This window comes from Vibrio crassostreae (assembly GCF_024347415.1).
GTDB classification, from domain to species: Bacteria; Pseudomonadota; Gammaproteobacteria; order Enterobacterales; family Vibrionaceae; genus Vibrio; species Vibrio crassostreae.
In genome coordinates, this window is sequence record NZ_AP025477.1 from 692,057 (window position 1) to 807,399 (window position 115,343).

Consider the following 115,343-nt stretch of genomic DNA (forward strand, 5'->3'; position numbering starts at 1 on the left):
ACAAATGCGCTTTTGAATCGAGTTAAAGCCAAGTACGAACTGACCTCAGAGTACCAACTGGCGAAGAAACTCAAGGTTAGCGAGAAGAGGCTCTACAACTGGAGAAGAGGACTATCCGGTATGGATTGGGACGTGGCGTTCCACATCGCTGATATCTTGGGTGAAAGTGATCAAAATGTCGTGTTTGGCTTGCTGCCTAACAAACAGAAAAATAGAAGAGTAATCAAGGTTTTAAGAGATAACGCACCCGATTAAAAAGGTGCGTTTTTACTTTAACCCCACGTACATAATACGCAGTGATGGACATTGAAATCTGAGCATATTCAGTACCTATACTTGGTTTTCGTATCTCTGATTCTTACGCTGACGTGTCGCCGTTTCCAGAGACTTTCTACTACAAACACACTATATGAGGAGAAAAAAAACTTTGCGCGCTTATCTTAATTTTTGAAGGAGATCACATGCTCACGCCACACTTTGCGGATCTCGTGCATCATCACTTTGATGATATCCACGACGCCGCGGCCTTTTTTCATGTTCAACCGATCACGGTCCAGCGATGGCTTTCAGGTGAAGTCCCTGTGAACCCAATGGCCGAAAAGCTCATGAACATTCACGCTCGCGGTTACTTGCCCTTAGATCATCGCTGGAATGGATTTAGGGTTCACTTTGACCGTGCCACCTTGATCACGCCTGAACGACGCGAGTTTAATCCGAAAGAATTGCTCAGTTTTGCGTATTGGCGCGACGAACATCGTCAGCTCGTCGAACGCCACGGTCGAATTGATTCCCCAAAGTTTTACCCACCTAAAGAGCATCCTTTGCCATTTCGTGGCGGTCGTCGTATGCCAGCGAAACCTTGGGTGCCAACTAAATTTAAATAGGACCAAGCACGCGACCCCATTAAATAACGTTACTCGCTCTCCAAAACCTAGAGGCATGCTCATGTCTCTCATATATGATGCTATTGCTACCAACAAATTTAGTTCACGGTATAATACCAAGTCTTCAGTTTACTGTTTTTTGCCTTATATCCTTACAAAATCTAGTGTTTAACACTTCCAAATATGAATTCTCATGCTATGATTCGCCTTGCTTAAGAAGGCAAAGGTTTAGCTAACATAGGAAATTATTTATGAAGCTTAAAGACGAAATTAAGCTTTACATTCTATCTTTAGCCGTTTTGTTTTTTATCGTATTGCTCATAACATTCAGAGCTGACGTTTCCCCCGATAACTATGTCGAAATAATGAGTTATTGGGACTGGACGGTTTTATGGCTCACCTCTAACTGGCTCCCTACTCTGATGATCGCTTCGATGCTGTATTGCGAGGTGATTCGTAGAGAATTTGAGCATAAATTAGATGGCGGAGCTGGTGATAGTTTGTATATTACAGATTGCAAAAGCGAAAACTATGAACAACTTACCTTTTTAGCGACTTACATTATTCCGTTTTTTGGTTTCAGCTTTACTGAACCTGGACGGTTGCTAGCCTATGGTGTTTTGTTGTTCGTCATCGGAATGATATTTGTTAAAACAGATAAATATTACGCGAACCCAACCCTTGCACTTTTTGGCTATAAGCTATATCGCGTAACTATGGCAGATGCTCAACAACGTTATGAATCTGTAATAGTTATCACGAAAAGCGACTTGAATAACAACCAGAGCGTTAACTATAAGTTATTGTCTCATAACGTCTTTTTTGTAAGGAAAGTAAGACTTGAATAACGCTGAAATTAAAGCGAACCTTGGATTGTTTGCAACAAACTGTACTGGTATTGAAATCTTTATTGTAGATCAAGAAGATAACCTTACCCGTTCAGACATTCAAAATAGCGCCTTAGATGGGGCTAGAAATGCGTTTACAGATGCTTTGAAGAAAAAGTATATCGAAAATGAAAGCTTTACTATCCCGTATCTTTCTAATCATGACGATCGAAAGCACGCGCTATATCAGTTTGATTTCGATGAAAGTCCCCAAGCATTTGACTTAGTAAACACTGCAATGGTTGCGACTGCTGAAACTGAAATGCCTACTTACGAAGCTCGTGATAACAAACTAGAAAACATTAAAGCTTTAATTATTGTCCTTAAAAACCGAGATGGCCACAAAGCGGGATTTTATCAACACGTCTATGGAGTTACTCTCTTAAAGTCAGGGAAAGGCATTTTAAATCTTATGGCTCACGAGACAAGAGTTGTTAAGTTGCAACAAGATATTCTAAGAGTATCACCTAATTTTATATTTTTAAAAATGGGCGATGTATATTTAGTAGAAAGTGTTAATGGCTTAGAGAATCAGCTTAACTTCAAAGATGTGATTCAACGCAAAGCTGAAGTATTAACAGAAACGCTGGTTGGAATGAACTTTTCTGACGACTTCAATATCTTCATTGAGAAAGTACAAGAAGACATTTCGTTCGCTCGAAAGGTTGTAAAAGTTTGTACTCATTCAGCTGTTCTAGAACAAGAAATTACTACTGCAGAGCTAATTGAATTCGTAAAACAGGAAGAGCATTATGCTAATGTCCTGAAGTTTAATGACGACGAAACACAATTTGATTTGAATAGTATCAATCGTTGTAGAAAGTTTTTAGAACTATTAGATGACGATTTACTTCGCTCGCCACTTACAAATAAATCGTATATAGCTAGATCAAAAGACCGTGTCTAACCTCACAAAGAAGCCGAATTCGGTAGAGTAATCGGCTTCTTGCACTCTAGGTTTGACTTGGGATACATCGTTTGTCGCAATTGAAGTCTAGATATTGGTAGAAGATCAACAAAAGAACGGTAAAGAGGGCCAACCTCAAGACAAAAAAAGCCCACACAGTGTGGGCTTTTGGGTAACGTCCTCGTTACTACTGAGCAACTATCAAAACAACACTCTTTGAGATCTTATCTATCAAAGCTGGCTTACTCAACACCTTAGAACTTTGGACTTGTTTATAGTTAACATCATTACCAATCAGCATTGGTAGAGCATATGGCACCTTAACTGCGTAATTAACGTTTTGTGCTAAAGTACCGGTTGTCTGTAGAGCCACATCCTGATTCAAACTTGCCGATGCGATACCAACCACTACGCCTCGATTATCCACCATTGGGCTACCTGAGTTGCCAGGTTGAATAGGTGAGCTTATCTGGAAGTATCTAGTGTCCCCCTTAACGCCCGAACTTGCATTAATGTAACCAAAGGTCGCTTTCTGATCGTTCCCCTGAATACCAATATTTGGGTAACCAAGTACAGCAATTTCTGTCCCCTTCTTAGTCTTGACCTTAAGCTCAAGAGGCAGCGGTGTAACAGATTTATTCACTTTTAACAGTGCAATATCGTTACTCACATCCTGATCCACCAACGTAGCTGGAATTGTTTTTCCATCCATAACGATAGAAATATTGTGCGCGCCAGACACGACATGGCTGTTTGTGAGGAGATAGCCATCAGAAGAAATAAAGAAACCGGTACCTGTCGACACACTCGAAACAGCCGAAGGCTCACTTTCAGAAGAATCAGGTTCATCTCGAACTTCGGATTCAACGACACGATGCGACGAATCGTACTTCTCTTTCATTGCCAGAGCCATTCCTCCTGCGGCATCAACAGCACTTGCATTTCTAGATGCATTATAAGAAACCTTGCTTACCTGAGAAGTAAAAGAGGTCGGTAGGACAACAGCTTCAATTAAAGCGCCATACTCATAATACTGATGCCAATCCCCCGCAGAGGTTCGATAAATAGAATAAGACTCAGCCTTTTCGTCAGCCATGTTAACGTAACCCAAACCGGACCATATTAGTGATTTGGAAGAGTTGTAAAGCTCACGAGTACCGAAAAAGAGTGAATTACCAAAAATTCCAGAGTACTTACCAGTCGAACCATCGTTGTAACTCTTTAGATGTACCCCACTACTGACACCGCGCTTTTGGTCAACTTCAAGGTAGTTATATATAAACTCCAACTCGCCATCAACGCTGGTTGTAGAGTGAACTTCATATCGCTTAACCATCTTTCCGTTCTCGCGAATATACGATCCATAACGAACCACATTCTGACCTTCCGCTCCAGCGTAGAAATATTGATCCGTAATCCCTTGATTGTGGTAAGCAATTTCATACCAATTGAAAGACCCAGCATCGACTGTCATCTTTCCGATGCCATGTGTCTTACCGTTTTTACAGCCGCCATCCCAAGCTAAGTTTTCAGAAGTAAGATCAGCAACAGAAGTAAGACCAAGAAATCGATAACCTTCAATATGAATCTCACAGGCTTCGTTTTTATTGCCAACCTGAACCCAGTAATCGTGATATTGGCCGACACCAAGTGTGGAAACCATAGTCTCATAATTCGGGAGAGCAGCCTCAGTTACAGTACGCGCATTAGGCGTACTATTACACCCATAAAGAGAAGCAACCGCCAAAGGAACAATAAAAATCTTTTTCATAAATACCAGCAAAAAATCTAAGAAATAATTTAAAAGCAGAAAGGTATTACCATACAGGCAGGAGCCGCCCAGACTGATGTAGCAAATATGCGAACTAATACCGCCAAAAAAAGGCACTCACAATGAGTAATCATACAGTATATTATACTATCGTTCTTTTACTATGCCAAAATTTATCGATGGTTTAATTCTGTATTTAATAATTGCCGACACCATTGATATTACGGCTACAAGTCCAGGAACATAGCTACTTGAGTCAATAATTAAGGTTGAGCTGTGTGCTATCTTTGACGAAGTAGCATTTCTTCTAACATATGACTTCCGTTATAATCCGTTGGGATAAGTTCCTATTGATCACTGTTCAACATGACAATGAACTAGATTAAGAAAACGTGTTAGAACGCATTTGGCAACTAACACACTTCTCTTAAGAACACCTCGATTGGTTTAAATTAGAGTAGCATTCGCCATCATCACTCGCCCATTTCTAAGCGTGTAGCCCTTCATTAGCTAGCCGCTTTGCCTTTGTCCGTTGCACTTATAACCTTTCTTAGGCATTGGGATCCTCCAGTTTTCGTATCCGTTGCTCTTGGTCTTGTTGCGCTCGTTTTATCCAGTTGATGTCTGTTTTCAAAGCCGCAATCGTGCCGAGGCTTGAGACTCCACCTGTAATAAGAGCGATGATTAACGCATCGAGGTACGCCATCACTTCGTTTTCCATCGAGACGCGTAGTATTCAAGTAGGTATCGCACCATAGCGCGCATGCCTAGCGTATCAACCACAACAGCACCTACGACAAACCAGTAAGGGTTGGGGATGTTCTGCAGTGCATCGAACCCTTGCTTGACGTATGGCGCGTAATTAGGGATGAAAGACAAGATGAGAGGTACGAACGCTCTCATAGACAATAAAGTGTTTCGATAAAACCGAGCCCCAAAAAGTGACACTGCAACATAACTGCCCTCCACTTTAATTGATGAACAGTAAAACAGTGGCCTTGTGACTCGTTATCACAGCAAGCCATAAAGCTCGCACACACCGCTCTGATTACACAAACCGAGCCACTTTAAATTTAACTGTATAAATATACAGTTAAATTACTACCACCGTAAAAACCGCACTTATTGAGCAAATAACATTCAGAATCAAGGGTCTGCGTTCAATTTTTAAACTTGAATTTGGTCTAATGGTTCGCTTTCCTGTATGACCGTCAGTTCTAGAACAGTTTTAGATATAGCGATTTCAACAAGGCTAATCTCTAACCTTCGATTACGCCAGCTCTAAGGCATTGGGTATTAGGTTTGAATCACGTGTACGGATTAATATCATGAGCGACAAAGCATTCCGAAAACTCAACATATTCCTCTCGATTTTTTGCCTGGCAATCACCCTATTGTCGCTATTCTCTTTTGATAGACTAATGAACAAGAGCTACATCATTAGCCCAGACAAATACCCTACACTCGCCAATACAGACCGAGATCATGATGGCGGCACGGTTGCATCATTACACAAGTCAAATAACGGCATTGAGTTACAGTGTGACTTTAAGCGTACCTATAGCAAGCCTTTCTGTGAGGTTGAATTCATCATATCGAAAGAAGGCAAAGGGTTAGATCTCTCCACGTTCGATTCGGTAACCATTAATATGGACTATGAAGGCCAAGAGAACCCAAGATTTCGTTTCTACATTCGTAACTATGACGAGGGTTACAACGTTAAAGGCGATGCAATGTCGAACAAGTTCAATCGCTTAGACTTTTCGCTACCAGATAAAAACAACATCGACTTAAACTACTTCAATGTTCCTTTCTGGTGGATTGATCATTATAACCGCCCTGTTTCTGATAGCGCTGTAGACATTACGAACGCGGTATCTGTTGAACTCGGGCTTGGTGCCAGCACGCTTGCTGGGCATCATTCACTTAACATCTCGAGTATTGTGTTCCACGGTAAAATCATCAGCAAGGCTTTGCTAGGTGAGCTATTGGTTGGACTATGGGTGATATACGCGATCTACTATGTCGCTTGTGCTTTACATATTGCACAACGAAACAAAACGCGTTCAGCACAGCAACAACGCCATTTAACCCAAGAAATTGAAGAGCTAAAGGTAAAGGCCACAACCGATCCGTTGACCGGATGTAGAAACCGAACCGAAGCTTTAGATACCTTCTATGATTTCGAATGGTTGGCGCAACAAGGAAAAACGATTCACATCGCGTTGTTTGATTTAGACTATTTTAAGCAGATCAATGATCAACATGGCCATGAAGTGGGTGACAAAGTACTTATTCAGTTTGTCGCAACGGCGAACAAGAGCCTTGGTGAGCAGTACTTGCTTTATCGCTGGGGTGGTGAGGAGTTTCTACTCGTTTGCCTGGAACAAACTGCGCTACAGTGTAACGAATCTATCGATAATTTTTACTTAGCAATGGAGCAAAGCCCTTGGCCTAAAGCGCTTAAAGTCACAGCTTCGACCGGAGTAACGCAGCTTAAAGAGCATGAATCTATACGTACTGCCATCAAACGTGCAGACAAAGCGCTCTACCAAGCTAAAGACAACGGACGAAACCAAGTCGCTACGTTTTATTAAGGCTCGCTAGACTGGACTGCAGCTACACATTCAACTCTCGGCACTACTCAATCAACACGCAGTTAATACCTTGTCGATATCGACTCTCCACTTAAGCACCCGTTAGATTTTTAACTGCTGACTCAACAAATCCATAAGCTTTGTTGCCTCATCAGAATTCTAATCGATTCGTATGCCTATAAGCGCTTTCTCGCCATCTGTAATAACGCCATCAATAGCATTCTCAGGTTTATACGTATCGTTCCTGAATCGCTCTATATAAACAGCTCTTCCTTACGTCTCTAAGCTTCCTTAGCACTTGTTCTGCAGTCACGTATTGGCGAGTAAAGCTTGCTCTAACCAGTGCTCAGTCACTCGCGGTATCGGTTTTGAACATTACCGTCGCTACTTATCTCGCACTGTTTTTAGATGAAATCCTCATTTGTCTGCTTGTGAACATTCATACACTCGTATCCGCTAAAAAAAGAAGTCACAACGTCACTAGCCTTAAAAAACGCCATATATTGAACCACTTAGACACGGTGACACAAATACTGACACCTGATATGGCAGTTGTTTTACTTTCACGTATCGCTGTAATTTAATTACAACCCAAGGCCAAGAAAGGCCTAAAAAGTGGATTGCTCTGATATAACTTATTGAATAAAAGGAATTTAATGGTGTTTAACGGTTCGGAATTTAGGGTAACTGAAGAGTTGGTATGTGCGAGATAATATACTAGAGGGTAATATATTTAGTTATAGTGCACTAAGGCGTTAAAAAAGAAGGGCTGATGCCCTACTCTTCTTTATTACTCATTTCTTCACGAATTTGCTCAGCAACGATTTTGATAGCTTGTGCTGTGCTGATGCCCTGAGTCATCATTTCTTGAATTCGTTCAACAGCTTTCTGTTGTTCTTCGTGAGAAAGGGTTGGTAAGTCGTTTAGCATGCTCTGCTCCTTTATTTAGGAGCAGAACTATATAAGGACTGTTAGTAACTAGCAAGGAAATTGATTGAAGCACCCATTGCATTTTCGTTTGTGTAGTTCGCACTTAGATCTAACTGGAACAAGTTAAGTGGCGAGATACCAATACCGGCTGTGACTGTTCCTTCCGAATCAGAGTAAGCTAGGTTCTTGTAGTACCCTCCCCTTAACTTAAGCTGACGCAGAAGATCAACTTCAGTACCAACACGAATCATCTGTTCGTTATCATCAAACGAAGTAAACTTCTCAGTCTCATTTAGGTCGTAATCAACACTAAACGAAAAGTAATCCGATACGATGCCTGCACCAACCGTATACACAGGCTCTAGTTGGTAAGTGTATTTACCACCGACTTGGTGTGTCGCACTACTTGTGCTGCTGTTAAGCGTTCTCGTCGTATCTTTGGTTTCTATATCTCTAGAGATCAAATTAGTTGCTGCAACACCTACTCGGAACGGGCCGAAGAACCAAAGTGCACCAGCATCCATGTTGAATGCTGTATCACCATCACTATTTTCTCTTACGTCAGATAAATCGTAATCATTAACCGATGCAACATAGTTGTACGTGTAAATACGTTGGATTTTAGGTGTGATGCCAAATGAAATGTGTTGGCCCATAAAGGTTTGGTATTTTGCTAGAGAAAGCCCGACTTCTGCTACACCGATTGAAACCGCTTCAACTGTAGACAGTTCAACTTTGTCTTCATCTGAACCTGTCGTGTAAACGTTAGGAGTCGCAAATGATTCTGTATAGGCTTTAGCGAAAAGGTTGGCTGCAACAAACTGATTAGGAAGCGCAAATGCGACAACACCACCCAGTTCAACATTAGCTTGGTTACCATCAAGATTATTAAGCGCTGCGTCCAGGTCTGCAGTATTTGACGCATCAACGACGCTATCGATATTCGATTTCATATCGTTAGGGTCATTATAGCTACCGCCAAAACTTGGCGTAATCATACCCATATCATCGTTACGACGATAAATAGCAACAAGTGCCGGGTTATAGAATGGAGCGGTTAGGAAGTTTGCTGAAACAACACCAACACCACCCATCGCATCACCACGCGCTTCAATGGCGTAGTTTGCTGCTGAAAGAGGAAGACTGGCGAATGCAATTGATGCTGCGAGTAGTTTAGTTGTATTTTTCATGCCGTTTATCTTTGTTAGATCCCTTACATAGTTAACGGCACAATTTTAAATTACTTTAACTCTTCTTCGCTAGAAATATCATAAGTTTTACTGATAGTTTGTGCTTGTTCTATCGCTATGTCGCCTTGCCAGCGTGAATGAACCATTGATACCGCCAAAACGTAGCGATCATTTGGAAGTTCTTCGCCAGTTAGGTTCATTGGATAATCAGATTCATAGCTTTTGCCCCACACCTGCTCATAGTGTTCATCGACATAATCGTACAAACCAATTTCGAGTTTAGGAAGAGGACAATAAGGGTTCAGAAGTTCTTTTTTATCGATTCGCCAGGTGTCTTTTGAAGACCAGCGAACTTGCTGACGCATTGCAACTTCACCAAGGATAATCCAAGTACTCCAAGAATTTCCACCATCGCCTTTCACACTTAAACGATACAAACCCGATTCAAGTTGAGACGCTAAATTGTAACGCTTTTGGAATAGGCTCACCGCTGCGTTATTTACGACTTCATTTTCTTTGGTGAACTCACTATCAGACGACACAACCTTATCGACCCATTTTTCGAAGGTTATGTCTTTAATATCATTTTCGGACTCAACATTAATTGCGACACGAAATGTATCTCTGCCGGGACTTTGAATAACGTGTCGTTTAACGACGACTGAACTGATCCAATCTGGCAGTGTTTTTCTTGTGAGGGTTTTACCACAATCTTTGTTCAATGCTTGATCGAACAGTTCATTGAGGTGTTCTTCTCGTGATTGAGAAGAGTTGATTTGCCAAACTTCCACTAGTGAATCAAACATCTGAGGTAAATCATTATCCAATAGATGTTTATGTACTTGAGTCAAAGTATCGCTACTCTTGAACCAATCCGCTGCTTGCACGGTATTCGCCACGCAAGACAACATTAATAGTGGAAGTAAGGCTTTTTTCATTACGCTTTCATCTTGTAACCAACGCCACGAAGCGTTTCAATTTCTAGACCTGGTAGCTTCTGTCTTAGTTGCAGAACGTGCGTGTCTACCGTACGTGTTGTTGGGAAATGGTTGTAACCCCATACATGGTCAAGTAGCTCATCACGTGTGAAAACACGGCCAAGGTTACTTGCCAAAAATAGCAACAGGTCAAATTCAGTACGCGTTAAAGTGACTTCCAGTTCATTGAAAAACACTTCACGTGTCGCTTTGTCGATAACAAGATTTTGAGCCATTACTTTTGATGCATCTTGATCCTCAGCATCAGGAAGGCGTAACTGCGCACGGATTCGAGCAAACAGTTCAGCTTCAGCGAAAGGCTTAGTTAGGTAGTCGTTTGCACCTGAATCTAGGCCCGCTACTTTGTCTTTTACTGTTACGAGAGCCGTTAGCAAAATAACAGGGATGTCTTTCTTTTTCTTCCAACCTGGAAGCGAATCTACTGAGTCACCATCAGGAAGTTGACGGTCTAGAATCACTAGATCCGCTTGTTCCCAATAGCCTTCAACTTCAGAGATCAGTTCTGCATGCAAACATTCATATCCAGCTTGCTCAAGGCTAACTAATAAACCGTCAGCTAAATTTTTATCATCTTCAACGAGAAGCAATGTCTGTTTCACAAGGTATCTCCAAAATAAATGTTGTTGGGGGGCCGATAAGCGTCATGTGACCGCCCATTTTTCCGACCATAGATTCCACTATCGTCAGACCTAAACCGAGTCCACTCTTACTTACGAATGGCTTTCTTAGTTGCCCCCAATCTTTGCGAGACAAGTCTCCATTATCTATAACTTTGAATGTCAGCTTCTTGTCAGAAGTATTCAGTTCTAGTATCACTGGAGCGACACCGTATTTCACGGCGTTTCTGATCAGGTTATCGATACACGTTCCTAACCAATATACGTTTACTTTTGCAGCAATATCTTTGTTTACACGGAGTTCAATGCCCGGAGCGAAATCTTCTTCAACTTTGTATTGAAGCCACTCTTCAACACTTGGTACCCACTCTGTTGCGAGCGGTTGGTTGTCTGACTGCAAATAGTCTTTGCTTGCTTCCGCCAACTGCCTTAAACGGCGGGTATCTTCACACAGTCTACGAAACTCATCATATACCGATTCTGGTAAGTGTTCGAACTCACGTCTGAACCCTTCAACCGTCAATGACAAACTCGCAATCGGCGTTCTTAATTCGTGCGTTAGAATTTGAAGAACCAGCATACGGCTCTTCATCTCTTGTTTCTTACTGTTCCATCGGTAAATTGCCCAGCCTAATACCAGTAGGATGTTGGCAATCACCAAAATAAACATGGCAACTTGAAGAAGCTCTGAATGATCTTCTATTTCCCAACATACGTTACCGCGCTGAACAAAACAGCTGTTGCCTTCTGATGACAAACTGAACGACAGCCCTGAAAGCGTTGCGTTTTCACTCCAGACTGATTCTTTGTACAGGTAGTACCTATCGCCGCGCTTTACCCACATTTCATCGAGTTCTACAAACATACTCGCGCCCGCTAGCAGCGCGGTGATAGCTTCACTGTCCATTTGTTGTAAGCGAGACAACAGTTCGTCGTGTTCAGTGTTTGGACGCTCTTGAATATGCATAAAGCGTTTCAGAGAGTCGAACTTTTCTGGGTATTTCTCTACGTATCGTGCGGCATAAGAGCCACCACCAGGGTGAATCAAGCCACTGCGGCTAAACCAACGATCTGAAAGCTTGGTACCTTTACACATCGCACGAGTAAAAACTAAAGGCTCTGTAATCAACGGACTTAGCGGTAATTTCCCGCTACAAGTCTTTGATAACTGGTATAAACGCTGGATATCTTTTAACGGGTACTCTGCTGTTTGTGGCAGCATTGACGACGGCATGATCAAACGTGTTGGATAATCAGCCTGCAGCACTCGAATATCATAAGATTCGATGGCGGTTTCATGATCAAAGAGTTTGGTGAAATTATCGATACGCTCGGGTAAAGAGTCAGCAAATGCATTTGCAGACACAGATAACGTAGCAATAAGAAGAGAAAATGTTCTTTTGATGAGCACAAACCAACGCAAATTCATATAGATCAAACAAATATATACCATTCACTATCAAAGATAAATTTTTAACCGCATGAAAAACAGTGAGAATGACCGCTAACAGTGACTAAACCCGCGATTATGTGCCCATTCCGCACATGCAAACTAGTACACTGGTTGGCTTGCTTACAAATTTATTGGGATAGACGAGGTAACGCTAACACATCGCTCTTGTCACTCAGCTTTCAAGAGCTTGCTCATTCGTTCTGAAGATCAAAAAAGGAGCTCAAATGAGCTCCTTATCTAGTTATTACAGATTACTTAAAATGCTTTCTATAGATGTTCTAAAATACCTAGACAACTCTGTTTAGCATCACCAAACAGCATCTGCGTGTTTTCTTTGAAGAACAGTGGGTTTTGCACACCTGCGTAACCCGTGTTCATCGAACGTTTGAATACGATAACATTCTGAGCATTCCAAACTTCAAGTACTGGCATACCAGCAATTGGACTGTTTGGATCTTCAAGTGCTGCAGGGTTCACGGTGTCATTTGCACCGATAACCAATACAGTATCCGTCTCACTTAAGTCATCGTTGATTTCGTCCATTTCAAGAACAATATCGTAAGGCACTTTAGCTTCAGCAAGTAGCACGTTCATGTGACCCGGCAATCTACCCGCAACTGGGTGGATACCAAATCGAACATTGATGCCTTGCGCTCGTAGTTTCTCAGTGATTTCATGCACTGGGTATTGAGCTTGAGCTACAGCCATGCCGTATCCTGGGGTAATGATGACAGACTTTGAGTTTTTCAGCATGTCCGCTACATCTTCAGCTGATGTTTCGCGGTGCTCACCCTGCTCTTCATCACCATCAGACACGACCACTTCTTGGCCGAATCCACCAGCGATAACACTAATAAACGAACGGTTCATCGCCTTACACATGATGTAAGAAAGAATCGCACCTGACGAACCAACCAATGCACCAGTTACGATGAGTAGATCATTCGCAAGCATGAAACCTGCCGCTGCTGCTGCCCAACCAGAGTACGAGTTAAGCATAGAGACGACCACTGGCATATCAGCGCCACCAATCGATGCCACTAGGTGGTAACCGAATGCGAATGCGATAAGTGTCATCACCATTAACGCGAACATGCTGCCGTCAGCTTTAACGAACATGATCATCAGCAATGTAGAAGCAACGATAGCCGCTAGGTTCCACTTGTGTTTATGCGGGATATTCAATGCAGACGAAGAGATAACGCCGCGAAGCTTACCAAACGCAACAATCGAACCTGTGAACGTCACAGCACCAATAAATACGCCAAGGAACACTTCCACTAAGTGGATAACGTGCTCTGCATGAATATCAGCAGGGTTAAGTGACACAGCAGCAGGTGGATCGATATAGCTGTTGTAACCCACAAGTACCGCAGCCATACCTACGAAGCTGTGCAGGATTGCCACCAGCTCAGGCATTTCAGTCATTTCTACTTTTCTTGCGTAGTGGATACCAATACCACCACCGATCACCATCGCAATGATGATCCATACAACACCAGCAGAATGAGGGCCAAAGATCGTCGCGATCAACGCGATTGCCATACCCGTGATACCGTAATAGTTACCTGCACGTGCAGATTCCTGTTTCGATAACCCAGCCAAGCTCATAATAAAGAATACAGCAGCAACAATATAAGCTGCTTGTACTAATCCTTCAGACATCTGTTACTCCTTAGTCTTTACGGAACATTTCAAGCATACGTTTGGTCACGGTAAAGCCACCAAAGATATTGATACTTGCAATTAATACGGCAATAAATGATAAGAAAGTGACGACGCCACTTCCTTGTCCTATCTGTAACAGTGCACCTACAACGATGATCCCTGAGATCGCGTTAGTCACGGACATCAAAGGCGTATGCAGAGAATGGCTTACATTCCAAACTACGTAATAACCCACCACACAAGCGAGAACAAAAACGGTAAAGTGGGATAAGAACGCAGCAGGAGCAACCGATGCTACCCAAGCGAAAGCACCAACCGCTATTGCAATGCCAGCGACTTTCTTTACAGGAGACACAGGTTGTTGAACCTTCGGTGGAGCTTTAGCTTCTTCGGGTTTGGCCTGTTGTGGCTGAGCAGAAACTTGAATCGGCGGAGCTGGCCAAGTCACCTCGCCCTCTTTAACCACAGTAACACCACGCAGAACGACATCTTCAAAGTCGATATTGATGTTGCCATCTTTTTCTTTGCAAAGCAGTTTCAGCAGGTTAACTAGGTTCGTTGCATATAGCTGAGATGATTGAGTTGGCAGTCGACCAACCATATCAGTGTAACCAACCACCTTCACGCCGTTAGCCGTTGTGATCACTTGATCAGCAACCGTATATTCGCAGTTACCGCCATTCGCAGCGGCAAGGTCCACAATCACGCTACCTGCACTCATACTGTCTACCATCTCTTTGGTAATCAGCTTAGGCGCTGGGCGACCTGGAATCAGTGCCGTTGTAATGATGATGTCGACGTCTTTAGCTTGAGCGGCATAAAGCTCTTCAGCTTTCTTGTTGAATGCTTCAGACATCTCTTTTGCATAGCCATCACCCGCGCTGGTATCTTCCTTGAAATCGACTTCCAAGAATTCAGCGCCCATAGACTCAACTTGTTCTTTTACTTCAGGACGAACATCGAACGAACGAACGATCGCACCCAAACTACCCGCAGCGCCAATTGCCGCTAGACCAGCAACACCCGCACCAGCAACCAGTACTTTTGCTGGTGGAACTTTACCTGCCGCCGTAATTTGACCCGTGAAGAATCGACCAAATTCATGCGCCGCTTCAACCACAGCACGATAACCCGCGATGTTAGCCATAGAACTCAATGCATCTAGTGCTTGAGCTCTTGAAATACGAGGTACAGAGTCCATCGCCATCACGTTGATGTTACGACTGGACAATTGTTCCATTAATTCAGGATTTTGAGCAGGCCAAATAAAGCTGACCAATGTCGCGCCATCTTTAAGTAGATCGATTTCATTTTTAGACTCGTCAACGATCGGAGCGTTAACTTTAAAGATAATATCGGATTTCCAAGCTTCATCTGCGGTTACAATTTTTGCACCAGCTTGTTCATAAGCTGCATCTTCAAAACTTGCTAACGCACCTGCTTGTGATTCAACACAAACTTCAAATCCTAATTTTAGAAGCTGCTCTACCGATTTCGGCGAAGCAGCGACTCGCGTTTCACCCGCGAGTGTTTCTCTTGGTACACCAATTTGCATAGCTATTCCTTGACTATTGGCACGAATGACTTATTCGTTTGTATCTAACGACAACTAATACTTCAAGCGTTTTGTTCAAAGAACAGGAAAAGTTATTACTTATAACGATTTGGATGGAATTTGAGCGCTTCATTTGAAGAAATGACGACCGCCTCGAACAAAGAGGTCAAACCACTTGCAAATAATCCTTTAAATAACAACCTACTAGCTGTTCTTTGTCCCTAAAACTAAAAAGAGCTTTCAGCATATACACTGAAAGCTCTCGAAATTATGACCAACATCAATTCTAACCCTAATTGGCTAGCTAAATATATTGTCGCCCATTTGGTCGATGAACATCTGCGATTTTTTAAGCATCAATTCATCGGCATCTTGTTTGTTTGAAACAACATCTGAACGAATAAAACGGTGAGTTTTAATTTCACCATCGAATTCTTTCTCAATTCGCCCAGCAACACGGTATTGACCAGATTCTGCAATGGCATCTTGATAGATATTGAAACCCTTATATTCGACTGGCTCAATCTCTACTTTTTGTTCGGTTTTTTCTTTGCCACCAAATAATCTAGAAAAAAATCCCACGTTTTATACTCCTTAAATGACCGTATTAACCCTAAACTATCATGAGTGTTTACGGTTCAACAATGGCTTTTCATACCATTGCAATTCTACATCTTCATCAAAATTGTGTTGACTAAATATAACGGGCACATTGTCGTCACGTTCGCGTCTTCTATCGTCAATAATCATGCTTTCCGCATTCTTGACTGCGATCTCACTATTTCGTTTATAGAGCACCAGTTTGTCTTCTGGTAATGCTGACAGAAAATCGATATCAAAACGAATATAGATGGGTTTGAGTTGACCCAAAGCCAAACACGCGAGATCCGCCAACTGTTCATTGGTATAACTAGACACATATTCCTCGGTAGACAATACATGACCCACCAGAGTTTCCATATAGTTATGAACATCAACACTAATTTGCATACCACACCTCCATTTGTAGCGGTTTTCCTAGTCGCTGTCGTTTGTAAATTTAATTCAAACCACGCCACTCCAAAAGCTTCCTACAACTCAGTTATAGGCTTTACTGTCCATAGTACAATCTATGACGTTAGATAATCTTACGCTTACTTCATTACAGATCTTACGTCGATCAGTGATAACTGACCATCAAGCCCTTTAGGTCACAGCAGTAACGTAAGACTAGCGGAGCAGATTTTGTTAAGTATCTATAACCACTAATTAATTTCTCATATATACTGTGTAGTTCGTTCTATGGTTAATAGCAACTCAAATACATATAAAAATGATTGCACCTATAGCGACCTATGACTATGTTTTTGTTCTGATTTACGCAAAAAGCTTGGCAATCGCTTGTTTAACCGTATCCTACGTATAAAATTAAATTATAAGATCATCAGTACACTTAGGCTCACCACATAAATGGCATCTTCTTTTGTAACGTCGAGCATGTTTCGATTTTGCTTTCCCTTACTTCTATTAGCAATGTTACTCGTAGGTATGAACAACGTCATTCTCGTGACCGATTCAAACTTAGGGTTTGCTAGCAACCTTCCGTATATTTTATTGAGCGTTGCCGTTTTGCTGTGTCACACATTCAAGCAAGGTCGTATGGCTATGGTGTCTCTTACCATGCTCGTTGCCTATTTTATCATCCAAGTCCGCTTACAAACCCCATTAAACACTGGAACCACATTATTGGAGCTGTCTCTTCTGGCCGCTTTAGTGCCGGTTACTTGCTTATTGGTATATGCCTTCCCCGATAACGGGGTTAACTCAAAGTCCATGTTCCTTTACGCCTTGGTTGTGGTGCTATTCATGGTTTGGGCGCAACTGATTGTGTCTCACTTCCATGCCGGGGGTTTTGAATCATGGAGTGAAGGGGTTCTATTTACCGTTAGAGACTTTTCTAAACTGCCTTTTATTCTGGTGCTCTATAGCCTTTGTTTACTGGGCCTAACGTCGATTTTGGTTTTAGTCTATAACCGCTCTATCGATGTCGTTGTTTACAGCGCGATTTTGTTGTCTTCGAGTACCTTCATATTCTTTGATATCCAATACATCTCAAGCACCATGTTCTCTTTGTCAGGCATATTGATTATCGTCTATGTAATGTCTGCTAGCCATGATATGGCCTTTAATGACCAACTGACTAACATTCCAGGTCGACACGCCTTAGAAGTCGATATGAAGCACTTAGGGCGTAAATATTCGATGGCAATGGTCGATATCGATCACTTCAAGAAATTCAACGATACCTACGGACATGATATTGGCGACGATGTGTTAAAACTGGTGGCTCGTATTCTGAGAGAAACGACCGGTGGCGCGAAAGCTTATCGTTATGGTGGCGAAGAGTTCACGATCATTTTTAAAGGCAAATACTCGGAACAAGTTAAAGAGCACCTTCAAGCTCTGATTTCCGAGATTCAGAACTACGACATGACGATTCGGAATAGCCACGAACGCCCTGACGATCATGAAGTGGGGATCAAAAAGCGGGGTAAGAATGGCAAACCATCGGAAGTGGTGAACGTGACGGTGAGTATTGGGCTGTCTGACAGTACCACCACCAGACATCCTGAAGAAGTGCTGAAGCTTGCTGATAAGGCTCTCTACAAAGCGAAAGAAACCGGTCGAAACAAGCTGTGTGTTGATAGTTAAAAGTAAGTGTCGATAACTAGATTGGAGGGAGCTTAATCTTGGTTGAAGAAGATAACCAAGCTCCCGCCTTTTAAGCTACTTCCGTAGTTAATCGTAAAACCTATTCCCACGTTATCGACCCATTCATTAAATAGGTTTGGGTTAAGCAACCAGCCAACACTGCCCTCGTAGTAAGATGTGGTACCCATCGATGCTACCGTGTCACCACCAATATCAATTCGTCTTATACTCGAGTACATCGACGTGATGTTCTTATCCCAACGCACGAGATCATAGAAAACCTTGGCTTCATTGGCGATATACCACCCTTCTGGATGCCCGACATTGCCATTATTCGCCTCGCCCCAACCGATGCCATTAAAGTAATGCCAACTGGTGCTCAATTTATACTTTCCCCAGTCATTCTTATCTTCGTACATCAGCTTGATTTTAGGCTCGATGATGTAAGCCCAAGCATCAGTATTGAGATACACACCATCCAACTGGTCTTGAATTGGCTTTAGCAGTGAAGAACGATACTCATAGTCATTACGGTAATATGAGATGTGGTTACCAATTGCTGAGCTAAAACTCCAATACTCGTCTAACTGGGACACATTCGCGAATTCCACGTAGCCTGACACTACCGACTCTTTTTGAAAATCGTTTCTATTTGCAGCAGCGTACTCAACATCGTTCTCGATCCGCAATGCAGACAAGCGCAGTGTTACTTCTTGATGGTTGTCTTCAATGTAACTTGGCAACTCAAATGTGTAAGGCAAACTGAGGGAGGTGATGTTTTGTCGACGACTCACCGAATCATTCGAACCAATATTGTCATTATCCAAACTCAACACTTTGTTTGGATCAAAATTGTTGATACCGAAAGTGAAAACATCGGTGTCGTTGAGCAATACACTAGTGGCAAAGCTCTGCTCTAAATCCTTTCGGAAAAGATCAGATAGTGAATTGGCGTTAACGGTGGTCGGCAAAGCGGTAAAAAATAGAGGAACCGCAAGCGTCCAAGATATGTTAGTCATAGAAAATGACTTCGAATGTGGCATTTCTTTTATCACTTAAAGCACTTCCTAGCTCAGACGCTATTAGAAGTATAAATTCAAATATCTAAAAGAGCTCGCCAACTAACCAGCAAGCTCCAAAATGTTGCGTTGTACAAAGGTATTTCTACCACTTTGCTTCGCTTGATAAAGCGCTTGATCAACCTTTTCGTAAATAGAGGCGATAGATTCACCCCCTTCGGGTGCAAATGATAACACACCTTGTGACGCTGTCACTCTATCGGACACCGTTGAATAGTCGTGGACGTAATTCATCTCATGTAGCGCTTCTTTTATGCGTGTCGCCTGTAACATAGCAGCATCGCTATCCGTATCACTTAAGATAAGAACAAACTCTTCACCGCCATAACGGCCGACAAACTCTCCCGCTCGAACAAAAAGCAGCTTCAAGGTATTAGCAAGCTCTTGTAAGCACTTATCCCCTTGAATATGGCCGTAATTATCGTTGTAAGGCTTAAAGAAGTCTACATCTAGCAATATAACTGTCATGGGTATATTACGCCTTCCATGCCACGCTATGCTCTCTTCAAGCTTAGTGTCCATATATCGACGGTTGTACAATTTGGTCAAGCCATCTTCATTGGCTTGTTGCTGCAAGAGGATATTCAGTTCTTCGAGCTTGGCGGTACTCTGTTTTAACTCTCGTCTCATATGCGCGATACGCTGCATCGCAATCAGCTTAGAATTTAAAACCACCTTGTTTACAGGTTTTATCAGGTAATCATCACCACCAGCGTCAATCGCTTTCGCGATCATTTCAGGTTCTTCGTGGCCACTTAGAAAGATGATCGGAACCCATTCTGGAAATTGCCTACGAACCTCGTTAGCCACCTCAAAACCATCCATGTCTGGCATGCTAATATCAAGTAACACAAGTTCAGGATCAAAATCAGAATAGACGTTCAAGGCTTCTTTTCCGCTACCGACAGCTTCAACAATATGACCCAATTGCTTGAGTCGAATAGCAAGTTGCATCCTGTCTAGTTGAACATCATCAACCAGCAATATGCGCATCGAAGATCCCTTTTCTATCATCACATCACCTTTATCTAGTGTTGAATATTCAAAGTAGCTCAAATTTGGGCTTAAATCATGCCCTAATCTCTATATTATATTGACTTTTTTACAGATCTTTTTAGCATTGTTTCTTTTTAAAGAGAAATACTATGTCAGACGCTACAAACAACGAAGTACAAGAAATCGATTTAACCACTATCTCACCAGAGCTTCGCCAAGTTATCGAATTTGATGAAGTGCCTAAAGAGATGCACAACATGGTTACTTCTATTCATGAGGTGTCTGAAGAAGCAGTGCGTGAAACTTGGAGCAGCCTTCCAGCAAGCGCACAAAATGTTTTGGACAACTTTGAGCAATTCCACGCTCTAATATCTGTTAGCCAAGCTTTTGCTGGCGTAAACATGATGGAAGAGTTCCCTACTCTTAAACTTCCAGAAGGCATGTCTGATGAAGAAAAAGAAGAGTACCGAGCTCAACTACTTGACCAAATTTTACATAACTGTGTAAAAGATATGGCTAAGCAAATCAAGAAAGCGCGTCGCGATGCTATCTTGAAGCGTGATTTTAAAGAAGTCTTCATCCGATAAGCTATTCCTCAGACCTAACTTTAGGTTGAATGCTTAACGAAAACTTAATGATGAAGCCGTATGTTATTACAAACATGCGGCTTTTTTGTGCCTGATACTTTTTCTTATTATTATTGAGGTAATTAATATGCCTCAGCACACATACAGTGTGGCTCAAAACTGGCAGTTATACCGTATAAAAATGACGCATGTCTCCATTCATGGAATCAAGATCGAATTTTCAGAGCCTAGAAACTGCAACATCACGACAATATCGAAAAGGTGACCTTGACAGATTTAATGTGTTACCGCGATATCTCTTTGAGCGACACTTACACCTTTAATTTGCGCGTAAACACGCTGCCCAATTTCTAGATTCAACTCATCCAGAGCCCACAACGTAATCGTTGCCCATAAGTAACATCCAGACTCTAACTCTAGTTCGACAGCGACACTCTGCTTATTTGTGCCTTGTTGGTGCGTCTCTACGCTTTTAATAGTGACAGGAAGGATATTACGAATCGAAGTCCCTTTCGGCTGTTCTAGTGTGATAGAAACATCATTTGCCCTAACTTGCAGCCTTACTGCAGTACCAAGCTCACTCGACACTTTCTGAACCCATAATGACGTCGACTTTCCTAACATTAGGCGAGACAGTGCATAATCATCATTGTGTTCCGCTAATGTAGCTTCAAATAATGAGCTTTGCTCTGAGAAAGATTGCCACGGTTGCATAGCTCTCGATGCCCAAACCTCTTCTGTCACACCCGACGAAATGACTTTGCCTTGTTCGATGATCACAAGATGATTGGCCAAGCGTAGAATCTCGTTAAGGCTGTGCGTCACGTAAATGATCGGAATCTGAACGGTTTCAGATAAGTTCTCCAAAAACGGCATCACTTCACGCTTACGAGGCAAGTCGAGAGACGCTAATGGTTCGTCCATCAGCAAAATGCTCGGCTTAGACAATAAAGCACGTCCAATCGCCACTCGTTGCTTCTCACCACCCGACAAACGAGCTGGGTAACGGTCTAGCAATAAACCGAGAGATAACAAGGAGACAATCTGATCGAAATGCGTTTTATCAAAGTCTTTGATGCCATATTTAAGATTGCCTGACACCTTCATGTGCGGAAACAATCGCGACTCTTGAAACACATAGCCGACATTACGTTTGTGAGTCGGCAAGTTAATGCCCTTATAACTATCAAACAAGGTGGTTCCCGATACGCTGATCAAGCCCTTATCTGGCTGTTTAAGGCCACTGATCGCATTGATAAGTGAGGTTTTACCCGCCCCAGAACGCCCGAAAATAGCCGTGATGCCGCTACTTGGTAATTCCAAGTCGATATCAAAAAACGTTTCGCCAAGTTGTTGCTGATATTGGAGGATCAAAGCACTCATGCATTACCTCCTAGTCGTTGTGCCGACTTCTTATTTAGCCACTCAGAAAGCATCAATGAACCCAGCGCTATCACAATAGAGATGACACACAGACGCGCGGCTTCCATTTCCGCACCAGGGGTTTCGATAAAGGTATACATGGCCAATGGAATGGTTTGAGTCTCACCGGGAATATTTGAAACGAAGCTGATGGTCGCGCCAAATTCCCCTAGGCTTCTTGCGAATGAAAGCATGGTGCCAGTAATGATCCCAGGGATCATCAAGGGTAAAGTGATCGTGAAAAACACACGAAGAGGTGACGCACCTAATGTCGCAGCGGCCTCTTCAAGCTTACTGTCTACGGTTTCTAGGCTCAGCCTGATGGAGCGAACCATTAATGGCAGCGCCACAACCACGCAAGCGAGTGCTGCGCCTTTCCAACTAAAGCTAAATACAATACCAAACACGTCATTAAGCCACGAGCCTATGATGCCTTGCCTACCCATCATCACTAACAGTAAATATCCGATGACCACAGGTGGAAGTACCAGAGGTAAATGGACAATGCTCTCTACAATGCTTTTGCCTAAAAATTGTTTCTTAGCAAGTAGCCACGCCAAACCAATGCCGATAGGAATAAGCCATAAGATGGCAAACCCAGCGACTTTCAAGCTCAGCATTAAGGCTTGGTATTCGTATTCCGATAAGTAACTCATTTAACGCACTTCAAATCCAAAACTGTTCAAGGTGTCTTTCGCTTTTTCGCTCTTTAGGAAAGTATAGAACTCTTCTGCAACGACTTTATCGTTCAATTTAGCTACAGGGTAACGTATTGGTGTGTGCAGATCAGATGGGAACGTCAACACTAGATTTACTTCTTTAGAAAGCAATGCGTCCGTCTTGTAGACAACCCCAAGCTTAGCTTCACTACGCTCTACTAAGGCTAAGGCCATACGAACATTGTTACTTGGTGCCAATCGAGTCTTCACATCGTCCCATACACCTAACGTTTCTAACGCTTCTTTCGCATAGATACCAGCAGGAACCGATATGGTGTTGCCCACTGCAAGCCTCTCATTAGTAAGCAGTTTAGCCCATTGATTACCTTTTGATAGGTCTAATGTTACCGATGTCTCTTTAGGGGAAATCAGCACAAGTTCGTTCTCACACAGATTGGTGACATTGTCACTAGAAACGTATTTTCGGTCGACTAAATGCGTCATCCATTTTTCATTTGCCGAGATAAAAATGTCTGCTGGTGCTCCTCTTTCGATTTGTCGCACCAAAGATGACGTACTCGCATACACAGGAATCACATCGACAGAATGATCTTTCTCAAACTCTTCAACCAACAGGTTAACCGCATTGGTCATTGATGATGCAGCATAAACTCGTAGCTTTTCAGCAGCCAAAAGATGAGTGGAAGTCAGTGCCGAAGTTAAGGCCATGGCTAAAAGGATGACTCGCTTTTTCATTGTTATCACTTATCTATGTTCGTTTCAGTTCTGGCCAAAGCAGGTCAAGATCTAAGTACTCTTCAATGGCATCCGCGATTCGATTAATACCCAGCTCTTTAAGCTGTTCATGGTCAATCGCTGTTACATCGTTGGCTCCTGCCCATTCGCAAATAAGCGACAACGCATCACTGTTATCGAATACGCCATGCAGGTAAGTACCAAAAATCGAGTTGTCTTGATTTACAGCGCCATCAAGGTTGCCTGATTCTAACTGAACAGGTAAAGCCTTTTCATTGACATCAGTCCTACCTACGTGAATTTCGTAACCTTTTACTGGTGCTGTTTTACCATCAAGTATCATGGTGCCGCGTACGTTTGTTAAAGTTTTCTGCTGTGTAAGAGTCGTTTCAGTATCCAAATACCCTAACCCTTCACTGCTGCCGGGCGTACCTTCAACGCCATCAGGATCGTGGATGATGTTACCTAACATTTGATAGCCGCCGCAGATCCCCATCACTTTGCCACCTAAGCGCAAGTGACGTTGAATATCTTTATCCCAGCCTTGTTGTTTTAGGTAATCCAAATCTGCTCTTACAGATTTTGTACCCGGCAAGATAATCAAATCTGCATTGTTTACACGTTCGCCTTTACCGACATAACGTAAATCAATTGAAGGATTCAGTCTTAGCGCATCAAAGTCCGTGTGATTGCTGATTCTGGTTAACACCGGAACCACGACCTTAAGCTTAGCTTCTCCGTCAGACTCTTGAGCAGACGTAATCGCATCTTCAGCTTCTAAGTTAAAACCATGAAGATACGGCAAGACACCAATCACTGGTTTACCAGTTTTTTCCTCTAGCCAATCTAGGCCAGATTGAAGAAGTGCGATATCGCCTCTAAAGCGGTTTATCACAAAACCTTTTACGCGAGCTTGTTCAGTTTCAGATAACAGAGCCAATGTGCCGTAGAGGTGCGCAAAAACGCCACCACGGTCAATATCAGCCACAATGATCACTGGGATATCCGCTTTTTCAGCAAATCCCATGTTAGCGATATCATTTTCACGGAGATTGATTTCAGCTGGGCTACCCGCACCTTCAATCATTACACTTTCGTATTCTTCAGAAAGTCGGTCAAACGAATCGACAACCGTATCCATCGCAACTTTCTTGTAATCATGATAACCCGTCGCTTCCATGTTACTCAGCGCTCGGCCTTGCAGAATCACTTGTGCGCCGGTATCTGAATTAGGTTTTAGTAGTACAGGATTCATGTGAACGGTTGGCTCAATATTACAAGCTTGCGCTTGAACCGCTTGAGCGCGACCAATTTCACCACCATCTTTTGTCACAGCACTGTTTAACGCCATATTCTGTGGCTTGAATGGTGCCACTTTGATTCCTTTCCTTGCCAAGACACGGCATAAACCTGCCACCAATACACTTTTCCCGGCATCTGACGTGGTTCCTTGAACCATAAGGGCGCTTAATGGTGCTCGCATTTGTACTTAAATCCTTAATTTCTCAATTTGTAGCTGAAGGCAATATTTCTCTACCTCCATCTTAACGTCATTGCTAAGCAGATGCTCAATAAAATGAATGGAAAATGAATGTGTTACTCACTCTGGATTCAACCCCAGTGTTGTTTAATAGCTACATCGAAACGAAGCTTGTGAACGATAACAGGCGCTTCAACAAAAAACGTACTAACGAAAAGAAACGTTTCAAATTGAGAAAACGTTTCTACTAAAAACAACATTAAGGAATTCACCATGAAAAAAACTGTATTAGCTATCGCATCTACTATTATCCTTGCCCCAACTTTCGCAATGGCTAGTGACCACAGCAACAATAACAAGCACGAAAGCGCTATTGCTTACACTGGACCAATTGAAACCGTTTCTGTTGCGACACTACTTGCCGATACAAGCATGTTCGCAGAGCAAGAAGCAATTGTGGATGGCAAGATTGTTCGTCAACTAAAGAATGACACGTTTGTATTCTCTGACGGCCAGAGTGAAATTCAAATAGAACTGGATGATGACATCCACCTAGCACAACCGCTAACCGCTGATACAAAAGTTCGTATCTTTGGTGAATACGAAGGCGGAAAAACTCCGGAAATCGAAGTAGATCATATCCAAGTTCTATAAGCGATAATTATAAAACATACTGACTTCAAACAATTGGCCTGCATATTGCAGGCTTTTTTGTATTATACTGCCGAAAATACAATTTATATGGAGTCACCATGCTAGGTTGCACGAATAAGACTGTCCTTTTAGGACTCGCTGCACTGTGTTCATTCTCTGCGTCTGCAAACAACTTTAACTACAACACATTCGAGCTGCGCATGGGTACTAGCCCAAGTACTTTCGGCGGTGAAGTAACAACAATGTTCACTCAGAACTCTCACTTTGTTGCTCGTATCGATTCAGAGTTTGAAAGTGATTGGGATGCAGCGGTAGGTATGGGATTCAACGGCCCAATCAGCCAATTTGCTGACGTTACTGGTCAAATGTTACTGCACAACATCGAACGTAATGACGACAACCACATCAAAACGGAAATCAACCTTGGCTTGAGAGCTTGGTTAATGGCAAACGTTGAAGTTAACGCGCGCCTAGGCCAACTGATCGACAACGACGACACGCATTCAATTGTTGGTGTTGGTGCACGCTTCCACTCTACGGATCAACTTTCTGTTGGCCTTGATATGAGAAACAACGGCACTTACGGCCACCAGCTGTTAATGTCGGCTCGATTCGGTTTCTAATCTAGATTTCGCATCTAAGTTTGATTACTGAGTAATAAATAGCGACATGAGCTAAATAGAAAAAGCCCCGAACACATTAATGTTCGGGGCTTTTTTGTTTGTTAGTTTCGCTGGCTTTAAGTCGTTCACGCTCTAAGCCAGCGACTTACTTATAAATTAACCATCAGCATCTTTTTCTGGTGATCTAGGTATTCTTCATAAGTACCTTGGAAGCTCACTAGCTGTTGGTCTTTCACATCGATGATGTGTGTTGCTAGTGAAGAAACGAACTCGCGGTCATGGCTTACGAAGATAAGTGTGCCAGTGTAAACCTTAAGTGCATCGTTTAGGGCTTGGATTGCTTCCATGTCCATGTGGTTGGTTGGTTCGTCCATCACAAGCACGTTGATGTCTTGCATCATTAGCTTGCCGAATAACAGACGGTTTTTCTCACCACCAGAACAGTTACGTGCTTTCTTGTTTGCATCATCAGCAGTAAACAACAGACGACCCAAAATGCCACGTACCATTAGGTCATCGTGCTTCGCTGTACGCCATTGTGAGATCCAATCGAAGATGCTCAGATCGTTATCAAAGTCCTTAGTGCTATCTTGTGGGCAGTAACCTACAGAAGCATTTTCAGACCATTTAACGATACCTTCGTTCTGCTCTAGCTCTTGAACTAGACAACGTAGTAGCGTTGTTTTACCTACACCGTTCTCACCGATAACCGCAAGGCGTGTACCCGCTTCAAGCAATAAATTACCACCAGCAAACAGTGTTTCACCATCGAAGCCGTGACCAAGTTCTTGAAGTTCAAGCGCTTGACGGTGCAGTTTCTTGCCTTCACCGAAATCAATTGATGGGCTCATACGGCTCGATGACTTCACTTCATCAAGCGTGATTTTGTCCATTTTCTTAGCACGTGAACTTGCTTGCTTCGCTTTAGATGCGTTAGCACCAAAACGGTTTACGAAGTCTTGAAGCTCGCTGATTTCAGCCGCTTTCTTAGCATTGCTTGCCAGAAGTTGTTCGCGAATCAAGCCAGATGCTTCTAGGAAGTACTCGTAGTTACCTGGGTAAATACGCAGTTCACCGTAATCGATGTCCGCCATGTGCGTACACACAGAGTTCAGGAAGTGTCTATCGTGCGAGATGATGATCATTGTACATTTACGTTGGTTTAGCTCTTCAGCAAGCCAGTTGATCGTGTGAATGTCCAAGTTGTTGGTTGGTTCATCAAGTAGCAAGATATCTGGGTTTGCAAATAGCGCTTGTGCCAATAGCACACGCAGTTTCCAACCTGGAGCAACTTGCTGCATCAGACCGAAGTGGAACTCTTCTTCGATACCTGCTTGAATCAGGATGTCACCCGCACGGCTTTCTGCTGTGTAGCCGTCCATTTCAGCGAATTCGCTTTCAAGTTCAGCGACTTTCATACCATCGTCTTCGCTCATTTCTGGCAAAGAGTAAATACGGTCACGTTCTTGTTTTACTTCCCACAGCTTTCTGTCGCCCATGATTACAACGTCGATAACGCTGTATTGTTCGAATGCGAACTGGTCTTGGCTAAGCACACCCAGTTTTTCTCCTGGAGTGATAGAAACGTTGCCCGAACTTGGCGTTAATGCGCCACTTAGGATTTTCATGAACGTTGATTTGCCGCAACCATTGGCGCCGATCAAACCATAACGGTTGCCGTTACCAAATTTAGCAGAGATGTTTTCAAACAGCGGCTCTGCGCCAAATTGCATTGTGATGTTCGCGGTAGATATCAAAGAACTAATTCCTAAGCGTGTACTGACAGATAATTATTAGGCTATTTCAAGAACCTAAATAAGAAGTACGAAAGTATGGATTAAACAAAAATCGAAGCGCGGATTATATAGAGATCTCGATCACGTTGTCGAGGTTAAACAGTAAACGAATAGTAAACATAGACCATTTAGATGCTTTTCATACGTTATTGGGGTGTAAATAGAAAAATCCCCACCAGCAGAACCGGCAGGGATTTCATTTATCAACACTAAAAGTCTTTTAAGCTCGTCACTTTTGAAACTATAGCTCTTCCAAACGAAAAGCTTTGATGACTAGCAGAACTGTTATTTAGTTATTTTCTTTTGAACGTATTTTTGGCTTACATCTACTACCGCAACATCTCTAAAGAAGCTTCTACCCAACAGAAGTGGGAATGAAAGATGCGTTCGGTCCGCTAGAGTAAACTCAGTTTTGTCTTTCAGGTCACCGATTTGAATTGAAGCGACAACCACAGCACGTCGTTGTGTGCCTTCCGCGCTCGACTGCTTGATCTTAACCCAACGCTCTACCGGTAAGCTGATCTCTTCCGTAGTGATGCCATCATGTTCGATTTTGAACTTAACCCAGTCTTTTCCGTCACGTTCAAAATCAACAATATCAACCGCACTGATTGAAGAGGTTGTTGCGCCTGTATCGACACGTGCTTTAAACGCTTCTTTCAAACCTGGTACAAACACCCACTCTTCTTCACCAAGAATCAGTTTGCCATCGCTTGTTTTAGTCGGCTTTGGAGCTGGCTTTTCTTCAGGCTTTGGTTTCACTTCTGGTTCAGTTGGTTTTACTTCTTCAGGCTTCTCTGTAGGTGCCGTTACTTTCTCGCCTTCAGTTGCGTCAGTCTTTGAAGAGTCATCCACAACAGGTTGTTCTACTTGAGGCTTTTGCTCTGGCTCGACAGGAGCTTGAGTCGTCGAACAAGCAAACAGGCCACCACTTAGCATTAAAACTACAATCGCTTTCCAGTTATACATTCAGTCACCTTCTATTTTGAAACGTTGGCTATCGCTTTAGCTACATAAGGAATATGAGATTCGGAAAGGCCTGCAATATTGATGCGTCCATCACCAACACCATAGACTCCATACTCTTCACGTAATTGATTCATTTGAGTTTCTTTAAAGCCTAGTACACTAAACATGCCTTTATGGCTTTCAATGAAATCAAATTGTGACGTGTTATAAGTATTTCGCAATTCATCACATAAACTTTGGCGCAGATTTAACAAACGTTGCTGCATTTCACTCAATTCTTGCTTCCAAATCGATGTTAGCTCTTGATTCTGAAGAATTGTTTTAACCAAAGCGGCACCATGATCTGGCGGCATTGTATAAGTTGAACGAGCAAGCGTAAGAAGCTTACCTTTAGCATTACCAACGTGTTCGCTGTTCTTGCCAATCACGATAGCGGCACCCGTTCTTTCACGGTATAAACCGAAGTTCTTCGAGCAAGATGTCGTAATCAACATCTCTTCGACGTTGTTAGCCATGTGTTGAAGACCTTTAGCATCTTCTTCTAGGCCATCACCAAAACCTTGGTAGGCAATATCAACGAACGGTAAGAAACCATTCTTCTGAGATAATTTGGTGATTTCCTGCCACGCTTCAAAGTCGATATCTGCACCCGTTGGGTTATGGCAGCAACCGTGCAGTAGTACCACGTCTGATGGACCCGCTTTCGAAAGGTCATCCAACATTTTTGCAGTATCAACTTGCTTCGTTTCAGGACTGAAGTAATTGTAGTATCGAACTTTTAAGCCTGCCGCTTCCATCACCGGTTTGTGGTTAACGTAGCTTGGGTTTGAAATCCAAACTGTGGTGTCTGGTTGAGAAACTTTCATTAAGTCACCCAACATGCGAAGTGCACCACTTGCACCAGGTGTTTGAATCGCAGCAACGCGATCCATTGCAGAAGTCCCTTTAAGCAGCAGATCAACCATGCTCTGGTTAAACTCTTCACAGCCTGCTAGGCCAACGTAAGCTTTGGTTTTCTGCGTATCAACAACGATATCTTGAGCCATAGAAACGGCTTTCATGATCGGTGTTTCGCCTTGGTCGTTTTTGTAAACGCCAATGCCTAAGTCGACTTTATCAGTACGAGTATCGCCGCGGTAAGCAACAGAAAGAGATAGAATTGGATCTAAAGTTGGTTTTGGTAGATGTGAAAACATGAAAGTCACAACCCTTTGAAATTCAAGTAATGAGTTTCACGTTAACATTATCGTAGACAAATCAGAAACATTTTTTAATAGAAGCGCTTAGTTAGCATAAGTAATCAGAGATTGGTCATTTCAAACGGATAAATAGTGCAAATTTCAAACACCTAATGACCTATTTAACAATTTAAAGCGCTTTATTTCTATGTGTCTTATGTTCCCATGTGCCCTATTAAGCACTTTGTTTGAATTGCCTTGGTGTCATTCCCGACCACGCCTTAAATCGAGTACTAAAGTTAGCCGCATTCGGGTAACCCACGATCTCGCCAATGTGTTGAATCGACCAATCACTCGATTTTAACAAACGTGCTGCGTATTCCATTCTCATGCGCATGATATGAGTCATTGGGCTGTGTGAGTAATAGCGCTGGCACAAGCGATGGAAATGCGGCTCTGAACACGGGAATAGGTTTGCCAGCTCATGTACATTCCACTCTTTATGCAGCTGCTTTTGTACGTTATCGAACACTCTTCTTAATCGAATCAAATTTCTAGATTGCTGCTGCGGGACTGGCGCATTAATCATGAATTCTATTTGGGCTACGCTGTGAATGGCAATCGCTCCACCGAGATCAATGGGCAACGCGATGCTTCTTAACAAGGTATGAATGCAAGACGAAACAACTTCTGCTGCCGGAGAGAGCGTATAACTCACCTCATCATTGACGACATTTTCCCAGTGCTTATCAGGCGACAGAAAGATCCAAGCTATCTGCCATGTCTCTTCTTCAATCCCAAAGCCGTTCTCAACGCCTGCAGGCACAGTAATACACGACCCCGGCTCTAGAATGTATCGACACCCTTCGCTTTCGAGCCACCCTTTGCCTCTTACGGTATACAGCAACATGTGTTTTTGTTGGTTCTTTCGATAAACAGAAAAGAAATCACGGCACGATGCTGTCCCACATTGAACAATACCCAGTTCTTCGAATGCCAATACATGGCTTTGATCGACAAACTCTTGATGGGTCTTTTCAGAGATCTCGTACCGTTCTTGTTTCTCGCTCATACCATTGCTAGCTCGTTCATGTTGCCGAACTACCAAAGTGGATAGTTTGGCAAAAGTTTGTGATGAACCTGAACAATACAGTTAAAACAAATACCGATAAACTTCTCGCATATTCACTAGAGGGGAAATGCGATGCTCTCGACATATCGTCATTTAGACAAAGAATTTTGGCACAAGCTGTTACACATCGGTTTACCTGTCTCACTGCAAACTATGTTGTTCTCATTGCTCGGCGTGGTCGATATTTTCATGGTCAATCAGCTTGGTGATGCGGCAACCGCAGCAGTTGGCGTTGGCAACCGTATCTTCTTCTTTAACTTAATCATGGTTTCCGGAATTAGCGGTGCAGTCAGCGTGCTAGCTTCGCAATATTTTGGAGCGGGTGATTTCAATGGCATTCGACGTGTCTTGTCGCAATCTTGGGCGTTGTCTATCTTTGCTATCATCCCTTTTGTTTTGATTTATACACTGGTTCCTGAATCAGTCGTGTCTGTGGTGGCCTCAGACCCTGATTACGTCCGCTTGGCAACGGATTACCTTTGGATAACAGGAGCCAGCCTTATTGGTACGGCAATCGTTGTGCCGCTAGAAAGCGCGCTGCGATCGGTCGGTGAAGCCAAATTGCCCACCAAGATAAGTATTTGGGCAATCATCGTTAATGCGATTCTCAATGCCCTGCTGATCTTCGGACTATTTGGTTTTCCAGAACTCGGCGTGGTTGGCGCAGCGATAGGCACCACAGTTTCTCGATTATTTCAGACCATTGCGTTGCTTATTATGGCGAGGAAACATTACGCGCATCTATTCCCTACAATAGAGAGTTGGCGTGATGCAATCTTACCCAAGCACAGGAAGAAGTACTTCAAGATTGCAATTCCTATGTTAGTTCATGATACGGCATGGGCTGGTGGGATACTGATTTACAACGTCATTGTAGGTCAGATTGGCGTTGGTGAACTTGCGATCATCTCACTGTTATCACCAGTGGAAAGCATCTTAATTTCTGCCTTCTTGGGCTTTGCTGTTGCCGCTTCGATCATTCTAGGCAATGAGATTGGTGCGAAGAATTATCAACGTGTTGAAAATACCGCTTGGGGCTATGTACTTGTCAGTTGTGCACTTGCGACACTATTGGCAGTGCTGTGCTTTATCGCCAAGCCAGCCATTGTTCAATTAATCGATTTAACGCATCTGGAACTCAAAGATACAGCGGTCAACGTCGCTTTGGTGATGGCCGCAGGGATGATATTGAGAGTGTTCAACATGGTTGGCATAGGTGGCGTGTTAAAAAGCGGCGGAGACATCAACTACAGCATCTTCATCGACATATTTGGCCAGTGGGCCATTGGTATTCCCCTCGCCTATTTCACCGCTTTAATACTGGGCTGGTCTTTAGAATGGGTGCTGATGATTGTGTTACTGGAGGAACTAGCGAAGATCGCTTTAACTAGCCAGCGAATTCACTCTAAGAAATGGATCAACAACCTAATAGAAGAGCGGGATCACGTCGCAGCTTGAATGGTAGTTTGAGCGAATAAACGAAAAGAACTCACACCCAAGGGCCGATTGGTTGCATTGCGCTAACCATGACGCCCTTTTTCGCTTTACAAGGGTGCTAAGTCACGACAGTTATATGTTAGTAAATCGATGGATAATTTGGTTTGAACTGCCACGCCAATCCAACATCGGATCCGCTTTGTCTTGTTCAAAACGACCATCAATCAAGGTATCAACGTACTCCAATACTTGCTTCTGCTTTTCATCGAGTTCGTCGAGTTCGTAACCCGTCCACATCCAAATATCTTTACCTTCACATTCTGCTTTTACACGCCGAACAAGCTTAAGCACTTCAGACACGTTTGCAGGATGCAGAGGATCACCACCAGAAAGCGACAAACCACGACGCTTGATTCGCGGATCATTGAGATCAGCAATAATGTGGTCTTGAAGTTCTTGAGTGAACAAATGCCCAGAGTCCAACCTTTGCGTCGATTGGTTATAACACCCGCGACACTGGTGTACACAACCCGACACAAACAAAGTGCAGCGTGTTCCTGGGCCATTTACAACGTCGATTGGGTGATATTGGTGATAATTCATAAGGCAGTATTGAAAACTCGTTATTGCTTAATAGTTTGAAGTGAAGTGCTGTCACAGCTGAAACGAAAGAATTGGTATCGACACAACACCGATACCAATCTTATTTCTTGAAACCTAGCTCTTCTAAGTAAGCTAGATAATGATCTTAGCAGTTACTAAAGATGCTTCACGCGACGTTTAACTTCTTCTTGCTTACCGAAGTTAAATGGTCGTGCATCTGGGCTACCAAGGTAACCGCAAACACGGCGTGTTACCGATACTTTCGTAGAATCATGGTTGCCACACTTAGGACACGTAAAGCCCTTACTTGTACAGTCAAACTCACCGTTGTAACCACACTCGTAACACTCATCAATCGGTGTATTCGTACCGTAGTAAGGAACGCGTGTATAGCTGTAGTCCCATACGTTCTCTAGTGCTTCAATGTTCTTCTGCATGTTCGGGAATTCACCGTAGCAAATGAAACCACCGCTAGAGATTTCAGGGTAAGGCATCTCGAAATCGATCTTGTCGTATGGGTTCACTTTCTTCTGCACATCTAAGTGGAAGCTGTTAGTGTAGTAACCGCGGTCTGTTACACCATCGATCACACCAAATTCTTTAGTGTCGATGCTGCAGAAACGGCTACATAGGTTTTCACTTGGTGTGCCGTATAGGCTGAACGCATAACCTGTCTCTTTCGTCCAAGATTCCACTTCACGCTTCATGTACTCCACTAGCTCAAGCGCTTTAGCACGCATTTCGCCATCGTCGTACAGGTGAACGTCAGTACCGTAAAGTGCTGTCATCGCTTCGTGGATACCAATGTAACCAAGAGAAACAGATGCACGGCCGTTCTTGAAGATATCAGCGATTGAGTCGTCTGCTTTCAAACGAACGCCACATGCACCTTCCATGTATAGGATTGGCGCAACACGTGCTTTCACGTTTTCTAGACGAGAGATACGAGTTTCTAGAGCACGACGAGCAAGCTTGAGTTTTTCATCAAGCAGTTCGTAGAACTTAGCCATATCTTGCTTCGCATTAATCGCGATACGTGGCAAGTTTAGGCTAACAACACCTAAGTTGTTACGGCCTTCATGAATCAGCTCACCGTTTTCTTCGTAGGTATTCAAGAAGCTACGGCAGCCCATAGGTGTTTTGAATGACCCTGTCACTTCTACTACTTTGTCGTAGTTAAGAATGTCTGGGTACATACGCTTAGACGCACACTCTAGCGCTAATTGCTTGATGTCGTAGTTTGGATCTTGCTTCTGGTGGTTCAAACCATCTTTGATTGCAAACACCAGTTTAGGGAATACCGCTGTTTTACGGTTTTTACCCAAACCTGCAATGCGGTTTTTCAAGATAGATTGCTGGATAAGTTTTGAACCCCAACTTTCGCCTAAACCAAAACCAAACGTAACGAATGGAGTTTGACCGTTAGCGGTGTGTAGCGTGTTTACTTCGTACTCCAGAGACTGGAACGCGTCGTAACACTCTTTCTCTGTACGAGCGATAGCAAAAGCTTCTGGGCTATGAATGTCCCACTCTTTCGCTAACGATAAATGCTTCTCGTAGCTCGCCATTACATAAGGCTCTAGAACCTCATCGATACGGTTAATCGTGGTACCGCCGTAAATGTGGCTCGCCACTTGCGCGATGATTTGCGCTGTAACCGCAGTCGCCGTAGAGATCGACTTCGGAGTGTCGATTTCCGCGTTACCCATCTTGAAGCCATGCGTTAACATGCCTTTCAGATCGATAAGCATACAGTTAAACATTGGGAAGAACGGTGCGTAGTCTAGATCGTGGTAGTGAATGTCACCACACTCGTGAGCTTGTACGATGTCACGTGGCAAAATGTGAGTTTTCGCATAGTGTTTAGCCACGATACCCGCCAGCAAGTCACGCTGAGTTGGGATAACTTTGCCGTCTTTGTTGGCATTCTCATTGATCAGATCAACATTGCTTTCTTCGATCAAACCTTCGATCTCACGAGTCAAAGCACTTTGCTTTTCACGTGCGATGTCGCGGTCATGACGATATTCAATGTAAGCACGAGCCAGAGACTTATAGGGTCCCTGCATTAACTCGTTCTCGACCATGGTTTGAATTTCAGAGATATGAACTTCATCGTAGTCTTCGAGCTTCAACTCAACTGCTAATGCCACATTCAGTGCATAAATAGCAATTTCCTTATCGGCTTTGTCTGATGCTGCTTCCACTGCAGCTTGGATGCGATCTCTACTGAATGGAGCTCTTGAGCCATCACGCTTGATTACGATTGATTTCACCACTTCTCCTTACTCTTGAGGTATTCACAGACTTATCCACAAACACACTATATAGAGCGATTTATCGTTTAACTAACACTAGATATTGTGGCGTATTTAACGAGAACCACCAACTTTGAGTATTGATTTGGATCAATAAAACTCTCACGCTGACTAAGATCAATTCAATATTATTACGCTAGTTCTCAAGTCGAAAAGAAACAATGTAACAATAAAAAAACTGCTAAAAAGAGTTGAATTTTTGGTAAGTGTTGTAGGATAACGGCTCATCAATATTGGCAGACAAAATTAGGGATATTTGGCATGAAACGACTTCGAAACTGGATAATGTTAGGTTGCGTACTCAGTAGCCACGCATTTGCTGTACCTTTGACCATATCCAGTTGGAATATCGAATGGTTATCAACCAACGAGGCTGTGAATAAGTTTTCCGCCCAACGTGATCAAGCTGATTTCAACAAACTTGAAGAATACTTTCAGTCTTTAGATGCGGATGTGGTCGCCTTTCAGGAAGTCGACGACTTAAATGCCATTCAGCGCGTGGCTGGCGATCAATACAAGATATTGATGTCTTACCGAGCATTACCAGAAAACAGTAACCGCCAGTTCAAAGAAGTGAACCAATACACAGGCTTCGCAGTTCGCAAAGGAATCACACTCACCGACTACGCTGACTTTCCTCTGGAGTTGGATTCTAACAGCAAGCTTAGGTTTGCCAGCTATGTGGTCGTTGAAACGGACTCAAAACCAATTCACATGTTGTCTGTGCATTTAAAGGCAGGCTGCAGCGGAGCGTATAAGTCTAACCGCGATTGTTCGCGCCTAAAAGACCAAGCACAGCAACTGAATAAATGGATACAACAAAGAGAACGTAATGGTGAAGACTACGCGATCTTAGGCGACTTCAACCATAACCTATCCTACTCAAGAGATTGGATGTGGAAGGATTTAACTGAAAACACGGATGCTCGTTTGGCGACAAGGAAGACCCGTGCAGATTGTAAGGTTCGCTCAAATCGTAATAACCACCGCACGCACCAGTTCCGTTCTGTAATAGACCATATTGTGGTGAGCAAGTCCTTAGATGCTACTCCTGCGAAACAAAAGGTATTTGAAACGCAAGATGTGCTGGACTACAAACTCAGTGACCACTGCCCAGTTTTAACGACTATCAACTAATTGTTGTAGATCTAAAAAGAGACCGACTGGCTATAGAGCTAAAGCGAGTCGGCCTCTCTAATGCTTATATCAAGCCAATTAGATACACGATAGGTTTACCCTAACAGGTTTTATTCGTTCGACCTGCCAACCACATCCCCACCAGCATGCATATCATAAACACCCACACGGTTGGGTTACCGCCACTAAGACTCGTAACAGCAGGTCCTGGACAAAAGCCTGCAAGCCCCCAACCTAATCCAAACGCTGTTGAACCTAGAATCAGTTTTCTGTCGATTAGCGGATTGTTACGGCTATCTAACGGCTCACCATTGATCGCTTTAGCGCGCTTTTTAATGACCAGATGATAAAACGGAGCGAAGACCAACAGCGCGCCGCCCATCACAAATGCCAAACTAATGTCCCAGTTACCGGTAATGTCTAAGAAGCCGAGTACCTTCTCAGGATCAACCATGCCTGAAATGATCATTCCTGACCCAAACAAGATTCCAGCAAGTAAACCAACAACGATACTAAATGAAGAATTTTTCATTATGCCCCCAACCCTATCAGGTTCTTGATAAGCACGGTTGCTATTGCCACACCCATGAATACACACGTTGCGATAATGGAGCGTTTAGACAAACGCGCCATGCCGACAATGCCATGCCCACTAGTACAGCCGTTTGCCGTTTTAGTGCCAAAACCGACTAACAGACCAGCAATAACGACTACCAAAAGGTTCATCTCTTCCAATTGAGGGAGTTGGTAACCCGTCGGAATCAATACCCAACCACTTGCGACCATTCCGACAACAAAAGCAAGTCGCCAATGTTTCTCGGTTTTCTCAATGCGGGCGTCCGAGCTGGATTCAGACCCTGATTCTAAGCTTTTATTCTTTCTAGACGGCAATAAGCGACTAACGATTCCACTGATTCCTGCTACTCGCCCGATGCCCAACATCAGAACAATTGCCGACGCTCCTAGCAGCATGCCACCGAAAAATGCATCCCAAGGTATTAAACTAACCACTGACCTCTCCTATCCACAAACTCGAATCTAACTCACCACCATTTAAATTAGAGTTTACTAATAAATATAAATTAGTCAATGCTAATGTAACGCCACTATGTTGCGGTTTGTAAATCAGTAATCAAAAAGCTTCCCCCATGAAAAAAGCCCCTAGGTGTTAACCTAAGGGCTTAAGATTTCTTCTGTCTGTGGTAAAGAACCGTTATTTAATCTTATTCTTCTCCGCAATCCACTGCGACATGTACTTAGTGCTTGCCATGCTGTGGTGCTTTAGCATTGAACCGAAGAAATTATCCAGTCGATGCGAATCAAGCTCAGAATCTAGCGCAATTAATCGCTCGATCAATTTGTCGCCCAGTTGATTCTGTTCATAGTACGCTTCAAGAATTGAATGACACTGGCTTTGAGCTTGAAGCCACTTATCTTCATCTTTATAGAGAGCGACAGCTTGTTCAACAAACTCGTCGATATCATCTGCCACCGCACCCGGCCATTGCAGTTTGCCTTGTGGTAGCATGCCTTCACTGCCGATCTCACTCGTCACGTTTGGAGTTTGCAGCTTCATCGCATCAAGCAGCTTACCTTTAATGCCCGCACCAAAACGTAATGGCGCAACACAAACACGTGCCTGTTCCATCACTTCTTGAGCATCTTTAGCCCAACCTTTGATGTGGAAACCGGTTTTAGGGTTATGCAAAGCGGTTGCCTTTGGCGGCGGGTATGAACCGTAAATATGAAGCTCAGTGTCAGGCAACTGCTTACGAATCTTCGGCCAAATCTTCTGTAACTGAAGCACCGCATCCCAGTTAGGCGCATGTCTAAAGTTACCTATCGTCATGAAATGCTTACGTTCTTCAAAACTTTTTGTGCTTTCAGGTAACGTATTAAGATCAACCATAAACGGCAGATGATGTAACAGCTTTGGATCGATATTGAACTCAGATTGGAGCAGTTCCATCTCGTAGCTTGAGATGATCAACGAAAGATCACAGCGCAGAATCGCGGCAATTTCACGTTTCGCCAAATCACTGTACAGGTATTCTTTCGTTAACTCTGTCTCTTTCTTAACTGCTTCATGTCGAGCATTGCGTAGGAATTGTAAATCTTCAGTATCGAGTAGCTTAAAGGCATTCGGACATACCTTCTCAACGCGCCAGCCGAATTGCTCTTCCATCATAAAGCGGTCAAACATTACAACATCAGGTTGCAGCTCTTCGATGTACTGGTCAAAGCTATCGCAATTTAGCTGAATAGATTGGCTTGTGATGCCCTCTTCTGAGAGGTCGATCATGTGCTCGGTTTCTTGAGCTGGCGTTGCGAATTCAACAGACCAACCTTGTCTCTTAAATAGACGCAAAAGAGACATCATGTGGCTGCCAGCCGCCGATGAATTCGGTTCTGGCCAAACGTAGCCAATTGCTAAAACTTTCTTCAAAACACTTCCTAAGAAATAACAAAAGGGACTGTAGAAGTCCCTAATTAAACGTAAATCAATTTATACCGCTGATTATAATTGGTTCTAAGAACTCAGCGATCAGATTCGCTCACCTACATTGCGAGCTATCATAAGCACTTCATCAGCAGAGTACAGGTTTGAAATCGTGGTTTCGACCTCTGCACCTAACGTCGATTGATAAAGCTTTTGTGCAAAGTTGTCAGCTCTGGTGGTCACTAATACATGTTTTAGCGTCGAGCCTTGCTCTGCTAGCTTCTGCTTCACTTGCGGCAAGGAGTCCAGAATCAGTTTTTTTCCCAACCCTTTCCCCTGCGCACTTGGTAACACGGCAAGTTGCTCTAGTTCTAAAACAGCTTCAGGTCTAAACCCACTCTTTTGAACCCAAATAATGTAGCCAACAATCTCGCCTTCGCTCTCTGCAACGAAGTTAAGAAAGCGTGGTGAAGCGCTTAAGTTACATTGTAACCAGTCTTTTGAGTTTTGCTGTCGAACAAAAGTAGCTTGGTGAACTAAAGCCGCACCATCAAGGTCGGCTTTTGCCATAAAACGAACTTGCGCCATGTTGCTACTCGTTCTCAGAATTAGGACGCGTTTTACAGTGTAAAATGGCTCTTTCCAAAAGCTCTAAAGCCGACTTATCCGCTTCTGGAAGCTTAGCATCTGATTGACCTAGCGGTTCAACACGGCTACCCCATTTAATATGACCAGCCCCCCAAGTTAAACCAGCACCGAATGCCGCTACAAGGATGTTTGAGTTCGGTTTAACAAAGCCTTGCTCTAACGATTCACACAATGCAATTGGCACAGTCGCAGCCGACGTGTTGCCGTAATTTTGAATGTTCACGAACGCTTTCTCACGTTCAATGCCCGCCATATCGCACAGAGTTTGAATGATTCGGATGTTTGCTTGGTGTGGAATCACTACATCGATGTTGTCTGTTGAGATGCCAGTGCGGCTCAATACTGTGTGTGCTGCTGCACCCATGCCTTTAACCGCACGTTTGAAGATCTCTTTACCTACGAAATCAAAGTCCCAGTAACCGTTGTCAGCAGCGAAGCGATCCATAGAAGTACCGAACTTTGGTACTGCTAAAATATCGCGGCCTTCCGCGTCACAACCGATCTGCGCTTCTTGCAGGCCAACTTGCTCTTCAGTACGCGATAGAACCACAGCGCCAGCACCATCACCAAATAGAACAGCAGTATCACGCTTGGTCCAGTCAATGAAGAATGAAAGACGTTCTGCGCCCACAACGATCGCATTGCGGTAGTTGCCGGCTTGAATTAATCGAGTCGCGGTTTCAACACCGTAAATGAAGCCGGTACATGCTGCGTTAAGGTCAAAAGCCGCTGCGCTCTTGATACCTAGGTTCTGTTGAACCTTAGACGCAGTATTTGGAATAAGAGAATCAGGGCTGCACGTTGCGATGATCACGAGATCGATATCTTCGGCAGTAAGGCCAGCGCACGCCATTGCGTGTTGAGCAGCAACAGTCGCTAGCTCAGAGGTATTTACATGACTGATACGACGGTTTTCGATACCAGTTCGAGTACGAATCCACTCGTCAGACGTATCAATGAAAGTGCTTAAATCATCATTGGACAGCACGGCTGGTGGCAGACACTTTCCCCAGCCAGTAATTTCGGCGTAAAATTTTGTCATCATTTACCTGTTTATTGTTTGTTTTTATTTAAGTATCGTATTCTAGTTTTAAACAGTATAAGCGCTCCGTGCGTGATTCGTAAATCACGTTAGCCACGGAGTTACAATAAAAAGAGAAAGTTATGTCTACATTCAACACACGCTGCCCTTCTTGTAATGGCTTAAACCGAGTTCCTTCAGAAAGAATTTCAGAAAGCCCAACTTGTGGTAAATGCAAAACAGCACTGCTCGATGGCGCTCCTATCGAGGGAACGTCACTTAATTTCCAATCTATCTTGAACAGTTCACAGCCTGTAGTTGTCGACTTCTGGGCGACATGGTGTAACCCATGTGTAGGCTTCGCGCCTGTGTTCAGCGACGTTGCAAAAGAACGCTCTGGAGATGTTCGATTCGTTAAGATTGATACTGAAGCTCAGCAACAGCTTGCTGCAATGTATCAAATCAGAAGTATTCCGACGGTCATGGTCTTTAAAGACGGTAAACGTGTCGACACGATCAACGGTGCGTTACCAAAAGGCCAATTTGATCAATGGCTTAATCAAGCTCTAACGAAGTAAGTTTGTTTCGATTCTTTCAGCAATCAACAAACAAAATAGGTTAAGGAACCTTAATGGATAAGGCTCCCTAACCTATTGTAAATCTGCCTGTTTTCTCTAACCTTTCCGGCTAACCAGTCATTTCGTGTTCTGCGCTCTCATTCGCGACCTGCTTATTTACACTGTCTTTCTTATCTAAGTTGTATTGGCTTTTAATCTGATCAGCGACTTTTTCAGCAATCATAATGGTTGGCGCATTAGTGTTTGCCCCAATCAGTGTCGGCATTACCGAAGCATCAATGACTCTCAAGTTATCCAATCCATAAACTTTGAGATCTTTATCTACCACGGCTAATGAATCACTATTAGGCCCCATTTTACAGGTTCCAACAGGGTGATATTGGGTATCAGCTCGGTTACGGATGTCTTGCTCTATAGCCTTGTCATCATTGACATCAACAGGATAAAAAGCATTGCCACGAATATCATCGAACGCTTCGCTTTCTAGCATTTGATACTGCTTTTTCCACCCTTTAATCATGATCTCCATGTCTTCAGGATGGCTGAAAAACGCAGGGTCGATCCTAGGTGGATCATAGGGATCATTACTATTGAGCGTTACAGTGCCATTACTTTTGGGACGCAACAATGTGACATGAGAGGTAAAGCCATGACTGGTATGGATTTTTCGGGCATGGTCATCCACTACAGCGACCACAAATACAAACTCTAAATCAGGCACCGCGATATGATCATCTGAACAAAGAAAGCCGATTCCCTCTGCAAAGTTACTGCTCATCTTACCACGGCGTTCTTTGTGCCATAAGGGCAGTGCTTTGGTCATTTCAGATACCATTTGCAATGAAATACCGAACGTTTCGCGCTTTTCGCTGCACTTATAGGAGTGAACCAAGTCGATATGATCTTGCAGGTTCTTGCCCACACCGGGTAATTCATGAACTTGTTCGATACCATGCGTCTCTAGTTCAGCTTTACAACCGACACCAGACAGTAATAGCAATTGGGGAGAGCCAAAAGCACCTGCAGACAAAATGACTTCCTTGTTGCATCGGATCTGATAACGTTTGCCATTGGAGCCGTATTCAACACCTACCGCTTTCTTACCTTCAAACAAAACCTTATGTGTGGTTGCTTTGGTCACGACGGTAAGATTCGATCGTGACAGGTTTGGAGTTAGGTAAGCCTTGGCAGCACTGCACCGTTCGCCATTCAGCTGAGTGACCTGAGTCGGCATTGCACCAAACTGAGCAGCCCCATTTATATCTTCATTGCGTGGCACACCTATCGACTCACACGCAGTTAAATACCGCTCCAACATCGGGCTTGGCGACCTAAGATTTGCCACATTAAGAGGACCACCTTGGCCGTGATACTCATCTTGGTGAACTTCGTTATTTTCTGCTTTCTTAAAGTAAGGCAGACACGAATCATAGTTCCAGCCAGCATTGCCTAAGCTCTCCCATGTGTCATAGTCATAACGATGTCCACGGGCGTACATCATGGCATTGATAGAACTAGAACCGCCGAGTGTCTTACCCCTCGGTTGATAGCCCTTGCGACCATTTAAACCCGGTTGTTCAACGGTCTCGAACGCCCAGTTATTGAGCTTAGTCGGCATCATCGCTACAACACCCACTGGAGTATGAATAAATGGGCTCGTGTCTTTACCACCAGCCTCCAACAAACAAACGGTCGTATTTGGATCTTCAGACAGCCGAGAAGCCATCACACAGCCAGCGGAGCCACCGCCCACGATAATAAAGTCATAGTTATCCATTGATTGCCTCCGCGGCTTCTAGAGGATGCAACTCTCGTTTCAATATTTTACCTGTTGCCGTCATGGGTAATGCACTACGAATGAACACCTTACGAGGATATTTGTAATCCGCGAGTTGCTCACGACACCAAGCCATCAAGGCTTTGCTATCACATTGAGTATGCTCGTGAAGCACCACATGGGCATGAATCTCTTCACCGAGCTGATCATGATGTTCACCCACCACCGCGACCATTTCCACATCAGGGTGACACATCAATACTTCTTCAATTTCTCGCGGATAAACGTTGTAACCGCCTCGAATAATCATGTCTTTCACACGATCAACAATGAACAAGTTACCGTGCTCATCAACGCGTCCGATATCACCCGTTAAAAACCAACCATCTCGAATCGAGTCTGCCGTTGCTTCAGGTCGTTGATAGTAACCTTTCATGACACTTGGGCTCTTAATGCAGACTTCTCCCAAATCCCCCATAGCGACTGAGTTGCCTTGTATATCAGTAATCTTAATGAGGTGGCCACATAAAGGCTGACCCACACTGCCCGTCAAACGATCGCCATCAATATGGTTAAAGGTCGCAACCGGCGCCGTTTCTGAGAGCCCATACCCTTCTAAGACTGGTAATTCGAAACGAGATTCAAACTGTCGAATAACCTCAAGTGGCATCGAAGCACCACCAGACACACCAAGCCTCAAGCTATGTTTAACTTGCTCTGAGCGCTCTAAAGACCCTTCTCCAGCTTTTAGAAGCGCAATATACATCGTAGGAACGCCCGCAAACACACTGACTTTATGGTTAATGATCTGCTCGATCACCAAGGACGGCTCAAAGCGCGGAATCAACACCATGGTAGAGCCCGTTAACACGCTCGCGTTCATCATCACGGTTTGGCCAAAACTGTGGAATAGAGGAAGTGTGGCCATTGTGGTATCGCTATATTCCAATCTCATAAGATACTGCGAAGACATCGCATTGGTTTGCATGTTGGTGTGGGAAAGCTCAGCCCCTTTTGGCTGCCCAGTCGTACCAGAGGTATAAAGGATCACAGCAGTATCATCGCCATGACAAGCCACAGATTCAAAAGGAGTCAAAGGTTGTGCTAACCAATCAGCTATTGATTCATGCTGCTCATGGTTTTCTGAAAGCAAGGATGTTGCGCCGTTTGGTATTGGCATAGACACGAAATGTTCGCAGTTATCGGCCTGTACAAAACCTTGTAATCCATAGCGTCCGATAGGTAACTCTTCACTGCCCTCAAAGCATAAATAAGCTTTCGCATCTGAATCATTAAGGTGATAAGCGATCTCTCTGGCCTTGAATAACACATTCAAAGGCACCACCACACAGCCCGCTTTTAGAATCCCGTAATAAGCAATGGGGAAATAAGTCACATTGGGACACGACAGCGCGACCTTATCTCCCTTTTTTAACCCGAGCCTTTTAAGGTTCGCGGCCACGTTTCCAGAAAGTTGTTCTAACTGAGAAAAGCTGACTTCATCCGATCCCATACGCAGAGCGGCTTTAGTTGGAAAAAGCGAAGCGCTGCGCTCCAAGTTAACAGCAAGATTGTGCATCCATGATCTCCTTATTCGGCTTGACCTAGCGGTCACATTCGCCTTAGACGTTTTAATCGTTGTAATAAGTGTTGTCTTTGTTGCTATCAAATTCTGCACATTGGTGTGTCATGTAGGTAAGAGTAGTTATTGAGCAAAATAGTAGGTATTGAGCAAAATGTTTAAGATGTTCCAATATGCAACCCATCAAATTACAACATTTTGATAACATTTCGAACAGGTTTCAAAAAGACAAAAACCGGTGATATTCGGACGCAGCTCTATCAGGCCTTGTAAAACCTTGCACACATAAAGCAAAAGTTTGAACAAGCTTGGGAAAGTGAGAACAGGCGACAAGCGTAAATGTTAAGAGTTCGGTTAAGATGGGAATCTTAAACAAGAGGCAACCTATGGAATACACCGCAGTCTACGAACCCGATATGCAAGCATTCGGTATTCTTGATCTTCAATTACTGCACCGCTATATGTCACCCGCCCTCAATATCGAAGCATTATTGGAAGGCAGTAACATTCATGCTCTGCAACTCAACACGCCAGACACCCACATTACCTTGGCGCAAAAGTTGGCGGTGTTCAGTAACGCATTGGCGAATACTGATGAAGGCGGTTTAGGGTTAAGAGTCGGCCAACAAGCACGGTTTAGCGACTTTGGTGTTCTAGGTTATGCAGTATTCAGTAGTGAAACGCTTTTAGATGCTTTGCTGATTGGATTTAAATATCTGCAGCTTGCTGGCCCTGTACTTAGAAAAACGATGTCAGTAAAAGATAACGTTGGATACTTTAGAGCCGAGCAGCTGATCGACTTGGACTCGCTGCTGCCATTTTGTTGCGAATATTGGTTCACCGCAATTCAAAGCCTGTGTGAAGAAGTACTACAACAACCATTCCCATCCCAAGTGATCCGCTTCCCTTACCCGAAGCCAGAATACGGCGACCTCTACACAGAGATTTTCCGTTGCCCTGTTGAATTCAATAGTGATCGCCTTGAATGGCAGTTTGATGCAACAAGTTTGTACTCGCCTCTTCCTACCGCCAATACCATCACGCTGCAGATGTGTCTGAAATCGTGTGACGACATGTTGGCAAAAGTCAGTGCGTCCACCAGCCTAAAAGAAAAAGTCTCTCAAATGCTACTAGAGAGACCTGGATGTTACCCTTCGATAGAATCTATTTCATCAGAATTGGGGATGTCTTCTCGAACGCTACGCCGGCACCTTAAAGCTGCCGATACCAGCTACCAGAAGATACTGGACCACGTTCGTTTTCACCTTTCTCGACACTACCTTTCTTCAACTCAAATGAGCATTGAAGAGATATCTGAGCGCGTTGGGTTTTCAGACAGCGCTAACTTTCGACATGCCTTTCGTAAGTGGAGTGGAAGCTCGCCCAGACAATACCGAAAAGAAGTGGTCTAACACGATTAACGCCCTAAATTAAAATCTGATGAATACAACGAACCTCTCTCCGTCTTTCAAATTAAATAGTCGTTTGAACAACGCTTTATCGGCTATTTAACCGCAGAAAATATCGCGAAAACATGAAATATCACAACGGTATTTTAGCTAACACACACGATAAATTTCTTTTATCTTAACGACCATTTTTATTCGTTTTACCCAATTCAGTTTCTCCCCCATAGTCGCGGAAAATTCATCGTTTCTTTCACTATCAGAGGCTCCTGCATTGGACAACATCCAACCAACAACTCGCATAACTGTTCCTGTTATTGCATTGTCTTTTTACGCGATCGCTTCAGGCTACTTAATGAGTTCATTACCATTAATGCTGTCTGAGTATGGCTTAGACAAAGATCTATCGAGTTGGTTGGCGAGTGCATTCTATGCAGGTCTACTGGCTGGTACATTGTTGATTGAACGTGCCATTGCGCGTGTTGGTCACAAAGACGCGTTCGTCATCGCATTGAGTGTGTTCATCGCAACGATCCTTGTATTGCCATTGATCCCACACCAAGCTGTATGGCTATTAGCTCGCTTTGTGGCTGGTGTAGCGGTTGCAGGTATCTTTGTGATTGTAGAGTCTTGGCTAATGAGCGGTGACGAGTCACAACGCGCAAAACGTCTCGCTATCTACATGTGCTCACTGTACGGTGGTTCTGCAGTTGGTCAGCTTGGTATCGGTTACCTAGGTATTACTGGTGGTGTACCTTTCATCGCAATGTTCACCCTTCTGTTTGGTGCGATCATTGTTCTGATGTACGGACAAGCAACACCACCACAGATCCACGATGCGCAATCTTTGTCTTTAAAACAGATCAGCAAATTAAGCCACAGCGCGCTAATTGGCTGCATTGTGTCTGGATTAACGCTAGGTGCGATTTACGGCTTGATGCCAGTTGAACTTGCTCAACGTAACATTGCGCACGAAGACATTGGCGGTTTGATGGCTTTGGTTATCATGGGTGGAATGGCTGTACAGCCGATGGTGACTTGGTTATCTCACCACATAGGACAAGTGTTATTAATGGCTCTGTTCTGCCTGCTAGGCGTTGCAAGCATTGGTGTGCTGACTATCAATCACGATTTCTACGTACTAGGCATGAGCTTGTTCGTATTAGGCATGGCTACATTTGCGCTATACCCAATCGCGATTAACTTGGGTTGCCGAAACCTTGACCCAAGCTACTTGGTGTCAGTGACTCAGATCATGCTACTTTGCTACAGCATCGGTTCTGTTGCCGGACCAATCGTTGCAGACAGCTTTATGGATTCACAAGCAGGATTATTCACTTACCTGTTCGCGTCTCTACTTGCTACAACGATCTACATGTTGATTGCTAGTCTAAAGCGCTCTCACCTGCAGATTGCAGGCGAGTAAGCTCAAATAGACAGACACAAGAGACGTGTCATCAGGGCTCTGAGTTAAGACTTCATGTCTAAGCTAAGAGCCCTTTTTGTTTTATGCCAACGGTAAGAAAGATCGACAACAAATAACAATAACGTCTATTATTTTAGAAAGTTAAGGTTGAAATACGTAACCTTCACCAGTGATGGTAATGATTAATCCATCTCCGAATAACGATCTTATTTCGGATATCGCAACAATCACAGATGAGTTGGTCACTTTCTCACTTTCCCAGCCAATCTTCTTTAATTGACTAACACTGAACAATTCACCCCTATGTCGATTCATAAATAGAATGATCTTTCGGTATGCCAAAGGCATGGTAGCCAGTACGTAGCCGTTCTCTACGTTGCGAACAAGCTTGGTGTTGAGTTCAACAATTTTACCGTTTAATTCAAGTACTACGTTGTTTTCAGAATGGTTCGTTTCTATTACAGGATAAGAGTCCATTTATATATCATTCCCTTACTATATAGCCAGCGACAATGTCAGATTTGTTCGTATTTATATAACGTCGCTTATATGTGGACGTTTTAGATTTGACGATAATCAATGGAATTCGTACGGTAAAGAGATTAAATTTTTATTATTAAAATATTAATAGGATATCAATAGAAGATTATTTATTACTCCATGACATACCCTTCGTTGGAAACGGTTTGTATACAACGGCAGTCGAGAATCCTTCGTATCTCGTAAATAGCGACCAATACAGACGCACATGTCACAGCTTTACCAGCCCAGCCTACGCTCTTCAATATTTGCTTGCTAACTACTTGACCTCTGTTCAGGTAAAGATAGAAAAGCACTTTACGATGAGGCTCAGAAAGCGTTCCTATTATTGAACCACAGCCCTGTTTTCGAACAATTTTTGTGCCTGATTGAAACTCTTTACTATTTAAAATGAGCTTTGATGGAAGAACAAAATCATCCACCTCGCCGATATCTTGTTGCATTTATACCTCACCCTGCATATGCAGTCGTGCTTTTAGATGTTTCTGATAGTACCGAATAGGGCAAAAATACTAAATTGATAGATAGCTCAATACAGTAATATTACTGCAAAGTTTGATCTTGCGTAATTGATCGAGGAAATAAGCATGGCTAACCGGGCAGTCGATGACTCTTTCGATATTGACTAGGTGACAGACCGAAATGCTTTTTGAAACGATGTGAGAAGTTATATGGGTCTTTATAGCCTAGACGATTGGCTATCATCGACACCGACCAATCTTGCTGCTTCAACAAACTGGTGGCTTTATCCATTCTCAACTGAATCAATTTGCTGCGTGGTGATAGGTCGAATAGCGTCTTGGTGACTCGATTAAGTTGCTCTTCGCTGATAAACACCCTTTGTGCCATGCCAGCGACGGTCCATGGTTGGTGCAGACTGCTTTCAATCTCATTATAGAGTGCTTGAACACGTGCAGTAGTACTGGTCGACTTAGGCTCAAATCCCGTCAATGTTCGGATAATTTCACTCAAGAGTAACTTACGGTAACTGGCTCGACCGCCTATCTCAAAGTAAACCAAGTTCATTAATGACCAGATCTGCTCACACTCTCCGAACGGCACAATCCCCTGACCTAAACTTGCTATGTGCTGCCATTGCTGCGTATCGGGCGTCAGCATCCACGCCATTTTCCAATAATTATATTGAGGATCAAGTTCAAAACGAAATGGGGTTTCAGCAGGAAGAACCACCAGCGTATAAGGTGTAATCTCTTGTACGGATGTTGCGGTTGTTAGAATACCGCCACCTTCCATAGTGAAAATCAACGTATGAACATTAACGGATTCTCGCTCAACCCAATAACCATCATATAGCTTCGCCATACCTCCCATGTAGACACCAAAGCTTTTCATCTCTGGAATATCTTCAACGGTCAAAAAACGTTCTTTGCACTGTTCAGCGAGAAAAACATCATCGTGCCAAGTTGATTTTGGTCTCATTGAATCAATGACAGATTCGCACAGGTTTTGTTGTTTTTTAAACATGTTGTTACTTCGCTCAAATCACTATAGTTCTGCCATAAATCGGAGAGCTTATGACAACTAACATCAACCCTAACTCATCTATGAATAACAAGCCAGAGAGCATATTACCTCGTATCGTTAAACTTGGTTTACCTGTTGCTTTACAAAGTGCGCTTGTCGCTATTCTTGCCCTTGCTGACGTATTAATGGTCAGTGACTATGGTATGGAAGCAGCTGCGGCTGTGGGAATTGCATCAAAATGGCACTTCGTTGCTATTATGATTATGGCAGGGTTGGCTTCAGCAAACGGTACATTAGTCGCTCAATATTGGGGAAAGAATGACCGAAAAAGCGCACGAACGGTATCATCTATCGCGATGGTGTTTGGCCTAAAAGTTCTATTGCCTGTGACTGCAATCATCACTCTTGGTTCTCAGTTTTTAATGATGTTGCAAACCAGCGATCAAACCGTGATTAAGCTTGGCGCGACTTACCTTTGGTATGGATTCCCTGTTCTACTTCTGACTCACATTGTTGTCGTAGTAGAAGCAAGCATGCGCTCATCAGGTGACACCGTAACTCCATTATTGCTTGGTGCGGTGACAATTGCCCTCAACATCGCACTTAACTTCGTGCTCATCAAAGGTGCCTTCGGTATTCCAGCGATGGGTGTTGCAGGTGCGGCATTAGCAACAACTTTAGCGCGCTTGATTCAAGTGGGTTTGATGTATGGCTACATGCGTATGCGTAACCACTGGCTGTTAACGACACCGAGTTCACCACATCGCCCGTCGCTTTGGTTGTCTTACCGTCGTATTGCGCTACCACTTACTATGAATGCCGTTTTATGGGCAATGGGTACCATGGCATACCAAATGATCTTTGGTCACATGGGCACAACAGAACTCGCAGTCTTCTCAATGCTCGCGCCGTTTGAGTCGCTGTGTTACTCGATATTCTTTGGTATCTCGGTTGCGTGTTCAGTGTTGCTTGGCCACTCACTAGGTCGTGACGAATTTGATGACGCCATGAGTATGGGTCTGACCTTCATTAAAGCCGTGGTTGGTTTTGGTGCGGTTGTAGGTTTGCTACTGTTTATGGGTAAAGAGCATGTTCTATCATGGCTAAACCTGACCACAGACGCTTTATACCCGCTTGCTTCACCAGCGATGATGATCATGTGCTTTGCGGTTGTGATTCGTATGCTCAACATGGTAATCATTAACGGTATTATTCGTGCTGGTGGTGATAATGCGTTCTGCCTTCGCATGGATTTCATCGCGATGTGGTTGGTAGGCATTCCAGTATGTGTTTACGGCGCATTTATCGCTGGATGGGACTTCAAATACATCTATGGTCTGATGTTAGTAGAAGAAGTAGTGAAACTAGCTATCTGTTCACACCGTTACTTGAGCCGACGCTGGATCAACAACCTAACGGTTACTTATGAAGAACCACAAGCGGCGTAAGTTACAGTTACCTGGCTATATTCAAGCTTAGATAAATCGTATCTACATCAAAAAAGGTCTGAGAAATCAGACCTTTTTCGTTTCTTTAGAAATTACTTTCAAGCGCCACTTACTTCTTGTTCATTCGGATATGACGATTAGATACGTTCGGCAGCGGCTTTTCAGGCACTTTCCGCTTCTCATGAATCAGATGTCGAATCGCTAAAATAGGATGCTTAAGTAGCATTCTTGGCCCGGCATAGCGCATCACTAAACGCATTTGCTCTTTCGGATCAGGTTTATAGCAATGAATCGGACACTTATTACAGGTCGGTTTTGCTTCGCCATAAGGACATCTATCCAGTCGTGTTTCGGCATAACGCAGCAGTTGCTCACACTCCTCACATAACGCATTATTCTGACGAACTTCACCGTGGTGATCTTTGCAATAGATGTGCACCATCGCAATAACGGTTTTGTACTCCGTTGCGAGCTCGCCTTGTAGAATATTGTTATGTTGGAACATGTTTTAATTACCTAATGAGAAACCGTACAGGTTGAGATTAACACTTTCGCTTATCACATCTTCAACTCGCTCAAACACAAAGCCTAATTTAGTCAGTAGTGCGATACTTCGAATGTTATCAGAGGTTGTGATGGCAACTAAATGATCGATATCAGCATTCTGCTTAGCTTGTTCAATTATCGCCTCCGCTGCTTCTTGGGCAAAGCCTTGACCATAAAACTCAGGAACAAACCCGTAGCCAATATCATGCGACTCTAAGGTGTCTCTTTTTATTAGTCCGCAGATACCAATTGGTGTTGAACAATCCTTGATTTCAACCATCAACAAACAGACTCCCTTCTCTTCGTGCATCTTAAGAATGTTGTTTTCGATGTATTCGACAGCCTTGTCAGTGTCGCTGATTTCCTTATCACCAATGTAACGCAGGAAATCTTCTGAGCTGTATAATCGCTGAATAAACGCCGCATCTTGAGGCGTGATCATTCTTAATCGTAAACGTTCGGTCTCGACGGCCTGCATAGTGATATTTTCCTTGCTGAATACCATGTAAATATTGAGTTCTAGAGCTAAAATGATTATCCTCCACCGCCTAAACTAAATACAAGGCTATGCAGCAATGAACCGTAAGAAAAAAATCAATCAAATTCTAAAAAAGAAGCAGAAACAGGCGAATTCTAAACTGCATAGTAGCAACAAGCCTCGCTACATTTCTAAAGCTGACCGCGCAAAAATGGAAGCTGAAGAACAAGCTAAAGCGGCTCAAGAGCACGCTGAAGGTTCAGTAGAAGCGACTGTCGAAGCTGAAGAGACAAAAGCTGCAGAGTAAGTTAAAACTCGCAGTCCTCTTGTCCAAATCTCCGTACTGAGTCAATGGATAAGAACAAAAAAGCAGCCTTTATTTGGGCTGCTTTTTTGATCCTACCATTTTAATCGCGCTGATTAGCCTTTGAATGGCTGCACTTCCCAACGGGCAAACGGCGCTTTTCCATTAATCCCAGCTCTACCCCAACGATCAACAGAATCCACCACTAAAATACGCTCATTCGGTACCAATGATTTAATCAAGTTATTTGGCTTTTTCGCTGTGACTAACCATAGAGCATCGTCTTCTGAGAACATCTCTTTAAGCTTGGCTTTGTCTTCGTCTGTCCACTCAAGCTCGGCTTTGAACATACGCTCTTCAACAAACAATTGGCTGCCAGAGGCGAAATCTTCCAAGCTTTCTGACAGCAGCAATACTGAATCCACGTCGTTATCCAGTAATACTGCTTGCTGCTTGTTGATCAGTTCACGAACATCCAACATCACACGTTGTAAGTTACTATCAATCGTTCCAGCTTGCGCGGGCCACAACAACTTAAAGTCGTCAGCCACAATCGCCGCCATACGCGTTAAGTTGGTCGGGTTTAACCACGCGTATTTAGACACATCACCATTCGACAATGTAAGGACTGCAACACCTTGTGCACGCGGTGTAATTGCTTGAGCCGCATCTACTTCCACTAAACGGATATTGCCTTGTCTTGCGTATACAAAGGTAGGATCCGCTTGCCAGATCGATGACAGTGTTACCGCAACGGTCGCCTTTTCGCCGGATTGAAGCACTTTATTCGCACCCTTGGTACCAAACCAATTCGGCAGACGGTCAATACCGTAGCGCTTGGGGGGCAGGTATTCGGTCGTAATGTCTGTGCCTTTAGTTAGCTCTGTCGCCAATGCATAAGTCACAGGTGTACTGGTTAGGATATCTTCTGCATTCACATTCAGTGACAGCACAGAACCAGCCATTAATACACTACCAAGTACACTCACTTGAGCCGTTGCTTTTACTGAGCTAGCGATACGATTCATTAAACAAGTCATGATTACGCCTTTCTTACGATTCGGTATAGCGTTGCTGCTAGGAAAAACGTCGCAGAAACGATGATGATTGACGCGCCCGATGGCACTGGCAGTTTTAGCTCCATAGGCAACACAGTTCCAACCAAACACGCGATGATTGCGAGCAACGCCGACAGCAGTACAAAACTCCCCATACGTTTGGTTAGCAATCGAGCGGTCGCACCTGGAATCAGCAACAACGCACCCACTAAAACCGCACCTACGATCTTTACGGCCGCAATCGTTACTAAGGTGATCATCATGACAAACAAGTAATCGTAAAAGCTGGTATTGTAACCGCGCACCTTGGCAATATCAGGGCTGATACAAGTCAGGAGAATACGGTTGAAGGTCGGTATCAAGAGCAAAATGATGATCGCGCAACTGCTTGCAAGAATCGCTAAGTCTTGGTCTGTTACGGTAAGAATCGAGCCAAACAGTACGTTTTCAAGCATGTGGATATTGATCTTACGTGCCACGTACATCAGCAATGCCGCGCCAACCGCTAACGCAAGTGCAAGGAAAACGCCGACTAAGGTGTCGTATGGCACATTGGTTCTATTTCTCACGAAGTGAAGAAGCAAAGCGAAGATCATACAGAAGCTAAACAAACCAATGATTGGGTTTTCTGGTGGTTCGCCAAGTAAAACACCAATAGCGATACCGGTTAATGCTGCGTGGCCTACTGCCTCAGAGAAGAAAGCCAGACGCTTGGCAATCACCAAAGTGCCAAGACCACCTAATAGAGGACCAAGTAGTAACGCTGCAACCAAAGCGTTTACCATGAAGGCATACATGAAGCTGTCTGATAACAAACCCGCTTCAACACCACTAATGGCAAGTTGTCGTAACCAATCCATTACGCAACCTCCTTCGATTTGGTCATGGCAGAACCACTACTGTAATGCTGAAACAAGCTCTCAATTTTGCTTGGGTGTAAAACTTCTTCATGCGGGCCACTATCTACTAAGAATCGGTTAACGACATGTACGTTCGCTTCAAGTCGACGAACTGCCGTTACATCGTGGTGCACCGCTAGAATCGTTCGACCTTCATTCACACATTCACGAATTAGCGATTCCAGATAACGAACGCCCTGCTCGTCCATACCGGTCGTAGGTTCATCCAATACCAGTAAGCTTGGGTTATCCAATAACGCTTGAGCAAACAAAACACGTTGCTGCTCACCACCCGACAACTGTCCCATACGACGGTCGCTACGTGTCGCCATACCAACGCGATCTAACTGTGCGAGTGCAAGATCCAGTTGCTTAGATTTACGACGCCAAAATAGAGGGATTCGCGTTTGATTTAGCAGAACAAAGTCCATGACCGTCAACGGTAAGCTCGACTCGAATGTCGCTTTTTGAGGCACGTAACCAATACTTGGCTTTTCTGGCCAATGAATGTTGATCGCTCCAGAGAAAGGCGTCAGTCCAAGTACTGATCTCAGCAAAGAAGTCTTGCCGCCACCGTTTGGTCCCATGATCACATGACACTCGCCCGCTTTAAGTTCTAGCGAGATATCTTCAAGAATCACATTATTATCGTACTGTAGACCCAGTTTATTGATTAAGATTGATGGACCTAGCATTATACGTTCCCGCTTTTAGCTTGGTTCGCCGCCGCAAATTTCATTGCTTCGATTAACGTTTCTAGGTTCTTCTTCATTTCAACTGCGACTTTGTCGTCTTCATATTCGCCGTGCGTCATGTGAGAGAAACGGTAAAGCTGAACGCCCGTTTCCGCTTCAATGGTGTCAACAAAAAGGTTTGGCATGTTGAGCTCATAGAACAGAACATCAATACCCGATGCGCGGATCTTCTCGATCGTCTCTTGCAGTTGGCTAGCACTTGGTTCAACACCGTGTGCAGGCTCAATCACCGCCGCAACATCTACACCAAACTCTTGAAGGATATAACCGTAAGCATTGTGCGTAGTCGCTACTTTCATGCCTGATGTGTCTAGCTCACCTAGTGACAACATCGCATCACGCTTCATAAAGCGAAATTGCTTGGCGTATTTACGCGCGTTCTTGCGATAAAACGTAGCATTGTCTGGGTCAAGCTTAGAGACTTCGCTGGCGATGGTGTAAACCTTTTGAATCGTTGTCGAAAGCCCAACAAAGGTATGCGGGTTAACAGCACCTTGACCAACAGACTGACCAAGAGCAGGAAGTAGAGGAACTTCTTTATTTGCTTCGATCACGACTAAGTCATCACGTTGCGCTGCTGAAATCACTTTAAGCGCGAAGTCATCGTGGCCAATACCGTTTACTACGATTGCATCCATCTGGCTCAATCGCTTTAAATCATTGGGTTGTGGTAAGTAGTTATGTGGATTGAAACCTGCGTCAACCAAAGGAAGAATGTTCACTTTGTCTCCTACTACTGCTTTTACGTAGCTGTAGTAAGGCTGAAGCGTGATACCAATCGTCAGCTTGTTGCTGTCGATATTATATTCTTTTGCCAATGCACTGGGTGCCATGAACACCGCTAATAACGGCATGAACAGAGTCATAATTCGCATAGTAATTCTCTTATTATTAGTGAGCATCGCTTTCATGATGCTGTTCAATTTCTGATTCGTTCACGACCATTTTCCAACCAGTAGACTCAAGCGTGTGTTGGTCAAAAGTAGCTGGCTGTTTCGCTACGCCATCCAAGAAGATCCAGATTTCAGGAGAAACGCTGTTCGCGTTTAAAATAAAGGAATCCTCAGAACCATGATCGGTTGGCGTAGCTTGTTCACTTGGTGTCGCAGATTCACTTGGAGCAGAGAAATAGTAACCACGCTCGTCCAATACCCAAGCATGAGAACCTTTGCGCTTCCAACTCTGATCTTCTACAAACGGGGCAACCCATTCATCTTTGAGTGACGCAACACTCGGCCATTCTCCATCTGAGTCCATGTGCAGGTCACGAATTTCTTCATGCGCTAAACGCAGCTCTGATAGCATCGCCAAGTTTTCTTGTTCAACATCAGTCACAAGAATTTGATGATCAAGCACTGGTTTAACGTGGGATTCCGCCTGATGAAATGGGATCGCGACAGTTGCAAAACAAAGGATGAACACAATGATCAGCCCTACCCATTTGCCCTCTCTGCCGCCCGTATCAGCACGTACGCTTTGAATCATCATTTTTCGCTGATCTCTACAACATCAACTTCAACTGGAAACTCATGACCTGAATCGAACACAAGGTAGAACTCAGTGTCTGGATGTGGGAATTCAACGATAGAACGTTTATCTGTCATCTCTTTTGCAATCAAGTTGTCTTCGTAATCGTACATCTCAACTGCGTAATCAATCGCTTTGCTGCCATCCGAATAACCCGCTTCACAAGCAACAGTCTTGCCTTCAAACCAGCAGCTCATCAGCGGAAAGTGTGCTTGCGCAGGTAATGCAGCGAAACCAAGTCCCAGTACTAAGCAAGGAGTCATTAAAGCGTTAAGTTTTGTTTTTATTGTCATGGTTTGTACTCTAGCCACAGTGCAAATTCTCAGAAGTAAACTGAGCGATAAAGGGCTCAAATGAGCCCTTAAGTTTTTTGGTTTTGAATCAGGGATCTAGCCCCGATATCACAGACTATTGAAGCAGTGCTTCGAACGTTAGGTGAACGTTCGCGCTTGCTTTGTCTGCCAGTGGGTTGTCAATCAACTCACCTTTGTAGTTCGCTTTCATTACGTAACGACCCGCTACGTCTGGAGTAAACGTGATTTCACCGTTCTGATCACTCACCACATCAATCTGCTCTTGGTGGTTGCGGTACAGCGTCCCATCACGAGTAATCTCCGCTTTCACGTCTTTCTGGATTTCACCGTTGTAGAAGAACTGGAATGTCACTGGTTCGCCTTCAACGATATCTGAAGGGTGTGTCACAGGCTTCATTTCAAGAAGCTTGCCTTCAATTTTGAACACTGAATCCGTTGGCTTACCTACCGTGATGTAGCTTTCTGCACGAGTAAAACTGATTTGTGTTACCACGTCACGTGATTTTTCAGGAAGCACAGAGTCACGCTCGGCTTTATTTGCTTTAATCCACTTCACCGTGTCACGGCGACCCGCTTTGTATTGCGTGTAGTAAGACGGCTGGTTGTTGATCGCCACTTTGTGTGTACCTTCTTCTTCAAAATAGAAGTCGAAGATTGAACGACGCTTGCCACGAATAACAAAGTTAGGACGCTCGCTGCGACCATCAGGCATGATGACATGCGCATTTTCGCTGCCAGCAGGCTTATCAAAAACAAACGTACCGTGAGACGCAGTAACGTCGAACGTTAGCCAATCACCACCTTCTTTAGATACTGTAAAGTGAGATGGCAAAATCCAACGTGGGTGAGCTTGTGCCGTTGTCGTTGCTGCTAGGCCGAATGCCATCACACCCGCTAGAGCAAGCGCTTTGATTTTTGTCTGTTTCGTCATGTTCAATTCCATTATTTATAATTGTGTTAGCCGTGTCGCTCTATCTGAGCCTACGATGACCACTGTCTATTCTGTTCAGCTTGGTTTTAGTTCGTACTTACTAGTTACTGTACGCACTTACTATTTAGCGATGTAGTTCAGGGTGATTTCACCCGTCTCTTCCGTTGCTTTTAATTCGTAAGATGTGTTTGAATCTGTGAGTGATACTTTTTGACGAAGGTAGTTACGGCCACCGTGTTCGCGAACTACTTCGATATGAACCGTGTACTCGCCTTGTTCTAACGTTTCACCGCTGTCGCTCTTGCCATCCCAAACGAAACGGTACTGACCAGCAGGACGTGTTGCAGACGTCACCGCATCAACCAATTCACGATCGTAACGGCCAACCTTTCTCCACCAGCTACGCAGATCCTTAAGCCATTCGTCTTTACCGACCCAAAGCTCGATAGTTTTCACTGACTTTCGTTCGCTATTCTCTACCCACACCGCCACATAAGGGCGTGCATACATAGAGGTATCAATCTTTGGAAGCTCAAAGCTGACATCCAGTTTTGCCGTATCAGGAATCGCTTGTGCCATACCTAGGCTTGGCAAAAGAGATAAAGCAAGAAGCGCCTTGCTCCAGTTCATTTTTTTCATTTTTAACAACCTTTAAAATCCGTTTAACCTTAAGTTCGTTCTTCAATCCGATTCATCAATCGAATCAAGCGTTAAGGCACGGCGACAAAATAGATAACAAGTGAGATTGCAGACCCAAACACCGTCCATTTGATGGAAGTATTAAGCGTCTTTTTCTTAGGTAACAGTAAGCACACGCCAGTAAGCACAAAGAAGATCATCAATAGCGCTGTGATATCGATAAACCATTTCCATACTTCACCGCTGTTACGACCTTTATGTAGATCGTTCAACAATGCGATAACGCCGTAATTAGTGGTTTCGACTTCTACAAACTCAGACGTAACGTCAACAAAAACGGAAGCGTTGTAGCCTGGTCCTTTGAAGTCCATAGACACTTCACCGATGAGCAACTCACCGCCTTCAATATCTGCATAGATGTCCAAACCTGAAGGAACACCAGACAGATTGGCTTCTTCAAACAGAAACGTTTCAAAGGCTGTCTCGTCGGCTTTTAATCGCCCGTCTTGGATCGTGAACAAACTCGTAGGAAGCTCTAAAGTAGAGCGTTGAATATTGGGTTGGCTTGATTCAAATAACTCAGGTCGGTTCAGGGTGATACCTGTCACTGAGAAAAAAAGAACCACGAACAGAAGCGCCATAGAAATATAAACATGAAGTCGACGAGCCCATGACTGAACCGCCCTACTTTTTAACGACATACAAACCAATACCTATAAATTTTATGGCGACAATTTAGTTGATAATCATTCGTATTGGCATTCAATTTACATTGTTTACGTTTGCCGAGTGGCATAAGGAAATTTACATAACATTACATGGGAAGTAATCGAACTGTATGCATATTCTTGCTAACGTGTACTAGAGGGATTTGATTCGTTCTATTAGAGGTTATCGATAACAGGGTCAAAGCTCAAAAAAACTCAATCTCAACACGCTTGATTGAGATGGGTTTAAGGTAACAGTTGTGGCTTTAAGGATAGAAAGTTGGGACTATTTTGATCATTGGTTTGATGATAGCTAATGAAGCTTAAAAGGATTTGAAATGCGTATTTTTGTTTTGGCTTTTGCTGCGCTAGCGACGGCGTGTACCAGCCAAATAATCAGCACGGAAGAACATATTCAACAATACATCGGTTCAGAAATAACCGATGTACAAGAACGTTATCTCACCGAACGGTCACGCCCTATCAGTTTTTGGGCGTCTCGAAACTATGCTTGGATTGAAACCGAGAAGCCGTTAGACAATGGTTATACAGTGCATGCCTTTAAAAACCCTTATCGTGACTGCACCATTAATTGGGTTGTCGACACTAGCGGTGTGATTCAAAGTGCAACGCCTAGTGGGACAATGTGCGATCCTTAGTCAAACCAAACTGTAAAACTAGGTAAGCTCTAACTGAAAAATCAAAAAGGGTGTCACTTGAACCATCAAATGACACCCTTTTCTATTTGTTACTTTCTCTTGTCTTCTGTTGTGTTAACAGCAATTAGACATTGCCGTTATCACTCACTGTTCTTAACTGAGTCAGATATTTAATCCAACCTTTTGCTTCAGAAGAAGGTTCAATGTTGTTCGCACGTTTCGCTTGAGCGAGAGCATTATCAAGATTCTTTAGCTTGTACCATGAACGTACTTTCGCTAAAGCGACATCGGCTTGCTTGTTCTTGTCTTTCACTTTATCTAAAACAACCAGAGCTCGGTCGTAGTAACCTTGCTGAACCAATAGCTGAGCCACATTCCAATGATACTGAGTGTCTTTTTTAGACGCTAACGTCCACACTTCAATCGCATTGTCCCACTCTTTCGCTAGCTGCCAGTAGGTTGCTTGTTCAGCCAGAAGTTGAACATCGTTGTTCGCATCATCTAACTTAGCGATCTCTTGTGCTGCTCTCTCTGGAATGCCTCGTTTAGCATAAAGCTGAGCCAGTAATCTACGGTCTGAGTTTTTCAACTCAACACCTTGTAGATCAGCCAACGCTAGCGTGTTCAATGCATCACGATTACGTTCTAATCTTAGCTGAATACCAACAAGTTGACGCCACCAGTTATCTTTCTCTGGTTGAAGTTCAATGAGGCTTTCCAGTGTCGGAATAGACTGTTTCCACTGCTTTAACTGTAGCTGAGCACCCAATTTTAGCGATAAAGGTGATAGCTCTTGTTTTGAATTGAACTTGTCGCGATTACCAATGGCCACCAGTACTTTTGACCAGTTTTCAATTTGATATTCAGCTTGTGCAATTCGCATCCAAAGTGTGTCTTTCTTTTCCTTTTCTGGCGCAGTTTTTACTAACTCGTAATAGTGCGGAAGCGCTTTTTTAAACTGCTGATCGTTTAGTAATAGATCAGCAAGCATGCGTTTCGTTACCCAAGCCTGTTCATCCACCAGTAAATTACTGTCGACCGCATAAGTAAGCTGCTTAATTGCCGTGTCGGTTTTACCATCTTGCCAGTAAAACACACCAAGCATGCGAGCTACGTACGCTTTGTCGTAGCCTTTCGAAAGCTCCAATCCTGCAAGTACGTCAATCGCCTGTTTAACCTGTTCATCTTGAGCAAGCTTATGCGCCTTTTGAACACGAATAGCAGTATATTGGGTCAGCTCTTGCGCCTGTGTTGTAAGGGGCATTAACAACAAGCCCACTAATATCCATATCTGTTTCATCATTTTGCCAACTTAAACTCTAGTTTCACGGTTTGACCAACCTGAGCTATCGCTTTTCCATCGACAACTTTTGGTTGATATTTCCATTTTTTAAGTGCTCTCATCGCTTCACGTTCAAACATACGACGTGGGTTTGCGTCAGTGACTTGAATGTCAATTGGGCGTCCCGTTTCGTCGATGGTAAAAGACATAATGACATGGCCTTCAGCGCCGCGCTTCAGCGCTTTCGGCGGATAACGAGGTTCTACTCGATACAGAGGCATTGCCTGTTGGTTTGACCCAAAATCAGAAAATGTCGGTGCGTTAATCGCTAGGCCGTCAATCGATGTATTCAAATCCAATGACGGCAGTGAAGACATCGAATTCAGAGGCGTGACTTCAGCTTGTGACTGAGACGTTTGCGCTTCCGGTGGCGGCTCTGGCATTTCTGGTTTCTCAGGGACGGCACGTTGTCTTCTTTGAACTTCTTGTTCTTGTTCAACCATCACCATGTTGAAACTTAACGTCTCGCTATCATCTGGTGAACGTTGGTGGCCATTATCGACCATCCAAGCCATGAAAGAAAATAGAGCTAGGCCCAATGCACCCGCCAGCGGTAAAGCAAGAAATAGGCGAATCATTTATGAAGATCCTCCAAGATCATCGCTTTTCAGCAGCAAGCGCAATGTTTTTAACACCCGCACCTTTAGCCGCGTCCATCACTTTAACAACCGTACCGTTGTAAGCGTGTTCATCCGCTTGAATAACCAAAGAAGCATCAGGTTGTTCTAGCAACAAGTGTTCTAACGTTGCTTGGACACGTTCAACATCTACGACACGTTTGTCGATAAAGATGTCGTTAGCAGAAGTAATCGCAACAAAGATGCCCGCATCCTTTTGGCTTACTACGTTAGAAGCTTGTGGGCGATTGACTTCAACCCCTGATTCACGAACAAATGAACTGGTCACAATAAAGAAAATAAGCATGATAAATACAATATCAAGCATCGAAGTAAGGTCTATTTGAGCCTCTTCGTTTTTTGAATGACGTCGACCGAGTCTCATCGTTGACTCCTTAAAGATTTTTCTAATTTCAATTCTAAGCGGTTACACACTTTAGCTAAACGAGCATGAACAAACATGCCCGCTAATGCAGCAACCATACCCGCCATGGTTGGCAGTGTTGCCAACGAGATACCTGAAGCCATCAATTTAGGGTCACTGCTTCCTTGAGTCGCCATGACATCAAAAACAGAGATCATACCGGTGACTGTACCTAACAAGCCCAACATCGGACAAATAGCGACTAACAGCTTAATAAAGTTCAAGTTTTGGTTAAGTAAGATACTCGCTTGCCCTAACCAACCTTCGCGAATGGCTTTGGCATGCCAAGAAGAGTGATCTTCTCTTTCATGCCATTTCGCTATCCAAGCTTGGCGTTGCTTAGGAAAGTAGAACGCAAGATAAAGCACACGTTCTACCACAAGCACCCAATACACTAGGACGACAGCCGCTAGCCACCACAGAACGAAACCGCCCTGCTCCATAAAGCTTGATAAAGACAGCAGCCAGTCACTCGTTAACCAACTCGCTGGTAATAGAGAACCCGACAAAATATCCATTATGCAGCAGTCCCAACTGGTGAAACGACAGCTTTTGACTCAACCGTTTTTTCTGCCTGCTCAGCTACAAGACCAATACCTTGTTTCTCAAGAATATTGCGAATGTTTTCAGCCTGAGTGCTAAGAATGTTGTGTGCCAGTAGAAGAGGCATTGCCGCAACCAGACCAAGTACCGTCGTTACAAGCGCCATCGAAATACCGCCCGCCATTACTTTAGGGTCGCCATTACCAAACTGTGTGATCACTTGGAATGTTTCGATCATGCCGGTTACAGTACCTAGAAGACCTAACATTGGAGCAAGTGCCGCCAATAGCTTAAGCATAGATAGGCCTTTCTCTAGGTGAGTCTGCTCATCCACTACCGCTTCTAAAAGTCGTAGCTCTAGCGCTTCAACGGTTTGATTTTGCTCTTTGTTGTAAACTGCAAGAACACGGCCTAGAGGGTTATCACCTGCTTGTTCAGGGTTCTTAAGTTGAGCGCGAATTTTCTGATGAGCGATAGCCAAAGAAATACCACGAACCAATGCGATGATTAAGCCGATTGCAAGTAAGCCAAGAATCACTTTACCAACAACACCACCCGCTTGAAGGCGATCAGTTAGGCTTGGCGTTAGCGCTAGTTGCTCTAACATGAACCCACGAGAAGGATCGACAACCACGTTAGACACGTCGCCATTTGCTAATGTAGAAAGCGATGCCAATGTTGGACCATTCGATGGCTGTTTCAGATACGCAATCGCATCTTCACGCTGAGTGTTCCAGCTAACATAACCTTGATCCGTCACAAGACCAATCGAACCTAAACGATACGCATCAACAGTTTGTGTATTACCTTCACCATTAATGAATGCAATTTGAGACTTGCTAAGCTCAGAGCTCGCTTGAATCTGCTCAACCATGCTCATCCACAAACCAGAAAGTTGTGGCATTGATGGCAGGGATTTAGCATCGATAATTTGGTCAACGGTCGCTGTGTGCTCAGCGCGATCAACGCTATTTACTGTTGAGCTAAGCTCTGCGCCTAGTTCTTTTGCGTTTTGACGAACGACACCGAACAACTCGCCTAAGCTACCGGTTTCTAAACGTAACTTCTCTTCTAAGCGAGCAAGCTTGTTTTCGTTATCACTGAATGTTTGAGTCAGAACATCTGTCGCGCCTTGAATAGAGGTACGTTTCGCTTCAAGCTGTGCTTTAATCGCTTTCAGCTCTTGTTCAATCTTTTTAAAATCGGCTTCACGAACCACATTGTGAGAAGCTTGAGTACGATTTTCTGACTTCGCTTTGTTAACCAACTGAGCCGTTGAATCAGAAGCAGATAAAGCAGAAAAGGAAATAGACGTGATGCAAAGCAATGCTGCTAATGGCTTTAAGTTCATTACTTAACCTCCGCAACAGTTAGAGAAACAGGTAAAGTAATTAGGCTTGGTGCAGCTTGTTGGCTAGCAATGTCGTAAGCTTTATCTAACTCAGATTTCATCGAGGAATCTAACTCTTGCCATTGGTTTTGTGTTTGATTCCAAGACCAGTATTGGCTGCCGTTTAGATTACGAGCAACTAATGAGATACGACCTAAATGCAATACATCAGCCTCAATCGTCCTGTCGCTGTTCAATGCTACTCGACCTTGATAAGCACCTAGCTTGATTCCGTAGTCCATCTCGATTTGGTAAGCTTCTAGAATACGACGATACTTTTCTGCATCACTCACATCAGCACGAGTCATCATTGCTTGCAGCTTTTCAACTCTTTCTAAACGCTGTTCTTTCTTGATTGGCACATCGTTATCAACTAACTGTTGAAGACCATCAATCATCTGATACATCAGAGGCACAACACCTTGACGTGTGTATTTGATTTCGTCGATCTGCCCTTCAATGCTCTGAGCTTCTCGATTCTGGCTTTCAACCAATGCAGCAAGGTGATCGTGATAGATTTCTAGATTTTTCACTTCTTCTTGCAGACGCTCAATCTCAGCTTGCAGCATTAAAGTCGCTTGCGAGCTTTTATCAATAACCTTTTGGCTTGAGGCCGACGCGTTATTGGTCTTATTTTGAATTGATTGAGCTTGATCCAAGCTGTTTGCCATCGAAGACGTTGCAACCAAACTGATGGCAAGCGCTAGGCTAGTTTTTAAAAGATTCATAATTGTAGTCATTTACTATAAGAAGAAGGTCAAATGAATTTTATTGATAAGCAGTCTCATTATCATTAAAAGTCACTCGCATTACTAGGGATATTTTTATTAAATAGCGGAATCACGAAAGGGGAAAGTCGAAACCTTCCCCTTAATATTTAAGCTATTAATAGTACCCTACTAACAAATTAGTATTTTACCTGTAAAGTCGCCATGTAGTTACGGCCTTCGCCAACAACAACGCTGCTTGTGCTGCCACCTTCAAGGTAGTCAGTATCAAACAAGTTCTCTACGTTGAAACGTGCAACAAAATCTAGGTTTTCGTCATACTTCATTGTATGAGACACACCCATGTCTACACGAGTGTAAGCATCTTTTTTGAATGTGTTAGCGCTTTCTGTGTAACGCTCACCTACATGATAAATACCCAGGTTTACATCAGTACCGTTGTTGAATGCATAAGTAGACCAAATGCTAGCCGTAAACTCAGGAACGTCAGCTGGAGTTTTGCCTTCAAGTGCAGGGTCATTTTGGTATTCAGCATCCAAGAACATAGTTGATGCACTCAAAGACAATGCTTCAGTCATGTAGCCGGTAGCCGACAGTTCTACACCAGTATGAACTTGCTCACCAACTTGGCTTGTGCGTGTCTCTTTGCCGTTATTGCTTGCTGGATCTAGGTCTTCAGTCACTTGCATGTTCGATTGAGTGATCTGGAACAATGCTCCTGATACAAACAGACGCTCATCAAACAGTTCCCATTTAGAACCTAGCTCGTAAAGTGTGCCCTTCTTAGCATCTTGAGACTGACCAAAGTTCACGTCATCTTTATCTGTGATTTCGCCAACAGGTTCGAAACTTTCAGAGTAAACCGCGTAAATAGAACCATTAGACGCTGGTGAATAAATCACACCAAGCTTAGGAAGAATGTTGTTGTAGCTCTCTTCTTGATTAGAGCTGCTCGTCGTTTTGTCGTAAGCGAAACGCACGCCACCAAGTACTTGCCACTGTTCAGTCAGCGTTACTAAGTCTTGAACATAAAGACCGTAGTGTTGGCTTTCAGAGTGAGACACTTCATTGTCGTTCTTGTAGTTAACGTTAGAAGGCATATCAAAACCGTTACCACATGCAGCAGCTGCTTCTGCTTCTGTTGCGTTAACACATGTGTAGCCAGAATCGTATAAACGCTCGTAATCGTAATGAAGACCATTCACACCAACAAGTAGGCGGTGGTTTACACCTAGTGCATCGAAATCACCAGTAAAATCTACATAAGCCGTATCAAACGTCCATTCATCGTGACGGTCTGATACCTTGTAGCCGTAACCGCCGCTCTTATCGCTATATACTGTGTTGTTTGATTCTGTACGTTGACGTTCATAGAACTGACGGCTGATGCCTGTCTTCACAGACCAAGCGTCGTTCAAGTTAGCGGTTACAGATGCACCGTAGTTTGCAACGTCGTTGTCCGTTTGAGCAAAGCGTTGGTCATTAACCGTGTTAGGGTCGATAACTTTACCAGTAGAAGTATCGATTTTAGAACCGTTGTCTAAATCGCCCTCTTCAATAGTGCGGTCGTAATGAACAGACAACATGATGTCTTCGTTGATATCGTAATCAACAAATAGACCACCAACAAAACGGTCAGTCTCTACATCTGTGCCATCAAAACGTGTGCGGTAAGAGTCTTGGTTTTCTTGTGAAACAATCAAACGAGCACGTAAAGTTTGGTCATCATTTAATGAACCGCTAACATCAGCGGTAGTACGCGTGTAGCTATCAGAACCGATATCTTGGCTTACGTTAACTTGAGTTTCATATGTTGGCTTCTTAGAAACCATGTTCACAAGGCCGCCAGGAGCAGACTTACCGTAAAGTAGACCAGCTGGGCCTTTCAATACTTCAACTCGCTCCAGAAGCTCTACCGGTTGGCGGTAATGAGACCAGTGTTGAACGCCATCACGCAGGTAACCAGAGCTACTCTCCAAATTAAAACCACGAAGCGTGAAACGCTCACGGTTAGTTGATTTAGAACCCGCCCCAACAGATGCGTCGTTCTTAAGAACTTCACCTAACGTGCTAGCACGCTGTTCATCGATGATTTGCTCATCGATTACTGAAACTTGTCCCGGAGTCTCTAATTGAGTGGCCTCCATACGCATCGCTGTTGTGTTCGTGTCGGCTTTGTAACCGTAGTCACGACCTTCAACAACCATATGCTCGTCTGTTTTTACTGTTTCTGCCAATACTGCTGGTGAAGCTAATACTGCGCCGATCACTAAAGCCAATGGGCTCTTTGAAAACATGTCCTTTACTCCGCTTTTATTCTTTTAGACGAGCACTTTGTTAGTCATTCGATGTGCTCGCTGAACCGTTTCCGGTACCACTGAATCATTTCGGGAGAGAATATAAGTGATAATTATTACCATTTGCATTAAATTTACATTCTTTGCATTCGTAAAGTTTTGTAAAGGCGTGGCGGAAAGGCGTGGCGGAAAGGCGTGGCGGAAAGGCGTTTTTATAAAGTTAAACAAACCCATTTCAATACAGATATTTAGAGAACATTTACGCTTAAAAGTGGTTGTCGCCATCCAGTTTTTTTGAAACTGCGTTATTGGCCAGGTCAATTTGAGGTGTGACGATCAATAAGAAAATCATCTCTTCTTATTTACTACCTTTGAAACGACAAGTTTATGTATAAAACCCTCGATAAATGTAAAATTATAGTGAATTATATTGTTGAATCTTGTTGAATTTACACAATTATCAGTGATTCTGATCACATCTATAATTCCAAACTCATTTTTTGTTTTTCGATTTGAACAACCGACTGCTAATCTCCTGCTCACTTTGAAAAGGTATCAAAGTTATAAATAATAAGGAGTGTTCTAAATGAATACCAAGAAACCTATGTCTCTGACTGGTCGAGTAATCCTCGGTATGGTCGTAGGTATACTAACGGGATTTGCCATTCAATCCCTTTTTGCAGACAGCGGATTTGTTAACAACTACATCGTTAACGGACTCTTTGAAGTAGGCGGACAAATCTTTGTCGCCAGTTTAAAAATGCTTGTTGTGCCACTAGTCTTCGTTTCACTAGTATGCGGTACAAGTTCTCTTAAAGACTTATCAACTCTTGGCCGTATGGGGGGCAAAACGCTTGCACTTTATATCGGTACTACAGCCGTTGCTATCACTCTAGCACTTACTATCGGTAACCTGTTCCAACCTGGAGCTGGTGCGGATCTTACTGCTGCGAGCTCTTTTAAATCAGCGGATGCTCCTTCTTTAGGCCAAGTAATCATCGACATGTTCCCAACCAACCCTATTCAGGCGATGGCTGAGGGCAAAACGTTACAAGTTATCGTATTTGCAGTGTTGTTTGGTATCGCAATCAGTGCAGCCGGCAAACCAGGCGAACGTATCGCTGCCGTTTTCTCTGATTTAAACGAAGTGATCATGAAGCTAGTTGCGCTACTAATGAACCTTGCTCCTTACGGCGTGTTCTTCTTGATGGCGAAACTGTTCTCTGGCCTTGGCTTGGGCGCGATTTGGAACCTAGCAGAATACTTCTTAGTGCTTGCGGGTACCCTGCTGTTGCACGGTCTGGTGACTTACAGCGCAATGCTTAAAGGGTTCACTGGCCTTAGCCCGATTACGTTCCTACGTAAGATGGAAGATGCAATCATGTTTGCATTCTCAACAGCATCTTCAAACGCAACAATTCCAGTAACAATGGAAACAGCTAAGAACCGCATGGGCGTAGACAACAAAGTCGCTTCTTTCACAGTACCACTAGGTGCAACTGTGAACATGGACGGCACTGCAATCATGCAAGGTGTTGCGACTGCGTTTATCGCACAAGCGTACAACATCGACCTATCTATGGGTGATTACCTAATGGTTATCCTAACGGCGACACTGGCGTCTGTTGGTACTGCAGGTGTTCCTGGTGTTGGTCTTGTTATGCTAGCGATGGTATTGAACCAAGTTGGCCTACCACTTGAAGGTATCGCTCTAATCATGGGTGTTGACCGCCTTCTTGATATGATTCGTACCGCTGTAAACATCACTGGTGATAGTGCCGTATCTATCATCGTTGCTAAGTCTGAAGGCGCTCTAGACGAGTCTCGCTTCAACGACCCAGCAGCAGGTGAGAAAGAAGAAGAAGTTAAGCTAGCTCGCCAACAGGCATAGTCTCGCTTATCTGATGCTCTTGTCTTCAAGCTCTGGCGTAATTAATGGCTACGTCTAGCTCATTCAAAGCACATAAAGAAAAGCGCCACTGCAGATGCAGTGGCGTTTTTTATTGGGCGATGTTTCTAAACTATATCTATTAGTTATATTTCTAAGCACGCTTTCAATCATAGTTACCTATGGAACACGACAGATAAAAACAGAAAGCTAATCAGCGATTGGGAACATAAGGTTCACTCTAAGCCCCCCACCGTCTCTATTCTCAGCAGTAACGTGCCCATTCATCACACCCATCGCTTCTTTAACAATCGCAAGACCTAACCCGTAGCCACCAGACTGTTTATCGCGCGCTGATTCAATTCGTGTAAACGGGTCGAATATACCCGCAATCTTGTTATCAGCAATACCCTCACCATCATCTTCTACAGATATGACACTGTAACGTTTATCTATGACCTGTTCGTATGTCGTCACGATAACATGAGCGTTCTCACCCGCGTATTTAATTGCATTGCCGACCAAGTTACCGATCACTCGAAGAAGTAGTCTCTCATCAACACTCACCATTGATGTCGGTCTCTCTAAGTCACCAATCAAAGTTTGATTCGGCTTTAAATCGTTTTGCATCTGCGCGATCAACATCGAGCAATAGTGCTCTAGGTGCATTAAGCTTAATTTAGAGTCATAGCGAGAGGTTTCTAAGCGGCTAAATTCAAGTATCTCACCCACCAGCTTGTTCATCTCTTCTGTTTCGCTTTCCATTCGTTCGAGCAAACCAATGCTTTTATCATCAACCTTGCTTCGTAGCAGGTGTAGTGCGAGGTTTTGCCTTGCTAATGGCGTTCTTAACTCGTGTGACACATCACGAATTAAACGACGTTGTTTTTCAGCCAGAGATTTAATCTCAAAGGTCATATGATCAAAATCGTGTGCAAGCTCGTTGAATTCTCGCGTGGTGGAGTTTAACTCCGATACCACACTGACAGTGAAATCGCCTTGAGCAAGTCTGCGACTCGCTTCTCTCAATCTATCCAACGGTTGCTGCAGGCTTTTCGCCATGATAATCGAGAACAGAGACAATACCACCAAGGCAATCACAGCTTTAAGCATATAGGAGTATGGAGCAAAGGATTTTGCGGGGTGAAACTGGTGAGGAAGTTGAATAACAAGCGTACTGCCGTTATCCAGTGGCAAGCCAAAAATTGGCTTACTCACACGGTCACTCAGTTGGTGGTCTAAGGTACGCAGAAACTTCAATTTAAATTCGAAGTGCGGATGCATGTGTCGATGTGTAATTGGGCGGTTATTCTCGTCAATAACGAACAAATAATAACGTTGAGCATTACCCCAGTCAGCTAGCTCGTCCATGTCCCCTTCTTCGATCAAAACATTCGCTTGATGAGCAAGATCCAACATTTCTGCTTTAACGGACTCAGGGACCTTTAGCAGAGCCTTCATCAACGCTCTTTCAGCGACACCTTGCAGGATCAAAATGCTCACTAGAATCACTGTCAGGTAACTAAACAATTGAAAGGTTAATCCATCTTTTCGCTTAGCGATGAAATCCGGGCAACGTATTAGATGGGCACTCATGCGCCGACCGACTCTAGGTAACTGTAGCCTTTACCACGAACGGTTTTAATGTGCTGTTTCGACAGGCCCGCCTGCACCAATTTTCGACGTATATTACTGATATGCATATCTAAATTACGATCGAAAGGACACAGCTCTTTCTTAAGTACATGGACTTGAAGGTCAGACTTGGAAACCACGATACCGTCATTTTTAACAAGATAATCAAGCAAGTCTTTTTCAGTACCGGTTAATGGCAAACGAGAGAGTTGTTCGCACAAACCGTGATTAGAGGAAGCTAAAGATTGTCTCTGACGCTCAAAACCCACTCGGCGCAAGATCACCTTAATTCGGGTTAAGAGTTCAGGAACATTGAAAGGTTTAGCGATGTACTGATCGGCTCCAGCTTGATAACCATCGAGCATTGAGGCATCGTCGTTAAGCGCGGTTAACATAAGAATGGGAGTAGCAAAACGCTGACAAATACGCCTTGCCACTTGAATACCACTTAGGTTTGGAAGCATTACATCGAGTAAAACTAAATCGACAGGGTTCGATTGAATAAACTCAAGCGCGGACTCACCGCAATGAACGGTATCAACGTGATACCCCTCATTTTCTAACACTTCACCTAGCAACTCACACAACTGAATATCATCATCAACAACTAAAACGCGAGACATTACACATACCGATAAATAAGAACTGTTTGCATTCTAATTATCGTTATTATTGATTTCAATTATAAAGTGCCTGATTTCCTCTATAGAAGAAAATCTTTTTCGATCGGTACAAATTTTGACGCAGAATCGATAAGATTTTGAGCGGTTAACCCCGGTACACCATACACTTCAACAGGTTTGCCAAAACGCTCTTTGATTCGCTCTACAAGGATTTCGAAATCGCCATCGCCAGAGACTAAAACAATCGTATCGACTGTCTCAGCAAGCTCTATCGCGTCTAGTGCTATACCTACATCCCAGTCACCTTTTGCACTACCATCTCGACGCTGAATAAACGGTTTCAGCTTCACATTAAAGCCAACACCACGCAGGATGTGATGAAATTGGCGCTGCTTAGGGTCTTGGCTTGAGATTGCGTAAGCATTAGCTGCAACAACGTTACGCCCTTCCGTGGCAACATACCAAAACTGGTTATAGTCGAAGTTAGAACGGTATTTGTCGCGCGTCGTGTAGTAAACGTTCTGAACGTCGACCAAAATTGCTATGTTTTCCATAAATTCATACCTTTAGATTTTCCGTATACCCTATTCTATTCACTTATAAAATGCGAGTCGCTTTACTCAATAAAAATGAACTTGTTTCCTTCCGTTAACGTAAATCTCCGTATGTTTAGCGTAATCCTAACTATGCTTAATGTAGGTTGATTTGTGTTGTACGTTTATCGAATGGTTCTGAACTTAACTTTCTTCCCTACGTAACTTTCAAATCATTCTCAGACTTTGAGTTTTCAAGGGAGGTTGGCCATGCTACACCGACAAATACACAAATCGTGCGTAAGCATCGACACAGCCAAAGCAGCGAAATCAATGAATTATTCGGCAAGTTTTCGCGTCTGGTTTAGCTTGATTAAACTACTGACTATCAGCACAGTATTGGTCATGAGCTCAACCATTCACTCGGTACTTGCCTACCCTGCCTATTCACATTCAAAACCGTTACCGCACCGTAGCGTGATCTACTTTGCACCAAAGGAAGATTCCGTCGTCAAAGAATTTCTCAATGAAGTGTTGATCAACAACTGTCAATTGGATGAAAGAGACGTAGTTATCATTGTCATTGCGGAGAGCGGCTACACAGTCCCTACTTGGCTTGAAGAAGAATTTAACCTAGAAGCCGTAACCGATAGCTATGGAATACCAAAAGGTTCACATACTGCTGTTTTGATAGGTAAAGACGGAAAAGAGAAACACAGGTGGAGCGGTAAGACAGACTGGCAGAAAATCACCAATATCATCGATGAAATGCCAATGCGCCAACAAGAAATGCAGCGACAAAGCAGCCGCTGCAGTATTTGATACTTGATGAGTTCAGCAATTGTTTAAAAAGACAACTAGAAGGCCAAATAATTAAGCTTGCTTGTTAAACCAATCTAGCTTTTCATGTAGTTCAGCTACACTGCCAACGACAATAAGTGCAGGGCTCTTTGCTGTAGCAGCAAGGCTTGCCAAATCACTCAGCCCACCGCGGTAAACCTTTTGCTCTTGGCGAGTACCGTTTTCAATGATCGCTACAGGCATATCGGCTCGCATACCGTTATCCAGTAAGTTTTTCTGAATGTTTGGGCTCTCTTTTAACCCCATGTAAAACACAATTGTATGGTTGTGCTGAGCAAGAGATTGCCAGTCAATATCTTCGCCGTCTTTCTTAAGGTGACCGGTAATAAACTGAACGCTTTGCGCATGGTCACGGTGCGTCAAAGGAATACCCGCATAAGCCGTTGCGCCTGCAGCAGCTGTGATGCCCGGAATCACTTCAAATCTAACGTCATTTTCAGCCAGTGTTTCACACTCTTCCCCGCCACGACCAAAGATAAATGAGTCTCCACCTTTAAGGCGTACTACATGCTTATTCTCTTGTGCTTTAGTGACCAATAGTTGGTTGATCTGATCTTGAGGTACGCAGTGATGATCGAGCTTTTTACCCACATACAGCATTTCCGCTTCTGGGTTAGCCATCGCCAAGATATCCTTTGATACCAAGCGGTCATAAACCAAAACGTCTGCTTGTTGAATCACTCGTGCCGCTTTTAACGTAAGTAAGTCTGGGTCGCCCGGACCGGCACCTACTAATGAAACAAATCCTGTGTTTCCTGTTTTAACATTCGATGGCGATACTTCTGACATGCTTTGCTCCGAAAGTTAGCTTGTTATATTTCAAGCTTAATTCTGTATGACGATTCATCGTTGTATGAATCACCAATATCCCTACTTCTTAGACTATCAGTTGTTGCCATAAAACTTCACGATTAATTCTAATCAAGATAGAAGTTTATATAACAAAACAATCTATTACGTTGGAAAACCCTGACATTTGCACCATCATCAAGCACACATTGCTCGCCTTAGGTGCACCGTTATCAAAAGTAGAGAGTGTTAAGATCAAAAAAGCCCCAAATCAACAGCTTGGGGCTTAACACACATTATTAGTTGCTCATTAACCTAGAGCTATCTAATTACTTAGCGCCTAGAGAAGGTGCTGTTTTAGCATGAGTTAGGTATAGAGGAACACACGTCATTAGTAGACCACCAACGATGTTACCTAGGATTGTTGGGATAAGGTTGAAGTTCAACCATGTCGCGATACCGAAATCAGCGCCAAGAATCATACCTAGTGGGAATAGGAACATGTTTACTACTGTGTGCTCGAACACTAGTGCGAAGAAGATGAAGATTGGGAACCACATCATTGCTACACGGCCAGACACTGTACGAGCAGTCATGTTACCAATCACACCTAGACATACCATTAGGTTACAGAAGATACCGCGTACGAAACACGTGATCCATCCGTCCATGCCCATGTTTTCAAAGCCTAAGCTACGACCTGTAGAAACAGCAATGAACTTTTGAGCAACAGCGTTTGGCTCTAGAGAGAAGTTACCTGTTAAAGAAACAGCCACTAGGAAAGCAACAATCAAAGAACCGATAAGGTTACCAAGACCAACAATACCCCAACAACGCAGGATACGGCCCCAAGTGATGCCTGGACGGTTGTCGAATTTAGCCAAAGGAGCAAGGCCGAAAACGCCAGTTACTAGGTCATAACCCATCACACTTAGAATCACGAAGCCAACTGGGAACACTAGTGCGCCAACAAGACCAATGCCTGTTTGTACCATTGCTGTAATTGCAACAACAACCGCTAGAGAAAGGATGATACCAGCCATAGTGCTTCGAATCAGAAGATCGCGAGTACTTGTTTTAGTTTTCGCTTCACCCACATCAATCATCGTTTGAACGAATTCAGCTGGTTTGTAATCAGGAGACATAATGTTGTCCTTAAAAAAGTAAAATTAAAAGTTAAAATTGGATAGGAAAAGGCTCTAGTTACCGAGTTAAGGCAATATCGAGAACTAGAACCCTTGAACTATCAAATCTTACTCATCCAAAGATTAAGCAGAGATTTCTACAGCACCCTTGGTAACACGAGCTTTGTACGCTTTCACGTTGAAGTTCTCGTCTTCCATGCACACACCTGTTGCTAGGTTAAAGCGTTGCTTTTTAAGTGGGCTTGCCACCCAAAGCTCTTCTTTGTGCTCTACAATCAGACCACGTGATAACACGTTAGACTGGAAGTAAGGGTCTGTGTTGCTAATCGCGAATACTTCTTCAGCCTTAGTTGGGCGGAAGACTGCTACTTGCTCACCACCAACCAATGCACAAACACCGGTACCTGGGATAATGTCTTCGATCTTACAAACTTTGGTAAATGCCATGATGTCGTCTCCCAATTAAACCAGTTCAACGTGAAGGATATCGCCCTTCGCTTCAGGGTGTTTCTCAGTGAATGTCGCTGGACGGTGTTGTTCACGGCCATCATCAACAAACACAACGTTCTCATCACGGTCATCAGCATTGATGAAGTGTGCAAAGCGCTTAAGTTGAGCTTCGTCGTTGATTGTATCTGTCCACTCACAAGCAAAGTTATCAACCAAGCCTGCAATGTCAGTTTCAAGCTGGTCATTGATACCAAGCTTGTTGTCTACAATCACTTCACGTAGGTAATCAACACCACCTTCTAGGTTGTCCATCCATACCGAAGTACGCTGTAGCGGAGCAGCCGTGCGGATGTAGAACATCATGAAACGGTCAATGTATTTGATCAGCGTTTCTTGGTCTAGGTCGCTTGCTAGCAGGTCTGCGTGACGAGGTTTCATACCACCGTTACCACACACATACATGTTCCAACCTGCGTCAGTTGCGATGATACCTAAGTCTTTACCTTGAGCTTCAGCACACTCACGAGTACAGCCAGACACACCAAACTTCATCTTATGAGGAGTACGGATGCCTTTGTAACGGTTCTCGATCATCACGCCTAGGCCAACTGAATCTTGAACGCCGTAACGACACCAAGTAGAACCAACACATGTCTTAGCCATACGAAGTGCTTTTGCGTAAGCTTGACCTGTTTCGTAACCTGCAGCGATTAACTTCTTCCAGATAGCTGGTAAGTCATCTTTCTGAGCGCCGAATAGACCGATACGTTGTGCACCCGTGATTTTGGTATACAGGTTGTATTCAGCCGCAACATCAGCAAGAACGCTTAGTGCTTGAGGCGTTACTTCACCACCCGCCATACGAGGGATAACAGAGTAAGTACCGTCTTTTTGCATGTTACCTAGGAAATTATCGTTGGTATCGTGCAGCTTCACTAGCTCAGGCTTAAGGATGTGTTCACCCCAGCAAGAAGCAAGGATAGAACCCGCTAGAGGCTTACATACTTCACAGCCGTAACCTTTACCGTATTTCTCTAATAGCTCATCGAACGTTTTGATTTCTTCGATGCGAATTAGGTGGAAAAGCTCTTGGCGAGAGTAAGCAAAGTGCTCACACACGTCGTTCTTCACTTCAACACCAGCTTTTGCAAGTTCAGCATTTAGTACTGATGTCACAAGTGGAATACAACCACCACAACCAGTGCCTGCACCCGTTACCGCTTTGATATCACCGATTGTGTGATGACCTTCAGCAACCGCTTGAGCGATCTTGCCTTTAGTCACATCAAAACAAGAACAGATAACTGCAGATTCAGGAAGCGAGTCTACGCCAAGTGTTGGCTTTTCAGCGCCAGCGTGTGCAGGAAGAATCAGTGCATCTGGGTGTTCTGGCAGGTCGATTTCGTTCAGCATAAGCTGTAGAAGATCGCCGTAGTCAGACGTATCACCAACCATTACCGCACCAAGAAGCTTCTTGTTGTCTTCAGAAACGATTAGGCGCTTGTAAACTTCTTGTTCTTCGTTTTGGTAAACGTAGCTCTTACAGCCAGGAGTACGACCGTTTGCATCACCGATAGAGCCTACTTTCACGCCTAGAAGCTTAAGCTTCGCAGACATGTCAGCACCTTCAAATGTGCTTTCGTTGCCAACAACATGGTCAACAGCAACTGTCGCCATTTTGTAGCCAGGAGCCACTAGGCCGTAGAACGTTTGGTTCCAAGACGCACACTCACCGATTGCGTAGATATCTTTGTCTGTCGTTTGACAGTGATCGTTAATCTCGATACCGCCACGAGGTGCAATACCTAGACCCATTTGACGAGCAAGTTTGTCTTGAGGGCGAATACCAGCAGAGAATACGATGAAATCAGTTTCTAGCTCAGTACCGTCTGCGAAGCGCATTACGTTACGAGCTTCAGTGCCTTCAGGAGCAATCTCAAGCGTGTTCTTGCTTGTATGTACGTTAACGCCCATACGTTCGATTTTTTGACGAAGTTGGTTACCACCCGCTTGGTCAAGCTGCTCAGCCATTAGCTTAGGAGCAAACTCAACAACGTGTGTGGTTACGCCAAGTGCTTTAAGTGCACCTGCCGCTTCAAGGCCAAGTAGACCACCACCAACAACAACACCAGACTTAGAGTTCTTAGCCGTTGCTTCGATCGCTTTCAGATCTTCAATTGTGCGGTAAACAAAACAGTCTTTACCTTCGTTGCCTTTGATTGGCGGAACGAATGGGAATGAACCTGTAGCAAGGATGAGTTTGTCGTATTGGATTTCACGACCAGTGCTTGAGTAAACTGTTTTCTTTTCACGGTTAACGTTAATAGCACGTTCACCGATCAGCATGTTGATGCCGTGTTTCTCGTAGAAGCCTTCTTTAACTAAAGAAAGTTCGTCCGCAGTATGGTGTGAAAAATAAGAAGAAAGGTGTACACGATCATAGGCTACGCGAGGCTCTTCACAGAACACCGTAATGTCCATGTTAGCAACATCTGTCTTCTCGACTAAATCTTCGATATAGCGATGACCGACCATCCCGTTACCGATTACGACTAGCTTCATCTTGCTCATAAGAATTCCTGAAGGTTATATATTTCTTAACTGAGCGAATAATGAATTATGAAAGAAAATGAAAATATGATGTAAATCAATTACGAAATCGAACTACCCTAAAGGGGTAGAACAAAAGAGTTAGATCTGCTGATTTATCATACGAAGCAAACGAATAACCGTAGGTTTAATAAGGTTTAGCGGGGTTTTATATACACTTTCTTGCACTAGAGAGGATGTTGTAAAGTTTCATAATAGATTAGCAACAACGTAAGTAAATAACAATCATTTTCATTTATAGTCATAAGAACTGTAATAACTCATGAAAGCGTTACAGGATCATGAGCAACTATGTCTAAATATGAAGAACTTAATGACGCAAAAGACAATCGCCTTTTTCCATTCCCCACTAATTTCACTCAAAAACCACCACAATTAGTTAACAGATGCTGGTGATTGTTTAGCAAATAACCGGTTTACACAAGGAACAGACCGGCAAAGAAAGTGATCAGATAAGAGCTTGTTCCTAGAGGTGTTATTGACTAGATAACATACGTGGAAGTTTGAACATAGCATGAGGGTTTAGAATTTCAGATAGCAAAAAGGCCAGCATTTCTGCTGGCCCTTCAACTTTGAATAGTGGAGGCGCCTCCCGGAGTCGAACCGAGGTCCACGGATTTGCAATCCGCTGCATAGCCACTCTGCCAAGGCGCCTTCAGTAGTGTTTTAAGAGAACAACTCTTTTGATTGTCACCTAGTAAAAGGTAACAATGAAATAGATGGTGCCCCGGGCCGGACTTGAACCGGCACAACGCGAACGTCGAGGGATTTTAAATCCCTTGTGTCTACCAATTCCACCACCAGGGCACGCAATTCTTTATTGCGATGTCGATTACTGAAAAGTAAAACACCATCTTAATGTCAAATTAATCAACATTACAAAATTTGGAGCGATACATCGGGTTCGAACCGATGACCTCAACCTTGGCAAGGTTGCGCTCTACCAACTGAGCTAGTATCGCATTTTCATTCTTATTATCTCTTAAATTATCAAACTAAGAGGAAGAATGGAGGCGCCTCCCGGAGTCGAACCGAGGTCCACGGATTTGCAATCCGCTGCATAGCCACTCTGCCAAGGCGCCTTTAATAGTGATTTAAGAGAACAACTCTTTGTTCATCACTCTACTCAAAAAGTAGAAGCAAGATAGATGGTGCCCCGGGCCGGACTTGAACCGGCACAGCGCGAACGCCGAGGGATTTTAAATCCCTTGTGTCTACCAATTCCACCACCAGGGCAACGCAATCTTGCGATGCTGATTACTGAAAAATAAAACACCATCTCTCAGCGACCTAAGCCGTGAGAACGAGGTGTACTTTAACGGATGGAAAAAATTCGTCAACAATAAATTTTATCTTTTAATTCAAATGATTAATTATCACTCTCCAAAGAATAAATTTAATGCAGCTTGTACGGTTCTTATACGTTGTTCTCTAGTTTTACAACGCTATTTACTAACTAGGATTAACTTAGGCGACAGCGGCCTATTTCGATTTTTCTCTAACGAATCAAGTAAATGGTGTTTTCATGTGCTTTTCACATTCAACGACTAGAGTTCTAAGTAACTCTTATTAAGAAGCAAACATGTGAAACCATTAAAACGATACCAATATGAGCGCTACGCCGTTCTTTGTAACCTAGCCTACCCTAGAGTTTTTAAACAAACTCGCTATGGTTTTGATCCTAATGGACAACGCATCATAAAGAACCAGTTTGGTAAAACCATGATTCGCGTGTTGTGGAGCAGCGACAAAGACGAAGTGGTTGTCGTTATTAAAGGGTCACACAGCGTATCAGACTGGCTGCTCAACTTCGCCCTATGGACAAGAAGCTGCAAAAGGATTGGACTCAATTACCGAGTGCATGCTGGCTTCTATCATCTAATGTTTCAAGAAAGCCAACCAAATCGCAATGAAGATAAGCTTGGCTTAACGGTGATTGAAAGATTGGAAGCAACGCTCATCCCTCTTTTAGAACAAGGCAAAAGAATCTCTATTACCGGCCACTCTTCCGGTGGCGCGATTGGTTGTGTGTTTGCTGACTACTTTGAGCAAAAGTATCCAGGCTGCGTAAAGCGAATCGTGACCTTTGGGCAACCTGCGATTGGTGATTGGAGTTTTAGAAAGCACTATCGCTTGAGTAAGAAGACTTACCGCATCTGTTGTGACATAGACATCGTGACCTTCATGCCACCCGTGCCGTTACTGTATTGGCATGTAGGGAAGGTGCTTTGGCTATACAACGGCAGAATCTATGAGAATACCCCAACGTTTATTCGCCTTGGACGTTCTATTTTTAGTTGGTTGATAAGACCTTTCTCTTACCACTTGATGAGCAAGTATATCCGTAATAAGGATTTCTTTGACCAACATTGAACGTATAATCTAATAAAGAAAGAGCACAGACTTATTACGGCCTGTGCTCTTTTTAGTCTCTAACTTATGTTGGTGTTTGTTTATCTATTAAAGCTTGAATCGTGACAACTCTTGCTTCAAATCGCTGGCTAAGTGGCTGAGCTGATCCGCTTGCGAAACAGCGTCAGTGGCATCAAGTGCCATAACATCACTCACTTCACGTACAGACTCAGTATTGGCATTAATTTCCGCAGTAACCAGTGATTGCTCTTCAGCAGCAGAAGCGATCTGAGTCGCCATATCGCTTATCATCTGAATTGCCTCACGGATTTGAGCCAAACTCTCTCCCGCCATGTCTACATCGTGCACACTTGTCTTCGCCATATCATGGCTTTGTGTCATCACTTTCACCGCACCATTGGTCGCTTGTTGCAATCGCTTGATTTTGTCTTCAATTTCTTCTGTTGAAGCATGAGTTCGTTGAGACAGTACTCGAACCTCATCAGCAACCACAGCAAAGCCACGACCTTGTTCGCCAGCCCTAGCAGCTTCAATCGCAGCATTAAGCGCTAACAAGTTAGTTTGCTCGGCTATTTCACGTATTGTCGCTAAGATAGAGGCAATTTGCTGACCATGTTCTTCCAACTCACTAATGATAGACACAGCACTTGTAAGCTCGGTTGCTAGTTCATTAATTGATGATTGGCTTTTTGCCATCTGCTGGAAGCCTTGCTCGCTCAATTCAACCGAGTGAGTCGCGCTTTTGGCTGTGTTATCAGCGTTAGCAGCAATTTCAGAGGTTGCTGTCGCCATCTCTGTCACAGCGGTTGCCACCATGGTTATTTCGTCTTGCTGCCTGCTTACGCTATCACTGCGCTTCAACGCGCTGCTATTAGCGTGCTCTGCACCATTGTTCATTGCAGTTGAAACTTGTGTCACGTTCGTCATCATTCCATGAAGTCGATCTACGAACACATTAAACTTATCAGCGAGTTGCCCTACTTCGTCTTTGCTTGAGACTTGAAGGCGCTGCGTTAAATCACCTTCGCCTTCAGCAATATCCGCGAGCGCTTCGCTCACTCGTCCTAACTCCACCAGCTGTCGAGCGACAAACCAAGACGTTGCAGCTGCCATCACGATCAAGACAATCAAACCAGTAGTAATTTGGCTGATCAACATGTCGAACAACGGCTGTTCTAAAACCTCTTTGTCCATTTCAATCACAAGTAGCCAGTCCGTGCCTTTAATAGGTTCGGCCATTAGCACTCGTTCACTACCATCAACTTGAGTAAAGATCGTCGTTAGATTTTGTGCGGCACTGTTCAAACCAGAAACACTGAGTTCAGGCGCAATCTCAGTCACTTGTTTGAGAATGAACTCTTTATTTTGGTGCGCAACGACCGTACCTTCTTTATCAATGAGAATCGCACGTCCATTACCCGGAACCTGAATCGCCAATACGTCCTCGATCAGTTTGTCTAATGCTAAATTAGACGCAACAACACCGATGATCGAGCCATTCTCCGTGACAGGATCAGTAAGTGTTACCACTAACGCTTGCATTGTGACGCTAACATACGGCTTTGTAGTGACGGCTTTATTCTGAGCTAACGTCTCTTTGTACCAACCTCGGACTCTTGGGTCATAGCCCGCTTTATTAAGCGAAGGGTCATGACGGAACATCTCCCCCTCTTTATTACCGTAATAACTTAACCCAAAGCCACCAGATACAAGAGTTTGACGCAAATGAGGTACGATATCTAAGGAAGGGTTTAGCTGCACCTGTTGCTGTAAGCCATGCACGGCTTGTTTCTTATCGTGAAACCAATCACTGATCCCTTTCGCGTGTGCATGCAGTGTGTTACGACTCTCACTTTCTATTGCTTGCCAGCTGTTGTTTTGAAAGGTTTTATAACCCATGAAAAGAAGAATGGCAGATGTCACTGCAATCGCCAAAACTACAGAGAAAACCATCTTTCTCTTTAGACTAAATTGCATATTAAGAACCTCTTATAGAACAATTAAGGAAATATAAAGAGGAACATTATCACTCATAGTCATGTTTTAATTAGGGTTATCCCAAAAAACCATGAAACAAATTGAGCATTATGTTTAATTGTGACTTCTATTTATTTACGGGTTTATCAACGACACATGAATGGTAGATTTAATCGAAGATAACTCAGGATAGAACAGATAATGAAGTGGTGAAACAAGTTGTTTAAAAAAGAAATAGTGACTCAAAGACAGGGAAGTCAGAAACGAAAAAACCAGCCGCTAGGACTGGTTTCTTCTGAATGATGGAGGCGCCTCCCGGAGTCGAACCGAGGTCCACGGATTTGCAATCCGCTGCATAGCCACTCTGCCAAGGCGCCTTCAATAGTGTTTTAAGAGAACAACTCTTTTGAACATTACCCAAAAAGGTAATAATCAAATAGATGGTGCCCCGGGCCGGACTTGAACCGGCACAACGCGAACGTCGAGGGATTTTAAATCCCTTGTGTCTACCAATTCCACCACCAGGGCACGCAATTCTTTATTGCGATGCCGATTACTGAAAAGTAAAACACCATCTTAATGTCGAAATGAATCAACACTACAAAATTTGGAGCGATACATCGGGTTCGAACCGATGACCTCAACCTTGGCAAGGTTGCGCTCTACCAACTGAGCTAGTATCGCATTTTCATTCTTAGTATCTCTTACTTATAAAACTAAGAGAAAGAATGGAGGCGCCTCCCGGAGTCGAACCGAGGTCCACGGATTTGCAATCCGCTGCATAGCCACTCTGCCAAGGCGCCTTTTTAATTCAACACTTTAGGGACTTAAGTAAGCTGCTCCGCTGTGTTCGGGTGCCTACTTTACGGATTGAGAGAAGATAGTCAAACAAAAAAGTGAATTTAAATTCCGTTTGCTGACATTTAAATCAAATTGCTGCATGTTCGATCTCTTCTATCAAAAAACACACAGCAAAATGGATTCAATTTAGGTGTATTGGCGTTACCACTTCTTCATAAAACGACCAACCAAACTTGGGTGATACGCCCAACAATGGTCAAACATGGTCATAAGTTGAGGGTTACCGTACTTAGATAAGCTCACTGCGTGGAAACGGTTTTTGTGTTCTTTCAATTTTTCGACTTGAGCAATCATCTCGTCTGACTGCTTAGGCGCAATAAAATCAGAAAGCACAATCAAATCTGCGTTTTTGTACTTATCACCCGTCATCAAATCAATCGACTTCATCAGCACAGGTTCTAGATCCGTACCGCCATGGAATGAGTAACTTAAGAAATCACTCGCCTCACGCAGGCCATCTTGCCTTGTTAACTCATAGGTAATCTGCTCAGAAGAGAACAGAATCACGTAACAGTCTCTCTCTTCCGCGAGAGCAATTTGCATTAAGGCATAAGCCATAGCTTTGGCAGACTGCTCAGGGAATCCACTCATCGAGCCAGACGCGTCCACACAAACGATGAACGGACCTTTTTCGATATCAACATTCTTGCTATCTGGCTTCTGAGCTTTCACTTTGCGTAATGTACGAGATTTACCTTGCGAACGGTAGCTAAGTAAGCGCTTGTCAGCCAAATGCTTGTAGAAGATAACCTCAAGCTCTGGATAAGCTAAAAACATGGTCTCGTTTGGCAACATCTTGTTGAGGTCATCACTTTCGTGAATCCCGACAATGTCATCGACCGCTTCATCGCTTTTCTCTTCAACCATCTGCAATTCTTCTACAGGGGCTTTATGTAGCGAAGGATCATCTTCCTCACCAGCCATACGGCCTAGTTTTTCAGCAATCTCTTGCAAGCCCTTGTGCTTATTCAAGAACTCAGCATGACGTTTCATGATGGTAAGGTCTGTTTTGCTTAACTTGGCAGATGCCATGTCCCACAAGCGCCCTACACTGCCTTCATCACCCGACTCCGTCACTTTGTCCATGTTTTTCATGGTTTCCATGCGCTGATAAAGATCGGCTAAGACTTTTTCTTTGCTTGTTTCGAGTTCGGTTACTTGAGCTTGTTTGATCGCATCAGAAAGAGATTGGTACCATTGGTCGCAAAAGTAGTGTGGAAACATCGCGTTATAAACGCCTTTGTTGTTTTCCATCAAGCGTCTTGCTTGTAGATAGAACGCGGAGTGCCACTCCAGTTTTTTGATGACACTATCAATCTCATCAAAGAATTGCGGTTCATCCCAGTGAATCACTTCTTGGTAGAGGGCGATTTCTTCTTGGAATCGGTCGGTTTCGCACACTTTAGTGACGCGCTTTTTGACCTTACCACGCCATTTAACTAAGTGATTTTTGACTGATGTTTTTACGCCTTTATTCTCAGCAGCCATCATGACTTGAGAGCGAGCAATGAGATCGTTCATCGCTGTATCAATGATTCCTGAATCAGCCACCATCAAAGCGAGGTTTAAGCCGTCTGCTCCTAACATATGCTCTCCCCTTACTCGAAGTACTGGCTCATAAACTTAATACGCTGAGCAATCTTTGCACTCTTCACTTTCGTGGTTTCAAGATCTTGCGTTACCGCTTGCAAACTTGCTTCCATCGCTTTCGGTAAATCAGGGTCAATATAGTTATGAGGTAACGCATCATGGAATTCAGTACGAACACGTTTTAACTTGAATTCAGCTTCAGTTAACTGCTCTAAGGCTTTCTCAGCACCACTCAACCACTTGTTATACAGTTCTTGATCCAAACCATCTGTGGTAACAACGCTCACCAAGACAGAGCGATTGGCAATGTCTTTAATCACTAATTGGTTCGATGCATCCAAGTCGAGTTTTAAGCGGCATAGGTTTTTATTTTCGTTTACGTAACCGTAAATATCACCGTGGCCTTCTTTAAGAACACGATCAAAATCGTCTTTGGCTACGTATACCCAACGACTATCACCTTTCTCAGATTCAGACACCGACATGTTGCTTTGCAGCATAACGAGTTTCACTAGATTGTATGCACTGCCCACGCTGTACATTTTCGCGTTCTTGATATCATTCTGGTAAACGTCTTTACGCAACAAGCCGCTGGTTGATTCCATAGAGAGCGAAACTGATAGCGTCGATTCAACATCGTCTTGAATCTCTTCTAACTCTTCACGAGACATCTCAATTTGAGCTTTCGACTCTTGTTGATCAAACGCTCGGTTCAATGCAAAGTCTTTCACCACGCTACGAACTACATCGCGCGATTCAGGGCTATGCCATAAACAATCCTGCAGAAGCATGATATCTAGCGGGTTCACGCTATCGCGGCCACTGAAGAACGCACTCGCTTTCAATAGTTTAACGGCCTTCTTCCAGCGTCTATCCGATACATACAAGTCTGACTCTGAGGCTGAGCCTTGCTTCTTAACCGTCTCTTCAAGCATGGTTTTCAGTTCATACAGCTTGTTAAACGAGTTATCGGTCAGCTCTAGCTTGTCGAGCTCTTTCTGCCATTGATGGTACTCAATGTCAGTGATCGCCAAACCTTTTGGAATCACAGCTTCTTGAGAAGTACCGGTTGTCAGCATTGATTTGAAATTTTGTTTGTTTTGAATACGGTTAACAAACACGCGAACCAACATACGGTCATAAAGGGCTTCTAGGCCGCTGTCTTCATCTGGAAGTTCATTAGATGCAGAAACCAACAAGCGCATAGGTACGCGTTCAATGTCGCTGCCGTTCTTAAATGTTTTTTCGTTCACTACAGTAAGCAGTGTGTTTAAGATTGCAGGGCCGGCTTTCCAGATCTCATCAAGGAATACAACTTGTGCTGTTGGTAGGTAACCTTCGGTCAGTCTTACATAACGACCGTTGTCTTTTAATTCTTGGATACTTAGCGGGCCGAACACTTCCTCTGGCGTAGAGAAACGTGTCATCAAATATTCAAAATAACTACTGTTGTCAAAAGCCTGAATAAGACGTTTTGCGATAAGGCTTTTTGCAATGCCCGGAGGGCCTAATAGAAACACGCTTTCACCAGCCAATGCAGCCAGTAAACATAGCTTAATCGTGTCTTCTCTTTCATAGACTCCATCAGAGAGAGCATGCGCTAATTTATTGATTCTTTCAGAGAGTAGCGCCTTGTCAGCATGTGAAGAAATAGAAGGGTTCATGCGTTACTCCGAAAATCTTTGAACAATTGAGAGTGTAGATATGTTTTTATACATTTGTTAGCACTTTGTTACAAGTGTATTTTATTATTGAGTTGCATTTATATCAGATGGTTACGTCGGTAATTTTGGCGCAATCATAGATTCCAATTATGAGAGTAACATCACGAACGGCGTGAAACTAAATCTATTGTTAACCCTAATTTTTCTTTTATTTTCGACACCATAGACGTTATGGTGGTGCACGTCTTCCGTTATACGAAAAATTGGCAAGGAATGTGGCCAGACTGCATGAGTAAAGTTATCCATAAATGGAAAAGTATTTCTCTCATAGAAGAGAACGTGACGCTCCCTACGAACGTCGTGGTAAAACATACAACAATAAACCACCCTGGCGCGGCAGTTATTCTTCCTATCACTTCGTCTGGAAAAATAATCCTCATTAACCAATTCCGCCCTTCTCTTAAGAAATGGCTTTTGGAACTACCTGCAGGCACGATGGAAATTGATGAGACACCTCTTCAATGTGCCCAGCGTGAATTGGAAGAAGAAACCGGTTACAGCGCAACTTCCTTTCAAAGCTTGGGGCAAGTCACCCCTTTGGCTGGCTTCTGTGATGAAATACAGTATCTGTTTGTCGCAAAAGACTTAAGCCTCACTACCCGCTTTGAATGTGATGAAGATGAAGTCATAGAAGTGCTCGAACTAAGCTTAGAAGAACTGCAAGATAAAATACGACACGATCAAATCACCGATACAAAAACTATCGCTTGTTTAAGTAAAGCCCAACTCTGCGGCTACCTATAACACTCTAGGAGAGAAACATGGACTTTCGTTCTGATACCGTAACTAAACCCTCACAAGCTATGCGAGATGTAATGGCAAACGCAGAAGTCGGTGATGATGTATATGGTGATGACCCAACAGTAAACGAGCTTGAGCAGTGGGCAGCCAACGAAACGGGCTTTGAAGCCGCTATGTTCACCTCTTCAGGTACGCAAGCCAACCTACTCGGCCTAATGGCCCACTGTGAGCGTGGTGATGAATACCTATGTGGTCAACAGGCGCACAACTACAAATACGAAGCCGGTGGCGCGGCGGTATTGGGCTCGATTCAACCTCAACCAATCGAGAACAACCCAGACGGCACTTTAGATTTTAAAAGGCTCGCTGCTGCGATTAAGCCAGACGACAGCCACTTTGCTCGTACTAAGCTTCTTAGTTTAGAAAACACGATCAATGGTAAAGTGCTGCCAATGTCTTACCTAGCGGAAGCTCGTGAGTTCGTAAACCAACATGGTTTACAGATGCACTTAGACGGTGCACGCGTATACAATGCGGCAGTCGCGTTAGACGTTCACATTAAAGAGATCGCGCAACACTTCGATTCGATGACGATTTGTTTATCGAAAGGTTTAGGTGCTCCGATTGGCTCTCTGCTACTTGGTAGTAAAGAGTACATCGCTAAAGCACGTCGACTACGTAAAATGGTTGGTGGCGGTATGCGTCAAGCAGGCATTCTTGCTGCAGCAGGTAAAATGGCACTGACTGAGAACGTTGCTCAACTTAAAGCTGACCACGAGAACGCGAAAAACCTAGCGATCGGCCTAAGCAAGTTAGAAGGCTTTTCTGTTAACCCTGATTTCATTCAAACTAACATTGTGTTTGCTAAGTTAGATGAGTCCGTGGATATCAACCGAATCGCTCGCGAACTGGGCAAACAAGGCATTACGATGTCTCCAGGTAACCCGGTTCGATTTGTTACTCATAGAGATATCAGCTCTGAAGACATCACTACTTTCCTAACAAAGCTAGAAAATGCACTTTAACTCTTAACGAGAAGAGCCTCTATCGCAATTAACACTAAAGCTTCCTTCGGGAAGCTTTAATTTTTCATCAAATCTGTTAGACAATTCCACAACAAAACCAGCCTTCGACACCTGTAGGTTTTCTAGAAAACACACTAGATTGACTGGAACAGAACGCAATCTCGTTTTGGCCTATAAGGATACCTTCTAAGAATAACCCCTAAATTTAAGCATTCAATTAACCTTTGAGTTTGAATTTCATTAATGACTTAAAGCTTTGTCTGTTCACTACAGGTAAATAACTTAGTAATAATAATGTCAAGCTTTTAAATACCACGTATACGGTATTTAAAACTAGAGTTAACCTCCCCTAAAAATTCGTTTAAATAACTAATTTCAATAAACAAACAGCAGATACCCCTCTCGGAAATAAAAATTTAAAATCGCTAAAATCAACTTATAATTTAAGTTTTCAAATTAGCCTCCCCGTTAATAACACTGTAACTATTGTGGTGACAAGGGCCCATCAAAAAACTCAATACACTCGACGTAGACCATACTTCTATTTTTATCAATTAAATAAAAATCGCTCGTCAACTCAAACATTGGGGGAAACTCCACTATCTAATTGAATATAGTATTATTATCCAATCATTTAATCTCTTCGGTTCAGATTAAAATCATACTAAAACTCATACTTCTCTTAAATAATAAACTTTTTTTACTACTTCACCATTTTTTAAAGCACATATAGTTTTCACAGTTAAGCAACAAGTTACATTCAACCGTTGAGAGGTGAGATTATGGTTAAAGCATTTCGAATTCTTCATAACTTAATCGTCTCAGCGTTAATTTTCAGTCTGTCACTTTCATTATATGCCAGTGCTAATAGCTTAACGTTAGGAATTAGCGGTCAGATCAAAGACCGATGCGAAATAAACTTCTTCTCTGGCAACATTATGAATTTTACGGAACACCGTGATGTGCAATCGTTGCCTTTTAATATTTATTGTAACCGTCCGTTGGGTATAACGATCAACTCAAAATATGGAGGCTTAAAATATCAACATCAAGGGGTTGATATTATTGAAAGTTACAATTTGTCATTACAAATAGACAAAATTCGTCTTCATGAAAGTAGGCACAGTAGCCAACTTACTTCACCAGTAATGATAGACAGTTCTGGTGTTATTCCGTTCTCTCAACAGGGGAATCTTAGGGTAGCACTCGAAAATAGCTTGCATTACGCAGGTTATTATCAAGACGTTATTGAGATCGAAGTTTACCCTTCGATTCATAGCGTAACAAAGTGAAAACTCTGCAATGTATCTGCAGAACAACATACGCTCAGCAGTATTCGAGCCAATCATTTAAGATAAAGGAATTTCTAATGAAAAAGCTAACACTCTACGCAGCAACAGTCACAGCTATTTTTGGCGCTCAAGTCCAAGCCGCTCCAGGTGATGTACAGTTAGTTGGATTTGTTTCACCTGTATGTGAGGTTACTGGTCTTTCAACGCAACTTATGGACTTTGGTAACGTATCTCAAATTCAAAACCTTTCTGTTAGTGGTCTTAACATGAAGTGTAATGACGTCGATGGTGCAACTGTGACACTGACAAGTGCTGAAGGTGGTCTAGAGTCAGATGATAGCGAAGACTACGCTCTTACATACGATGCAACATTTAATCCTTCAGGCTTAGCTCCGTTCACGCTTAATGCACCAGGGGGCCCAGGTCTAAATGACGTTTCAGTCAGTAATTCTTATGGCGGTTCTGGCGCATTAGCGACAGGTGTTGCCGCATCTATTGATATTGTGACGACAGAAACCTCCCCATGGGCAGGTGGCTACTCAGATACATTAACCGTAAATATCACCTCAAATTAGAGGTTAATAAGTCGGGGGCTATTATTTGGCCTCCGACTTAATCTCAGCCTCAATCTCAACGACGTAAGTTTAATTTGGAGCTTATCGCTATGTATCAATGGATCATACATAAATGGACCGTTCTGTTTTTATTGTCGTTCACTTGTTTGTCCGCTCATGCGTTCAAAGTAGAACCGATGTCTATGGAAATGACGCCGCTTGGCAAAAGAGCTCAAATGACCATGAGGGTTGAGAATTCTTCTCAAGAACCGCTCACGGTTGAGTTGTCTCCGGTATATATGACAATGGACAAATATGGCAAAGAGACCACCACTCCTGCTGATGACGAGCTACTAGTTATTCCAGTGACCGCGATTATTGAACCTGGACGATCACAATCCATTATGGTGCGCTATTTAGGCGATCCTTCCATCACAGAATCTAAAGCCTATCGAATTGCTGTTAAGCAAGTGAAAGTTCAAAGAGCAAGCAGCAACCAAGGGCAAGTAAGTCTTTTGCTTCAGTTTAATACGCTTATCAACGTGCGACCTCAGAACACGGCTTCTCAGCTAGAAATTAAAAGTATCGAACAAAATGACAAAAAGAACAAATGGGTTCTTGAGGTACTTAACAGTGGTAATAGTTATGGTCGATTAACCAATACAACATGGAAAATATCTGATGGTAAAAATTCAACATATTTAAAAGGCGTAGAAATCGCTAAACGTATTCCGGGTACTTTAGTCCTACCCTACTCCACTCGCTTTTTCGAAATGCTGCCTCTTAAAAATTATGATGTGGACACCCTATCGATTGAAATAGAGCAGGATCAATAGCAATGAGACGTTATATCTTGGGTGGGCTCATTTATTGCTTTCTGTGTGCACAAACGTTTGGCATAACATTGTTTCCAACCGTCATCGAGCTCAACACAGATCACAGAGCAACATCGCAACTGGTTGTAACTAACAATTCAACACAAGCTCTCCCACTAGAAGCTAACGTTCGTCGTTTGAACTTCTTATCTGATGGCACGTTCCAAACATCAGATCTATCGAGTGAAGAGATGTTTGTGTTTCCACCAGCCGCAATGTTGGCACCCGGTGCACGCCAAGTATTCCGTATACAGTGGTTGGGAAAGCGATTACTCGAAACCTCCCAGAGTTACTTCGTTCGCTTCAGTACCGTGAATATTGGCCAGAACCACGCGAGGATAGACAAACCCATCGGGCTAACAACCGGTATCAATTTACAAGTTCACTACAATGCGTTGTTGCACATTCACTCGTCCTCTTTAGAGCCTGACGTGAAATTACACATAGATGAACAAGGTCAACTGACACTCACTAATTCTGGGTCGCGATTTACCTATACATCGTTACTTCATTTTGCGGGGCTCGAATCTCAGAGCCAAAAAGTACATGAGGCTTTAGGTGAGCAGTTTATTCCACCACGCTCCATTATTACTTTGCCTTCTTCTTTAAATTATTTACCAGTGGGCACTTACCATGGGCATGAAAACTGAAACCTATCCCAAGATGTGGCAAGTTTTGTATGTCTTGGTATTAGTACTTTTTTATTGTGCTGCCTTAAGCCCTGTTGCTTGGGGTCAAGAAATGGTCTTGAACCCGACAGGACGAGATATTCAACTTACCTCTTTGTTAAGAATAAGTGACACCATACTTGGAGAAGCGGACATTATCATTACCGCAAACAATGAAATCTTGTTACCGAAGGAAAGTACGCTTTCTCTCCTTTCGTCCGTCGTAACTCAAGAAGGTATTGGGAAACTCAATGACACGACAAGCGATAAAATGCTGTCTCAGCACCATTTTGAGAGCGTAGGATTAGGTCTTAGTTTCGATTTTTCTTTATTAGAATGCATCGTGACAGTACCGCCTGAATTTAGCTTAACCCAGCAACTGTCTATGAATGGCGCAGATGATTTTTATAACTATGCTGAGCCAAGTTTGTTTAGTGGATACGTTAACTTTGCCCTTTCGGCTAATGAGAGCCAATATGTCGATCAGAATTCGTCAAGGCAGGATCTCTATCGCAGTCAGTTTGACTCAGCACTTAACATTGGTTTTCTAAACTTTGAGTATGAATCTTATTTAGAAAACAGCTCATCACAAGATTCGCGATACGTAAGAGAAGGATCTCGTCTTAATATTGACTTTGCAAAACAAGGCACACGACTTGTGCTCGGCGATATGTACAACAGTGGTCAATCTTTTCAGGACAGCACCGACATACTTGGTATTGGCTTAACTCGAGATTTCACACTTATTCCAACCAGAAATGCACGACCGCGAGCCAATCAATCATTCACACTTCAAAGAGCTTCAAATGTCGATGTCTATATAGATGGGATTGCAGTCCAGCGATTAACGCTAGGCGCTGGTAGCTATAACCTTAGTGACATACCTCTAGCGCAAGGTAGCAATGATATTGTACTCGTCATCACCGACCGCTCCGGGAATGAAGAACGCATCGAGTTTTCTATTGCGACCGGTAACGACTTGCTCAATAGCGGTGAGTTTGAATATAGCATCATGTATGGAGCGCCTTCTGAATTACAAAATGGACAACTAGAGTACCTAACCGACGAGCGCATTTTCCATGGTTATATTGATGTGGGTATTAGTCCTTGGTTAACGTTAGGTACGAACTTTCAAACCCGTGAAGGTCTTTATCAATATGGTGCCACTGCGTTACTCGCTTCTACATGGGGCGTCACTGAACTCACTGCTTCTCTTAGCGAACACCCTACATTTGGAACTGGCGACGCTTACAAATTTGCGTTCGATGCGGAGTTTTCCAATACGAACACGCTGTCCCCACAACTGAGTTTCAGTTATGAATATCTGGCCAACAATTTTACTGGGGTTTCAGGGGTTGATGCTTCCAATATCGATATCAACTTAACCACTCATTATGTCTCTGCATTCAGCTCCATTTATCTTGGTCAGTCCTTACGTGCCGCCATTACGCTCAATTATCGTTCAGGAGTAGACAAAGAGAACGATTATTGGCTGATTAGCCCGAGTTTATCGGACGGACTGTTTGATACACCCGCCACCTGGAGCGCACGCGTTAACTATCGGAACAACGCAACCGAAGACGATGATATCAGCACTACAGTCACCGTTAGCTGGCCTCTTAGTCGACAAACTCGTGTCGTCGGTCGATACACCACAGAACTCAATGAAGCCGCCTTAGATTACAGCTATCAAAATAATATTGGTAACACAGGCGGGATATCAGCGTTTGCGAGTGTCATTAATAACGAAGAAACGGATGCCGATATGGATGCCGGAATTAACTACACGGCAAACCGCTATGAATTAAATGCAACCCACGCATCGCGGCTTGAAGACATTAGTGGTGAAACACGAAACCACAATACTGACGTGACCATTAGTAGTGCCATTGCTTTTGCGGGCTCATCTGTGACGATCGGCAGACCAGTACGCGAAGCATTTGCTATTGTCAGCAAACATAAGAGCCTTAAAGAGAATGACGTGGCTATCGATCCCACAAAAGAGGATGAGTACGCACGCGTTTATCTTAAAGGAGATGCAAGTGCCATGGTTCCTGACCTTGTTGCTTATAATGGCCAAGTAGTCAGTTACGAGGTCGATAACTTGCCACCAGGGTATGACTTAGGCGACGGCGCTTTTTGGATTAAGCCGGGTTACAAAAGGGGCTTCCAACTCCAGATTGGATCTGATGCTGTATTAACCGTTATTGGCAAGCTATTCGATCGTCAAAGTAACAACCCTATTTCACTTGTCGCTGGTGTAGCACATTACCTTGGTGAGGCAAAACAGTTGCCAATTGACTTCTTTACAAATCGCAACGGCATATTTGCAATCTCTGGGTTAAAGCCAGGTAAATATCAATTAGTACTAGACACTAAAGAACAAGAGTCAGTCATCATTTCCCTCAGTGAACGCAGTAACAACTTGATAAGACTAGGAGATGTGTATGTCGAATAAACAAGTACTTTGGGGATCCTTGTTCCTCATAGCCATAAACCATGTACCTTCGGCATTGGCATGTGAAGCTAGTGCGTTGACTATTCAACCCGTCTCATCGAAATCACAATATGATGTTTTCAGCGCAGGCACATTCGCAACAATAAACACTTACCGTATAGATGCGAACATAATTGGCGAACCCTGCAACTTAAGCTTAATTTTGCAGCTTAACGATACAAGCCGCTCGTTAAAAGGGTCAAACCAAGACAAACTCAACTTTGAGTGGAGTGGACAGATCGGTATGCCAGTGGCTAATCAATGGCACTTATCATTAACCGACAGCCAACCTTCGGCAACGATACAAATGCGATTTCCGAGCAAACAATGGTTAGCATCAGGAACCTATCGGGGGTTATTGGAAGTCTCGCCGTCTTATACATCAAATAGTCAACAAATAGAAATTAGCCCTAGTTCCATCCCAGTATCGGTTACCGTTCCTCCTGCTGCGAAAATTCATTTTTATGGATTAACCCAACAACATTATGACCTTGATCTAGGAACCTTATACTCAAACAAGGTTATTCGTTCTGCACCTAACCTATGGGTTCAAAGCAATACAGCTTATACCATCGTATTGGAATCATCCCACCAAGGAATGCTGCGTCATGAATCTAATGAGACCAAATGGGACATTCCATATCAATTGTCCCTCGATAGCGACAGAGTAAATCTTGAGCAACTGGATGAAAGAATTCAACGTCTTTCGGCTACGATTGGTCAGCCCATTCCTTTGAACATTGTTATTGGTGAAACAGAGAACAAACCAGGAGGACAATATGACGATACATTACAAATTTCTATTGAACCTCGACTTTCACAGCAACCATAATTATGCAATTATGTAAAAATTAAGCCGAAGAGCTTAATTTTATAAAACACAACGTCATAGAATCAAAACATGATTTACCAGGCTCGGAATAAGTTATGCATAGAAATAATTTAAAACAGATGCTCCTAATTGGTGACAACGGTATTAACAACCAGTTTATTCAGCGCGAAATAGGAAAATACAGTGACTTTTCTTTTAGCAGAGAATGTTTGGCGAGCATTGAGCGCTCGAATAACCATAAAACTTTCGATATCGTCCTTATTAGCTACTTGCTATTAGCAAATATCGAAGATATCAACATCATCTTATCCAAAATAGAATCCAATAAATGGGTAGTTTATGATGTCCCTGCAGACATTACCGGACAGAGTATTACCGTAATGCAGTTATTCAACTTGTTTAATATAAAGGGAATCATCTATCAGGATGCTCCTATTGATCATCTTACCCGTTGTTTAAAAACAGTGTGTGACGACGATTTGTGGTTACCGAGAAAGTTAATGTCGCATATTTTATCTAATAGACACGATTACACTTTCAAGTCGAAAGTAATACTATCTAGCCTTACAAAAAGAGAAGTTCAAATATTCAAACGGGTGATTAGAGGAGATTCAAATTTAGAAATATCAAACGAACTATTTATTTCAGAAAGTACGGTAAAGACGCACGTATACAATATATATAAAAAAATAAATGTCACAAATCGCAAAGAAGCGATAAGAAAAGCATATTTTATCAATAGTTTAGAGAACATTATACAACCAGACATAAAGCTCAAAGTATAACTACAATACAAAGATAATAGTAAATTACAGTTACCAACAAGCACCATGACAGTTGGCTTTGTTGCGTAATTCAGTGGAACTAAATCCAGAACCTACGATCTGATCAGCTACATACACTCCCTCTCGTAGCCCTATGCCTAACCCTCGTTATAAAACAACCAACTGGAAGCAATACAATCAATCACTCATTAACCGTGGCTCTCTGACCTTTTGGATTGATGAAGAGGCGATAAGCGGCTGGGCGCAAAGCAAACAGAATAAGCGTGGGAGACCACGTCGGTTCAGTGATTTAGCTATTACGACAGCACTCATGGTGAAACGAGTTTTTTCTATGCCACTGAGAGCGCTGCAAGGATTTATCGACTCGATATTTAGGTTAGCCCATGTGCCGCTAAGTTGTCCGCATTACACCTGCATCAGCCGTAGAGCCAAGCAAGTTAAGGTCTCATTTAAGACTAAAACGAGAGGAGCGATACAACACCTAGCCATTGATGCAACTGGCCTTAAGGTTTATGGCGAAGGTGAAAAACATGGGACGGATGGCAAGCGTAGAGTCTGGCGAAAGCTGCATATTGCAGTCGATACCAACACTCATGAGATCATTGCCGCCGAGCTAAGTTTATCAACGGTTACAGATGGAGAAGTCCTCCCGAACTTACTGAAACAAACACGCCGAAGCATCCTTGAGGTGTCTGGTGATGGCGCTTACGACACGAGATTGTGTCATGCTGCTATTAAGATTAAGGGAGCCATTGCGCTTATTCCCCCAAGAGAAGGGGCTGCCTTCTGGGAGCGTGGTCACCCTCGAAATCTTGCCGTGGGCTGCCAGAAGTTATACGGCTCAAATAAGTATTGGAAAGAGCGGTATGGATATCACAAACGTTCACTCTCAGAAACAGCGATGTATCGAGTTAAACGGTTGCTAGGAGGGCAACTGAGCTTAAGAAATTACAATGCGCAGGTGGGTGAAACTTACGCGATGATAAAAGCGTTGAACAAACTTACTGGGTTAGGTATGCCTGAAACTTGTCGTATCGACTAAGAAACGCCCGAAACGGGGTAGCTCTATTTTTAAATCTAATTACGCAACAAAGCCCATCATTTCTGAAGACGCTTCATCTGCCTAACAAGGCGAAAAGTACACTTTAACTCTAAACAAATTAGCCTCTATAGCAATGAAGACTTGAGCTTCCCCTTAGGGTAAGCTTTATTATTATTTTTTTACTGGAGCAAAGCATGACTTATCAATCCTTCGCTTTTCTATTACTGACTCTTTCCCCTAGCCTTCATGCTTCTGATTTTGGTGATCCCCAACTGGGTAAAATGAAATCACCAAGCTGCGTTTTTTGCCATACCTCAACGGGCGACACAAGTCACCCTGATTACCCAAAACTTTCTGGTCAAGATTCAACTTACCTCTATAACACAATGAAAGCTTACCAAAACGGAGATAGACAAGGCGCTTACGCTCAGATGATGCAAGCACAACTGAGTAAACTCAACGATCAAGACTTAAAAGATATCGCTGCCTTTTACGCTTCCAAAAACAAATAACGTACTTTTTAAGGTCCCAACTAAAACCATCTTGTTAACATTTGAACGGGAACGGCTAGCCTTCCGACTTAGCGAGCCTAAACATATAAAAATAGCTAAATCACCTCAGAAGCAAACCTTCAACCCCAAAAAATCAAAAGTGACAAAAAATATTTAACTATATTATTCAGATAGTTGCAACGTGACTGACGGGTCACTTTTTGTGGTTAGCATTATTCCCTCCATCACTGAATAATTCATTCCGAATGCATGGATTCTTATCAATATGATGAGCTTTCGAAGCGCAGTCTATAACGATTCGCCCTTTTCTATTTATTGAATTCTATGTCTCACGAAACAATTTAACGGACTGAATTTTCATCAATACCCATACAAGGATGATTTAAGGTAAGCCTACTATTGAGATTGTTATGAACGCGATAAAATTGTCTTTAATGGCACTGACTTCTATAGCAACAATAAGCAACACACACGCTGTCGAGTGGGATCAGTTCAGTGGAGAGGTTCTTTTTGTTACCCTCTATACCCATTCTGATTCAAACCTCTACACAGAGGGCAACCCAAACTTAGGCGAAGGCTCAAACCGCGGAGATGATGGCGACAAAACCATTTTCACCCCCCTAGGTATTCTTAACTTTGATTTTGGTGAAGATCGAGATCACCGCTTATACATGGGTACTTCTCGTGATGACTTATCGGTCGGAACGTTGGCATTCGAGTTCGGTTACCAAAAACAGTTAAATTCCGGTACCACATTTGATTTGGCTTACTTACCGACAGTGGTCCCCGGTGAAGTATGGACGAACCCATACGACATGACTCAAAGTAGACAGACGACAGATGTCGATGGTGGCGCAGTGCGATTGAAACTGAGTAACCTCGCGCAAACCAACTTTTCTTTAGATATGGCATATGCCTACGCGGATGTCGATGAAGATCATGTCACGGATACGCTATTAGAACGTGATAGCCAAGCCTATTTCATCAAAGCTCAGTATCTGTCGATGTTGAGCCTTCAATCAGGTATTAACTATGGCTTAAGCTACACATTTCACGATGCCGACGGTAAAGCGAATCAACATAATAGATATGCCTTTGAAGGCTCATACTTTTTTACGTCTTCTACTTATGGTTTAGCTATCACAGGCAACTACGTTCACAGTGACTATCGTACAGAAAACCCTATATTTGACCGCACCAGATCAGACAATAGCTATAAGTTGTTTGTCGCATATGAATATAAAGACCTCGGAAGTTGGGACAATTGGAGCGTAGCGACTTTTATGGGCACACGTAAGAACGAGTCAAATATTGAATTTTTTACTCACCGCGAATGGCTACTTTCAGCTTCAATTAACTACGCCTTCTAGAGCGATTTCACGCAAAGACTAATGAACCTCCACGGTTCTTAATCAAGTCAAGTAGACAGAATGCCCCCAGACAAATAAGCCGTTAGCTCACAGTGTTAACGGCTTTGTTCATATATGCAGATACACATTAGGGTAATTTTTGCCAGTTAACATCCCGTTCAAAGCACCTTAGGCTTCTTAATTGCTATTTAGTCTTAACTTACCCATCAGTTACTCCTATTACTTGGACAATACTTTAAATGTATTCATCGACATAACCTAAGTGTGAACTGTGCTGCTATAGAAGCAATTCACTTCAATAACGCCACAGAACAAAAAATGACACGGCACAAATAAAATCAATTCAAACAAACACTTACAAAATCACGACACTTTATTTTTTGTTGTTAGCCATAGTAGCTCATCACCTCAATACTAATCACCAATTCGACACACTATTCAAATAACAAATAAATAACCGAGGTATCTGATGAGTACAACTCTTGACGCTGAAATAAAAGGGACTGCAGGCAAAGCCAAATGGCTGAGCTTAGGCATTCTTATACTTGCCCAGTTAGGTACGATGCTCGACAACAGCGGATTCGCCGTTGCAACCGAAGCATTGATCACTCAACTAAGCGCTACCATGCCCGAAATTCAATTCGCCAATGCGATGTACCCATTAATTGCAGGTGCAGGCATGATTGTAGGTGGTTTAACAGGCTTATTTCTAGGATGGGGACGCCAGCTTCGTTTAGGTGCATTACTGCTTGCTGCTTCTGGTGCTATTGCGGCTCTTTCACCAAATATGGATGTTCTCATCTTTGGTGGTCGTGTTGCAGCAGGCCTTGGTGCTGTATTCCTCGTTCCTGCGATCTTGGCGCACGTCGCAGGGCTCTACCAAGGTAAAGATCAAGCAATCGCTTTTGCAGGTATCGCTGGCGCAGTCGGCGTAGCAACGGCTATCGTGCCACTCGCGATGGGAGCTGCGCTTGATAAGTTTGGCTTTACCATTTCTTTCTTTGGCGTTACTGCTTACTTTATTTTGGTGTTTTTTGCGACATTCAAGCTTGAAGCAATGCCAAAAGCTAAGTTCGAAGGAAAGTTCGATATTGTCGGTGTATTACTGTCTTCGGTCGGTTTACTTTCAACGATTGTCGGGCTACTGAAAATTTCAGACTGGGGGCTTATTGCGCCAATATCCGACGAGACCTTAATGGGCATTTCTCCTGCTCTACCTCTCGTCTTTTTTGGCCTAGCGACATTATTTGTTCTTCTGAAATGGGAAGCAAGTTTTGAAGCGAAACATGGCACCGCCCTGATTCCATCTGCATTTATCAAAAACAAACAGGTTCTGATTGGTTTGTACTTGTGCGCTATTGTATTTCTAATGTTTGGATCTCTGTTTATCAACATAGCTTACGTGCAAGTAGTAGGTGGTGCTAGTGCTATGGCCGCCGGCCTTCTGATGACAATGTTTGCAATAGGCATGATTTTAGGGACGGTAATCGCGCCGGCTAAGATGGCCAACCTAACGGTAAGAACCGTTTGTCTAACAGGCTTCTCAGTCTCTTTAGTTGGGTTGATCATAGCAACATTTGGTATCACAGAAGACGGTGTGAACGCGCTGCAGCACATTGGCTTAGCTATCTTTGGTTTCGGTGTTGGTGTTCTTATGACTCAAGCTTCTATCACAGTAACGTCTGCATTAGAACAACGTGACGCAGAACAGTCTGGTGGTATTCAAGCGACATCTCGTAATGTCGGTCAAGCATTTGGCGTAGCCGTTCTTGGTTCTGTGTTGATGTTCTCTTTAACTGGCAACCTCAAGAATGATGTAAACGAACATGAGGCGTTAACGGCTCAAACCAAACAAGCTGTTCTCAATATTCCTGCACTACCTTTCACGAGCAATGATGACTTCCGTATGTTGATTTCCGACATTACAGCAAATGAAGTAGAGCAAAACATCATTCTCGCAATCAACGCAGAAGCACGCCATAACTCAGCAATCAAAACCATGTTAGTACTAATGTTGATCGTAGCTTCAGGACTAGTTATCTGTCGTAGATTACCACGTCGTTCACTTATGCAGAACAAAAGTTAGCCCTACAAGCCTACAGCCTTTTTAACAAACATAACCGACACAAAAACGATTACCTAAGGCCACTACAGTAAAAGTGGCCTTACATCGGTAACACATAGCGAGGCACAAACCATGATCGCAAGAATATTCAGAAAGCTGTTCAGCAGTGAAACCAATACGTCTTCAACCTCTTCCTCTAATGCACAGGTATCGACAATGAATAACAATCAAACTCTCTATTTCGGTGGTTCAATCCTAACAATGAACGACGACAACCCAAGCGTTGAATCGGTCGTCACAGAAAATGGTCATATTATTGCCGTGGGTGCTGAGCAAAACCTAAAAGCACAATATCCGAAAGCAAAGCTTCACGACCTAGCAGGCCAAACGCTGATGCCAAGCTTTATTGAGAACCACAGTCATATCTTACTGTGCGGTAACATGGAGTCCATGCACGATCTGAGTTTCTTCAAATACCAAAAACAGGACGAAATGATGGCTGCATTTCGTGCGATGACACCCAATAAAGATGGTTGGTTGATGGGCATTGGCTGGGATGTTAAAAAACAACAGATACCATCTTTAGCAGAGATCGATGCAACGCACCCAGAACTACCAATGTTTATTACAATGCAAGGCCACGGCGGTTGGTTGAACAGCAAAGCTATGGAAGAGCTGAGCATAACCAAAGACTGTGAAGTACCACCAAACTCTGAATACATCAAAGATGAAAATGGTGAGCTTACAGGCATGATTTTGGGCCAAGCCGCAGTTATGCATGCATATAAAGGGACATTCCCAACCCCAGAAGTGCGAGATGTTGTAGCAGCATCTCAACAATATGCGCGTCAAGGCATCACTGTCACTTCAGACCTTATGATCATGTCTCCAAAAACATTAGGGACACTTGTCGAAGCTTCACGCGATGACAACTTCAACGTTCGTGTAGTTGGAGGGATCGTTAATAACTACCCTGACTTTGCACAAGTCATCGCTCAACGCGCTGAGTACCAAACGGATAAGTTCCGCATTGGTTTTTTGAAAGCCTTTACCGACGGCTCAGTACAAGGTGGCAATGCAGCAACAAAGTTGGAATATCAGAATGATGAGTTTAAAAACCTACCTCGTCCATTGTGGGGAACGCAAGAAATATTCAACCAAACCGCAGGGGCTGCAGCTCAACTAGGTATCGACTTTGTTTTCCACGCTAACGGAGAACAAGCACTCAGTGCAGCGTTAGACGCGGTTGAACACGCTCGTACGACTGCACAAGAAAACGGCCATGATGTGAGCAACTTTATGTCTCTGGCACATCACCTGTCACTAACAGAAACTCCACAGTTTGAGCGTATGAAAGCACTCAATACACGTCCGAGTTTTATCATGGGACACCTATACTGGACCGGTGGTCAAATCATTCACGACTACTTCAAGGATGAAGACCTACACCATACCTTCAAAGTTAAAACCGCTGTCGATCATGGCTTACACCCGACGTTGCACAATGATGCTCCAGTAACTCCAACGGCACCATGGCAATCAATCAAAACGGCAGTAACACGCGAAACCTACACCGGTGATGTTTTAAATGCAGAAGAAGCTATTACTGTTGAGCAAGCACTGAAAGGCTATACCTTGTGGGCAGCTGAACAATTCAAGATAGAAGATACACACGGTACCTTAGAGGCAGGGAAAGTCGCAGACATGATGATCATCGATAGAAACCCTCTAAATATTTCGCCAAACCAGCTCGACAAGGTAGCGGTGAGAACCACCATCATGGCTGGTAACGTCACCTACCAAGCTTAGTCGTTCGACTCGACACTTAAGCTCGTAGTTCACCTTCGTTCCCCCAAGGCTCAGTTCTCGTAGCATACAGTTAAAGGCTTAAGTCTTAGTCTACAACTGAGGTGAACATTAAAACGATGCTATCCATATGATTTGCTCTAGGCCCTTTAACCGGGGCCTTCATTTATGACCAGTAGATTTTTGAAACAGTAAGCAAACTCAATACCCAATATAAATCACAGTTAGCACTGTATTGAAGCCGGTTTTGTACGGGCGCTATCAACGTTTAACACAATTGAACGTATTGGAAACCGAATACAACCTCACCGGCTAAATATGATCTACCTGCAATAGAGCCTATTAACACACTTAAATTGAGTGGCATTCAACTCCAGCGGTCAAGGTATTCATCTAATTTGCTGTCCCTACACTTCCAGCATTGGCCAGTACCACTAATAGAACGCTTTAAAACTCTGCCACAAGTAAATATTAGAAGGTTTTTCAATCATGTTACGACAACTATTTCCTTTGTTCTTATTGGCTTTTGTTACGGTTTATTTTTCTTACAATATCGGTCAAAAGATAATAAACGCTATTGAATCAGCCAAGGAAAACAGCCTTAAAATAGAGCTTAACACGTTCGAAATCGATGACTTTTTCCATACTCAAAAACTAAGATAACTGATAAAAAACATTAAGTTATCGATAACAAAAAATGACATAGATTTTATTACTTTAGTTTCGTTTCCGGAGTGAACTCTGCTCGATAGTATTAAATCAAATTAATAACTAAACACAGAGGTCATAAATGACTAACCCTACCAAAAAACCAACTCAAAATATGGCAAGCTCTCCTGAAGAGATGATCAAGATTTTAGCGGATATCTCATTTCAAAAACCAGAAGAGCTTAGCCAAACAATGCAGTCTCTTCATGAAGATCACTTCCACACTCTTGAAATGGAAGAGACACCACGACCTTACGTCGAAAACAGTGCGTTCGATGATATCCTCGCAGATGACATCGAAAGCTTCGCGATGAAACTTGTCGATATTTCAAAGCAGTCACGTGCCGATGGCAACATCTTGTGGGGACGAATTCAAGGAACCCAGTATGAACAACAAGCCCAAGATCTCGTCGCACAAACGCTTCGATCATTTGGTATTGATGATGTACGCCAAGATGAATTCCCAATCCGTACCCCACAGTGGCTTCCAACTCTCAATGAACTGACTGTTACGGCTTCGAATGAACTCACCGCGCCCTATACCTTCCACGAAGCAATTACACCATTTCCATCGGGACAAACACCTTCAGAAGGCGTTGAAGCCGAAGTTCTTTATGTTGGGCAAGGAACAGCAGCTGAGCTATCAGGTAGAGATTTAACCGGCAAGATAGTGCTTCTACAAGCCGATTTCTCAGGTGGCGGCCCAATGTATTCCAGTGCGCGAACAGCGTACTCACGTATTGCTACTGGTCAGTATGGTATGCCTGCTGGTGTTATCGCTTGGTGGACTTTACCAGGTGCAAAACAAATTGCGACACGAGTAGGAGCTATGGGCGGCGGAGACTCAGTCGGTACAGCACTGCCTTGGATCTCATTAGGTTACGATGATGGACTGTATTTGAGAAAGCTGCTCGATCGCGCAGAACAAGATCAGCCATTGAAGATAAGAATGTGCGTACAAGGTAAGATGGAAGATGGCTCTGTCCGTTCGTCATCCAATGTTTACGGTTTTATTCCGGGTAAATCAGATAAATACGTTGTGATGACGTTCCATTCGGATAGCTACTTCTATGGCTTACATGACAACGCTGGGACTGCAGCAATGGTGATGGCAGCAGCCAAGCACTATGCCTCTCGCCCGATAGAAGACCGAGGACACGGCCTACTCATTCTGTCTGTGGGTGATCACGAACATCCTGGTGTTGGCGCAACGGATCTATTCATTGAGCAGAACCACCAATTTGTTCGCGATAATATGCTGATGGTGTTGCGTCCGGAAAAACTTGGCTTGATCGCTCTAACGAAAGAAGGACCAATACAAGCTAAGAGCAATCAAGCGATTCCAGCCATGCAACTCATAACCAACCGCAGCCCCCGACTTCTTAATATCTTTAAGGAAGCTGTCGATACTTTTGCTTTGCCAACCGCTGACTTTTATTATCAAGATCCTGCTGCAGATGAAACCCACTTTCACCCACCATTTTCGAAATTCGATGATCTAAATGCTATTTCCACGGGCTGGGCTATCTCTAGCTACGCATATCATTCAACTGCCGATTATGACTTGGGATTAATCAGCTTCAAGCTGTTAGAAAAATACGCAAAGGCGCATATCTTTATTGTCGACAACCTAAATGGTCTAACTAAGCAAGACTTGTTGGAAAATGGCTCTCAACTGCCTGAACATTCAATCTACTCTTCTGAATTGTTCAAAGTTTATTACGGCAATTTTTAAAAGACCAAAGCGAATCGATTGACAGCATCAAGGTTAATCAATTACTAGTACAAAATAGTCTAACCAAAGCCAGCATTTTCGCTGGCTTTTTGACATATCCACTCAATTTAAATGATATGAGACCTAACGACCTCCTCTTGCCGATTTATGAAAAAGGGCTTAGAGAACTTATTACATTACTCACCAAATAACATGACACAGAAATATGACAAACAACGTTAAAGCACTGTATTAATTCAATTTATTACCAACAAAAAGTGACACATAATTTGTTGGTTTAGTTTGGTTTCATCTGCGGACGTCCACTCTTATCATAACCTCGACTTCACAATTAACGAGTCCATACACCCGTTCCCTAGAAACAACAGTGCTACACGACTGACCATAATGTCGGCCTCAAAAGCACGATGTAAACCAAAAGGTCTACCCATGAAAAAAATGCAGTTTGTTACGTTTCCCTTACTTCTGATCGCACCATTTGTTATCGCCGAAGAATCAGTACAAGACATGTCAGATCCACTCGCTATTTATACCCAAGCTGGCGTTGGTTTCACTAACCACGGCATTAATTTAAAAGTAGGAGCGACCTATAACACCGGAGTCAGTACGGAGGTCGGAATGAATATTTTTGAGGTGAAAGGATTCGCTGGTGATTCAGCAGGTTGGAGCAGTTCGAGAGAGCGCAATAACTCGATAGACTCAATTCGATACCGAAACTTTGAAGTTGACCTCACCAATGGCCGAGGTAGCCAGGTAGATATTAACTACGCAACAGCAACCAACCTAGGTGCACAAGAAATTGGCACCATGTCCTACTCTATGATTCAAGCCTTACCATCATTCGGTCCAATTACCTTATTCCCACTCGCAGGAGCAGGATTCGCATTTGGTAATAACCTTGATAAAGCAGGATTAACATCAAGCAACGGATACACAGTACCTGGCACACTCGCTGTTGTCGGTACTTACAGCAAAATCACACTAACCGACAAAATTTGGCTCAACTACAACCCAATGTACATGATGACTTTATCGGGGACTGACACCTTTAAAGACTACTTTTTCGAAAACAGCGACAGTGTTTTAGTCCACGAATTCACCGCATCTTATCAGTTCAACCCTCGCTTCAACGTACGTTACTTCGCTAACTGGAGTGAAAATGTCGATATTTCAGATGGGGCGCACCGTGTAGAGTTTAACTACCAGTTCTAACATTTCAACAAGAAGCTCCAGTGGGGCTTCTTACAACCAAAAGGTGCCCATCACTAATGACTTTTATCTATCTAATTACTCAATTTTAGTCTCGTTTGGAGTTCATTATGGACACAGTATCTGATTCCTCGAAAGCCCATACTACCCGTCTAATTATTGCGCTTTGCCTAGCGCAATTCTGTATATCTGCTGATATCGCAACCATGGCAATAGCCACCAGCGCTTTAATTGCTGAGTTTAATTCCAATGTCGAAGCACTAAAAGTAGCTAGTACCATTTATCCTCTGATCGGTGCATCATTGATGCTCACGAGCGGAATCCTTGGTCTGTATATTGGTTGGCGACGACTTTTGATATGCGGACTGGTTTTTGGCGTTATGGCTTCAATATCGAAACTGTATGCACCATCAATAGAATGGATAACCATGGTATCACGCACACTATCGGGCCTCGCGGGTGTAGCGATTCTGCCTTCTTCTATCGCCTTGGTTATCGGCCACTTCCAACCAGATAAGCGTGCCAAAGTTTTCGGGCTACTCGCAGCTTCGACTGGCCTAGCCGCTGCGATTGTTCCAATAGTTAGTGGTTGGATGTTCGATAACTTATCATGGTTTAGCGGCTTTGTTGCTACAGGTATATTTTATGGCGTGGCCTTGATGTGTGCGATTGGTTGGATCACCCCACTAGCGAATCAAAAACCCAAAAAGTTCGACTCACTTGGCAGTGTATTGAGCGCCTGTAGTATGCTGTTTATCATTTTTGGATTATTGAAGTCCCCAGAATGGGGGGTATTACATAATAACTCTCCTTATGACCTACCCGTTTTTCTTTCATTTTTAAGCCCGGCTATTTGGATACTAATTGGTGGCATTACATTATTCGCTTGGTTTATTGAACACGAAAAGAAGTTTGAACAAAAACACGATAGCGCTCTAGTTCCAAGCTCTTGGTTTCACAACAAGCAATTTCTTCTTGGGGTGATCATCCTTATCTCGATGTACGTAATTTTTGGCGGTCTTAACTTTACACTTGTGGCGTTTTTACAAATTGCGATTGACCTTTCAGCTTTGCAAACTGGGATGATCATTCTGGTTTTCGCCATAAGTTTGATTGTGTTCTCCATCATCACGCCTATCGCTTTTAAGCAATTTAATGAAAAGTACATTTCTCTTTGTGCATTCGCTTTATGTTGTGGTGCCGCTGGTCTTGCTTGGCTTTGCTCTTCAGCCTATGAAGTCAACCGACTGATTTACTTAGCTATGACTATTTTTGGCGCTGGTATTGGTATGTTGTCATCACAATCGCTCATCATCATTACCAAAGCTGTCGGCGAAAAAGAAGCCGAACGCGTCGGTGGCGTACAAGCCACACTGCGGAACATAGGTATCGCGATTGGTGTTTCCGTTATTGCAGGAGCCGGCCAAGCGACCATGGAGCACAAAATACGGAATCAAGTTGTCTCTCAGGCTCAGTATTCACACACAATTCAGCAAGCAGTAGGTAACAGTCTCACCATCCCATATATTACCGACAGTCAACTTACTCAATATTTATTCGAAACGAATATTCCCAAATCGGAGCATAGCACGCTGTTAATGCTCAATGCAGAATCACGTCTCATCAACTTCCACTCATCCATTTGGCTGCTATTTTTAGTTGGGCTAATTGGAATTGGCGCCTGTAGCCGGCTAGCTATCAAGTAAGGCAAGGCCACGTTCTAGAAGGTTCGTGGCTTATTCCCCACATAGATATTACTTGTAAAGCACCAGGGATTAAGAACCTCGACTACGGACACACTTTCACCGCCAAAACACGTAAATTTGATGACGAAATTATGACTAAAATGCGATAATTAAATCAGTTTCTATTCAGTTATCTACCTATGACCAAACTCACTTTAGAGCCACCTGTTTACCTTATCGGCGAATACTTGTATTCATCAACATCGGGGGTTTTATCCAAAAACGATAACCTTACTCGATTAAGAGCCAAAGAATCCGCTTTGCTAAATGCATTGATCAACCGAGTTCCTGACGTATTATCTCGTGAAAATATTGTGCAAGAGCTATATGAAAATACCTATGCGACCGACGCAACAATCAACCAGCTGGTCAAGCGTTTAAGGAAAGCCATGAGTGACGATCAGCGTTCACTCATTCGTACGATACCAAAACAAGGCTACTTACTGGCTATCGACCCTAAACTGGTTGAAGAACGCCCTCACGCATCGCCTGAGATCCCAGCTAAATATTTAACAGTCGAGCACGGTGATTTTGACCCTATAGACGTTGATATCGAAGAGCTCAATCGTGTAACCAACAGAAAAATCGCGCCTCAAGACGAGAGTCGTTTACAACGTTTTGGCGCTGCAACAGTCATAGGTTGTTTACTCTCTGTTGCGATAGGCTACGGACTTGGCGCTTGCTTCGCGCCATCGGCGCGTTATCTTGATCAAATATCGGTAGGTGAAGCAGAAACCCAACACATCGATACCCTTTCACAAACACCCACAGTGGTTATCGATAAAGACCAACAGGTTGTCGCAATCTACTTAAAAGACGATGAAGAAACCGTTCATTGTGAATACCAAGAGCAAGTAACCTTATGCAATTAAAATCGAAACACTATAAAGTACTCTCGATATGGTTTGTTTGTATGGCTGTTGGCTTTCTATTGTTCCAACTAAGCTACACACCGACTAAACCCTTTACCGGCTTTTGGAGTGGGCACACGATCGTTGATTACGGTGGGCGCTCATTAAACATCAGTACCAAACTCATCATCGATGGGCCAGAATCAGAAAGTGCAAGATTGATTACCACATTAGGGCCGAAGTCAAACACGGCAGTCCCTTTCCAAACCAGCGTCACCAGTAACATCCAAGTTCAAGGACGGGTCGACTCAAAGATCACCTTTTCGCTAACCGAATTAAATTACACCAACAAAGAGGCACTAGAAGCTTACTTAAATCGCGAGTTACCACAAACGGGCAGCTTGGTTTCGGGTAAGTCATGGGCAGTCGATGATGATGAGATATTTATTTATTTGACCCTCGCTTTCGGTGAAAAGATGGGCGTAATTCTTAAGCGTAGGGAATAGACGCTCAGCGTCGTAACTATTAGTTTCCTAAAAGCTCCTTCCGGGTCCCGCCAACTTCAACTACTATCATTGAGAAGAAGCGTGTAAAGCCATATCTTTATCTTCCCTTTATAGATATGGCTTTACACGCCCTATCGAACCCTTACAATGTGCAGCAAATATATTTATCAAGGTTTATCTCTATGTCTATTCAATGGTTTCCGGGCCACATGCATAAAGCCCGCAAAGAAATCGAAGAAGTTATCCCACAGGTTGATGTGATCATCGAAGTACTGGACGCTCGTATCCCGTTTAGTAGTGAAAACCCAATGATCTCTTCACTGCGCGGCGATAAGCCTTGTGTAAAAGTGTTGAACAAGCGTGACCTTGCCGATCCTGAACTGACTCAGCGTTGGATTGAACACTTCGAGAAAGAGCAAGGCGTTAAAGCGATTGCGATTACGACTAGCGTAAAAGAAGAAGTTAACCACGTTATGGAGCTAGTACGTAAGCTGGCACCGCACCGTGAACAGATGGGCAAGAATATTCGTACAATGATCATGGGCATCCCAAACGTGGGTAAATCGACCATCATCAACTGTTTGGCGGGACGTACGATCGCGGTTACTGGTAACCAACCTGCGGTAACTCGTCGTCAGCAACGCATTAACCTGCAGAATGGCGTGATCCTTTCAGACACTCCAGGGATCCTTTGGCCTAAAGTGGAAAACCCACACAGTGGCTTCCGCTTGGCTGCAACAGGTGCTGTAAAAGATACGGCAATGGAATACGATGAAGTGGCATTTTACACAGTAGAGTACCTAGCAAAGCAGTACCCTAACCTTTTGCAAGAGCGCTACCAAATTGAAGAGCTGCCTGAGTCTGACATCGAACTGATGGAAGCGATTGGCCGTAAGCGTGGTGCACTTCGTGCAGGTGGCCACATAGACATTCACAAATGTTCAGAAATCCTGCTTCACGAATTGCGTAATGGCACTTTAGGTAAGGTAACTCTTGAGTTGCCAGAAATGATCACACAAGAGCTGATCGAAGTTGAAGAAGCGGCTGCGCTGAAAGCCGAACAACAGATTAAGAAAAAAGAAGAGCGTCGTAAGCGTTACTTGAAGAACAAGCGTTAATCGCTATTAGTTTTTATTAATCTACTTTAGTTTCTGTTTACCACTCTTACACCTGCCTCTAATATATTCACGTTCTATCGATGATAGAGCGTGAATATTGCCTGTTACCGTTTGTTGATCTAGCTAACATACTGACAAATCTATAGAAACGGTCGTTTACAATCCCAAAGACTGTGACATACTACGCAAATTATTGTGTATCCATCTCGGCTAATTTCTCAATGCGCTCTTATTCTGGGTTCAAGAATCAAAGATTTAAAACCTATTTCGATAATGAAATTTATTTGCCGTACATAAATTTCATCTACATCCCGATCTCAATATTCTGTGCTTTCATCATCACCGACTACATCCACTTTGGTAGCGAGTGCATTACACCTATCATTTTCCGAGTCATACTTTTTCTATTGATGATGGCTGTCGCCAGATACTGCATTACAAACAAACCCAACGTTTTGGAACTGGTAGAAAGTACTTTCCTTGTAGTTAGCTCACTTTTCTTAGTCTATGTCGGTCGGCTTGCGATTGATCTGAATAATTTCGATTACCAAGGTGGTATCATTCTCGTCATGATCTACATTGGCACATTTTCAAGATTGTCAGCCAAATACAGTATCTTTACGCTGTCGTTTATCTTTTTGGCTTATCTGATCGGCCTTGCGCCACTGCTTTATGAAGCAGAGCCAAAGCATGAAATAGAAACAATTTCCGTTTATATTTCGGCTTACATCCTAATCTCAGCGGCCTGTATAAGACGTGACTTAGAAGTACACAAGCGTTTTGCTCAATCCGAGCAGTTGCGCAAACAAGCGATTCAGCTTCGCAAACAATCCAATATGTTTGAGGCGCTTTCTTATCAAGACGCGCTAACAGGTTGCTACAACCGACTTTATCTTCATCAGGTCATAGAACCGAGCATAAACCGTCAGTTATCCATTACATCGATAATGATAGATGTTGATCATTTCAAATCAATTAACGACACCTACGGCCATCAAATGGGCGACATGGTGATAAAAGAACTGGCTGATGAGATTCAAAAACGACTACCGACGAGCAGTAACTGCTTTCGATACGGGGGTGAAGAATTTTTGGTTATGGTGCAAGGGGAAACAAAGGCTTCAATTGAATCGCTAGTTAACTCCCTTTTAGAGTCCCCTTCTCGCCTTAGGTTAGAGGTAACGATTTCAATCGGTGTAAAACATGCTCCGCAGGCCCTTGGTTCTGTCGAGCAACTTATCGACGACGCCGACCAAGCACTCTACATTTCGAAGAAAGGCGGTAGGAATAAGATCACATGGTGTGATTAATCACCCAGTATTTCACGCACCTTAGCGATTAACAAAAAAGACAACTACTCCAATCAAAAAAGCCCCGAACAATTTAATGCTCGGGGCTTTTATCTTGATTCTTCAGCTTTGGTAAGCGTTGCAATTAAGCAAAGAACCAGTATCCAACAAGAATCGTCTAAGAATACACGACGCTTGCTGTTTTCTGTTCAAGTTCAACGGGAGAGTTCCAAGAAATCACTTTCTCGTTCACTTGGCTGCCGCATGGCGCGTTCCAAACTTGCTCGAGTTCTTCTTTGCCACCAATCGCTTCATAAAAAGCAATCGCTTGGTGGTTCTCAGACATCACCTCTAGGTAGAGCCCTGAGTCCGAATAGTATTGCTGCAACCACTTCGATAATTCAGACAGCAGACGCTTGCCTACACCTCGACCACGATAATTATTGTCTACGTGTAACGCATCAATGAACGTGCCACGCTCAAAGTTGTGATTACCAAACGCGCAGACGAAACCAACCAGTAAACCGCCTTCTTCAAGCAATAAAACATGTTGGTTGAAAGGAGGATTAATCAAACGAGTCTGCCAAATAACAGATCTGTCCTCCAAAACATCATTTTCTAAGTAATCATCAGCAAGAATGCCACGGTAATATAGCTTCCAGCTATCCGCGTGTAATTGGGCAATCCGCTCATAATCTTTATATTCAGCTACCTTAATTTCCATTTATTAGCCCTTAGTACTTCCATTTATGACTTGCTACTACATTTCACACTACCTTTATACAATATTTAAGCAAAACATACTAATACACGTTTACACTTTCAATATTGACTTACACGTGTACGCTGATATTCTAGCGCACAGATGTAAGCCCAATGGAAATTTGCTAATGAATAGTGCCGACAAACAATCTACAAAAAAGCCGCCATTAATCTGGCTCAATATTTTTGTGTTCTCTTTTAGTATGCTGCTTGCTGTTGTTGCGGCTCCCGTTTATGGCTACTTTTTTGGCTATGGCATGGAGCACTGGATATGGTTAGCAATCTGCTTTACGTTCTGTAACCTTTCAATCACGACGGGTTATCACCGTTTATGGTCACACAAAGCGTTTGAGGCGCATTCAAGCCTAAGGTTCCTGTTTGCATTGGGTGGCGCATTTGCCCTACAGAACAGCGCGCTACACTGGTCTTCTGATCACCGTGTGCATCACAAGCATGTCGATAACAATGACAAAGACCCATACTCTGCAAAACGTGGATTTTGGTACTCACACATTGGCTGGATGATTCGTAATTACAGCACTTCAATGTACGAAAACTACGAAAACTGCCGTGACCTTAAAAAAGACAAGATTGTTATGTGGCAGCACAAGCACTATGTTCTGTTGGCATTGCTAATGAACTTCGGCGTTCCTATCGCTTTAGGTGTGATTTACGGTGACGTACTTGGCATGTTGTTAATCGTAGGCGCTGTTCGTTTGGTACTTAATCACCACACAACATTCTTCATTAACTCCCTTGCTCACATCTGGGGTAGCCAACCTTTTACCGATAAAAACACGGCCCGTGATAACGGTGTGTTAGCGGTTTTCACTTTTGGCGAAGGCTACCATAACTTCCACCACATCTTTGAGAACGACTACCGTAACGGCATCTACTGGTGGCAATACGATCCAACAAAGTGGCTGATCAAGAGTGCTTCGCTGATGGGACTGGCAAGTAAGCTTAAGAAAACCCCCCAAGCTCGTATTGAGAAAGCTGAAGCGTCAATGTTACTTAAACGCACCCAGCAAAAAATCATGCATCGTGCCGACAAGCAACAAATCGCGGAGAAGCTTCAACAAGAGTTTGATGCTCTAGTATCAAACATGAACGAGTATTACGAAGTTAAAAAGCAGCTGCTTGAAAGTAAACGTGAAGACGTTGTGAAGAAGTACGAACACTCAGTTCTTAAAGTTCGTTACCAGCAAATCAAAATGAATTTCGAACAACAGAAGAAAAATTGGGCGATGACAGTGGAACAATATGCTTAAAGCAAAAAAATACGCTTAACACACCAATAACAACACAGTTTGATTCTTATTCTGAAGCCCTTATATTGCTATGAGGGCTTTTTTAATTCACAGTTCTAATTAAATTTATGAATTTTAAGTCTTTATTCTAATTACAGACACTAGTTCCAAATGTCACATTTCCAATGCAACAAGATGTCACTTCAGAGCCTTGCCTGTGACAAGAATCACTTACAGAATGATATCCATCTCATAACATGCGCGTCCCAAATTTCTTTCAGCAATTAGCGGACCCACTTTATGAAATTGTTAAAAACATCTATCGCTTTCGCCATCTCTTCTGCACTTTTGATTGGTTGCAGCAGTGACACAGATTACGTTCAACCTGAAGAAGTAAAGATCGCGACTTATAACTTGTCTTTTGATCGTGCCACCTTCGAAGACCTCGTAACGGAAATGCAGATTGAACCAAGCGCTCAAACAAAATTAGTGAGCGACTATTTGGATAACACGATTGATGCCGCTGACAAAGAAACAGCAGCGAAAGTTATTCAGATCCGTAACGTCGCTGCCGTGATTCAAAAGAATCGTCCTGATGTTCTTATGATGGCTGAGTTTAACAACGACGGAACAGGTACTGACAAATCAGCACTCGAAGGCTTCCAGAAAAACTACCTTTCTGTTGCTCAAAGTATCGAAGGAGCAGGCGGTGACGCGAACCTAGAACCAATCTCATACCCGTATTTTGAGAGCTATTCGACCAATACAGGTTTGCTGAACGAATTTGGTTTTGATTTAGACAATGACGGTAACTTCGGAACACTTCCCGGTGACGCTTGGGGCTTCGGTTTCTACCATGGCCAGTACGCGTTCGCTTTGATGTCTAAATACGAAATCGACACGGCCAACACTCGCACATTCCAAGAATTTAAATGGAAAGATCTTGAAGGTGCTACCATCCCAACAATCACAGTGTGTGATGATCCTAGTAAGTTCCCTGCAGGCATGGACTGTGGTGACGAGTGGTACACAGCGGCTGAATGGGAAGAAGTTCGTCTATCGTCAAAAAACCACGTTGACGCACCGATCCTAATCCCAACTAAAAATGGTACAGAAACCGTTCACTTGTTAATGTCACACCCTACTCCTCCAGCTTTTGATGTGGGGAAGAACATTGAGCAAAACGCAGCAGAAGTCGACTTCTGGCACCAATACATCCAAAACAAGTCGTTCATCTATGATGATTCTGGAAAAACGGGCGGCCTAGAACAAGGCAAGCACTTTGTCATGATGGGCGACCAAAACCTAGATCCTGTTGATGGAGACGGCATTAGCTCTGTAATGCAAGATTTGCATAACGACTCGTTAGTTAACCAAGAAGTCACCAACGGCAGTCTATACCCTACTAGTTATGGCGCAGCTGAACATGCGGTAGATAATTCATTGCCTCACCCACAGCCAAACCGTATCACTTCAACGTTTGGACTTGCTGTAGACTACGCACTGCCGTCAGCTACCTTAAACATTGTTGAATCTGGTGTATATTGGTCAGCTTCGTACGAAG

The 115,343-nt window shown here is 43.3% G+C and carries 105 protein-coding genes, 9 tRNA genes and 1 pseudogene (2 of these 115 running past the window's edge); 43 read left to right on the forward strand and 72 right to left on the reverse strand.

Features of this window, described 5'->3' with window-relative positions:
• From OC193_RS18785 to kwaB, 4 genes are all read left to right on the forward strand, one after another.
• Positions 1–255 carry the 3' portion of a helix-turn-helix domain-containing protein gene (locus OC193_RS18785; protein WP_048666317.1) on the forward strand. The gene continues 18 nt to the left of window position 1, outside the view, so the window shows 255 of its 273 coding nt (coding positions 19–273); the start codon falls outside the window, past its left edge; the stop codon is at positions 253–255.
• A gap of 206 nt (positions 256–461) precedes the next feature.
• Positions 462–884, forward strand: a complete 423-nt coding sequence (locus OC193_RS18790) for a phage protein (RefSeq protein ID WP_017107010.1) — start codon at positions 462–464, stop codon at positions 882–884.
• A 251-nt stretch (positions 885–1,135) separates the two neighbouring features.
• Positions 1,136–1,732, forward strand: coding sequence for an anti-phage protein KwaA (gene kwaA, locus OC193_RS18795; protein WP_048662793.1), 597 nt, complete (start codon positions 1,136–1,138; stop codon positions 1,730–1,732).
• Entirely contained in the window at positions 1,725–2,678 is a 954-nt protein-coding gene (gene kwaB / locus OC193_RS18800) for an anti-phage protein KwaB (protein ID WP_048662794.1), read from the forward strand. Before kwaA ends, kwaB begins: the two co-directional genes overlap by 8 nt.
• Positions 2,679–2,865: 187 nt before the next feature.
• Here kwaB and OC193_RS18805 read toward each other — a convergent pair whose 3' ends face one another.
• The 3 genes and pseudogenes from OC193_RS18805 to OC193_RS18815 form a co-directional block, all read right to left on the reverse strand.
• On the reverse strand, positions 2,866–4,449 hold the full coding sequence (locus OC193_RS18805; protein WP_048662795.1) for a S1C family serine protease: 1,584 nt from the start codon (positions 4,447–4,449) through the stop codon (positions 2,866–2,868).
• Between the two features lie 550 nt (positions 4,450–4,999).
• A complete protein-coding gene (locus OC193_RS18810; protein WP_261978807.1) occupies positions 5,000–5,158 on the reverse strand; it encodes a hypothetical protein in 159 nt (52 codons plus the stop codon).
• Positions 5,155–5,346: pseudogene (locus OC193_RS18815) on the reverse strand (hypothetical protein); the annotation flags it as partial. The pseudogene OC193_RS18815 and the gene OC193_RS18810, both read right to left, overlap by 4 nt.
• 392 nt (positions 5,347–5,738) lie before the next feature.
• Here OC193_RS18815 and OC193_RS18820 point away from each other — a divergent pair.
• Positions 5,739–7,046: a GGDEF domain-containing protein gene (locus tag OC193_RS18820; protein ID WP_048662797.1), complete on the forward strand. Its 1,308-nt coding sequence runs from the start codon at positions 5,739–5,741 to the stop codon at positions 7,044–7,046.
• Positions 7,047–7,823: 777 nt separating this feature from the next.
• Here the strand turns inward: OC193_RS18820 and OC193_RS18825 are convergent.
• The 9 genes from OC193_RS18825 to OC193_RS18865 form a co-directional block, all read right to left on the reverse strand.
• Positions 7,824–7,976: a YoaH family protein gene (locus OC193_RS18825; protein WP_004731009.1), complete on the reverse strand. Its 153-nt coding sequence runs from the start codon at positions 7,974–7,976 to the stop codon at positions 7,824–7,826.
• A 41-nt stretch (positions 7,977–8,017) separates the two neighbouring features.
• The gene (locus tag OC193_RS18830) at positions 8,018–9,166 is read right to left on the reverse strand and encodes a conjugal transfer protein TraF (protein ID WP_048660163.1); all 1,149 of its coding nucleotides are present in this window, start codon (positions 9,164–9,166) and stop codon (positions 8,018–8,020) included.
• 50 nt (positions 9,167–9,216) lie between these two features.
• Positions 9,217–10,104 (reverse strand): DUF2861 family protein, encoded by an 888-nt coding sequence (locus tag OC193_RS18835; RefSeq protein WP_048660162.1) that lies wholly within the window; start codon positions 10,102–10,104, stop codon positions 9,217–9,219.
• Positions 10,104–10,763, reverse strand: a complete 660-nt coding sequence (vxrB, locus tag OC193_RS18840; RefSeq protein WP_009845363.1) for a response regulator transcription factor VxrB — start codon at positions 10,761–10,763, stop codon at positions 10,104–10,106. Before vxrB ends, OC193_RS18835 begins: the two co-directional genes overlap by 1 nt.
• A complete protein-coding gene (vxrA, locus tag OC193_RS18845) occupies positions 10,738–12,210 on the reverse strand; it encodes a sensor histidine kinase VxrA (RefSeq protein ID WP_048662798.1) in 1,473 nt (490 codons plus the stop codon). The genes vxrB and vxrA overlap by 26 nt, the downstream gene beginning before the upstream one ends.
• 291 nt (positions 12,211–12,501) lie before the next feature.
• Positions 12,502–13,899, reverse strand: a complete 1,398-nt coding sequence (gene pntB / locus OC193_RS18850; RefSeq protein WP_048662799.1) for a Re/Si-specific NAD(P)(+) transhydrogenase subunit beta — start codon at positions 13,897–13,899, stop codon at positions 12,502–12,504.
• 10 nt (positions 13,900–13,909) lie between these two features.
• Positions 13,910–15,457 carry a Re/Si-specific NAD(P)(+) transhydrogenase subunit alpha gene (gene pntA / locus OC193_RS18855; RefSeq protein ID WP_048662800.1) on the reverse strand — a complete coding sequence of 516 codons (1,548 nt, stop codon included), beginning with the start codon at positions 15,455–15,457 and terminating at the stop codon, positions 13,910–13,912.
• Between the two features lie 300 nt (positions 15,458–15,757).
• Complete coding sequence (locus tag OC193_RS18860; protein ID WP_004731023.1) at positions 15,758–16,039, reverse strand: HlyU family transcriptional regulator; 282 nt, start codon at positions 16,037–16,039, stop codon at positions 15,758–15,760.
• A 39-nt stretch (positions 16,040–16,078) separates the two neighbouring features.
• Entirely contained in the window at positions 16,079–16,447 is a 369-nt protein-coding gene (locus tag OC193_RS18865) for a late competence development ComFB family protein (RefSeq protein ID WP_048662801.1), read from the reverse strand.
• A gap of 459 nt (positions 16,448–16,906) precedes the next feature.
• Here OC193_RS18865 and OC193_RS18870 point away from each other — a divergent pair, with 459 nt between their 5' ends.
• Entirely contained in the window at positions 16,907–18,148 is a 1,242-nt protein-coding gene (locus OC193_RS18870) for a GGDEF domain-containing protein (RefSeq protein WP_048662802.1), read from the forward strand.
• A gap of 32 nt (positions 18,149–18,180) precedes the next feature.
• Here the strand turns inward: OC193_RS18870 and OC193_RS18875 are convergent, their stop codons facing one another.
• Complete coding sequence (locus tag OC193_RS18875) at positions 18,181–19,191, reverse strand: Solitary outer membrane autotransporter beta-barrel domain (RefSeq protein ID WP_048660156.1); 1,011 nt, start codon at positions 19,189–19,191, stop codon at positions 18,181–18,183.
• A gap of 78 nt (positions 19,192–19,269) precedes the next feature.
• Positions 19,270–20,220, reverse strand: a complete 951-nt coding sequence (locus OC193_RS18880) for a diguanylate cyclase (RefSeq protein ID WP_048662803.1) — start codon at positions 20,218–20,220, stop codon at positions 19,270–19,272.
• 152 nt (positions 20,221–20,372) lie between these two features.
• Here OC193_RS18880 and OC193_RS18885 point away from each other — a divergent pair, with 152 nt between their 5' ends.
• Positions 20,373–20,810 (forward strand): DUF3069 domain-containing protein, encoded by a 438-nt coding sequence (locus OC193_RS18885; RefSeq protein WP_004731036.1) that lies wholly within the window; start codon positions 20,373–20,375, stop codon positions 20,808–20,810.
• Between the two features lie 276 nt (positions 20,811–21,086).
• Here the strand turns inward: OC193_RS18885 and modC are convergent, their stop codons facing one another.
• The 4 genes from modC to OC193_RS18905 are packed head-to-tail and all read right to left on the reverse strand — an operon-like array spanning position 21,087 to position 25,130.
• A complete protein-coding gene (gene modC, locus OC193_RS18890; protein WP_048660154.1) occupies positions 21,087–22,193 on the reverse strand; it encodes a molybdenum ABC transporter ATP-binding protein ModC in 1,107 nt (368 codons plus the stop codon).
• Positions 22,190–22,888, reverse strand: coding sequence for a molybdate ABC transporter permease subunit (gene modB, locus OC193_RS18895; RefSeq protein ID WP_048662804.1), 699 nt, complete (start codon positions 22,886–22,888; stop codon positions 22,190–22,192). Before modB ends, modC begins: the two co-directional genes overlap by 4 nt.
• Complete coding sequence (modA, locus tag OC193_RS18900) at positions 22,889–23,647, reverse strand: molybdate ABC transporter substrate-binding protein (protein ID WP_048662805.1); 759 nt, start codon at positions 23,645–23,647, stop codon at positions 22,889–22,891.
• A 13-nt stretch (positions 23,648–23,660) separates the two neighbouring features.
• Positions 23,661–25,130, reverse strand: a complete 1,470-nt coding sequence (locus OC193_RS18905) for a cobyric acid synthase (protein ID WP_048662806.1) — start codon at positions 25,128–25,130, stop codon at positions 23,661–23,663.
• 270 nt (positions 25,131–25,400) lie between these two features.
• Between OC193_RS18905 and OC193_RS18910 the strand changes: the two genes are divergently transcribed.
• On the forward strand, positions 25,401–25,781 hold the full coding sequence (locus OC193_RS18910; RefSeq protein ID WP_048660150.1) for a YgiW/YdeI family stress tolerance OB fold protein: 381 nt from the start codon (positions 25,401–25,403) through the stop codon (positions 25,779–25,781).
• A gap of 98 nt (positions 25,782–25,879) precedes the next feature.
• Positions 25,880–26,404: a hypothetical protein gene (locus OC193_RS18915; protein WP_048660149.1), complete on the forward strand. Its 525-nt coding sequence runs from the start codon at positions 25,880–25,882 to the stop codon at positions 26,402–26,404.
• Between the two features lie 149 nt (positions 26,405–26,553).
• On the opposite strand, the gene OC193_RS18920 is transcribed toward OC193_RS18915, so the two are convergent.
• From OC193_RS18920 to OC193_RS18935, 4 genes are all read right to left on the reverse strand, one after another.
• Complete coding sequence (locus OC193_RS18920; protein ID WP_080967416.1) at positions 26,554–28,161, reverse strand: ABC-F family ATPase; 1,608 nt, start codon at positions 28,159–28,161, stop codon at positions 26,554–26,556.
• Between the two features lie 324 nt (positions 28,162–28,485).
• Positions 28,486–29,169 carry a putative ATP-dependent zinc protease gene (locus OC193_RS18925; RefSeq protein WP_048662807.1) on the reverse strand — a complete coding sequence of 228 codons (684 nt, stop codon included), beginning with the start codon at positions 29,167–29,169 and terminating at the stop codon, positions 28,486–28,488.
• A gap of 11 nt (positions 29,170–29,180) precedes the next feature.
• Positions 29,181–30,365, reverse strand: a complete 1,185-nt coding sequence (locus tag OC193_RS18930) for an amino acid aminotransferase (protein WP_048662808.1) — start codon at positions 30,363–30,365, stop codon at positions 29,181–29,183.
• Positions 30,366–30,582: 217 nt separating this feature from the next.
• Positions 30,583–31,419 carry an AraC family transcriptional regulator gene (locus tag OC193_RS18935; RefSeq protein ID WP_048662809.1) on the reverse strand — a complete coding sequence of 279 codons (837 nt, stop codon included), beginning with the start codon at positions 31,417–31,419 and terminating at the stop codon, positions 30,583–30,585.
• A 132-nt stretch (positions 31,420–31,551) separates the two neighbouring features.
• Between OC193_RS18935 and OC193_RS18940 the strand changes: the two genes are divergently transcribed.
• A complete protein-coding gene (locus OC193_RS18940; RefSeq protein ID WP_048662810.1) occupies positions 31,552–32,937 on the forward strand; it encodes an MATE family efflux transporter in 1,386 nt (461 codons plus the stop codon).
• A 111-nt stretch (positions 32,938–33,048) separates the two neighbouring features.
• On the opposite strand, the gene nrdG is transcribed toward OC193_RS18940, so the two are convergent.
• Both nrdG and nrdD read right to left on the reverse strand, forming a co-directional pair.
• Complete coding sequence (nrdG, locus tag OC193_RS18945; protein WP_048662811.1) at positions 33,049–33,519, reverse strand: anaerobic ribonucleoside-triphosphate reductase-activating protein; 471 nt, start codon at positions 33,517–33,519, stop codon at positions 33,049–33,051.
• A 155-nt stretch (positions 33,520–33,674) separates the two neighbouring features.
• A complete protein-coding gene (nrdD, locus tag OC193_RS18950) occupies positions 33,675–35,795 on the reverse strand; it encodes an anaerobic ribonucleoside-triphosphate reductase (RefSeq protein WP_048662812.1) in 2,121 nt (706 codons plus the stop codon).
• A gap of 303 nt (positions 35,796–36,098) precedes the next feature.
• Between nrdD and OC193_RS18955 the strand changes: the two genes are divergently transcribed.
• Entirely contained in the window at positions 36,099–36,974 is an 876-nt protein-coding gene (locus OC193_RS18955; protein ID WP_048662813.1) for an endonuclease/exonuclease/phosphatase family protein, read from the forward strand.
• A 100-nt stretch (positions 36,975–37,074) separates the two neighbouring features.
• Here OC193_RS18955 and OC193_RS18960 read toward each other — a convergent pair whose 3' ends face one another.
• The 5 genes from OC193_RS18960 to OC193_RS18980 form a co-directional block, all read right to left on the reverse strand.
• A complete protein-coding gene (locus OC193_RS18960) occupies positions 37,075–37,506 on the reverse strand; it encodes a YeeE/YedE family protein (RefSeq protein ID WP_048662814.1) in 432 nt (143 codons plus the stop codon).
• Positions 37,506–37,985, reverse strand: coding sequence for a YeeE/YedE family protein (locus OC193_RS18965; RefSeq protein WP_048662815.1), 480 nt, complete (start codon positions 37,983–37,985; stop codon positions 37,506–37,508). The genes OC193_RS18960 and OC193_RS18965 overlap by 1 nt, the downstream gene beginning before the upstream one ends.
• A gap of 202 nt (positions 37,986–38,187) precedes the next feature.
• The gene (locus OC193_RS18970; RefSeq protein WP_048662816.1) at positions 38,188–39,420 is read right to left on the reverse strand and encodes a glycosyltransferase; all 1,233 of its coding nucleotides are present in this window, start codon (positions 39,418–39,420) and stop codon (positions 38,188–38,190) included.
• Between the two features lie 99 nt (positions 39,421–39,519).
• On the reverse strand, positions 39,520–39,984 hold the full coding sequence (locus OC193_RS18975; RefSeq protein ID WP_048662838.1) for a GNAT family N-acetyltransferase: 465 nt from the start codon (positions 39,982–39,984) through the stop codon (positions 39,520–39,522).
• Between the two features lie 22 nt (positions 39,985–40,006).
• On the reverse strand, positions 40,007–41,104 hold the full coding sequence (locus OC193_RS18980) for a ketoacyl-ACP synthase III (RefSeq protein WP_017097618.1): 1,098 nt from the start codon (positions 41,102–41,104) through the stop codon (positions 40,007–40,009).
• 122 nt (positions 41,105–41,226) lie between these two features.
• Here OC193_RS18980 and trxC point away from each other — a divergent pair, with 122 nt between their 5' ends.
• Positions 41,227–41,661 carry a thioredoxin TrxC gene (gene trxC, locus OC193_RS18985; RefSeq protein ID WP_048660138.1) on the forward strand — a complete coding sequence of 145 codons (435 nt, stop codon included), beginning with the start codon at positions 41,227–41,229 and terminating at the stop codon, positions 41,659–41,661.
• Between the two features lie 109 nt (positions 41,662–41,770).
• Here trxC and OC193_RS18990 read toward each other — a convergent pair whose 3' ends face one another.
• Together OC193_RS18990 and OC193_RS18995 are read right to left on the reverse strand one after the other, a co-directional pair.
• Positions 41,771–43,438, reverse strand: coding sequence for a GMC family oxidoreductase (locus OC193_RS18990; protein ID WP_048662817.1), 1,668 nt, complete (start codon positions 43,436–43,438; stop codon positions 41,771–41,773).
• Positions 43,431–45,017: a long-chain-fatty-acid--CoA ligase gene (locus OC193_RS18995; protein WP_048662818.1), complete on the reverse strand. Its 1,587-nt coding sequence runs from the start codon at positions 45,015–45,017 to the stop codon at positions 43,431–43,433. Before OC193_RS18995 ends, OC193_RS18990 begins: the two co-directional genes overlap by 8 nt.
• Before the next feature lie 389 nt (positions 45,018–45,406).
• On the opposite strand from OC193_RS18995, the gene OC193_RS19000 reads away from it, so the two are divergent.
• Positions 45,407–46,432 (forward strand): AraC family transcriptional regulator, encoded by a 1,026-nt coding sequence (locus OC193_RS19000; RefSeq protein ID WP_048662819.1) that lies wholly within the window; start codon positions 45,407–45,409, stop codon positions 46,430–46,432.
• Between the two features lie 268 nt (positions 46,433–46,700).
• Positions 46,701–47,852: an MFS transporter gene (locus OC193_RS19005; RefSeq protein ID WP_048662820.1), complete on the forward strand. Its 1,152-nt coding sequence runs from the start codon at positions 46,701–46,703 to the stop codon at positions 47,850–47,852.
• Between the two features lie 141 nt (positions 47,853–47,993).
• Here OC193_RS19005 and OC193_RS19010 read toward each other — a convergent pair whose 3' ends face one another.
• The 3 genes from OC193_RS19010 to OC193_RS19020 all read right to left on the reverse strand — a co-directional run bounded on the left by OC193_RS19010 (position 47,994) and on the right by OC193_RS19020 (position 49,877).
• The gene (locus tag OC193_RS19010; RefSeq protein WP_048660133.1) at positions 47,994–48,329 is read right to left on the reverse strand and encodes a helix-turn-helix domain-containing protein; all 336 of its coding nucleotides are present in this window, start codon (positions 48,327–48,329) and stop codon (positions 47,994–47,996) included.
• 176 nt (positions 48,330–48,505) lie between these two features.
• Positions 48,506–48,835 (reverse strand): winged helix-turn-helix domain-containing protein, encoded by a 330-nt coding sequence (locus tag OC193_RS19015; RefSeq protein ID WP_086738384.1) that lies wholly within the window; start codon positions 48,833–48,835, stop codon positions 48,506–48,508.
• Between the two features lie 148 nt (positions 48,836–48,983).
• A complete protein-coding gene (locus OC193_RS19020; protein ID WP_048660132.1) occupies positions 48,984–49,877 on the reverse strand; it encodes a helix-turn-helix domain-containing protein in 894 nt (297 codons plus the stop codon).
• 50 nt (positions 49,878–49,927) lie between these two features.
• Between OC193_RS19020 and OC193_RS19025 the strand changes: the two genes are divergently transcribed.
• Complete coding sequence (locus OC193_RS19025) at positions 49,928–51,325, forward strand: MATE family efflux transporter (protein ID WP_048662821.1); 1,398 nt, start codon at positions 49,928–49,930, stop codon at positions 51,323–51,325.
• Between the two features lie 109 nt (positions 51,326–51,434).
• On the opposite strand, the gene OC193_RS19030 is transcribed toward OC193_RS19025, so the two are convergent.
• Together OC193_RS19030 and OC193_RS19035 are read right to left on the reverse strand one after the other, a co-directional pair.
• Complete coding sequence (locus OC193_RS19030) at positions 51,435–51,830, reverse strand: nitrous oxide-stimulated promoter family protein (protein WP_017060975.1); 396 nt, start codon at positions 51,828–51,830, stop codon at positions 51,435–51,437.
• 3 nt (positions 51,831–51,833) lie between these two features.
• Entirely contained in the window at positions 51,834–52,349 is a 516-nt protein-coding gene (locus OC193_RS19035) for a GNAT family N-acetyltransferase (protein WP_048660129.1), read from the reverse strand.
• A gap of 97 nt (positions 52,350–52,446) precedes the next feature.
• Here OC193_RS19035 and OC193_RS19040 point away from each other — a divergent pair, with 97 nt between their 5' ends.
• A complete protein-coding gene (locus OC193_RS19040) occupies positions 52,447–52,656 on the forward strand; it encodes a DUF2986 domain-containing protein (RefSeq protein ID WP_048662822.1) in 210 nt (69 codons plus the stop codon).
• 113 nt (positions 52,657–52,769) lie between these two features.
• Here OC193_RS19040 and OC193_RS19045 read toward each other — a convergent pair whose 3' ends face one another.
• The 9 genes from OC193_RS19045 to OC193_RS19085 form a co-directional block, all read right to left on the reverse strand.
• Entirely contained in the window at positions 52,770–53,693 is a 924-nt protein-coding gene (locus OC193_RS19045) for an ABC transporter substrate-binding protein (RefSeq protein ID WP_048662823.1), read from the reverse strand.
• A gap of 2 nt (positions 53,694–53,695) precedes the next feature.
• Positions 53,696–54,571 (reverse strand): metal ABC transporter permease, encoded by an 876-nt coding sequence (locus tag OC193_RS19050; protein ID WP_048662824.1) that lies wholly within the window; start codon positions 54,569–54,571, stop codon positions 53,696–53,698.
• Positions 54,571–55,305, reverse strand: coding sequence for a metal ABC transporter ATP-binding protein (locus tag OC193_RS19055; protein ID WP_048662825.1), 735 nt, complete (start codon positions 55,303–55,305; stop codon positions 54,571–54,573). The genes OC193_RS19050 and OC193_RS19055 overlap by 1 nt, the downstream gene beginning before the upstream one ends.
• Positions 55,305–56,240 (reverse strand): metal ABC transporter solute-binding protein, Zn/Mn family, encoded by a 936-nt coding sequence (locus OC193_RS19060; protein ID WP_048662826.1) that lies wholly within the window; start codon positions 56,238–56,240, stop codon positions 55,305–55,307. The genes OC193_RS19055 and OC193_RS19060 overlap by 1 nt, the downstream gene beginning before the upstream one ends.
• A gap of 16 nt (positions 56,241–56,256) precedes the next feature.
• Positions 56,257–56,853, reverse strand: a complete 597-nt coding sequence (locus tag OC193_RS19065) for a DUF6162 family protein (RefSeq protein ID WP_048662827.1) — start codon at positions 56,851–56,853, stop codon at positions 56,257–56,259.
• Positions 56,850–57,185: a hypothetical protein gene (locus OC193_RS19070; RefSeq protein WP_048662828.1), complete on the reverse strand. Its 336-nt coding sequence runs from the start codon at positions 57,183–57,185 to the stop codon at positions 56,850–56,852. The genes OC193_RS19065 and OC193_RS19070 overlap by 4 nt, the downstream gene beginning before the upstream one ends.
• A gap of 115 nt (positions 57,186–57,300) precedes the next feature.
• Complete coding sequence (locus OC193_RS19075; protein WP_048662829.1) at positions 57,301–58,137, reverse strand: DUF4198 domain-containing protein; 837 nt, start codon at positions 58,135–58,137, stop codon at positions 57,301–57,303.
• Between the two features lie 120 nt (positions 58,138–58,257).
• Positions 58,258–58,776 (reverse strand): DUF2271 domain-containing protein, encoded by a 519-nt coding sequence (locus tag OC193_RS19080; RefSeq protein ID WP_048662830.1) that lies wholly within the window; start codon positions 58,774–58,776, stop codon positions 58,258–58,260.
• Between the two features lie 71 nt (positions 58,777–58,847).
• Positions 58,848–59,477 (reverse strand): PepSY-associated TM helix domain-containing protein, encoded by a 630-nt coding sequence (locus OC193_RS19085; RefSeq protein ID WP_048660119.1) that lies wholly within the window; start codon positions 59,475–59,477, stop codon positions 58,848–58,850.
• A gap of 344 nt (positions 59,478–59,821) precedes the next feature.
• Between OC193_RS19085 and OC193_RS19090 the strand changes: the two genes are divergently transcribed.
• Complete coding sequence (locus tag OC193_RS19090) at positions 59,822–60,142, forward strand: hypothetical protein (RefSeq protein ID WP_048662831.1); 321 nt, start codon at positions 59,822–59,824, stop codon at positions 60,140–60,142.
• Positions 60,143–60,266: 124 nt separating this feature from the next.
• Here OC193_RS19090 and OC193_RS19095 read toward each other — a convergent pair whose 3' ends face one another.
• From OC193_RS19095 to OC193_RS19125, 7 genes are all read right to left on the reverse strand, one after another.
• The gene (locus OC193_RS19095) at positions 60,267–61,445 is read right to left on the reverse strand and encodes a tetratricopeptide repeat protein (protein ID WP_048662832.1); all 1,179 of its coding nucleotides are present in this window, start codon (positions 61,443–61,445) and stop codon (positions 60,267–60,269) included.
• Entirely contained in the window at positions 61,442–62,062 is a 621-nt protein-coding gene (locus OC193_RS19100) for an energy transducer TonB (protein WP_017067523.1), read from the reverse strand. Before OC193_RS19100 ends, OC193_RS19095 begins: the two co-directional genes overlap by 4 nt.
• Positions 62,063–62,081: 19 nt before the next feature.
• Positions 62,082–62,486: an ExbD/TolR family protein gene (locus OC193_RS19105; protein WP_004731145.1), complete on the reverse strand. Its 405-nt coding sequence runs from the start codon at positions 62,484–62,486 to the stop codon at positions 62,082–62,084.
• On the reverse strand, positions 62,483–63,043 hold the full coding sequence (locus tag OC193_RS19110) for a MotA/TolQ/ExbB proton channel family protein (protein ID WP_010429842.1): 561 nt from the start codon (positions 63,041–63,043) through the stop codon (positions 62,483–62,485). Before OC193_RS19110 ends, OC193_RS19105 begins: the two co-directional genes overlap by 4 nt.
• Entirely contained in the window at positions 63,043–64,419 is a 1,377-nt protein-coding gene (locus tag OC193_RS19115) for a MotA/TolQ/ExbB proton channel family protein (protein WP_048662834.1), read from the reverse strand. Before OC193_RS19115 ends, OC193_RS19110 begins: the two co-directional genes overlap by 1 nt.
• A complete protein-coding gene (locus OC193_RS19120; RefSeq protein WP_048660114.1) occupies positions 64,419–65,186 on the reverse strand; it encodes a DUF3450 domain-containing protein in 768 nt (255 codons plus the stop codon). Before OC193_RS19120 ends, OC193_RS19115 begins: the two co-directional genes overlap by 1 nt.
• Before the next feature lie 179 nt (positions 65,187–65,365).
• Positions 65,366–67,483, reverse strand: coding sequence for a TonB-dependent siderophore receptor (locus OC193_RS19125; RefSeq protein ID WP_048660113.1), 2,118 nt, complete (start codon positions 67,481–67,483; stop codon positions 65,366–65,368).
• Positions 67,484–68,069: 586 nt separating this feature from the next.
• Between OC193_RS19125 and OC193_RS19130 the strand changes: the two genes are divergently transcribed.
• A complete protein-coding gene (locus OC193_RS19130; RefSeq protein ID WP_048660112.1) occupies positions 68,070–69,374 on the forward strand; it encodes a dicarboxylate/amino acid:cation symporter in 1,305 nt (434 codons plus the stop codon).
• Between the two features lie 207 nt (positions 69,375–69,581).
• Here the strand turns inward: OC193_RS19130 and OC193_RS19135 are convergent, their stop codons facing one another.
• The 3 genes from OC193_RS19135 to OC193_RS19145 form a co-directional block, all read right to left on the reverse strand.
• Complete coding sequence (locus OC193_RS19135) at positions 69,582–70,967, reverse strand: sensor histidine kinase (protein ID WP_048662835.1); 1,386 nt, start codon at positions 70,965–70,967, stop codon at positions 69,582–69,584.
• A complete protein-coding gene (locus tag OC193_RS19140; RefSeq protein WP_048660110.1) occupies positions 70,964–71,629 on the reverse strand; it encodes a response regulator transcription factor in 666 nt (221 codons plus the stop codon). The genes OC193_RS19135 and OC193_RS19140 overlap by 4 nt, the downstream gene beginning before the upstream one ends.
• 80 nt (positions 71,630–71,709) lie before the next feature.
• The gene (locus OC193_RS19145; protein ID WP_004731130.1) at positions 71,710–72,183 is read right to left on the reverse strand and encodes a LabA-like NYN domain-containing protein; all 474 of its coding nucleotides are present in this window, start codon (positions 72,181–72,183) and stop codon (positions 71,710–71,712) included.
• Between the two features lie 249 nt (positions 72,184–72,432).
• Here OC193_RS19145 and OC193_RS19150 point away from each other — a divergent pair, with 249 nt between their 5' ends.
• A complete protein-coding gene (locus OC193_RS19150; RefSeq protein ID WP_048660109.1) occupies positions 72,433–72,984 on the forward strand; it encodes a DUF4174 domain-containing protein in 552 nt (183 codons plus the stop codon).
• Positions 72,985–73,035: 51 nt separating this feature from the next.
• On the opposite strand, the gene cobA is transcribed toward OC193_RS19150, so the two are convergent.
• The 9 genes from cobA to OC193_RS19195 all read right to left on the reverse strand — a co-directional run bounded on the left by cobA (position 73,036) and on the right by OC193_RS19195 (position 79,253).
• On the reverse strand, positions 73,036–73,812 hold the full coding sequence (gene cobA, locus OC193_RS19155; RefSeq protein WP_048660108.1) for a uroporphyrinogen-III C-methyltransferase: 777 nt from the start codon (positions 73,810–73,812) through the stop codon (positions 73,036–73,038).
• A 329-nt stretch (positions 73,813–74,141) separates the two neighbouring features.
• Entirely contained in the window at positions 74,142–74,957 is an 816-nt protein-coding gene (locus tag OC193_RS19160) for a formate/nitrite transporter family protein (RefSeq protein ID WP_017062558.1), read from the reverse strand.
• A 123-nt stretch (positions 74,958–75,080) separates the two neighbouring features.
• The gene (gene nirD, locus OC193_RS19165) at positions 75,081–75,404 is read right to left on the reverse strand and encodes a nitrite reductase small subunit NirD (RefSeq protein WP_048662836.1); all 324 of its coding nucleotides are present in this window, start codon (positions 75,402–75,404) and stop codon (positions 75,081–75,083) included.
• Positions 75,405–75,419: 15 nt separating this feature from the next.
• Positions 75,420–77,978, reverse strand: a complete 2,559-nt coding sequence (nirB, locus tag OC193_RS19170; RefSeq protein ID WP_048662837.1) for a nitrite reductase large subunit NirB — start codon at positions 77,976–77,978, stop codon at positions 75,420–75,422.
• 619 nt (positions 77,979–78,597) lie between these two features.
• A tRNA-Cys gene (locus OC193_RS19175) sits at positions 78,598–78,671 on the reverse strand.
• A gap of 66 nt (positions 78,672–78,737) precedes the next feature.
• A tRNA-Leu gene (locus tag OC193_RS19180) sits at positions 78,738–78,824 on the reverse strand.
• A gap of 79 nt (positions 78,825–78,903) precedes the next feature.
• Positions 78,904–78,979 (reverse strand) — tRNA-Gly (locus OC193_RS19185).
• 46 nt (positions 78,980–79,025) lie between these two features.
• A tRNA-Cys gene (locus OC193_RS19190) sits at positions 79,026–79,099 on the reverse strand.
• Between the two features lie 67 nt (positions 79,100–79,166).
• Positions 79,167–79,253, reverse strand: a tRNA-Leu gene (locus OC193_RS19195).
• A 348-nt stretch (positions 79,254–79,601) separates the two neighbouring features.
• Between OC193_RS19195 and OC193_RS19200 the strand changes: the two genes are divergently transcribed.
• Entirely contained in the window at positions 79,602–80,390 is a 789-nt protein-coding gene (locus tag OC193_RS19200) for a lipase family protein (RefSeq protein ID WP_048662956.1), read from the forward strand.
• Between the two features lie 87 nt (positions 80,391–80,477).
• Here OC193_RS19200 and OC193_RS19205 read toward each other — a convergent pair whose 3' ends face one another.
• From OC193_RS19205 to OC193_RS19235, 7 genes are all read right to left on the reverse strand, one after another.
• Complete coding sequence (locus tag OC193_RS19205; protein WP_446033457.1) at positions 80,478–82,367, reverse strand: methyl-accepting chemotaxis protein; 1,890 nt, start codon at positions 82,365–82,367, stop codon at positions 80,478–80,480.
• Between the two features lie 303 nt (positions 82,368–82,670).
• A tRNA-Cys gene (locus OC193_RS19210) sits at positions 82,671–82,744 on the reverse strand.
• A 64-nt stretch (positions 82,745–82,808) separates the two neighbouring features.
• Positions 82,809–82,895 (reverse strand) — tRNA-Leu (locus OC193_RS19215).
• Between the two features lie 80 nt (positions 82,896–82,975).
• Positions 82,976–83,051 (reverse strand) — tRNA-Gly (locus OC193_RS19220).
• A gap of 45 nt (positions 83,052–83,096) precedes the next feature.
• A tRNA-Cys gene (locus OC193_RS19225) sits at positions 83,097–83,170 on the reverse strand.
• A 199-nt stretch (positions 83,171–83,369) separates the two neighbouring features.
• The gene (viaA, locus tag OC193_RS19230) at positions 83,370–84,815 is read right to left on the reverse strand and encodes an ATPase RavA stimulator ViaA (RefSeq protein WP_048660104.1); all 1,446 of its coding nucleotides are present in this window, start codon (positions 84,813–84,815) and stop codon (positions 83,370–83,372) included.
• Positions 84,816–84,826: 11 nt separating this feature from the next.
• A complete protein-coding gene (locus OC193_RS19235) occupies positions 84,827–86,482 on the reverse strand; it encodes an ATPase RavA domain-containing protein (RefSeq protein ID WP_019822307.1) in 1,656 nt (551 codons plus the stop codon).
• A 288-nt stretch (positions 86,483–86,770) separates the two neighbouring features.
• Between OC193_RS19235 and OC193_RS19240 the strand changes: the two genes are divergently transcribed.
• The 21 genes from OC193_RS19240 (at position 86,771) to OC193_RS19340 (ending at position 111,788) form a co-directional block, all read left to right on the forward strand.
• On the forward strand, positions 86,771–87,286 hold the full coding sequence (locus OC193_RS19240) for an NUDIX hydrolase (protein ID WP_048660103.1): 516 nt from the start codon (positions 86,771–86,773) through the stop codon (positions 87,284–87,286).
• A gap of 17 nt (positions 87,287–87,303) precedes the next feature.
• The gene (gene ltaE, locus OC193_RS19245; protein WP_048660102.1) at positions 87,304–88,308 is read left to right on the forward strand and encodes a low-specificity L-threonine aldolase; all 1,005 of its coding nucleotides are present in this window, start codon (positions 87,304–87,306) and stop codon (positions 88,306–88,308) included.
• A 767-nt stretch (positions 88,309–89,075) separates the two neighbouring features.
• Complete coding sequence (locus OC193_RS19250; RefSeq protein WP_230682680.1) at positions 89,076–89,600, forward strand: hypothetical protein; 525 nt, start codon at positions 89,076–89,078, stop codon at positions 89,598–89,600.
• A 77-nt stretch (positions 89,601–89,677) separates the two neighbouring features.
• Entirely contained in the window at positions 89,678–90,175 is a 498-nt protein-coding gene (locus tag OC193_RS19255; RefSeq protein WP_017080976.1) for a hypothetical protein, read from the forward strand.
• Between the two features lie 89 nt (positions 90,176–90,264).
• Positions 90,265–90,990 carry a fimbrial biogenesis chaperone gene (locus OC193_RS19260; protein ID WP_048662958.1) on the forward strand — a complete coding sequence of 242 codons (726 nt, stop codon included), beginning with the start codon at positions 90,265–90,267 and terminating at the stop codon, positions 90,988–90,990.
• Between the two features lie 2 nt (positions 90,991–90,992).
• Positions 90,993–91,679 carry a fimbrial biogenesis chaperone gene (locus OC193_RS19265; protein ID WP_048660100.1) on the forward strand — a complete coding sequence of 229 codons (687 nt, stop codon included), beginning with the start codon at positions 90,993–90,995 and terminating at the stop codon, positions 91,677–91,679.
• Positions 91,663–94,155 (forward strand): fimbria/pilus outer membrane usher protein, encoded by a 2,493-nt coding sequence (locus OC193_RS19270; protein ID WP_376740091.1) that lies wholly within the window; start codon positions 91,663–91,665, stop codon positions 94,153–94,155. The genes OC193_RS19265 and OC193_RS19270 overlap by 17 nt, the downstream gene beginning before the upstream one ends.
• Positions 94,145–95,026 carry a hypothetical protein gene (locus tag OC193_RS19275; protein WP_048660099.1) on the forward strand — a complete coding sequence of 294 codons (882 nt, stop codon included), beginning with the start codon at positions 94,145–94,147 and terminating at the stop codon, positions 95,024–95,026. Before OC193_RS19270 ends, OC193_RS19275 begins: the two co-directional genes overlap by 11 nt.
• Positions 95,027–95,121: 95 nt before the next feature.
• Complete coding sequence (locus OC193_RS19280) at positions 95,122–95,811, forward strand: helix-turn-helix domain-containing protein (RefSeq protein ID WP_048662960.1); 690 nt, start codon at positions 95,122–95,124, stop codon at positions 95,809–95,811.
• 133 nt (positions 95,812–95,944) lie between these two features.
• Positions 95,945–96,853 (forward strand): IS5 family transposase, encoded by a 909-nt coding sequence (locus OC193_RS19285; RefSeq protein WP_048666270.1) that lies wholly within the window; start codon positions 95,945–95,947, stop codon positions 96,851–96,853.
• Positions 96,854–97,047: 194 nt separating this feature from the next.
• Positions 97,048–97,365 carry a c-type cytochrome gene (locus OC193_RS19290; protein WP_048662639.1) on the forward strand — a complete coding sequence of 106 codons (318 nt, stop codon included), beginning with the start codon at positions 97,048–97,050 and terminating at the stop codon, positions 97,363–97,365.
• 410 nt (positions 97,366–97,775) lie between these two features.
• Positions 97,776–98,735 (forward strand): DUF2860 family protein, encoded by a 960-nt coding sequence (locus OC193_RS19295; RefSeq protein ID WP_048662638.1) that lies wholly within the window; start codon positions 97,776–97,778, stop codon positions 98,733–98,735.
• 469 nt (positions 98,736–99,204) lie between these two features.
• Complete coding sequence (locus OC193_RS19300) at positions 99,205–100,821, forward strand: MFS transporter (protein WP_048662637.1); 1,617 nt, start codon at positions 99,205–99,207, stop codon at positions 100,819–100,821.
• A 111-nt stretch (positions 100,822–100,932) separates the two neighbouring features.
• Positions 100,933–102,609, forward strand: coding sequence for an amidohydrolase (locus OC193_RS19305; RefSeq protein WP_080967417.1), 1,677 nt, complete (start codon positions 100,933–100,935; stop codon positions 102,607–102,609).
• Positions 102,610–103,396: 787 nt separating this feature from the next.
• Positions 103,397–105,049 (forward strand): M28 family peptidase, encoded by a 1,653-nt coding sequence (locus OC193_RS19310; RefSeq protein ID WP_048662635.1) that lies wholly within the window; start codon positions 103,397–103,399, stop codon positions 105,047–105,049.
• A gap of 429 nt (positions 105,050–105,478) precedes the next feature.
• On the forward strand, positions 105,479–106,261 hold the full coding sequence (locus OC193_RS19315; RefSeq protein ID WP_048662634.1) for a hypothetical protein: 783 nt from the start codon (positions 105,479–105,481) through the stop codon (positions 106,259–106,261).
• Between the two features lie 107 nt (positions 106,262–106,368).
• Complete coding sequence (locus OC193_RS19320) at positions 106,369–107,964, forward strand: MFS transporter (RefSeq protein ID WP_048662633.1); 1,596 nt, start codon at positions 106,369–106,371, stop codon at positions 107,962–107,964.
• A gap of 179 nt (positions 107,965–108,143) precedes the next feature.
• Complete coding sequence (locus OC193_RS19325; protein WP_048662632.1) at positions 108,144–108,875, forward strand: winged helix-turn-helix domain-containing protein; 732 nt, start codon at positions 108,144–108,146, stop codon at positions 108,873–108,875.
• Positions 108,866–109,360: a hypothetical protein gene (locus tag OC193_RS19330; protein ID WP_048662631.1), complete on the forward strand. Its 495-nt coding sequence runs from the start codon at positions 108,866–108,868 to the stop codon at positions 109,358–109,360. The genes OC193_RS19325 and OC193_RS19330 overlap by 10 nt, the downstream gene beginning before the upstream one ends.
• 182 nt (positions 109,361–109,542) lie before the next feature.
• A complete protein-coding gene (gene ylqF, locus OC193_RS19335) occupies positions 109,543–110,478 on the forward strand; it encodes a ribosome biogenesis GTPase YlqF (RefSeq protein ID WP_029405588.1) in 936 nt (311 codons plus the stop codon).
• A gap of 284 nt (positions 110,479–110,762) precedes the next feature.
• Positions 110,763–111,788 carry a GGDEF domain-containing protein gene (locus OC193_RS19340; protein WP_048660411.1) on the forward strand — a complete coding sequence of 342 codons (1,026 nt, stop codon included), beginning with the start codon at positions 110,763–110,765 and terminating at the stop codon, positions 111,786–111,788.
• A 157-nt stretch (positions 111,789–111,945) separates the two neighbouring features.
• On the opposite strand, the gene OC193_RS19345 is transcribed toward OC193_RS19340, so the two are convergent.
• A complete protein-coding gene (locus OC193_RS19345; RefSeq protein WP_048613495.1) occupies positions 111,946–112,491 on the reverse strand; it encodes a GNAT family N-acetyltransferase in 546 nt (181 codons plus the stop codon).
• A 166-nt stretch (positions 112,492–112,657) separates the two neighbouring features.
• On the opposite strand from OC193_RS19345, the gene OC193_RS19350 reads away from it, so the two are divergent.
• Both OC193_RS19350 and OC193_RS19355 read left to right on the forward strand, forming a co-directional pair.
• Positions 112,658–113,800 (forward strand): acyl-CoA desaturase, encoded by a 1,143-nt coding sequence (locus OC193_RS19350; RefSeq protein WP_048662630.1) that lies wholly within the window; start codon positions 112,658–112,660, stop codon positions 113,798–113,800.
• Between the two features lie 279 nt (positions 113,801–114,079).
• Positions 114,080–115,343, forward strand: partial view of an endonuclease/exonuclease/phosphatase family protein gene (locus OC193_RS19355; RefSeq protein WP_048662629.1) — the 5' portion only. The gene runs 107 nt beyond the window's last position; the window shows 1,264 of its 1,371 coding nt (coding positions 1–1,264); its start codon is at positions 114,080–114,082; its stop codon lies off the right edge, out of view.

Bases quoted from the DNA above. Each gene is read 5' to 3' on its own strand.
- OC193_RS18930 (WP_048662808.1), bottom strand. From the start codon at position 30,365: ATGTTTTCACATCTACCAAAACCAACTTTAGATCCAATTCTATCTCTT.
- OC193_RS18915 (WP_048660149.1), top strand. From the start codon at position 25,880: ATGCTAGGTTGCACGAATAAGACTGTCCTTTTAGGACTCGCTGCACTG.
- kwaA (WP_048662793.1), top strand. From the start codon at position 1,136: ATGAAGCTTAAAGACGAAATTAAGCTTTACATTCTATCTTTAGCCGTT.
- OC193_RS19315 (WP_048662634.1), top strand. From the start codon at position 105,479: ATGAAAAAAATGCAGTTTGTTACGTTTCCCTTACTTCTGATCGCACCA.
- OC193_RS19070 (WP_048662828.1), bottom strand. From the start codon at position 57,185: ATGACAATAAAAACAAAACTTAACGCTTTAATGACTCCTTGCTTAGTA.
- OC193_RS19105 (WP_004731145.1), bottom strand. From the start codon at position 62,486: ATGAGACTCGGTCGACGTCATTCAAAAAACGAAGAGGCTCAAATAGAC.
- OC193_RS19085 (WP_048660119.1), bottom strand. From the start codon at position 59,477: ATGTCGTTAAAAAGTAGGGCGGTTCAGTCATGGGCTCGTCGACTTCAT.
- OC193_RS19270 (WP_376740091.1), top strand. From the start codon at position 91,663: ATGGGCATGAAAACTGAAACCTATCCCAAGATGTGGCAAGTTTTGTAT.
- OC193_RS19135 (WP_048662835.1), bottom strand. From the start codon at position 70,967: ATGAGTGCCCATCTAATACGTTGCCCGGATTTCATCGCTAAGCGAAAA.
- OC193_RS19285 (WP_048666270.1), top strand. From the start codon at position 95,945: ATGCCTAACCCTCGTTATAAAACAACCAACTGGAAGCAATACAATCAA.
- OC193_RS19235 (WP_019822307.1), bottom strand. From the start codon at position 86,482: ATGAACCCTTCTATTTCTTCACATGCTGACAAGGCGCTACTCTCTGAA.
- vxrA (WP_048662798.1), bottom strand. From the start codon at position 12,210: ATGAATTTGCGTTGGTTTGTGCTCATCAAAAGAACATTTTCTCTTCTT.
- OC193_RS18910 (WP_048660150.1), top strand. From the start codon at position 25,401: ATGAAAAAAACTGTATTAGCTATCGCATCTACTATTATCCTTGCCCCA.
- OC193_RS19130 (WP_048660112.1), top strand. From the start codon at position 68,070: ATGAATACCAAGAAACCTATGTCTCTGACTGGTCGAGTAATCCTCGGT.
- OC193_RS18825 (WP_004731009.1), bottom strand. From the start codon at position 7,976: ATGCTAAACGACTTACCAACCCTTTCTCACGAAGAACAACAGAAAGCT.
- OC193_RS19265 (WP_048660100.1), top strand. From the start codon at position 90,993: ATGAGACGTTATATCTTGGGTGGGCTCATTTATTGCTTTCTGTGTGCA.
- OC193_RS19065 (WP_048662827.1), bottom strand. From the start codon at position 56,853: ATGATGATTCAAAGCGTACGTGCTGATACGGGCGGCAGAGAGGGCAAA.
- OC193_RS19260 (WP_048662958.1), top strand. From the start codon at position 90,265: ATGTATCAATGGATCATACATAAATGGACCGTTCTGTTTTTATTGTCG.
- OC193_RS18975 (WP_048662838.1), bottom strand. From the start codon at position 39,984: ATGGCAAAAGCCGACCTTGATGGTGCGGCTTTAGTTCACCAAGCTACT.
- OC193_RS19295 (WP_048662638.1), top strand. From the start codon at position 97,776: ATGAACGCGATAAAATTGTCTTTAATGGCACTGACTTCTATAGCAACA.
- OC193_RS19090 (WP_048662831.1), top strand. From the start codon at position 59,822: ATGCGTATTTTTGTTTTGGCTTTTGCTGCGCTAGCGACGGCGTGTACC.
- OC193_RS19075 (WP_048662829.1), bottom strand. From the start codon at position 58,137: ATGACGAAACAGACAAAAATCAAAGCGCTTGCTCTAGCGGGTGTGATG.
- modB (WP_048662804.1), bottom strand. From the start codon at position 22,888: ATGAGTTACTTATCGGAATACGAATACCAAGCCTTAATGCTGAGCTTG.
- OC193_RS19095 (WP_048662832.1), bottom strand. From the start codon at position 61,445: ATGATGAAACAGATATGGATATTAGTGGGCTTGTTGTTAATGCCCCTT.
- OC193_RS19140 (WP_048660110.1), bottom strand. From the start codon at position 71,629: ATGTCTCGCGTTTTAGTTGTTGATGATGATATTCAGTTGTGTGAGTTG.
- OC193_RS19080 (WP_048662830.1), bottom strand. From the start codon at position 58,776: ATGAAAAAAATGAACTGGAGCAAGGCGCTTCTTGCTTTATCTCTTTTG.
- OC193_RS19015 (WP_086738384.1), bottom strand. From the start codon at position 48,835: ATGCAACAAGATATCGGCGAGGTGGATGATTTTGTTCTTCCATCAAAG.
- OC193_RS19305 (WP_080967417.1), top strand. From the start codon at position 100,933: ATGATCGCAAGAATATTCAGAAAGCTGTTCAGCAGTGAAACCAATACG.
- OC193_RS19290 (WP_048662639.1), top strand. From the start codon at position 97,048: ATGACTTATCAATCCTTCGCTTTTCTATTACTGACTCTTTCCCCTAGC.
- OC193_RS18980 (WP_017097618.1), bottom strand. From the start codon at position 41,104: ATGACAAAATTTTACGCCGAAATTACTGGCTGGGGAAAGTGTCTGCCA.
- OC193_RS19035 (WP_048660129.1), bottom strand. From the start codon at position 52,349: ATGCAGGCCGTCGAGACCGAACGTTTACGATTAAGAATGATCACGCCT.
- pntA (WP_048662800.1), bottom strand. From the start codon at position 15,457: ATGCAAATTGGTGTACCAAGAGAAACACTCGCGGGTGAAACGCGAGTC.
- OC193_RS18905 (WP_048662806.1), bottom strand. From the start codon at position 25,130: ATGCGAGCACCATTAAGCGCCCTTATGGTTCAAGGAACCACGTCAGAT.
- OC193_RS19010 (WP_048660133.1), bottom strand. From the start codon at position 48,329: ATGGACTCTTATCCTGTAATAGAAACGAACCATTCTGAAAACAACGTA.
- OC193_RS19100 (WP_017067523.1), bottom strand. From the start codon at position 62,062: ATGATTCGCCTATTTCTTGCTTTACCGCTGGCGGGTGCATTGGGCCTA.
- OC193_RS18835 (WP_048660162.1), bottom strand. From the start codon at position 10,104: ATGAAAAAAGCCTTACTTCCACTATTAATGTTGTCTTGCGTGGCGAAT.
- pntB (WP_048662799.1), bottom strand. From the start codon at position 13,899: ATGTCTGAAGGATTAGTACAAGCAGCTTATATTGTTGCTGCTGTATTC.
- modC (WP_048660154.1), bottom strand. From the start codon at position 22,193: ATGAGTGCTTTGATCCTCCAATATCAGCAACAACTTGGCGAAACGTTT.
- OC193_RS18925 (WP_048662807.1), bottom strand. From the start codon at position 29,169: ATGTATAACTGGAAAGCGATTGTAGTTTTAATGCTAAGTGGTGGCCTG.
- nrdG (WP_048662811.1), bottom strand. From the start codon at position 33,519: ATGAATTATCACCAATATCACCCAATCGACGTTGTAAATGGCCCAGGA.
- OC193_RS19110 (WP_010429842.1), bottom strand. From the start codon at position 63,043: ATGGATATTTTGTCGGGTTCTCTATTACCAGCGAGTTGGTTAACGAGT.
- OC193_RS19300 (WP_048662637.1), top strand. From the start codon at position 99,205: ATGAGTACAACTCTTGACGCTGAAATAAAAGGGACTGCAGGCAAAGCC.
- OC193_RS19120 (WP_048660114.1), bottom strand. From the start codon at position 65,186: ATGAATCTTTTAAAAACTAGCCTAGCGCTTGCCATCAGTTTGGTTGCA.
- OC193_RS19240 (WP_048660103.1), top strand. From the start codon at position 86,771: ATGAGTAAAGTTATCCATAAATGGAAAAGTATTTCTCTCATAGAAGAG.
- OC193_RS19025 (WP_048662821.1), top strand. From the start codon at position 49,928: ATGACAACTAACATCAACCCTAACTCATCTATGAATAACAAGCCAGAG.
- OC193_RS19000 (WP_048662819.1), top strand. From the start codon at position 45,407: ATGGAATACACCGCAGTCTACGAACCCGATATGCAAGCATTCGGTATT.
- OC193_RS18995 (WP_048662818.1), bottom strand. From the start codon at position 45,017: ATGCACAATCTTGCTGTTAACTTGGAGCGCAGCGCTTCGCTTTTTCCA.
- OC193_RS19160 (WP_017062558.1), bottom strand. From the start codon at position 74,957: ATGTCTCCTGATTACAAACCAGCTGAATTCGTTCAAACGATGATTGAT.
- OC193_RS19150 (WP_048660109.1), top strand. From the start codon at position 72,433: ATGCTACACCGACAAATACACAAATCGTGCGTAAGCATCGACACAGCC.
- OC193_RS19020 (WP_048660132.1), bottom strand. From the start codon at position 49,877: ATGTTTAAAAAACAACAAAACCTGTGCGAATCTGTCATTGATTCAATG.
- OC193_RS19255 (WP_017080976.1), top strand. From the start codon at position 89,678: ATGAAAAAGCTAACACTCTACGCAGCAACAGTCACAGCTATTTTTGGC.
- OC193_RS18885 (WP_004731036.1), top strand. From the start codon at position 20,373: ATGTCAGACGCTACAAACAACGAAGTACAAGAAATCGATTTAACCACT.
- modA (WP_048662805.1), bottom strand. From the start codon at position 23,647: ATGAAAAAGCGAGTCATCCTTTTAGCCATGGCCTTAACTTCGGCACTG.
- OC193_RS18875 (WP_048660156.1), bottom strand. From the start codon at position 19,191: ATGCCACATTCGAAGTCATTTTCTATGACTAACATATCTTGGACGCTT.
- OC193_RS18990 (WP_048662817.1), bottom strand. From the start codon at position 43,438: ATGGATAACTATGACTTTATTATCGTGGGCGGTGGCTCCGCTGGCTGT.
- OC193_RS19350 (WP_048662630.1), top strand. From the start codon at position 112,658: ATGAATAGTGCCGACAAACAATCTACAAAAAAGCCGCCATTAATCTGG.
- OC193_RS19145 (WP_004731130.1), bottom strand. From the start codon at position 72,183: ATGGAAAACATAGCAATTTTGGTCGACGTTCAGAACGTTTACTACACG.
- OC193_RS18955 (WP_048662813.1), top strand. From the start codon at position 36,099: ATGAAACGACTTCGAAACTGGATAATGTTAGGTTGCGTACTCAGTAGC.
- OC193_RS19045 (WP_048662823.1), bottom strand. From the start codon at position 53,693: ATGACTTGTTTAATGAATCGTATCGCTAGCTCAGTAAAAGCAACGGCT.
- OC193_RS18830 (WP_048660163.1), bottom strand. From the start codon at position 9,166: ATGAAAAATACAACTAAACTACTCGCAGCATCAATTGCATTCGCCAGT.
- OC193_RS19280 (WP_048662960.1), top strand. From the start codon at position 95,122: ATGCATAGAAATAATTTAAAACAGATGCTCCTAATTGGTGACAACGGT.
- ylqF (WP_029405588.1), top strand. From the start codon at position 109,543: ATGTCTATTCAATGGTTTCCGGGCCACATGCATAAAGCCCGCAAAGAA.
- OC193_RS19320 (WP_048662633.1), top strand. From the start codon at position 106,369: ATGGACACAGTATCTGATTCCTCGAAAGCCCATACTACCCGTCTAATT.
- OC193_RS19060 (WP_048662826.1), bottom strand. From the start codon at position 56,240: ATGCGAATTATGACTCTGTTCATGCCGTTATTAGCGGTGTTCATGGCA.
- OC193_RS18790 (WP_017107010.1), top strand. From the start codon at position 462: ATGCTCACGCCACACTTTGCGGATCTCGTGCATCATCACTTTGATGAT.
- OC193_RS19125 (WP_048660113.1), bottom strand. From the start codon at position 67,483: ATGTTTTCAAAGAGCCCATTGGCTTTAGTGATCGGCGCAGTATTAGCT.
- nirB (WP_048662837.1), bottom strand. From the start codon at position 77,978: ATGAGCAAGATGAAGCTAGTCGTAATCGGTAACGGGATGGTCGGTCAT.
- OC193_RS19275 (WP_048660099.1), top strand. From the start codon at position 94,145: ATGTCGAATAAACAAGTACTTTGGGGATCCTTGTTCCTCATAGCCATA.
- OC193_RS18865 (WP_048662801.1), bottom strand. From the start codon at position 16,447: ATGCAAATTAGTGTTGATGTTCATAACTATATGGAAACTCTGGTGGGT.
- trxC (WP_048660138.1), top strand. From the start codon at position 41,227: ATGTCTACATTCAACACACGCTGCCCTTCTTGTAATGGCTTAAACCGA.
- OC193_RS19205 (WP_446033457.1), bottom strand. From the start codon at position 82,367: ATGCAATTTAGTCTAAAGAGAAAGATGGTTTTCTCTGTAGTTTTGGCG.
- OC193_RS19310 (WP_048662635.1), top strand. From the start codon at position 103,397: ATGACTAACCCTACCAAAAAACCAACTCAAAATATGGCAAGCTCTCCT.
- viaA (WP_048660104.1), bottom strand. From the start codon at position 84,815: ATGTTAGGAGCAGACGGCTTAAACCTCGCTTTGATGGTGGCTGATTCA.
- cobA (WP_048660108.1), bottom strand. From the start codon at position 73,812: ATGTCAGAAGTATCGCCATCGAATGTTAAAACAGGAAACACAGGATTT.
- OC193_RS18940 (WP_048662810.1), top strand. From the start codon at position 31,552: ATGCTCTCGACATATCGTCATTTAGACAAAGAATTTTGGCACAAGCTG.
- OC193_RS18880 (WP_048662803.1), bottom strand. From the start codon at position 20,220: ATGCGCATATTGCTGGTTGATGATGTTCAACTAGACAGGATGCAACTT.
- OC193_RS19330 (WP_048662631.1), top strand. From the start codon at position 108,866: ATGCAATTAAAATCGAAACACTATAAAGTACTCTCGATATGGTTTGTT.
- OC193_RS19030 (WP_017060975.1), bottom strand. From the start codon at position 51,830: ATGTTCCAACATAACAATATTCTACAAGGCGAGCTCGCAACGGAGTAC.
- OC193_RS19055 (WP_048662825.1), bottom strand. From the start codon at position 55,305: ATGCTAGGTCCATCAATCTTAATCAATAAACTGGGTCTACAGTACGAT.
- OC193_RS18870 (WP_048662802.1), top strand. From the start codon at position 16,907: ATGGCATCTTCTTTTGTAACGTCGAGCATGTTTCGATTTTGCTTTCCC.
- OC193_RS18805 (WP_048662795.1), bottom strand. From the start codon at position 4,449: ATGAAAAAGATTTTTATTGTTCCTTTGGCGGTTGCTTCTCTTTATGGG.
- ltaE (WP_048660102.1), top strand. From the start codon at position 87,304: ATGGACTTTCGTTCTGATACCGTAACTAAACCCTCACAAGCTATGCGA.
- OC193_RS19115 (WP_048662834.1), bottom strand. From the start codon at position 64,419: ATGAACTTAAAGCCATTAGCAGCATTGCTTTGCATCACGTCTATTTCC.
- OC193_RS19050 (WP_048662824.1), bottom strand. From the start codon at position 54,571: ATGGATTGGTTACGACAACTTGCCATTAGTGGTGTTGAAGCGGGTTTG.
- OC193_RS19040 (WP_048662822.1), top strand. From the start codon at position 52,447: ATGAACCGTAAGAAAAAAATCAATCAAATTCTAAAAAAGAAGCAGAAA.
- OC193_RS19325 (WP_048662632.1), top strand. From the start codon at position 108,144: ATGACCAAACTCACTTTAGAGCCACCTGTTTACCTTATCGGCGAATAC.
- nirD (WP_048662836.1), bottom strand. From the start codon at position 75,404: ATGGCATTTACCAAAGTTTGTAAGATCGAAGACATTATCCCAGGTACC.
- OC193_RS18960 (WP_048662814.1), bottom strand. From the start codon at position 37,506: ATGAAAAATTCTTCATTTAGTATCGTTGTTGGTTTACTTGCTGGAATC.
- OC193_RS19345 (WP_048613495.1), bottom strand. From the start codon at position 112,491: ATGGAAATTAAGGTAGCTGAATATAAAGATTATGAGCGGATTGCCCAA.
- OC193_RS18935 (WP_048662809.1), bottom strand. From the start codon at position 31,419: ATGAGCGAGAAACAAGAACGGTACGAGATCTCTGAAAAGACCCATCAA.